Origin of the sequence: Dechloromonas sp. ARDL1 (genome assembly GCF_051122455.1) — a bacterium.
Taxonomy (GTDB): Bacteria; Pseudomonadota; Gammaproteobacteria; order Burkholderiales; family Rhodocyclaceae; genus Azonexus.
The window spans coordinates 2704868-2818467 of sequence record NZ_CP168939.1 but is presented as its reverse complement, the minus strand read 5'-3'; the positions used below and the strand labels follow the sequence as shown (position 1 = coordinate 2818467).

At 63.7% G+C, this 113600-nt stretch carries 105 protein-coding genes (2 of these 105 running past the window's edge); 67 read left to right on the top strand and 38 right to left on the bottom strand.

What is annotated here, in order from left to right; all coding sequences use genetic code 11:
• Both rpe and AB6Q56_RS13875 read left to right on the top strand, forming a co-directional pair.
• Positions 1-63, top strand: partial view of a ribulose-phosphate 3-epimerase gene (gene rpe, locus AB6Q56_RS13880; protein ID WP_434513711.1) — the 3' portion only. 639 nt of this gene lie to the left of the window's left edge; 63 of the gene's 702 nt are visible here — the last part of the coding sequence; its start codon lies off the left edge, out of view; it ends in the stop codon at positions 61-63.
• A 1-nt stretch (position 64) separates the two neighbouring features.
• The gene (locus AB6Q56_RS13875; RefSeq protein WP_434513710.1) at positions 65-736 is read left to right on the top strand and encodes a phosphoglycolate phosphatase; all 672 of its coding nucleotides are present in this window, start codon (positions 65-67) and stop codon (positions 734-736) included.
• 73 nt (positions 737-809) lie between these two features.
• On the opposite strand, the gene ureG is transcribed toward AB6Q56_RS13875, so the two are convergent.
• From ureG to AB6Q56_RS13830, 9 genes are read right to left on the bottom strand one after another with little or no spacing between them, the layout of a single operon-like run.
• Positions 810-1424 carry an urease accessory protein UreG gene (gene ureG, locus AB6Q56_RS13870; RefSeq protein ID WP_434513709.1) on the bottom strand — a complete coding sequence of 205 codons (615 nt, stop codon included), beginning with the start codon at positions 1422-1424 and terminating at the stop codon, positions 810-812.
• A 4-nt stretch (positions 1425-1428) separates the two neighbouring features.
• Positions 1429-2115, bottom strand: coding sequence for an urease accessory protein UreF (locus AB6Q56_RS13865; RefSeq protein WP_434513708.1), 687 nt, complete (start codon positions 2113-2115; stop codon positions 1429-1431).
• Positions 2115-2681 carry an urease accessory protein UreE gene (ureE, locus tag AB6Q56_RS13860; protein ID WP_434513707.1) on the bottom strand — a complete coding sequence of 189 codons (567 nt, stop codon included), beginning with the start codon at positions 2679-2681 and terminating at the stop codon, positions 2115-2117. The genes AB6Q56_RS13865 and ureE overlap by 1 nt, the downstream gene beginning before the upstream one ends.
• Positions 2653-2985, bottom strand: coding sequence for a DMT family transporter (locus tag AB6Q56_RS13855; protein ID WP_434513706.1), 333 nt, complete (start codon positions 2983-2985; stop codon positions 2653-2655). Before AB6Q56_RS13855 ends, ureE begins: the two co-directional genes overlap by 29 nt.
• A 7-nt stretch (positions 2986-2992) precedes the next feature.
• Positions 2993-4699 (bottom strand): urease subunit alpha, encoded by a 1707-nt coding sequence (gene ureC / locus AB6Q56_RS13850; protein WP_434513705.1) that lies wholly within the window; start codon positions 4697-4699, stop codon positions 2993-2995.
• Complete coding sequence (locus AB6Q56_RS13845) at positions 4696-5001, bottom strand: urease subunit beta (RefSeq protein WP_434513704.1); 306 nt, start codon at positions 4999-5001, stop codon at positions 4696-4698. Before AB6Q56_RS13845 ends, ureC begins: the two co-directional genes overlap by 4 nt.
• 6 nt (positions 5002-5007) lie before the next feature.
• Complete coding sequence (locus AB6Q56_RS13840) at positions 5008-5625, bottom strand: hypothetical protein (protein WP_434513703.1); 618 nt, start codon at positions 5623-5625, stop codon at positions 5008-5010.
• 1 nt (position 5626) lies between these two features.
• A complete protein-coding gene (gene ureA, locus AB6Q56_RS13835) occupies positions 5627-5929 on the bottom strand; it encodes an urease subunit gamma (RefSeq protein WP_119490793.1) in 303 nt (100 codons plus the stop codon).
• Between the two features lie 9 nt (positions 5930-5938).
• Complete coding sequence (locus tag AB6Q56_RS13830) at positions 5939-6805, bottom strand: urease accessory protein UreD (RefSeq protein ID WP_434513702.1); 867 nt, start codon at positions 6803-6805, stop codon at positions 5939-5941.
• Positions 6806-7087: 282 nt separating this feature from the next.
• On the opposite strand from AB6Q56_RS13830, the gene AB6Q56_RS13825 reads away from it, so the two are divergent.
• On the top strand, positions 7088-7450 hold the full coding sequence (locus AB6Q56_RS13825; RefSeq protein WP_434513701.1) for a hypothetical protein: 363 nt from the start codon (positions 7088-7090) through the stop codon (positions 7448-7450).
• A gap of 246 nt (positions 7451-7696) precedes the next feature.
• Here the strand turns inward: AB6Q56_RS13825 and urtE are convergent, their stop codons facing one another.
• The 8 genes from urtE to AB6Q56_RS13785 form a co-directional block, all read right to left on the bottom strand.
• Positions 7697-8389, bottom strand: a complete 693-nt coding sequence (gene urtE, locus AB6Q56_RS13820) for an urea ABC transporter ATP-binding subunit UrtE (RefSeq protein ID WP_434513700.1) — start codon at positions 8387-8389, stop codon at positions 7697-7699.
• Positions 8390-8391: 2 nt separating this feature from the next.
• Positions 8392-9165: an urea ABC transporter ATP-binding protein UrtD gene (gene urtD, locus AB6Q56_RS13815; protein ID WP_434517162.1), complete on the bottom strand. Its 774-nt coding sequence runs from the start codon at positions 9163-9165 to the stop codon at positions 8392-8394.
• 53 nt (positions 9166-9218) lie between these two features.
• The gene (urtC, locus tag AB6Q56_RS13810; RefSeq protein ID WP_434513699.1) at positions 9219-10331 is read right to left on the bottom strand and encodes an urea ABC transporter permease subunit UrtC; all 1113 of its coding nucleotides are present in this window, start codon (positions 10329-10331) and stop codon (positions 9219-9221) included.
• A 9-nt stretch (positions 10332-10340) separates the two neighbouring features.
• Positions 10341-11918, bottom strand: coding sequence for an urea ABC transporter permease subunit UrtB (gene urtB / locus AB6Q56_RS13805; RefSeq protein WP_434513698.1), 1578 nt, complete (start codon positions 11916-11918; stop codon positions 10341-10343).
• A gap of 358 nt (positions 11919-12276) precedes the next feature.
• Positions 12277-13662 carry a 3-oxoacid CoA-transferase gene (locus tag AB6Q56_RS13800; RefSeq protein WP_434513697.1) on the bottom strand — a complete coding sequence of 462 codons (1386 nt, stop codon included), beginning with the start codon at positions 13660-13662 and terminating at the stop codon, positions 12277-12279.
• 72 nt (positions 13663-13734) lie between these two features.
• Positions 13735-14241, bottom strand: coding sequence for an acetone carboxylase subunit gamma (locus tag AB6Q56_RS13795; RefSeq protein ID WP_434513696.1), 507 nt, complete (start codon positions 14239-14241; stop codon positions 13735-13737).
• A 22-nt stretch (positions 14242-14263) separates the two neighbouring features.
• The gene (locus AB6Q56_RS13790) at positions 14264-16585 is read right to left on the bottom strand and encodes a hydantoinase B/oxoprolinase family protein (RefSeq protein ID WP_434513695.1); all 2322 of its coding nucleotides are present in this window, start codon (positions 16583-16585) and stop codon (positions 14264-14266) included.
• A gap of 11 nt (positions 16586-16596) precedes the next feature.
• Entirely contained in the window at positions 16597-18741 is a 2145-nt protein-coding gene (locus AB6Q56_RS13785; protein ID WP_434513694.1) for a hydantoinase/oxoprolinase family protein, read from the bottom strand.
• Between the two features lie 358 nt (positions 18742-19099).
• On the opposite strand from AB6Q56_RS13785, the gene AB6Q56_RS13780 reads away from it, so the two are divergent.
• Positions 19100-21082: a sigma-54-dependent Fis family transcriptional regulator gene (locus AB6Q56_RS13780; protein ID WP_434513693.1), complete on the top strand. Its 1983-nt coding sequence runs from the start codon at positions 19100-19102 to the stop codon at positions 21080-21082.
• Between the two features lie 116 nt (positions 21083-21198).
• Here the strand turns inward: AB6Q56_RS13780 and cynS are convergent, their stop codons facing one another.
• The 4 genes from cynS to AB6Q56_RS13760 form a co-directional block, all read right to left on the bottom strand.
• The gene (cynS, locus tag AB6Q56_RS13775) at positions 21199-21642 is read right to left on the bottom strand and encodes a cyanase (protein WP_434513692.1); all 444 of its coding nucleotides are present in this window, start codon (positions 21640-21642) and stop codon (positions 21199-21201) included.
• A 64-nt stretch (positions 21643-21706) separates the two neighbouring features.
• Positions 21707-22969 carry an urea ABC transporter substrate-binding protein gene (gene urtA / locus AB6Q56_RS13770; protein WP_434513691.1) on the bottom strand — a complete coding sequence of 421 codons (1263 nt, stop codon included), beginning with the start codon at positions 22967-22969 and terminating at the stop codon, positions 21707-21709.
• Positions 22970-23143: 174 nt separating this feature from the next.
• Entirely contained in the window at positions 23144-24082 is a 939-nt protein-coding gene (locus AB6Q56_RS13765) for a response regulator (RefSeq protein WP_434513690.1), read from the bottom strand.
• Entirely contained in the window at positions 24069-27470 is a 3402-nt protein-coding gene (locus AB6Q56_RS13760) for a hybrid sensor histidine kinase/response regulator (RefSeq protein WP_434513689.1), read from the bottom strand. The genes AB6Q56_RS13765 and AB6Q56_RS13760 overlap by 14 nt, the downstream gene beginning before the upstream one ends.
• A 361-nt stretch (positions 27471-27831) precedes the next feature.
• Between AB6Q56_RS13760 and AB6Q56_RS13755 the strand changes: the two genes are divergently transcribed.
• A complete protein-coding gene (locus tag AB6Q56_RS13755; RefSeq protein ID WP_434513688.1) occupies positions 27832-28518 on the top strand; it encodes a 2-phosphosulfolactate phosphatase in 687 nt (228 codons plus the stop codon).
• 193 nt (positions 28519-28711) lie between these two features.
• Positions 28712-29575 carry a THxN family PEP-CTERM protein gene (locus AB6Q56_RS13750; RefSeq protein ID WP_434513687.1) on the top strand — a complete coding sequence of 288 codons (864 nt, stop codon included), beginning with the start codon at positions 28712-28714 and terminating at the stop codon, positions 29573-29575.
• 56 nt (positions 29576-29631) lie between these two features.
• Here the strand turns inward: AB6Q56_RS13750 and AB6Q56_RS13745 are convergent, their stop codons facing one another.
• A complete protein-coding gene (locus tag AB6Q56_RS13745; protein WP_434513686.1) occupies positions 29632-30420 on the bottom strand; it encodes an enoyl-CoA hydratase in 789 nt (262 codons plus the stop codon).
• 549 nt (positions 30421-30969) lie between these two features.
• Between AB6Q56_RS13745 and AB6Q56_RS13740 the strand changes: the two genes are divergently transcribed.
• The 4 genes from AB6Q56_RS13740 to AB6Q56_RS13725 all read left to right on the top strand — a co-directional run bounded on the left by AB6Q56_RS13740 (position 30970) and on the right by AB6Q56_RS13725 (position 36283).
• The gene (locus AB6Q56_RS13740) at positions 30970-31686 is read left to right on the top strand and encodes a helix-turn-helix transcriptional regulator (RefSeq protein ID WP_434513685.1); all 717 of its coding nucleotides are present in this window, start codon (positions 30970-30972) and stop codon (positions 31684-31686) included.
• A gap of 81 nt (positions 31687-31767) precedes the next feature.
• On the top strand, positions 31768-32091 hold the full coding sequence (locus AB6Q56_RS13735; protein ID WP_434513684.1) for a hypothetical protein: 324 nt from the start codon (positions 31768-31770) through the stop codon (positions 32089-32091).
• 224 nt (positions 32092-32315) lie between these two features.
• Positions 32316-35789 carry a DNA polymerase III subunit alpha gene (dnaE, locus tag AB6Q56_RS13730; RefSeq protein ID WP_434513683.1) on the top strand — a complete coding sequence of 1158 codons (3474 nt, stop codon included), beginning with the start codon at positions 32316-32318 and terminating at the stop codon, positions 35787-35789.
• Complete coding sequence (locus tag AB6Q56_RS13725; RefSeq protein ID WP_434513682.1) at positions 35786-36283, top strand: WbuC family cupin fold metalloprotein; 498 nt, start codon at positions 35786-35788, stop codon at positions 36281-36283. The genes dnaE and AB6Q56_RS13725 overlap by 4 nt, the downstream gene beginning before the upstream one ends.
• Before the next feature lie 22 nt (positions 36284-36305).
• Here AB6Q56_RS13725 and AB6Q56_RS13720 read toward each other — a convergent pair whose 3' ends face one another.
• From AB6Q56_RS13720 to AB6Q56_RS13710, 3 genes are all read right to left on the bottom strand, one after another.
• Positions 36306-37823, bottom strand: a complete 1518-nt coding sequence (locus AB6Q56_RS13720) for a methyl-accepting chemotaxis protein (protein ID WP_434513681.1) — start codon at positions 37821-37823, stop codon at positions 36306-36308.
• Between the two features lie 180 nt (positions 37824-38003).
• Positions 38004-38591: a response regulator gene (locus tag AB6Q56_RS13715; RefSeq protein WP_434513680.1), complete on the bottom strand. Its 588-nt coding sequence runs from the start codon at positions 38589-38591 to the stop codon at positions 38004-38006.
• Between the two features lie 139 nt (positions 38592-38730).
• Complete coding sequence (locus AB6Q56_RS13710; RefSeq protein ID WP_434513679.1) at positions 38731-39330, bottom strand: peroxiredoxin; 600 nt, start codon at positions 39328-39330, stop codon at positions 38731-38733.
• Between the two features lie 187 nt (positions 39331-39517).
• On the opposite strand from AB6Q56_RS13710, the gene AB6Q56_RS13705 reads away from it, so the two are divergent.
• Genes AB6Q56_RS13705 through AB6Q56_RS13680 form a run of 6 tightly spaced genes read left to right on the top strand, consistent with a single transcriptional unit; the run spans position 39518 to position 49675 of the window.
• Complete coding sequence (locus tag AB6Q56_RS13705; protein ID WP_434513678.1) at positions 39518-40963, top strand: complex I subunit 4 family protein; 1446 nt, start codon at positions 39518-39520, stop codon at positions 40961-40963.
• A gap of 1 nt (position 40964) precedes the next feature.
• On the top strand, positions 40965-43985 hold the full coding sequence (locus AB6Q56_RS13700) for a DUF2309 domain-containing protein (RefSeq protein WP_434513677.1): 3021 nt from the start codon (positions 40965-40967) through the stop codon (positions 43983-43985).
• The gene (locus tag AB6Q56_RS13695; RefSeq protein ID WP_434513676.1) at positions 43982-45508 is read left to right on the top strand and encodes a proton-conducting transporter transmembrane domain-containing protein; all 1527 of its coding nucleotides are present in this window, start codon (positions 43982-43984) and stop codon (positions 45506-45508) included. The genes AB6Q56_RS13700 and AB6Q56_RS13695 overlap by 4 nt, the downstream gene beginning before the upstream one ends.
• Positions 45505-47019, top strand: coding sequence for a complex I subunit 4 family protein (locus AB6Q56_RS13690; RefSeq protein ID WP_434513675.1), 1515 nt, complete (start codon positions 45505-45507; stop codon positions 47017-47019). Before AB6Q56_RS13695 ends, AB6Q56_RS13690 begins: the two co-directional genes overlap by 4 nt.
• Positions 47016-48473 (top strand): complex I subunit 4 family protein, encoded by a 1458-nt coding sequence (locus tag AB6Q56_RS13685; protein WP_434513674.1) that lies wholly within the window; start codon positions 47016-47018, stop codon positions 48471-48473. The genes AB6Q56_RS13690 and AB6Q56_RS13685 overlap by 4 nt, the downstream gene beginning before the upstream one ends.
• Positions 48474-48517: 44 nt before the next feature.
• The gene (locus AB6Q56_RS13680; RefSeq protein WP_434513673.1) at positions 48518-49675 is read left to right on the top strand and encodes an FIST signal transduction protein; all 1158 of its coding nucleotides are present in this window, start codon (positions 48518-48520) and stop codon (positions 49673-49675) included.
• On the opposite strand, the gene AB6Q56_RS13675 is transcribed toward AB6Q56_RS13680, so the two are convergent.
• Together AB6Q56_RS13675 and AB6Q56_RS13670 are read right to left on the bottom strand one after the other, a co-directional pair.
• Positions 49672-50010, bottom strand: coding sequence for a zinc ribbon domain-containing protein YjdM (locus AB6Q56_RS13675; protein ID WP_434513672.1), 339 nt, complete (start codon positions 50008-50010; stop codon positions 49672-49674). The genes AB6Q56_RS13680 and AB6Q56_RS13675 overlap by 4 nt on opposite strands.
• A gap of 12 nt (positions 50011-50022) precedes the next feature.
• Complete coding sequence (locus tag AB6Q56_RS13670; protein WP_434513671.1) at positions 50023-51714, bottom strand: SulP family inorganic anion transporter; 1692 nt, start codon at positions 51712-51714, stop codon at positions 50023-50025.
• Positions 51715-51822: 108 nt separating this feature from the next.
• On the opposite strand from AB6Q56_RS13670, the gene AB6Q56_RS13665 reads away from it, so the two are divergent.
• Positions 51823-52017, top strand: a complete 195-nt coding sequence (locus tag AB6Q56_RS13665) for a CopG family transcriptional regulator (RefSeq protein WP_434513670.1) — start codon at positions 51823-51825, stop codon at positions 52015-52017.
• 18 nt (positions 52018-52035) lie between these two features.
• On the opposite strand, the gene AB6Q56_RS13660 is transcribed toward AB6Q56_RS13665, so the two are convergent.
• Both AB6Q56_RS13660 and metG read right to left on the bottom strand, forming a co-directional pair.
• On the bottom strand, positions 52036-52362 hold the full coding sequence (locus AB6Q56_RS13660) for a hypothetical protein (protein ID WP_434513669.1): 327 nt from the start codon (positions 52360-52362) through the stop codon (positions 52036-52038).
• 413 nt (positions 52363-52775) lie between these two features.
• A complete protein-coding gene (gene metG / locus AB6Q56_RS13655; RefSeq protein ID WP_434513668.1) occupies positions 52776-54878 on the bottom strand; it encodes a methionine--tRNA ligase in 2103 nt (700 codons plus the stop codon).
• Positions 54879-55074: 196 nt separating this feature from the next.
• On the opposite strand from metG, the gene AB6Q56_RS13650 reads away from it, so the two are divergent.
• The 4 genes from AB6Q56_RS13650 (at position 55075) to AB6Q56_RS13635 (ending at position 59872) form a co-directional block, all read left to right on the top strand.
• On the top strand, positions 55075-55758 hold the full coding sequence (locus AB6Q56_RS13650) for a response regulator transcription factor (RefSeq protein WP_434513667.1): 684 nt from the start codon (positions 55075-55077) through the stop codon (positions 55756-55758).
• 81 nt (positions 55759-55839) lie between these two features.
• Entirely contained in the window at positions 55840-56931 is a 1092-nt protein-coding gene (apbC, locus tag AB6Q56_RS13645; protein WP_434513666.1) for an iron-sulfur cluster carrier protein ApbC, read from the top strand.
• Between the two features lie 71 nt (positions 56932-57002).
• Positions 57003-57569: a dCTP deaminase gene (dcd, locus tag AB6Q56_RS13640; protein WP_434513665.1), complete on the top strand. Its 567-nt coding sequence runs from the start codon at positions 57003-57005 to the stop codon at positions 57567-57569.
• Between the two features lie 74 nt (positions 57570-57643).
• Complete coding sequence (locus AB6Q56_RS13635; protein WP_434513664.1) at positions 57644-59872, top strand: Orn/Lys/Arg decarboxylase N-terminal domain-containing protein; 2229 nt, start codon at positions 57644-57646, stop codon at positions 59870-59872.
• Positions 59873-59958: 86 nt separating this feature from the next.
• Here the strand turns inward: AB6Q56_RS13635 and AB6Q56_RS13630 are convergent, their stop codons facing one another.
• From AB6Q56_RS13630 to AB6Q56_RS13615, 4 genes are all read right to left on the bottom strand, one after another.
• A complete protein-coding gene (locus AB6Q56_RS13630) occupies positions 59959-61137 on the bottom strand; it encodes a branched-chain amino acid ABC transporter substrate-binding protein (protein ID WP_434513663.1) in 1179 nt (392 codons plus the stop codon).
• A gap of 78 nt (positions 61138-61215) precedes the next feature.
• Entirely contained in the window at positions 61216-61710 is a 495-nt protein-coding gene (locus AB6Q56_RS13625; protein ID WP_434513662.1) for a dihydrofolate reductase, read from the bottom strand.
• Positions 61707-63302 carry a glucose-6-phosphate isomerase gene (gene pgi / locus AB6Q56_RS13620; protein ID WP_434513661.1) on the bottom strand — a complete coding sequence of 532 codons (1596 nt, stop codon included), beginning with the start codon at positions 63300-63302 and terminating at the stop codon, positions 61707-61709. The genes AB6Q56_RS13625 and pgi overlap by 4 nt, the downstream gene beginning before the upstream one ends.
• A 3-nt stretch (positions 63303-63305) precedes the next feature.
• Positions 63306-64100, bottom strand: a complete 795-nt coding sequence (locus tag AB6Q56_RS13615) for a thymidylate synthase (RefSeq protein WP_434513660.1) — start codon at positions 64098-64100, stop codon at positions 63306-63308.
• A gap of 128 nt (positions 64101-64228) precedes the next feature.
• Here AB6Q56_RS13615 and AB6Q56_RS13610 point away from each other — a divergent pair, with 128 nt between their 5' ends.
• Positions 64229-65779, top strand: coding sequence for a hypothetical protein (locus AB6Q56_RS13610; RefSeq protein ID WP_434513659.1), 1551 nt, complete (start codon positions 64229-64231; stop codon positions 65777-65779).
• 9 nt (positions 65780-65788) lie between these two features.
• Here AB6Q56_RS13610 and mog read toward each other — a convergent pair whose 3' ends face one another.
• A complete protein-coding gene (gene mog, locus AB6Q56_RS13605) occupies positions 65789-66379 on the bottom strand; it encodes a molybdopterin adenylyltransferase (protein ID WP_434513658.1) in 591 nt (196 codons plus the stop codon).
• A complete protein-coding gene (gene yjgA, locus AB6Q56_RS13600; RefSeq protein WP_434513657.1) occupies positions 66372-66908 on the bottom strand; it encodes a ribosome biogenesis factor YjgA in 537 nt (178 codons plus the stop codon). The genes mog and yjgA overlap by 8 nt, the downstream gene beginning before the upstream one ends.
• Positions 66909-66977: 69 nt before the next feature.
• Between yjgA and pmbA the strand changes: the two genes are divergently transcribed.
• The 13 genes from pmbA to AB6Q56_RS13535 all read left to right on the top strand — a co-directional run bounded on the left by pmbA (position 66978) and on the right by AB6Q56_RS13535 (position 80716).
• Entirely contained in the window at positions 66978-68321 is a 1344-nt protein-coding gene (gene pmbA, locus AB6Q56_RS13595) for a metalloprotease PmbA (protein WP_434513656.1), read from the top strand.
• A 99-nt stretch (positions 68322-68420) separates the two neighbouring features.
• The gene (locus tag AB6Q56_RS13590) at positions 68421-69509 is read left to right on the top strand and encodes a TRAP transporter substrate-binding protein (RefSeq protein ID WP_434513655.1); all 1089 of its coding nucleotides are present in this window, start codon (positions 68421-68423) and stop codon (positions 69507-69509) included.
• Between the two features lie 222 nt (positions 69510-69731).
• On the top strand, positions 69732-70931 hold the full coding sequence (locus AB6Q56_RS13585) for a tyrosine-type recombinase/integrase (RefSeq protein WP_023114164.1): 1200 nt from the start codon (positions 69732-69734) through the stop codon (positions 70929-70931).
• On the top strand, positions 70928-71992 hold the full coding sequence (locus tag AB6Q56_RS13580; protein WP_023125152.1) for a PDDEXK nuclease domain-containing protein: 1065 nt from the start codon (positions 70928-70930) through the stop codon (positions 71990-71992). Before AB6Q56_RS13585 ends, AB6Q56_RS13580 begins: the two co-directional genes overlap by 4 nt.
• Before the next feature lie 352 nt (positions 71993-72344).
• Positions 72345-72737 carry a hypothetical protein gene (locus AB6Q56_RS13575; protein WP_023114166.1) on the top strand — a complete coding sequence of 131 codons (393 nt, stop codon included), beginning with the start codon at positions 72345-72347 and terminating at the stop codon, positions 72735-72737.
• 83 nt (positions 72738-72820) lie between these two features.
• On the top strand, positions 72821-73078 hold the full coding sequence (locus AB6Q56_RS13570) for a metal-sensing transcriptional repressor (protein ID WP_003111693.1): 258 nt from the start codon (positions 72821-72823) through the stop codon (positions 73076-73078).
• Positions 73079-73087: 9 nt separating this feature from the next.
• On the top strand, positions 73088-74398 hold the full coding sequence (locus AB6Q56_RS13565; RefSeq protein ID WP_023103967.1) for an MFS transporter: 1311 nt from the start codon (positions 73088-73090) through the stop codon (positions 74396-74398).
• A 268-nt stretch (positions 74399-74666) separates the two neighbouring features.
• Positions 74667-75017 carry a DUF2958 domain-containing protein gene (locus tag AB6Q56_RS13560; protein ID WP_023114168.1) on the top strand — a complete coding sequence of 117 codons (351 nt, stop codon included), beginning with the start codon at positions 74667-74669 and terminating at the stop codon, positions 75015-75017.
• 65 nt (positions 75018-75082) lie between these two features.
• Positions 75083-75361, top strand: coding sequence for a hypothetical protein (locus tag AB6Q56_RS13555; RefSeq protein ID WP_023114169.1), 279 nt, complete (start codon positions 75083-75085; stop codon positions 75359-75361).
• A gap of 711 nt (positions 75362-76072) precedes the next feature.
• The gene (locus AB6Q56_RS13550) at positions 76073-76897 is read left to right on the top strand and encodes a DUF932 domain-containing protein (RefSeq protein ID WP_023125153.1); all 825 of its coding nucleotides are present in this window, start codon (positions 76073-76075) and stop codon (positions 76895-76897) included.
• A gap of 78 nt (positions 76898-76975) precedes the next feature.
• Positions 76976-79027 carry a ParB/RepB/Spo0J family partition protein gene (locus AB6Q56_RS13545; RefSeq protein ID WP_023103966.1) on the top strand — a complete coding sequence of 684 codons (2052 nt, stop codon included), beginning with the start codon at positions 76976-76978 and terminating at the stop codon, positions 79025-79027.
• Between the two features lie 61 nt (positions 79028-79088).
• The gene (locus tag AB6Q56_RS13540) at positions 79089-79298 is read left to right on the top strand and encodes a hypothetical protein (RefSeq protein ID WP_023103965.1); all 210 of its coding nucleotides are present in this window, start codon (positions 79089-79091) and stop codon (positions 79296-79298) included.
• Between the two features lie 1103 nt (positions 79299-80401).
• Positions 80402-80716: a DUF736 domain-containing protein gene (locus AB6Q56_RS13535; RefSeq protein WP_023103964.1), complete on the top strand. Its 315-nt coding sequence runs from the start codon at positions 80402-80404 to the stop codon at positions 80714-80716.
• 63 nt (positions 80717-80779) lie between these two features.
• On the opposite strand, the gene AB6Q56_RS13530 is transcribed toward AB6Q56_RS13535, so the two are convergent.
• Positions 80780-81028 carry an XRE family transcriptional regulator gene (locus AB6Q56_RS13530; protein ID WP_050594924.1) on the bottom strand — a complete coding sequence of 83 codons (249 nt, stop codon included), beginning with the start codon at positions 81026-81028 and terminating at the stop codon, positions 80780-80782.
• Between the two features lie 297 nt (positions 81029-81325).
• On the opposite strand from AB6Q56_RS13530, the gene AB6Q56_RS13525 reads away from it, so the two are divergent.
• The 32 genes from AB6Q56_RS13525 to AB6Q56_RS13370 all read left to right on the top strand — a co-directional run bounded on the left by AB6Q56_RS13525 (position 81326) and on the right by AB6Q56_RS13370 (position 111719).
• Positions 81326-81676, top strand: coding sequence for a DUF2958 domain-containing protein (locus tag AB6Q56_RS13525; protein WP_023103962.1), 351 nt, complete (start codon positions 81326-81328; stop codon positions 81674-81676).
• Positions 81677-81985: 309 nt separating this feature from the next.
• Positions 81986-82756 carry a DUF2285 domain-containing protein gene (locus AB6Q56_RS13520; RefSeq protein ID WP_023114173.1) on the top strand — a complete coding sequence of 257 codons (771 nt, stop codon included), beginning with the start codon at positions 81986-81988 and terminating at the stop codon, positions 82754-82756.
• An 83-nt stretch (positions 82757-82839) separates the two neighbouring features.
• On the top strand, positions 82840-83121 hold the full coding sequence (locus tag AB6Q56_RS13515) for a helix-turn-helix transcriptional regulator (protein ID WP_003107109.1): 282 nt from the start codon (positions 82840-82842) through the stop codon (positions 83119-83121).
• Positions 83122-83147: 26 nt separating this feature from the next.
• The gene (locus AB6Q56_RS13510; RefSeq protein WP_023103960.1) at positions 83148-84005 is read left to right on the top strand and encodes a replication initiator protein A; all 858 of its coding nucleotides are present in this window, start codon (positions 83148-83150) and stop codon (positions 84003-84005) included.
• A 253-nt stretch (positions 84006-84258) separates the two neighbouring features.
• Complete coding sequence (gene parA, locus AB6Q56_RS13505) at positions 84259-84897, top strand: ParA family partition ATPase (protein WP_023103959.1); 639 nt, start codon at positions 84259-84261, stop codon at positions 84895-84897.
• On the top strand, positions 84894-85178 hold the full coding sequence (locus AB6Q56_RS13500) for a hypothetical protein (protein WP_023103958.1): 285 nt from the start codon (positions 84894-84896) through the stop codon (positions 85176-85178). The genes parA and AB6Q56_RS13500 overlap by 4 nt, the downstream gene beginning before the upstream one ends.
• Positions 85175-85699, top strand: coding sequence for a DUF2840 domain-containing protein (locus AB6Q56_RS13495; protein WP_023103957.1), 525 nt, complete (start codon positions 85175-85177; stop codon positions 85697-85699). The genes AB6Q56_RS13500 and AB6Q56_RS13495 overlap by 4 nt, the downstream gene beginning before the upstream one ends.
• Positions 85696-86295 (top strand): S26 family signal peptidase, encoded by a 600-nt coding sequence (locus AB6Q56_RS13490; RefSeq protein WP_023103956.1) that lies wholly within the window; start codon positions 85696-85698, stop codon positions 86293-86295. Before AB6Q56_RS13495 ends, AB6Q56_RS13490 begins: the two co-directional genes overlap by 4 nt.
• A gap of 448 nt (positions 86296-86743) precedes the next feature.
• Positions 86744-88729 carry a relaxase/mobilization nuclease domain-containing protein gene (locus AB6Q56_RS13485; RefSeq protein ID WP_034011144.1) on the top strand — a complete coding sequence of 662 codons (1986 nt, stop codon included), beginning with the start codon at positions 86744-86746 and terminating at the stop codon, positions 88727-88729.
• A gap of 109 nt (positions 88730-88838) precedes the next feature.
• Entirely contained in the window at positions 88839-89237 is a 399-nt protein-coding gene (locus AB6Q56_RS13480) for a BlaI/MecI/CopY family transcriptional regulator (RefSeq protein ID WP_023114178.1), read from the top strand.
• Positions 89237-90232: a M56 family metallopeptidase gene (locus AB6Q56_RS13475; protein WP_034011145.1), complete on the top strand. Its 996-nt coding sequence runs from the start codon at positions 89237-89239 to the stop codon at positions 90230-90232. Before AB6Q56_RS13480 ends, AB6Q56_RS13475 begins: the two co-directional genes overlap by 1 nt.
• Before the next feature lie 140 nt (positions 90233-90372).
• A complete protein-coding gene (locus AB6Q56_RS13470) occupies positions 90373-91620 on the top strand; it encodes a TolC family protein (protein ID WP_003111094.1) in 1248 nt (415 codons plus the stop codon).
• On the top strand, positions 91617-92846 hold the full coding sequence (locus AB6Q56_RS13465) for an efflux RND transporter periplasmic adaptor subunit (RefSeq protein WP_003111093.1): 1230 nt from the start codon (positions 91617-91619) through the stop codon (positions 92844-92846). The genes AB6Q56_RS13470 and AB6Q56_RS13465 overlap by 4 nt, the downstream gene beginning before the upstream one ends.
• Before the next feature lie 10 nt (positions 92847-92856).
• A complete protein-coding gene (locus tag AB6Q56_RS13460) occupies positions 92857-95997 on the top strand; it encodes an efflux RND transporter permease subunit (protein ID WP_003111092.1) in 3141 nt (1046 codons plus the stop codon).
• Positions 95998-96107: 110 nt separating this feature from the next.
• On the top strand, positions 96108-96845 hold the full coding sequence (locus AB6Q56_RS13455; protein WP_087851406.1) for a HupE/UreJ family protein: 738 nt from the start codon (positions 96108-96110) through the stop codon (positions 96843-96845).
• 21 nt (positions 96846-96866) lie between these two features.
• Positions 96867-97499: a hypothetical protein gene (locus tag AB6Q56_RS13450; RefSeq protein ID WP_034011148.1), complete on the top strand. Its 633-nt coding sequence runs from the start codon at positions 96867-96869 to the stop codon at positions 97497-97499.
• A gap of 126 nt (positions 97500-97625) precedes the next feature.
• The gene (locus tag AB6Q56_RS13445) at positions 97626-97889 is read left to right on the top strand and encodes a hypothetical protein (protein WP_023114185.1); all 264 of its coding nucleotides are present in this window, start codon (positions 97626-97628) and stop codon (positions 97887-97889) included.
• A 74-nt stretch (positions 97890-97963) separates the two neighbouring features.
• Complete coding sequence (locus tag AB6Q56_RS13440; protein WP_071557914.1) at positions 97964-98908, top strand: LysR family transcriptional regulator; 945 nt, start codon at positions 97964-97966, stop codon at positions 98906-98908.
• Positions 98905-99183, top strand: coding sequence for an EexN family lipoprotein (locus AB6Q56_RS13435; RefSeq protein WP_034011149.1), 279 nt, complete (start codon positions 98905-98907; stop codon positions 99181-99183). Before AB6Q56_RS13440 ends, AB6Q56_RS13435 begins: the two co-directional genes overlap by 4 nt.
• A 236-nt stretch (positions 99184-99419) precedes the next feature.
• On the top strand, positions 99420-101429 hold the full coding sequence (locus AB6Q56_RS13430; protein WP_034011150.1) for a conjugal transfer protein TraG: 2010 nt from the start codon (positions 99420-99422) through the stop codon (positions 101427-101429).
• Positions 101426-101890: a ribbon-helix-helix protein, CopG family gene (locus tag AB6Q56_RS13425; RefSeq protein ID WP_031656909.1), complete on the top strand. Its 465-nt coding sequence runs from the start codon at positions 101426-101428 to the stop codon at positions 101888-101890. Before AB6Q56_RS13430 ends, AB6Q56_RS13425 begins: the two co-directional genes overlap by 4 nt.
• Entirely contained in the window at positions 101887-102939 is a 1053-nt protein-coding gene (gene trbB / locus AB6Q56_RS13420; RefSeq protein ID WP_023114193.1) for a P-type conjugative transfer ATPase TrbB, read from the top strand. Before AB6Q56_RS13425 ends, trbB begins: the two co-directional genes overlap by 4 nt.
• Positions 102940-102944: 5 nt before the next feature.
• Positions 102945-103319 (top strand): TrbC/VirB2 family protein, encoded by a 375-nt coding sequence (locus AB6Q56_RS13415; protein WP_432756673.1) that lies wholly within the window; start codon positions 102945-102947, stop codon positions 103317-103319.
• Positions 103316-103588 carry a VirB3 family type IV secretion system protein gene (locus AB6Q56_RS13410; protein ID WP_023114195.1) on the top strand — a complete coding sequence of 91 codons (273 nt, stop codon included), beginning with the start codon at positions 103316-103318 and terminating at the stop codon, positions 103586-103588. The genes AB6Q56_RS13415 and AB6Q56_RS13410 overlap by 4 nt, the downstream gene beginning before the upstream one ends.
• Before the next feature lie 15 nt (positions 103589-103603).
• A complete protein-coding gene (gene trbE, locus AB6Q56_RS13405; protein WP_034011151.1) occupies positions 103604-106057 on the top strand; it encodes a conjugal transfer protein TrbE in 2454 nt (817 codons plus the stop codon).
• Positions 106054-106779 (top strand): P-type conjugative transfer protein TrbJ, encoded by a 726-nt coding sequence (trbJ, locus tag AB6Q56_RS13400; protein ID WP_017677040.1) that lies wholly within the window; start codon positions 106054-106056, stop codon positions 106777-106779. Before trbE ends, trbJ begins: the two co-directional genes overlap by 4 nt.
• A 12-nt stretch (positions 106780-106791) precedes the next feature.
• On the top strand, positions 106792-107112 hold the full coding sequence (locus tag AB6Q56_RS13395) for a hypothetical protein (RefSeq protein WP_034011152.1): 321 nt from the start codon (positions 106792-106794) through the stop codon (positions 107110-107112).
• Entirely contained in the window at positions 107109-108494 is a 1386-nt protein-coding gene (gene trbL / locus AB6Q56_RS13390) for a P-type conjugative transfer protein TrbL (protein WP_034011154.1), read from the top strand. The genes AB6Q56_RS13395 and trbL overlap by 4 nt, the downstream gene beginning before the upstream one ends.
• A 12-nt stretch (positions 108495-108506) precedes the next feature.
• The gene (gene trbF / locus AB6Q56_RS13385; RefSeq protein ID WP_033990737.1) at positions 108507-109211 is read left to right on the top strand and encodes a conjugal transfer protein TrbF; all 705 of its coding nucleotides are present in this window, start codon (positions 108507-108509) and stop codon (positions 109209-109211) included.
• On the top strand, positions 109208-110200 hold the full coding sequence (gene trbG, locus AB6Q56_RS13380) for a P-type conjugative transfer protein TrbG (protein ID WP_074547707.1): 993 nt from the start codon (positions 109208-109210) through the stop codon (positions 110198-110200). The genes trbF and trbG overlap by 4 nt, the downstream gene beginning before the upstream one ends.
• A gap of 2 nt (positions 110201-110202) precedes the next feature.
• Entirely contained in the window at positions 110203-111477 is a 1275-nt protein-coding gene (locus AB6Q56_RS13375) for a TrbI/VirB10 family protein (RefSeq protein ID WP_033990734.1), read from the top strand.
• The gene (locus tag AB6Q56_RS13370) at positions 111474-111719 is read left to right on the top strand and encodes a DUF2274 domain-containing protein (RefSeq protein WP_033990732.1); all 246 of its coding nucleotides are present in this window, start codon (positions 111474-111476) and stop codon (positions 111717-111719) included. The genes AB6Q56_RS13375 and AB6Q56_RS13370 overlap by 4 nt, the downstream gene beginning before the upstream one ends.
• A 309-nt stretch (positions 111720-112028) precedes the next feature.
• Here the strand turns inward: AB6Q56_RS13370 and AB6Q56_RS13365 are convergent, their stop codons facing one another.
• Entirely contained in the window at positions 112029-112529 is a 501-nt protein-coding gene (locus AB6Q56_RS13365) for a Dps family protein (protein WP_434513654.1), read from the bottom strand.
• 120 nt (positions 112530-112649) lie between these two features.
• Positions 112650-113600: the 3' portion of a TRAP transporter large permease gene (locus tag AB6Q56_RS13360; RefSeq protein WP_434513653.1), read on the bottom strand. It continues 513 nt past the right edge of the window; 951 of the gene's 1464 nt are visible here — the last part of the coding sequence; its start codon lies beyond the right edge, outside the window — the gene reads right to left on this strand; it ends in the stop codon at positions 112650-112652.

Sequence of the window (113600 nt, the reverse complement as noted above, 5' to 3'; positions counted from 1 at the left end):
AGCGACCCGCACCGCTACGACTCGATCATCGGCGCCCTGCGCCAGCAACTCAAGGAGGCCTGACATGCGCTTCACCTCGGTGACCTTCGATCTCGACGGAACCCTGCTCGACACCGTCCCCGACCTCCACGCCGCCAGCAACGCCATGCTTGCCGAACTCGGCCTGGCGCTGCGCAGCGAAAACGAAATCCGCGATTTCGTCGGGCAGGGCGTTGTTGTCCTCGTGCTGCGCTGCCTGCGCGACCGTGTCGTACCGGAGGGGGCGGTTCTGGACCGTGCCGTCGCCATCTTCCAGCGCCACTACGCCGCCATCAACGGCACCCGCAGCCGCCTTTTCCCCGGTGTGATCGAAGGCCTCAACGCCTGGTATGCCACCGGCCTGCCGCTCGGTGTGGTCACCAACAAACCAGCCGTCTTCACCGAGTCGCTGCTCGGGTCCATGGGGCTGTGCGGCTACTTCACAACCGTCGTTTCGGGCGATACGACGCCGTACCGCAAACCACACCCCGCACCTTTGCAACATGCTTGCGCACAAATGGGCTGCTCGCCCGAAAACAATCTCCACATCGGCGACTCACGGCACGACATCGAAACCGCCCGTAACGCAGGCAGTACAGTCTTTTGCGTGCCCTACGGCTACAACGAGGGCGAGCCGGTCAGGGCGGCGGATTGCGATGCGCTGGTGGCGACCTTGGGGGAGGCGGTGAGGGTGGCGTGGGATGTCTGTCCGGCTTGAGCGGCTATCAGGAGCTGACAGGGCAGGGTATTCGGTAAGGGGCTTACGATCCAATACGGAGCCCCGTGCTGGATCACGACCTGCGCAGTATTCCCTGCTCCAGGATGAAGTCGATCACACATTCCAGCCCTTCGCCGGTTTTCAAATTGGTGAAGATGAAGGGCCGTGTTCCGCGCTGGGTTTTGGCGTCAGCAGCCATGACCTCCAACGAGGCGCCGACCATCGGTGCAAGGTCGATCTTGTTGATCACCAGCAGATCGGACTTGGTGATGCCCGGTCCCCCCTTGCGCGGAATCTTCTCGCCGGCCGCCACGTCGATCACGTAAAGCGTCAGGTCGGACAGTTCTGGTGAAAAAGTCGCTGCCAGGTTATCGCCTCCCGATTCCACCAGAATCAGTTCGACACCGGGAAACGCTCGCTGCAGGCGATCCACTGCCTCCAGGTTGATCGATGCATCCTCGCGAATCGCCGTATGTGGGCAGCCGCCCGTTTCGACGCCGATGATGCGTTCCGGAGCCAGCGCCGAATGATTGACGAGGAACTTGGCATCCTCGGCGGTGTAGATGTCGTTGGTTACCACCGCCATGTCGATCTTGTCGCGCAGAGCTTGGCACAGGGCCAGCGTCAGGGCTGTTTTTCCGGAACCGACGGGACCGCCGATGCCAACTCTCAGGGCTTGTTTGTTCATGGTTTTACGATCTGAAGAGACGTGAATATTGGGTTTCGTGCCGTGCGCAGGCGATGGCGAAGGCTGGCGTGAAATTGGACCATTGTCCTTCCGGCAAGGCTTCAGCCGCTGCTACGGCAATTGGAATCTGGTTCCCGAGTTTGGCCAGCAGCCGCTGGCCAGCAGCCTGCCCGAGCGGCACGGCTTTCAGCGCGGCCATGACCTGATTTTCGGCCCAGGCCCAGAGGTAGGCGGAGAGGGCGGGTTCCGGATCGATTTTCCACGCTGCCGCGATGCCAGCCCATACGCTCGGAAAGGCCGCTTCCGGCCACTCGACGATGGTGGCGGCGACATCGGCCAGGCTATCGTCGCGCAGATCGGCGAGCAGACGGCGCAGCGAGAAGCCCATTTGCACGGTTTCCGCGCGCAGTTCGGCAGATTCCCGGCTGGCGAGGAATTCACCATTAAGGCGTGCCAGCTCGGCCGTGTCGCCCGCTCGCCAAGCCGCGATCAGCGCCGCAACCAGGGGGGCCTCGAAGCGCCCGACGCCGTGCGCGAGCAGATCACAGATCCAACTGCCGGCACTTGCTTCGTCGCGGATGACGCCTGTTTCCACCGCCCACTCCAGTCCCTGCGAATAGGTGTAGGCCCCGACCGGTAGCGCCGGGCTGGCCAGTTGCAGCAAGCGGACGAGTTGCAGCGAGGGCGGCATCAACGCGGCTTGAACTCGTGAATTTTGGGCACCGACCGGTGTGTGCCGTGGCCAGGGTGATGCAGATCTGGTTCCTGGTTGTGGTGATGCGCGTGGTTACCATGCGCGCCGTAGGCGCCGGATTCGGGCTGGAATGGCGCTTCGGTTTCGGCGACCGCACAGCCCAGGCCGCGCACCATGTCGGCGAGTACATGATCGGTTTCGAAGCGTAGCCGGCCACCATCCGCTTCGGGCAGGATGTGAACCGGTACATGGCGGTTGCCGAGGTGATAGGCAGCGCGGGCGAAGAGCAGCGGGCTGTCGGCTACGGCCTCCATCAACCGTTCGGGGGCGGCGAGAATTTCGACGACGGCGCTGCCATCTTCAGCGGCGAGCCGGTCGCCGCCGCGCAGATGATCGCCGCGCTCGAGGAAGATGCCCGCTTCGGCGCCGGAGGCGAGGGTGACCTTCAGGCGGCTGCGCTTGCGTTCGTCGTAGGCCAAGGCCACAGAATCGGTGGCGGGGGCGGTGGTGCGTTGGTTGAGGATCAGCATGGAATCAATGAGCGACAGTTTTCGAGAAGACATTGAGGACAGCGACGCCGGCAACGATCAGGCCGATGCCGACGATGGCTGGCAAGTCGAGTGTTTGGCCATAGAGCAGCCAGCCGACCAGGGCGATCAGCGCGACACCGACGCCGGACCAGATGGCATAGACGATGCCGACCGGCAGCGTGCGCAGCACCAGTGCCAGGCAGTAGAAGGCGATGCCGTAGCCTACGACGACAATCACCGACGGCAGCAGACGGGTGAATCCGTCAGACGCCTTCAGTGCCGAGGTGGCGATCACTTCGCTGATGATGGCGATGCCGAGAATGAGCCAGTGCTGCATCGCGCGGTCAGAACAGGAAGTAACGCTGGGCCAGCGGCAGCTCGGTCGCCGGTTCGCAGACCAGATGCACGCCGTCGGCCTTGACCACGTAGGTTTCGGGATCGACGGTGATTTCTGGCGTGGCACCGTTGTGCACCATGTCGGACTTCTGTATGCCACGGCAGCCGGAGGCGGCAACTAGCGGTTTCGACAGGCCTAGCGCGGCAACGGCGGGATTCTTCAGTGCCGCCTGCGAGACGAAGGTGACCGAGGTTTTCAGCGCCTTGCCGAAGCTGCCGAACATCGGCCGGTAATGCACCGGCTGCGGTGTTGGGATGGAGGCGTTGGGGTCGCCCATCGCGGCGGCGGCGATCATGCCGCCTTTCAGGATCAGCGATGGCTTGACGCCGAAAAAGGCCGGCTTCCACAGCACCAGGTCGGCCAGCTTGCCGACTTCGATGGAGCCGACGGTGTGCGCAATGCCGTGCGTCAGCGCCGGGTTGATGGTGTATTTGGCGATATAGCGTTTCACCCGGAAATTGTCGTTGCGAGCGCTGTCTTCCGGTAGCGTGCCGCGTTGCAGCTTCATCTTGTGCGCCGCCTGCCAGGTGCGGATGATCACCTCACCGACACGGCCCATGGCCTGCGAGTCGGAACTCATCATCGAGAAAACGCCGAGGTCGTGCAGGATGTCTTCGGCGGCGATGGTTTCGCGACGGATGCGGCTTTCGGCAAAGGCGATGTCTTCGGCGATGCTCGGATCGAGGTGGTGGCACACCATCAGCATGTCGAGATGCTCGTCGATGGTGTTCACCGTGTAGGGCATGGTCGGGTTGGTCGAGCTGGGCAGCACGTTGGGCAGCCCGGCCGCCTTGATGATGTCCGGCGCATGGCCGCCGCCGGCGCCTTCGGTGTGGAAGGTGTGGATGGTGCGGCCCTTGAAAGCGTCGATGGTGGCTTCGACGAAGCCGGATTCGTTGAGCGTGTCGGTATGGATGGCGACCTGGATGTCCATCTCGTCGGCAACGCTCAGGCAGCAATCGATGGCGGCCGGCGTCGTGCCCCAGTCCTCGTGCAGCTTGAGGCCGATGACGCCGGCCTCGACCTGCTCGCGCAGCGCTTCCGGCAGGCTGGCATTGCCCTTGCCGAGGAAGCCGAGGTTCATCGGGAAGGCCTCGGCCGCTTCGAGCATGCGGTGGATGTGCCACGGGCCGGGCGTACAGGTCGTGGCGTAGGTGCCGGTGGCCGGGCCGGTGCCGCCGCCGATCATGGTGGTGACGCCGGAGTTCAGCGCTTCCTCGATCTGCTGTGGGCAGATGAAATGGATGTGGCTGTCGATGCCGCCCGCCGTGACGATCATGCCTTCGCCGGCGATGACCTCGGTGCCGGGGCCGACGACTATCGTCACGCCGGGCTGGATGTCCGGATTTCCGGCCTTGCCGATGGCGGCGATGCGGCCGTCCTTCAAGCCGATGTCGGCCTTGACGATGCCGGTGACGGCGTCGACGATCAGGGCGTTGGTGATCACGGTATCGACGGTTTCCGCCGACACGCGCTGGCTCTGACCCATGCCATCGCGGATGACCTTGCCGCCGCCGAACTTCACTTCCTCGCCGTAGATCGTGTAGTCCTGCTCGACCTCGATGATCAGCTCGGTATCGGCCAGACGCAGGCGGTCGCCGGTGGTAGGGCCGAACATTTCGGCATAGGCCTGGCGGGTAATCTTCGTGCTCATAGTGCCCCCTGGATCAAGCCGCGGAAACCGTAAACCTTCCTGTCACCCGCCAGCGCCACCAGCTGCACGGTGCGCGTCTGGCCCGGCTCGAAGCGCACGGCGGTGCCGGCGGCGATGTCGAGCCGGTAGCCACGGGCGGCGTCGCGGTCGAAGCTCAGGCCGGCATTGGTTTCGTAAAAGTGGTAGTGCGAGCCGACCTGGATCGGTCGGTCGCCGGTATTGGCGACGACCAGCGTGATGGTCGGCCGGCCGGCGTTGAGTTCGAGTTCGCCGGGTTCGGCGAGGAGTTCTCCGGGGATCATGTCGTGTTACCTCAGTAGAAGTTTTGCCGTCATTACAATTGGGTCGTTGTGGTAGCCAATATTTTTTAGGCGACTTAAGCCTCGAACAATGGTTTTTGGACCGGCAAAGCGCCAGCCTTGGTGCCGGAACTGATCGCGAATAGGGGCTGATGAGGTGTCTGCCAAGCGGCCACAGGCCAGCATGAGTCGTGTCGAAGGATGGTTGTCTTGGGTTAGCATTCCTAGCGTTTTAAGATTTTTAATAAGTTGATCAGATACCACCTTGAGATACTCGGGGTGCTGGAATAACTTGTATTGCTTAAAGCGCGCAACATCCTCCCTTGATACTGGTCGGTCTAAGGAAACTCTCCGGGAGAAAGGGAACGATCTTGCTGAAATACCGGGTGAGTCTAAAAAGCTCTTGCACTCAATAATCAGCAATTCATTTTTGGCTGGTTTGTAAGCAACTAGATCAAGTTGAGTGCGAGGAAAAGACTTAAAGACCCTTTTCCCAAGCGTAGGAAGTGCGACCGTTTCGTCTAAAAAGTCTTTGTCGCGTTGATTCAGGGCAACATAAATGCCTGGAATCACCCAGTAGCCGGCTTGCCGGAGCAGAATTTCGCACAGTGATTCGAATGCTTCCATATTAAACGATGGGGTTATGGACCGTGACCAGCTTGGTGCCATCCGGGAAGGTGGCTTCGACCTGTATTTCCGGGATCAGCTCGGCGATGCCGTCCATCACGTCGGCGCGGCTCAGCACCTGCGTGCCTTCGTGCATCAGCTCGGCCACAGTCTTGCCCTCGCGGGCGCCTTCCATGATCGCGCAGGTGATCAGCGCCACGGCTTCCGGGTAGTTCAGCTTCAGGCCCTTGGCCTTGCGCCGTTCGGCAAGCAGACCGGCGGTGAAGATCAGCAGTTTGTCTTTCTCGCGGGGTGTCAGTTCCATACAGACTCCTCAGGTATTCCAGATTCGGGGGGTGATGGCCGGTCGACCACAGCAGGCCGGGCGCAGGATGGCCCACAGGTCTGCGAACCACAATCGGGCAGCCTCGCTGCTGTCGCCAAGATAGCGGGCGATCAGCACACCGGGCAGCGCGCTCAGGCCATGCTGGGCGCCATCGGCGGGACAGGTCTGGCGGCAGGCTTCGAGCAGCGTGCTCGCTTGTGTCGGCAATTCGGGAAAGGTGCACAGCAAGGTGCCGCACACCGTGGCACCGGCCCAGCCGGCGGGGCTGGTCAACATCGGGTCGCTGCCGTCGAAACCGCCGCGCTCGATCCAGATCGGCCGCTGGTCTCGATCAACCCGGAGAAACAGGTCGAACCGCCCCTTATCAAAGCGCTCGCCAGCCGCCGCGCGACCGAGGCACAGGATGTCCCAGCCGATATAACGGCTGTCGGCGGCGAGATCGACCTGGGTTTCCATGCGCGCCCGCGCGCCATCGAACACGATAGTTTCCTGCGGCAGCCATTCCAGCGTCGCTCCTTCGCCCACCGTGAAGGCAATGCGCTGCGAGGCTTCCGCGCCGCCGCTGCGATACCACTTGCCGGCGCCGGGTGTGGTCAACTGGGCATGCGCCCCGGCACTGACATCCGCCGAAATCGCCAGATGGTCACCGCCAGCGATGCCGGAAGGCGGATGCAGCACGATGGCCTGGCAGACGGCATCACCCTCGGGATAGAGCGCCTTCTGCACCCGCAACGGCCCGCGATGCCGGTTTTCGCGCAGCACCGTGCGATCGCCGGAACGGGCAAAGCCAAGATGCAACTCGGCATGCCAGTTCAGCAAAGGCTCCAGCAGCGACAATGGTAGGCGCGAGGTCATTGCTGGATTATCAGGGAAAGTATACGGCGCGCGAAATACGCAGGAATGCGCAGTCTTCGCGAAGCGCATCGAGCAAGAAGTGGCGGTTTATCGGGGCCAAGCCGATGGCGAATGCTATGGCAAAAATGTTGTATTTGATACAATTGTCGCAATTGCCAATCGATGGATTTCCATATGCGGCCTCTTCCCGTACATCACAAACGCACTCACCTGAAACACCCAAGGTCGAGCGCAGCGAATGGAAGTTCGACACAGCACTGGCTTCGTCACTTCTGGATTGCCTTGGCGCTCATTTTGACACTGGGCATTGCGCTGGTTGCCTATGGCAAATATTCCGTCGATAACGATGAAGACGAAGACGCCTACTTTACGGTTCAAACGGCGACGATTGCCGGGGACGCCGTGAATGTTCGGTGCAAGCTGAGTTTGCTGATTGATCAGGAGCAAGAGTCGCGGCTAAAGAAGCGCCAACAGGAACTGGATGCGGTCGTGCGCTCTGTCCTGGCAGAGGTATATCAGGGCAGCGCGCGTCCATCAATCTCTGAGGTAAGAGCGCAGATGCTCCTGACGCTCAACAAGAAACTCCCCCGCAAGCTCCAGATTCGCGACGTTTATGTCCAAGAGCTACTCGTCGGCAACAGTTAGCTAGCTTCGATGGCGAGGATATCGTCGCGCTGGCACATTCCATGCTGAACTCCCTCTGTGGCAATGGGGAGAATCGCCATGGAAGGCAGCTTAACCGAACTATTTCTCGGCATTACAGCCGTTTCCTTGCTTCCGCACGTCATCATCGGGGCTGTGCAAAAAATTTGGTGCACCAGAATGGCAAATCGGAACTCATTTGCGCACTCCTGGCGTGCACACTTAAACGGCGGTCGAAGCATAAGCTAGTCAAACCGCCAGCGCCTCCCTGACCCCATCCTGCGGCATCGTTTCTCCCCGGCCGCGCATGATGAACTCCCCGCGCTCCATCAGCAGGTACTGGTCGGCCAGCGATTCGGCGAAGTCGTAGTACTGCTCGACGAGCAGGATCGCCATTTCGCCGGTTTGCGCCAGCAGACGGATGGCGCGTTCGATGTCCTTGATGATCGACGGCTGGATGCCTTCGGTCGGCTCGTCGAGGATCAGGAGTTTCGGACCCATGGCCAGGGCGCGGCCGATGGCGAGCTGTTGCTGCTGGCCGCCGGACAGGTCGCCGCCGCGGCGGTGCATCATCTGCTTGAGCACCGGGAACATCTCGAAGATGCGCTCGGGGATCTTGGTGCTGCCCGGCTTGGTGGCGAGGCCCATGAGCAGGTTTTCCTCGACCGTCAGACGCGGGAAGATCTCGCGGCCCTGCGGCACGTAGCCGATGCCGGCCTTGACGCGCTCATGCGGCGGCAGATGGGTGATGTCCTTGCCGTCGAAGGTGATGCTGCCGGACTTGCTCTTGACCAGCCCCATCAAGGACTTGAGCAGCGTGGTCTTGCCGACGCCGTTGCGGCCGAGCAGAGTGGTGACCTCGCCGGTGGTGACCTCGAAACTGAGGCCGCGCAGGATGTGGCTGCCGCCGTAGGCTTGGTGGAGGGATTCGACTTTCAGCATGCTTAGCGCCCCAGATACACTTCAATAACGCGTTGATCGTTCTGCACGGTGGCGAGGTCGCCCTCGGCCAGCACAGAACCTTCGTGCAGCACGGTGACCTTGCCGCCGAGCTTTTCGACGAAGGCCATGTCGTGCTCGACGACGACCAGCGAATGCTTGCCAGCCAGCGAGACAAAGAGTTCGGCCGTACGCATGGTTTCGTCGTCGGTCATGCCGGCGACCGGCTCGTCGAGCAGCAGCAGCTTGGGTTCCTGCATCAACAGCATGCCGATTTCCAGCCACTGTTTCTGGCCGTGCGAGAGCAGCCCGGCCTGGCGGTCAGCTTCACCGTCGAGGCGGATCAGGCGCAGGGTTTCAGCGATCTTGTCGCGTTCGTCACCGGCCAGCCAGGCCATCAGGCTTTTCCATACGCGCTTGTCGGTCTTCATGGCCAGTTCGAGGTTTTCGAAGACGGTGTGCTGCTCGAAGATGGTCGGCTTCTGGAACTTGCGGCCGATGCCGACGTGGGCGATTTCCGGCTCGGTCAGGCGGGTCAGGTCGATGGTCTGGCCGAAGAAGGCCTTGCCGGAATCCGGGCGCGTCTTGCCGGTGATGACGTCCATCATCGTCGTCTTGCCGGCGCCGTTGGGGCCGATGATGCAGCGCAGTTCGCCGGCATCAATTTCGAGGTTGAGGTTGTTCAGGGCCTTGAAGCCGTCGAAGCTGACGGTGATGTCTTCGAGGTAGAGCGCGACGCCGTGCGAGAGGTCGAGTTCGCCGGTGACGACGTGGCCCATCTGGTCGGCGCCGTCGCTGCCTTCCGGCCGGTCGTCGAGGGTATTTTCGAGAATCATGCTGCGGCTCCCTTCTTGTCCATGACTTTCTTCCACAGGCCGACCAGCCCTTGCGGCAGCATCAGGGTGACGACGATGAACAGCAGGCCGAGGAAGAACAGCCAGTATTCGGGGAAGCTGACGGTGAACCAGCTCTTGGCGAGATTGACCACGAAGGCGCCGATGATCGGCCCGATCAGCGTGCCGCGCCCGCCAACAGCGACCCAGATGGCGATCTCGATCGAATTGCCGGGCGACATTTCGGAGGGGTTGATGATGCCCACCTGCGGCACGTAGAGCGCGCCGGCGATGCCGCACAGTACGGCCGAGATGGTCCAGATCGTCAGCTTGTACCAGAGCGGGTTGTAGCCGATGAACATGACGCGGCTTTCGGCATCGCGAATCGCTGTCAGCACCCGGCCGAACTTGGATTTCACCAGCCAGGCGGCGAAGATCAGCGTGGCGGCCAGCGCCAGCGCGGTCAGGCCGAACAGCACGAGGCGCATTTCGGATGTGGTGATGCCGTAGCCGAGGATGCGCTTGAAGTCGGTGAAGCCGTTGTTGCCGCCGAAGCCTGTTTCGTTGCGGAAGAAGAGCAGCATGGCGGCGTAGGTCAGCGCCTGGGTGATGATCGAGAAATAGACGCCCTTGATGCGCGAGCGGAAGGCGAAGTAGCCGAAGACGAAGGCGACCAGCGCCGGCACGGCCATGACCAGGAAGGCGACCCAACCGAAGCTGTCGCTGCCGACCCAGAACCAGGGCAGCTCCTTCCAGTCGAGGAAGACCATGAAGTCGGGCAGGTCGCTCTGGTAGCTGCCGTCACGGCCGATCTGGCGCATCAGGTACATGCCGAAGGCGTAGCCGCCGAGCGCGAAGAACAGCCCGTGGCCGAGCGACAGGATGCCGCCGTAGCCCCAGATCAGGTCCATCGCCACGGCCACCAGCGCGTAGCACATGATCTTGCCGATCAGCGTGATGGCGTAGGTGGAAACGTGGAAGGCGCTGTCTTCCGGTACGGCGAGATGGAGGAGGGGGACGGCAACCAGCGTCAGGGCGAGGAATACGCCGAGCGCCAGCCACTGCTTGCTGTCCAGGCTGGACAGGAGGCGGAGGATGAAAGGCTTACGCATGGGAGTTCCTTACTCGACGAAGCGGCCCTTGAGGGCAAAGATGCCCTGCGGACGCTTCTGGATGAAGATGATGATGCAGACGAGGATGCTGATCTTGGCGATGACCGCCCCGGCCCAGCCTTCGAGCAGCTTGCTGAAGATGCCCAGCCCGAGCGCCGCCCAGACCGCGCCGGCGAGCTGGCCGACGCCGCCGACGACGACCACCATGAAGGAATCGACGATGTAGCCCTGGCCCATGTCCGGCCCGACGTTGGAAATCTGCGACAGCGCGACGCCGCCCAGCCCGGCGATGCCGGCGCCCAGCGCGAAGGCCAGGGTGTCGATGCGGGCGGTCGGGACGCCGACGCAGCCGGCCATTGGGCGGTTCTGCGTCACGGCGCGGACGAACATGCCCAGCCGTGTCCTGTTCATCAGCAGCCAGACCAGCAGCAGGACGAAGAGGGCGAAGCCGATGATGATGAGGCGGTTCCAGGGCAGCATCAGGTTGGGCATCAGCGCGATGCCGCCGGACATCCAGCTCGGATTGGCGACTTCGACGTTCTGCGCGCCGAACAGCACGCGGGCCCCCTGGATCAGCACCAACGAGATGCCCCAGGTGGCGAGCAGGGTTTCCAGCGTGCGGCCGTAGAGCCAGCGGATGACTGTGCGTTCCATGACCACGCCGACCAGAGCGGCGGCGAAGAAGGCGACGGGAATCGCCGCCGGCAGATACCAGTCGAGGTAATCCGGCAGGAAGGCGCGGAACAGGCTCTGCATGCCGTAGGTGGCGTAGGCGCCGACCATCAGCAGCTCGCCGTGCGCCATGTTGATGACGCCCATGACGCCGTAGGTGATGGCCAGGCCGAGCGCGGCGAGCAGCAGGATGGAGCCGAGCGAGACGCCGGTGAAGATGCCGCCCAGCGTTTCGCCGACGGCCAGCCGGCGGTCGATGGACTTGACCGCCTCGATGGCAGCGTAGCGCACCTTGTCTTCCGGCTCGTTGGCCTTGTCGGTCAGCGGCTGTAGCATGGCCTTGATGGTCGGCGAGTTGGCATCGGCCAGCACCTGCACGGCGGCCAGGCGAACGGCCGGGTCGGGGTTGGCCAGGCTGGCCTGGGCGTGGGCGGTGGTCAGCAGGGCCTTGATCTCGGCATCGCTTTCCTTCTCCAGCGCCTTGGCCAGCAGCGGGGCCATGTCGGCGCTGACGTTGCTTTGCAGCTTTTGCGCCGAGCCCAGGCGGACGGCCGGGTCGGCATCGAACAGCTTGAGCGCGGCCAGCGCATTGGCCAGCTCGCCGCGGATGCGGTTATTGACGGTGACTGATTCCGGCTCGGCCGGCATCTTGGTTTTTGCCCCGGTCGCCGCGTCCATCGCAGCATCGCCGTCGATGATCAGCGCCTTGTCGTTGGCGAGATAAAGATTGCCGTCGGCCATCGCCGTCAGCACGCGCTCGGCGTCGGGGTCGGCCGCCTGGACGATCTGGCGGATGGCGGCCACCTTGTCGGTCGAGTCTTCGACCGCCAGCTGGCGAACCTGCGCCGGGTCGAGCGCCGCATGGGCGTTCAGGCCGATGGCGCAGAGCAATACAACGAGTGTTTTTCTGATCATGAATATCCGTCCGCAATTTGTGCAGTGCAGCGACAGGTTACGGGCGGGGCGCTGGCTCAGGAATACGATGAATTGCGTAGGAACTGCGCAGAAGATCCGGCGGCAACGGCTGCTGCGATGCACCGCTCGATTTGGGCGGTTTTGGGACTCAAGGGCGGAATGGTCGCCAAAGCGCCATCTCCTGAAATGAAAACGGGGGCCGAGGCCCCCGTTTGCTTGCGGCGCACGATCCGGATCACTTGCCTTCCGGCTCGTTCTGCTTTTTGTGGCTGCCTGCGGATACGGGCGTGCGCGACTGATAGGCGCGGGCCGCATGGATCGGCATATGGGCGAGATTGTGGTGCATGGGGCTTCCCGGTCAGTCCGTCGCCAGATCCGGTGCGCGGGCGGTCGCGGGGCCGGGGCCGAGGGCGAAGTCGCAGCCGGTCTTCGCCCGCACCATGTCCACCGTGGCGCCTGGCTGCAGTTCGATCAGCGTGAGGCCATGCGGGCCCACCTCGAAGACGGCCAATTCGGTGATGATCAGGTTTACCACGCCGCGGCCGGTGAGGGGCAGGTTGCAGCGGGGCAGGATTTTGGGCGAACCGTCCTTGGCGCAGTGCTCCATGAGGACGATGACGCGGCCGACGCCAGCCACGAGGTCCATGGCGCCTCCGGGACCCTTGACCATCTTTCCCGGCACCATCCAGTTGGCAAGGTCGCCGCCCTCGGACACCTCCAGGCCGCCGAGGATGGAAAGGTCCACGTGGCCGCCGCGGATCATGGCGAAGGAGTCGGCGCTGGAGAAGAAGCTGCTGCCCGGGAGGCTGGTGATGGTCTGCTTGCCGGCGTTGATGAGGTCGGCGTCTACCGCCTCGGCGGCAGGGAAGGGGCCGAGGCCCAGCAGCCCGTTCTCCGACTGGAGGGTGACACGGATGCCCGGCGGGATGTGGTTGGCCACCAGGGTGGGGATGCCGATACCGAGATTGACGTAGTAGCCGTCCCGTAGTTCCCGGGCCGCCCGGCGGGCGAGGCTGTCGCGCAGCGGGTCGTGTTTGGCGGCGGCAGAGGTGCCGGCGACGGTGCGGAACTCGATCCGTTTTTCATAGCGCCCGCCTTGCAGGATACGGTCGACGTAGATGCCCGGGGTGTGGATGTGATCAGGGTCCAGCTGCCCCGGTTCCACCAGTTCCTCCACCTCGGCGACGGTGACGCGGCCGCAGGTGGCGATCATGGGATTGAAGTTGCGCGCCGTTTTGCGGAAGACCAGGTTGCCGTCGCGGTCGCCCTTCCATGCCTTGACGATGGCCACGTCGGCGCGGATGGCTGGCTCCAGCACGTAGTCGCGGCCGTCGAACCGGCGCGTCTCCTTGCCGTCGGCCAGCAGGGTGCCGGCGGCTGTGCGGGTGTAGAAGCCGGGGATGCCGGCGCCGCCGGCCCGCAGGCGCTCGGCCAGGGTGCCCTGGGGCACCAGTTCCAGGTCCAGCTCGCCGGCCAGGACCTGGCGCTCGAATTCCTTGTTTTCGCCCACATACGAGGCGATCACCTTTTTCACTTGCCGTGTCTTGAGCAGCGGCCCCATGCCGAAATCGTCGACGCCGGCATTGTTGCCGATGATGGTCAGGTTGCGGGTGCCCGATTCGCGTAGGGCGCCAATCAGGTTTTCCGGGATGCCGCACAAGCCGAAACCGCCAGCGGCCAGGGTCATGCCGTCAAACAGCACACCATCGAGGGCGGCGGCGGGATTTTCATAGACTTTGCTCATTACCTTGCTGCTCCGAAATCATCGAAAAAGCCCCGGGGGGCGGCCATGACCCGCCGCCCGGGGCAGGGCCGCTTAATCGGCGCGTTCCGGCACCGGCAGGTTTACCCACTCCTTGTAGAAGGCTTCGATATCGGGCTCGAAGTCATGGATCACCGGGTACCACGGGGTCGGCGCCTCGACGTCGTGCATGGCGCCGCATTGCGGGCAGTAGTACTCGCGGTACACCTGCCATTCGGTATCGGGGGCCATCAGCTTGGGATAGATCTCGGTCATTGCCTCTTCGGTGCGCCGCACGTAAACCGAGGCGTTGAGCTTCCAGTTTTCGCGGTAGTCGCCGAAGACATGGCCGCAGTCGCACAGGGTTACCCACTTTTTTGTCTTGACCTGCTGCACGATGTAGAGGTGCGGTCCGAGCGGCAGGACGATGCGGTCGGGAAAGTTGACCTTGCGCTGCAGGGCCGCCAGGTATTGCTCGAAACGGCTGTGGTCCTTGGGCATGGACAGCATGCGGAAGGTGGTTTCCCAGTCCAGTGTCCCCTCGACAAGGTGGGCGACCTGCTCGTTGGTGTATTTAGACATTTCTGACTCCTTGATTCGGTGATTACTCTTCGACCTGGATGACGGTGGTGACGTCCGGCAGCAGCGACAGGTCCATGCGGTGCTTGGAGCCGTAGGTCGGCACGTCCAGTTCTTCCTCGAGCAGTTGCCAGTCGGCCGGCAGATTCCAGAAGTCCTTGAACTCCTGGGTGAACTTCTCGGACAGGGCGAAGCTGGTGGCGAACATGTGCTTGACCTGGGTTGAGGCGTGCTTGTTGAGGATGCGTTCGCGTTCCGCCTTCATCCATTCGCGGGTCGGCAGGGCGCGGGCCAGGCGTTCCTTGCGGATCTCGGCGCGGCGCTCGGCGGTCTTGGCGGCATCGACGACGAACACGCCGTTATCTTCGGTGAACACCGCGCCATAGACTTTCTGGGCGTATTCCGGGAGCAGGAACTTCTGGTTGAGGTCGTCCTCGATCGCCTTGGGCTCGCGGTCGATGGGGTCGCCAAAGCCGGGGCCGCCACGCAGGTAGTTGAGGTAGAGATCGTGGTTGGCGTAGCAGTCCTCCGTGGTGATGCACTGCTTGTCGCGCTTGACCGTGGCGGTAGCGTCAAGATGGCGCTCATAGTCCGGATCGGAGGGGTCGAGGTCGGCGCCAAGGGGCAGCGAATCACCGATCGCGATACGGTTTTCCAGGCCGGTATTGTGGGCCTCGAAGCGGTAGCCGGTAGCCGATGGGTAGCCACCCATCATCCCCCAGTCGCTGTTCATGAAGCCGTTACCCATGAAGAACATGGTCCAGTCCTGGGCGTTCCACACCATGCGCAGGGTCTCGAAGCCGCAGCCGCCGCGATACTTGCCGTAGCCACCGGAGTTGGCCTTGACGTTGCGCCCGAGGTAGAGGAGCGGCTCGGCCATTTCCCAGATCTCGATGTCGCCCATGTCGCCTTCCGGGTTCCAGATGGCGGCAGCGTGGTTGAGGCCGTCTTTGACGGCACAGGCGCCGGTACCGCAGGACGAGGCTTCGAAGCTGTTGACCGCGTGGATCTCGCCGTCCTGGTTGATGCCCCCCCCTTGCAGCCAGTTGGAGGTGTTGGCATTGCCGGCGTTGACCTCCTCCAGGTAGCCGCGGCTGAAGTAGGACTGGCCGAGGCCGCGCCACAGCGCCGCCCAGCCGGAGACGAGGAAGTGCCAGGCGTAGGCGTGGCCGGTGCGGCGATCGTCCGGGTTGCACCAGGTGCCTTTGGGCAAGCGGAACTCGGTGGCGAAGTAGGCGCCATCGTTGATGCGCTGGGTCGGCACCAGGGTCTGGCACATCATGACCCAGATACCGGAGGTGAAGGCTACCTGGTGGGCGTTGAAGGTGTGCCAGCCCCAGCGGCTCGCCCCTTCGAAGTCGAGGCGCCACTTGCCGTCCGGCTTGATGGTCATCTCGCACGGTGAGTGCATGATGGAATCGAGCTTGGCGAAGGCGTTGGAGACTTGCACATCCTCGTGCTTGTAGGGCACGTCGACGAAGGAGACCTTGCGGTACTTGCCGGGCAGGGTCATGGCCTTGATGCGGCTCATGAGGCCGCGGCGGCCTTCCTCGATTACCTCGTGGGCGAACTTCTCGTAGGCTTCCAGGCCGTCGGCGCGGATGACGTCCTCCACCAGGTCGCGGATCATGTGGCAGCCGGCGATGCGGGTTTTCTCGTCGAGAATCCAGTATTTCGGCGTGCGCACCGAACGCTGGCTTTCATGCAGCCAGTCGCGCAGCGGCTCGTCGTTCACGCCGGTCTTGCGGCAGGTGATCATGTAGCCGTCGCCAAAGCGCTGGGTTTGGCCGGTGGACATGGAGCCCGGGGTCACCGAGCCGGTGTCGATGACGTGCGTGACGCCGCCTACCCAGCCGATCAGCTTGCCGTCCCAGAAGATCGGCACGATCGTGGCGATGTCGCAGGGGTGGACGTTGCCGATTGAGCAGTCGTTATTGGTGAACATGTCGCCGGGATTGATGCCGGGGTTGGCTTCCCAGTTGTTTTCGATCATGTACTTGATGGCAGCCCCCATGGTGCCGACGTGGATGATGATGCCGGTGGAGGTGAGGACGCAGTCACCGACGGCGTTGTAGAGGGTGAAGCAAAGTTCGCCTTCCTGCTCGACGATGGGGCTGGCGGCGATCTTCTTGGCGGTTTCGCGGGCGTGCACCAGGCCGCCGCGCAGCTTGGAGAACAGTTTCTCGTAGCCGATGGGGTCGGAGTCGCGAAATTCCAGGTTTTCCAGGCCGTTGTAGTGGCCGCTGGTCTTCGTGCGCTCGATGATGCCGTCGCGGAATTGCTTCAGGGTCTGGCCGTTCTTCAGCAGGTCGGCAAAGCCGACTTGGTTCTTGCTTATCATGTTCATGGCAGGTCTCCTTATTTCACTTCCTTGAGATGGAACAGGCGGTGCTTGTCGACCGTGGTCGCGAAGCCGTCGGGCACGACGAAGGTGGTGGCGTCGGACTCGATGATGGCGGGGCCGACGATGTGGTTGCCGGCCTTCAGGCTCTCCATCTTCCATAGCGCGGCATCGACCCACTTCTTGTGGCGGTAGAAGGGGCGTGTGCCGAGGTAGGCATTCTTCGGCGGTGTCGGGCCGGCGTCCGGGTCTTCCGGCAGCACCGGCTTCTGGGTCACCACCATGCCGCGCAGGATGGCGCCGGTGATGGAGAAACCCAGTTCCGGCGAGCGGGCGGAGTTCGCATAGACACGGCCGTAGGTGGTTTCGAAGGCGTCGACGATCTGGTCCCAGTCGGCTGCGCTGTCGGCGCTGGTGATCGGCGATACGATCTCAAGATCGTTCAGCTGGCCCATGTACTGCATCTTGTAGCCGGGGATCAGCAGCACGTCCTCGGCCTTGTAGCCGTTGAGGACGAATTCGTCGATGACCTTGACCGCCAGTTCCGACCAGGCTTCCTGCAGGCTCCGGCAGGCAGCTGCCTTGGCGGCATCGGGGGCGTACTGGGCGACGCCGAGGTCCACCGACTTGTCGTAGCGGTACTCGAAGTCGGCGCAGGCGCAGCCGAAGGCGGAGAAGCCGGCAGCCCAGGCGGGCACCACCACATCCTTGAAGCCGACGCCCTCGGTGTAGCCGTAGGTATGCACCGGGCCGGCGCCGCCGTAGGAGAAGCAGGTGAAGTCTGCGGGGTTGTAGCCCTTGGCGCTGATGTTGGCGCGCAGGTACTCGGATAGCGTGAGGTCGAGCAGTTCGATGACGCCGGCGGCGGCATCCTCCACCGACAAGCCGAGGGGATCGGCGATCTGGGCCTTGATGTGCTCGCGGGCGCGCTGCACATCGAGCTTGATGGCGCCGCCCAGGAAATTGTCCGGGTTCAGGTAGCCGAGGACGACGTGGCAGTCGGAAACCGACACCGTATCCAGCCCGCTTTCCGGCCAGCAGGTGCCGACCCGGTAACCGGCGGAGTCGGGGCCGAGCTTGATGGCCTTGCTGTAGGGGTCGAGTCGCACGAAGCTGCCGGCGCCAGCGCCGACGGAATCCATCGCGACCAGCGGCAGCGACAGGACCAGGCGGGCCATGTCCGGGTCGGACTTGATGGCGAAGTTGCCCTTGGTGATCAGCGCCACGTCGAAGCTGGTGCCCCCGATGTCGGAGCAGGCGATGTTCTCGTCGCCCAGGGCCTCGCCCAGCAGCTTGGAGCCGATGACGCCGCCGATGGGGCCGGAGACGATGGTACGGGCCAGTTCCTTGGCCTTCCAGCTGATGGTGCCGCCGTGGGTGGCCATGACGCGCAGGTCGAACTTGGCACCGTGCTTCTTGAAGCGATCACTCACCTTCTTCAGCGTCTGGCGCGAAGGTTCGGCACCGTAGGCTTCCAGGATGGTGGTGTTCATGCGGTGGCTTTCCTTGCGCGACGGGTAGTAGTCGACGGAGGCGAAGACTGGGATGTCCACCTGCAACTTTTTCAGCTCGGCCTTGACGAGGTCGCGGGCGCGCTGTTCGCTGACTTCGTTCTTGTGGGACTGCAACAGGCAGATCACGATGGCCTGGGAGCCGGCAGCCACCAGCTCGCGTGTGGCCTGGCGGACTTCGTCTTCGCGCAGGGGGATGACGACCTTGCCCTGCACGTCGGTGCGCTCGGTGACGCCCCGGGTGCGGGAGACGGGCACCAGGGGCTCGTCGTAGCGGTGGGTGTTGAGGTGGATGCGGTCTTCCAGGGCGTAGCCCAGGTAGCTCTGCAGGGCGCGGCCCATGGAGTGGATCTGTTCGAAGCCCTTGTTGCAGATGAGGCCGACGTTGAGGCCTTTGCGCATGAGGATGCGGTTGAGCATGGCGGTACCGGAATAGACGCAGGTCGCCAGTTCCGGATAGACGTCGTCCACAGTCCGCTCCCAGTGGGCGAGGGCGTCCACGGAGGAGTTGTAGATGGCCAGGGATTCGTCCCCCGGGTTGCTCTGTGCCTTGCCGACCACGAAGCGGCCGTCGTCGCGCACGAAAAAGGTATCGGTCATCGTGCCGCCGGCATCGATTCCCATCACCTGTACGGTGGATTGCTGTTGCATGTTGCCTCCTGTCCTTGGTGTGTTCATGGTGGGATTTCCCACGCTTACTTCATGGCAAGGGGTGGGCCAGGGCCGTTGCGGGTGGAGGCGGGCTTCGGAAATTGTTTGTTAATCAGCGGCTTGTGTGCTGGTTTCTGATTGCCGGATAGCCTGCCCGAGACCGTGGGAAATTGTCCGGAAAAGCGACGCGATGCCGGGGGTGTCCTGAAATCGGACACTTTCCGCGCTCCTTATTGCAGTGCACAACCCATTGATACATAAGGGAATTTATTGACTTTGGGCCGATATGGGAATACGGTTACGGACTGGTGCAGTAGTTTTACTAAAGACAACTAAAGATGATTCCCCGGCGGTCCCCATGCCTTTTTCCCAGTGCGGTTCCCTGATTCCCAGGGTCGGCGACGAGCAGGTCGTGGCCTCCGCTTGGGAGCGCTTCCTGCAAGACAGGCCGCTACCCGGTACGGGAGTGCGCCCCGTCGTCCTCGATTCCTGGCAGCGCTGCCGTTCCGAATCTGTCGACCCGGCTAGCCGCTGCGCTCCAGGTGCCGCAGACGAGCGGGTCCGCCAGCTGCAGGGGCAGAACCGCGACCTCTGCGATGCCGCACGGCCGGTGCTGGAAGGCCTGTGCGACATCCTGCGGGAATGCGGTACGCTGATCATGCTCAGCGACCATAGCGGTACCATCCTCCAGCTCAACGGCGAGACTCGGGCGCGCAGTGCCGGCGAGGCCATCAACCTGGCCACCGGCGGTTGCTGGAACGAGGAGGTCATCGGCACCAACGCCATCGGTACTGCCATCGCCACCAGCGCCCCGGTGCAGATTTACGCCAGCGAGCACTTCTGCATGGACGTCAAGCGCTGGACCTGCGCTGCCGCCCCCATCCTCGATCCTCTCGGTCGCACGCTGCTCGGCGTGGTGGATGTTTCCGGCGTCAAGGAGACCTTCCACGGCCACACCCTGGGCCTGGTGATGGCCGCTGCCAAGCAGATCCAGGGCGAGCTGGCGCGGCGCGACGGTGTCCTGCACAGTCGCCTGCTGGCCCGGGCCATGGACGACTTCCGGCGCTACGGCAGCGACTGCCTGGTGCTTTTCGACCACCGTGGCCGTATCGTGCGTACCGCCGGTAGCGTGCAGGCCGCCCGCGAGCAGTACGGCGTGCGCCTGCCCTTCGAGGTAGGCGGCCATGTGCCGGGCCTTAACCTGGCGCGGCCGGAGATCGACCGCCGCCACCAGCGCCCCGACTGGTTGCGCCCGGAATGGCTCCACCCGGTAAAGGATGTCGAAGGCGAACTGGGTACCCTGTTGGTGATTCCCCTCGGCGCCCGCCAGGCAGCGACCATGCCCACCCTGCCCAAGGCGCCTCCGGCGGAAAGCGACCCTTTCGCCGATATCATCGGTAGCAGCGAGAGTCTGGAGTCGGCCAAGGCCCGTGCCCGGCGTATCGCCCCCCTCGACCTGCCGGTGCTGCTCCTGGGCGAGACGGGGGCTGGCAAGGAACTCTTCGCCCGCGCCGTGCACCAGGCCGGCACCAGCCCTGACGGGCCTTTCGTGGCGGTCAATTGCGGTGCCCTGACGCGCGAGCTGCTGGCCAGCGAACTCTTCGGCTACGCCGAGGGAGCTTTCACCGGAGCCCGTCGCGGCGGCCTGCCTGGCAAGTTCGAGCAGGCGGACGGCGGCACTCTGTTCCTCGATGAGATCGGCGAAATGCCCCTCGATATGCAGCCTCACCTGCTGCGCGTCCTTCAGGATGGAATCGTCGTGCGCTTGGGCGACACTCGCCAGCGTAAGGTGGCGGTACGCCTTATCGCTGCCACCAACCGGGACTTGCTGGCCGATGTGGCCGCTGGCCGCTTCCGGGAGGATCTTTTCCATCGCCTGTGCGTGGTCTGCCTCAAACTACCCGCCCTGCGCGAACGGCCCGGCGACATCGAGGCGGTCATTGCCCACCTCAACGAACGACTGGCCCGCAAATACGGCTGCCCGCCCAAGACGGTCGCTGCCGAAGTGCTGCAGCCCTTGTTGTGCTATCACTGGCCGGGCAATATCCGCGAACTGCAGAATGTCTTCGAAGCCATGTTCGCGCTCAGCGACGGCGACGCGATTGACCCGACCCTATTACCAGCCCACATTGTCGCCGGTGCGATCCCCGTGTTTGCACCAGCTGCAACGGCTGGCCGCCTGGATGAAATGGAACGCGAAGCCGTGCGTGCCGCCGTCGAAGACGCCAACGGCAACCTTTCCCGGGCGGCTCGCACCTTGGGCATCGCCCGCAGCACCTTGTACGTCAAACTGGCATCGATGAAAATCGTGGAACCGGCTGCGGCGACTCCTAGCCGCTAAGGGGGCGGGGCAACGGGGTTTCTCGGCTTGGGGTGGCGGCAGCGAATCCAGACGGGCATCCGCTGATTTGCCGATCGATTGGCGTTATTTCCCAACCGGCTGATCAGTCGTAGTGCTCAATAGGTCTTGTACGGCAGAAATTTGCCGCTCATGACGATCCTGACGCGGTCGCCCTTCGGGTCGGGCTCACGTGTCAAATCCATGTTGAAGTCGATGGCGCTCATGATGCCATCGCCGAATTCTTCGTGGATCAGCGCCTTGAAGGTGGTGCCGTACACATTGACCAGTTCGTAGAAGCGGTAGATCAACGGGTCGGTCGGCACCGAGGTCGGCAGCGAGCCCTTGTAGGGCACGACCTGCAACTGCGCGACGGCTTCTTCCGGCAGGTCGAGCGCGGCGCCAATGGCCTTGGCCTGCGCTTCGCTCAGCGTCATCTGGCCGAGCAGGGCGGCGGTGCTCCATTCCTTGCTGTGGCCGACCAGTTCGGCCAGTTTGGCCCAAGTCAGTTTCTTCTTCACTTTCCGGGTGACGATCAGGTCGGTGACTTCTTCGCGGTTCATGGCAGTTCCTTGTTTGACGTAAAAACGGGGGCCTGAGCCCCCGTTGCGACACTGTCGGGCAGGCTTACTTGCCTTCCGGCTCGTCTTTCTTCTTGTCGTTGCCCGGGATGTACGGGCTCCACGGCGCGGCCTTGACCGGGCCCGGCGTCTTCCAGACGACGTTGAACTGGCCGTCGGCCTTCACTTCGCCGATGAATACCGGCTTGTGCAGGTGGTGGTTCTTTTCGTCCATCTTCACTTCGAAGCCGGACGGGGCCTTGAAGGTCTGGCCGGCCATGGCGGCGATGACCTTATCCACGTCGGTGCTCTTGGCCTTCTCGACCGCCTGCTTCCACATGTGGATGCCGATGTAGGTGGCTTCCATCGGGTCGTTGGTGACAACGGTCTTGGCGTTCGGCAGCTTCTGCTTGACGGCCCAGTCCTTGTACATCTTGATGAACTTGGTGTTCTCGGCGTTCTTCAGCGACTGGAAGTAGTTCCAGGCAGCCAGGTGGCCGACCAGCGGCTTGGTGTCGACGCCGCGCAGTTCTTCTTCGCCCACGGAGAAGGCGACGACCGGCACATCAGTGGCCTTCAGGCCGGCGTTGCCCAGTTCCTTGTAGAACGGCACGTTGGAGTCGCCGTTGATGGTGGAGACGACGGCGGTCTTCTTGCCTTCGGACGCGAATTTCTTGATCTTGGCGATGATGGTCTGGTAATCGCTATGACCGAACGGGGTGTACTCTTCCATGATGTCGGCTTCGGCGACGCCCTTGGACTTCAGGAAGGCGCGCAGGATCTTGTTGGTCGTGCGCGGATAGACGTAGTCGGTGCCGAGCAGGACGAAGCGCTTGGCTTCACCGCCGTCCTTGGACATCAGGTATTCGACGGCCGGGATGGCTTGCTGGTTGGGGGCTGCACCGGTGTAGAAAACGTTCTTTTCGAGTTCTTCACCTTCATACTGGACCGGGTAGAAGAGCAGGCCGTTCAGTTCCTTGTAAACCGGCAGCACGGACTTGCGCGAGACCGAGGTCCAGCAGCCGAAGGTGACGGCAACCTTGTCCTTGGTCAGCAGCTGGCGGGCCTTTTCGGCGAACAGCGGCCAGTTGGAGGCCGGATCGACGACGACCGGCTCGAGCTTCTTGCCCATCACGCCACCGGCTTTGTTGATTTCCTCGATGGCCATCAGCGCCGTTTCCTTGAGCGCGGTTTCGGAAATCGCCATGGTGCCGGACAGCGAGTGCAGGATGCCGACCTTGATGGTTTCGGCGGCATGGGCGGACATGCCGATTGAAGACAGGGCGGCGGCCAGGACGGTGGCCTTGATGAAATTGCGGCGGTTGCTCATGGAAGCTCCTCGGACGTTGGGTAATCGGGTAGGTAGCGTGTTTGCTGCAGTGCAACCAGATTACGGCCGGGGTTTTACGCGCGAAATACGTTAGATTGCGTAGGCATGCGCAGGGTGCATTTGCCGGCTTGCGGGTCCACAGTCAAGCGGAAAAAATGCCCCCAATCGGATTCTCTAGCCGCCGCGCATTTTGCCAATCGCCAGATTGGCCGCTGCCGTACGCGTTTCCACACCGAGTTTCTCGAAGACATGCTCGAGGTGCTTGTTCACGGTGCGTGGGCTGCTGCCGAGGATGTCGCCGATATCCTTGCTGGTCTTGCCCTGGACGACCCAATACAAAACCTCGGCCTCGCGCTGGGTAAGACGGAAGGCGGCGATCAGCGATTCGACGGCGGAGGCGTCATTCTCCTCGCGCAGCACGACCAGCCATTCGTCGTCGCCGGTTTGGTCGTGAAAAGAAGCGAGCAGGCGCTTGTTGCCCTCGGCGATGAGTAGTTGCGCCGGTTCGCGGCGCTCGGTACGGGCGTGGTGGGCGGCGGCGATCCAGGCCAGCAGTTCGTCAGGTGCGACGGTTTCTGGGTTGGCGAAGTAGGCGTTGAGCAGGTTGCGGGCGAGTGGTGTCTGCCACACGATGCGGCTGTCGGCGGCACGCACGGCGACGGTGGCCTGGCCGAAGGCATCGAGCGCGCTGCGCGCCTGGCGCATCTGTCGGGCATTGGCCATGTGCGTGGCGATGCGGGCGATGACCTCGGCCGGACGGATCGGCTTGGTGACGTAGTCGGCCCCGCCGGCGGCAAAGGCGGCAATGACGTGTTCAGTCTCGGTCAGGCCGGTCATGAAGACGATGGGAATCTGCTGGGTGGCAAAGTCGGTCTTTAGCCGACGCGCCACCTCGAAGCCATCCATGCCCGGCATTACGGCATCGAGCAGGATGACGTCGGGCAGGCTCTGGCGGGCGCGTTGCAGCGCGGCTTCGCCGTGGGTGGCGACGAGCACGGTGTAGCCGGCCTCGTCGAGTGCGTCGTGCAGCAGGGCGAGGTTTTCCGGGACGTCGTCAACGATCAGGACGATGTCGGAGAGCCGACGGTCGGCGGGGCGTTCAGCGTTGGGCATCGCGCGTCTTTCGAATGATTTCCTTCATGGCGTCGAACTGGAATTGTCGTGCAAGATCGCGCAGTACGCGGACGAATTCGGCGTGTGCGGGATTCTGCCGTTCGATGTCGGCAAGTCGGTCCAGAATGCCGCGCGGATAGCCAAGCTCGATCAGTTCGTCGAGCGCCGCCAGTTCGGTTACGGCCGGTGGCACCAACGGCGGCGGTTCGGCGGGCGGCGGCGCACTCGGCGGGCGATCGGCGGTCAGCCACTCGAGTTCAAGCACACGCCCCAGCCAGTCGAGCAGTTCGGCCAGTTGGAAAGGTTTGACGATGAAGTTGTCGGGCGTGATGCCGACATCGTTGTCGAGGTTCTTGTCGAAGGCGTTGGCCGAGAGCACGGCGATGTGCGTCTTGATCGTGCGCCCACCCAGCCCCTGCTGGCGCAGCCGGCGGATGGTTTCCCAGCCGTCGATGCCGGGCATGCCAAGGTCCATGAAAATGAGGTGCGGCAGGAAGCGCGGCACGGCAGCCAGGCATTCGTAGCCGCTGGCCGCCTGCTCGACGATGAAGCCGAGCGGTTCAAGCACGTTCTGCAGGAGATCGCGGTCGTCCTTTTCGTTATCGACCACCAGGATGCGCCGGCGCGGGCCGACGTAGCCGATGCGGTTGAGCTTGGGCAATTCCTTCGCCGCCTGGGCCGAATGCACCTGCGGCAGGAAAAGGCGGATGCGGAACAGCGTGCCTTCGCCCGGCGTGCTGGACACCTGCATCTCGCCGCCCATCAGGTCGGTGAGCATGCGGGCGATGGTCAGGCCGACGCCGCTGCCGCCGGCCTGCACCGTGCTGCCGCGGCCGAAGGGCTCGAAGATGCGCTCCATGTCCTCGGGCGGAATGCCCGGGCCGGTGTCGCGGATTTCGAAAATGGCCATGTCGCGCCGGCACTCGACCTTGAAGCTGACGCCGCCGCGCACGGTGAATTTGACGGCGTTACCGATGACGTTGATCAGGATCTGGCGCAGCCGCTTTTCGTCGGCGCGCACGACGGCGGGAATCTCGCCGGCCGGTTGGTAGTCGAAGGACAGCCCCTTGTTGCGCGCCTGCAGTTCGAACATGCCGACAATCTGCTGCATCAGTTCGGGGAAATCCATGGCCTTGACGTTCAAGGTCAGCTTGCCGCTCTCGATACGGGCGATGTCCAGTGTGCCTTCGATGACCGACAGCAGGTGGTCGCCGGACTTGCGGATGACGCCAACGGCCTGCCGGCGGTTGGGGGGGATTTCCTCGTCGGCGGCGAGAATCTGGGCATAGCCGAGGATGCTGTTCAGCGGCGTGCGCAGCTCGTGGCTGATCGCGGTGATGTAGCGGCTCTTGGCCTGGTTGGCTTGTTCGGCGACGGCCTTGGCCTGCTGAAGCGCCGCATCGGTGCGCTGGTGCGACTCGATTTCCTGCATCAGCAATTGCGTCTGACGGTTCGACTCCTCCTGCGCGACGCGCCGGCTTTCCTGCGTCAGCACCATCCACCAGGCGATCACGCCGGACAGCATCAGCAGCGCCGCGAAGGTCTTGATGAAACTGTCCTGCAGGCGGGCGACGACGGCCGGTTCGGCGCTGCTCAGCGCCAGCAGCTCGTGCGTGTAGAGCACGCCGAGGATCAGCGCCAGCACCGGCACGATGCCGGCCATCAGCAGCAGGTAGTGGCCCAGCCCGGTGTCGAGGTAGGGCTGCACGGCCTTGGGCAGCAGGCGGCGCAGCACCGCGTTCCACTGCGCCGTGAGGTGCGCCTGCGGCTTGCACAGATCGTGGCAGCGGGCGTCGAGCGAACAGCACAGCGAACAGATCGGTGCCTCGTAGGCCGGGCAGTGAGCCATGTCCTCGCCTTCGTAGTCGCGTTCGCAGACCGTGCATTTTTGCGTTTTTTTCCGGTCGACAGTCGGGCTGGCTGGGCGGGCGAGGTAATAGCGCCCGCTGGTCAGTCGGGCGATCAGCGGCGAGGCGACGAAAGCAACGCCGAGCGCGACAAAGGAGGCATAAGGCTGCAGGGCGGCGCCGAACAGCCCGACGAAGCAGCAGATCGACAGCAGCGAAGCGATGGCCATGGCGCCAACGCCGACCGGATTGATGTCGTAAAGGTGGCTGCGCTTGAACTCCAGCCCCTTGGGCGACAGGCCAAGGGGCTTGTTGATGACAAGGTCGGCAACGACCGCCGCCATCCACGAAATGGCGATGTTGGAATAGAGCCCGAGCACCTGGCCGAGCGCCTGGAAGACATCGAGTTCCATCAGCAGCAGCGCGATCAGGGTGTTGAAGACGACCCAGACGACGCGCCCGGGGTGGCTGTGCGTCAACCGGGCGAAGAAGTTGGACCAGGCCAGCGAGCCGGCGTAGGCGTTGGTGACATTGATCTTGAGTTGCGAGACGATGACGAAGATAGCGGTGGCTGCCACGGCCAACGTCGTGTTGTCGAAGACGTGCGAGAAGCCGATCAGGTACATCTGGTTCGGATCGACGGCCTTGTCGGCCGGGATGCCATTGCGCAGCACCAGCCAGGCGAGTAGCGCGCCGCCTAGCATCTTGAGCACGCCGGGCAAGACCCAGCCGGGGCCGCCGACGATGACCGCCAGCCACCAGCGGCGGGTGTGGGCCGGCGTCTTTTCCGGCATGAAGCGTAGGTAGTCTGCCTGTTCGGCCATCTGCGTGACCAGCGCGATGCCCACGGTCAGCGCGGCGCCGAACAGATGCGGGTTGAAATCGTTGCCGCCGCCCTGTGTGCCGCCATACTGCCAGAGCCCAGCCAGTGCCTGAGGTTCTTCGAGAAAGAGAAAGGCGTAGGGGAGTACCAGCAGGAAGATCCACAGTGGTTGCGTCCACGCCTGCAGCCGGCTGATTGCCGTGACGCCGTGAGCGACCAGCGGAATGACGACCAGTGCGCAGATCAGGTAGCCCCAGGCTGGCGGTATCTTGAAGGCGAGCTCGAGCGCGTAGGCCATGATCGCCGCTTCGAGCGCGAAGAAGATGAAGGTGAAACTGGCGTAGATCAGCGAGGTGATCGTCGATCCGATGTAGCCGAACCCAGCGCCGCGCGTCAGCAGGTCCATGTCCAGCCCGTGCCGGGCGGCGGCGATGCTGACCGGCAGGCCGAGCAGGAAAATGATCAGCCCGGTGGCGAGGATGGCCCAGAAGGCACTGAGGAAGCCGGCCTGTATGAGCATGGTCGCGCCAACCGCTTCCAGCACCAGGAAAGAGGCTGCGCCGAAGGCCGTATTGGCGACGCGCATCTCCGACCATTTGCGAAAGCTGCGCGGCGTGAAGCGCAGCGCGTAATCTTCGAGCGTTTCGTTGGCGACCCACGTGTTGTAGTCGCGCCTGAGCTTGATGACACGCTGAGGGATGGGTGAATTCCGTTCCATCCCGAAATTAAATCACGGCGCGCGGTGGGTAAATGCAGCTTTACTTTGTTTGTCAGCCCCATTGTTGAATATTTTGAATGGGGTAGGGGAAACGGCTGGCGTATTGGTGGTCTCCCTGCGCGGATCACCGCAATGTGTGCCTTGGCCCTCGTTTCCTATCATTGGCACATAGATTGATCCGGCCGAGAGTGGTCTGGCGGCCTGTTCCCCTTGTCGCCGCGAAATGATCAAGTGCCCTTGGAAATTCCATCGCGTTCCAGTTTGCGTACATTTTGCAATCGAAATAGGTGTCGAACAGATTTGGCAGGGGGATGGCAAGCCGTTATTCTGAGCGGGTTCGCGCTTGTGTTGCCGGAATGCTATGAATATTTCCCGCGTTTTCCTGAACCGATTGCACAGCCAGGCGAGTCGTGGCGACACGGTTGTCGTGATCGACGTGTTGCGATCGTTTACGACTGCGGCCGTGGCGCTCGCCAATGGGGCGGCGGGTGTCTACCCCGCCGAGGGCGTATCGGCGGCGGCAAACCTGGCGGCAGCGATTTCCGATGCGGTCTTGGTCGGCGCTGTTGGCGGCGGCGACCCGGTTCCCGGCTTCGATTTCGGCAATTCGCCCTGGCAACTGATGCAGACTGATCTCGCAGGGAAAAACGTGGTGATGACCACGGCGGCGGGTGTGCGCGGTCTCCAGCGTTTTGGCCGGGCTCATCGGCTGTATGCGGCCAGCTTGGTGTGTGCCCGGGCGACCGCGGCAGCCATCCTGGCCTCGGGTGCCGAAGAGGTGTGTTTTGTGATTACCGGGGAGTGGGTCGATCGCGACGGTGATGAGGATATCGCCTGCGCGGACTATATCGAGGCCCTGTTGCGCGGCGAGCGCCCCGATCCCGAATCCTTTGCCCTGCGGGTGCGAAACTCCGATTTCGGGCGTCGCTTTTCGAGCGGGGCCTGGCCCCATTTGCCGTGTGGCGACCTTGAACTGGCCGCGCACGCCGATCTGTTCGATTTTGCCATGCCGGTCGGATGCGAGGCTGGCCGATTGATCATCCGCTAACGACGATTCGTTTCTCGGTTGGGGCACCTTGCTCGGGTTTGAAACGTGATTTTTCCGCGGGTGTCGGAAAACATTACATCCAAGGGGGTTCGAACTTTTCGTGGTTGGAAAAACTCATTGTAATCATATGGTTGCTGTTGTGGGCATGCGTTATGCTGATGATTGGGTGCTTCCCCGTTCTTTGGAGACAAACATGAACTCGAACACCACTTTTGCCAGTCAAACTTTTAGTGCGCTGCTTGGAACGATCGCTCTTGCCGTATCCGGTCATGCCGCCGCCGTTCCGGTTACAAACTGGGACTTCGAGGTGAACAGCGGCTTTACCGCCTATCAGGGTAATGGCGGAGGTGCAAACGGGGGGGTCACGGGCTCCAACACGAATGCGCTGTTGAACGCCCCTTCACTACTCAGTTGGGGCGTTTCAACCGGTTTTGGGCAATCCTCCCTGGGGGTTGGCGCAGCGACCAACGGCAAATTCACCGGTTCGCTGGTGACGAATGACCCGGCGGTCAATACCGTCCAACTGATCCATCAGAACAACCCCATCTTTGCCCCCAGTCTGCGCTCGGCAACTTTAATGGACGTGATTTCGCTGAGAAGCACTGCCCCGGTTTCCGGCTCGTTCATGACGCCTGCTGCCTTGCTGTTCTCCATCAATTTCCTGGAGACCGACAATGACGGGACTTGCGAGGCCGGAGGGAGTGGTGGTAACTGCAACGATATTTTCGTCATCAACGTTGCGGGGGCCGGCTTCAATCCTGCCGATAATTCTCTGAATCAGACCTTCTGGTACGATGGCGAGGACTACAACGCCATCCTGCATATCGCCGGTCTGGGCGTCCTGAGCAATTCGGCGTGCGATGCGGTCTTCAACGACACGGCGCATCGTGGATGCATCGGGTTCACGACGATTGAGCAGCAGAGGAATTCATTCCAGGTTTCGCTGCAGATCACCGACACGCCGTATGTTGTGCCGGAGCCGGGTAGTCTTGCATTGATGGGCCTCGGCCTGCTGGGCCTTGGCGCATTCCGTCGTCGCTGGTCGTTCGGAGTGTAATTCGGGGTTTGGTTTGTCAGGCGGGGGGCTGATCGCTCGGCTCCCCGCTTTGTCCGTTAACGGCCCTTGTATTCCGGTTTGCGCTTTTGCATGAAGGCGTCGATGCCTTCGCCTGCGTCCTCGCTCATCATGTTGCACGCCATTACTTCTGCAGCGTAGTCATAGGCCTCGCGCAGTCCCATCTCCAGCTGCTTGTAGAACATGCCTTTCCCGGTGCGGATGGCAACGGCGCTCTTGGCCAGGATGCTGCCCGCCAGGCGCTCGATTTCGGCATCCAGGGCATCGGCCGGCACGACACGGTTAACAAGGCCCCTGCTTTTCGCCTCCATGGCATCGATGAAATCACCGGTCAGTAGCATTTCCAAAGCGGCCTTGCGTCCGAGGTTGCGGGCCAGGCCAACGGCTGGCGTGGAACAGAACAGGCCGACATTGATGCCGGACACCGCGAATTTGGCGACATCGGCGGCGACCGCCAGGTCGCACATGGAGACTAACTGGCAGCCTGCGGCGGTGGCGATGCCATGGACACGGGCAATCACCGGCTGCGGCATGCGGGTGATGCTGAGCATCAGCTCGCCGCATTGGCGGAATAGCGCCTGCATGTATTCCTTGCTGTGATTGGCACGCATTTCCTTCAGGTCGTGGCCTGAGCAGAAAGCCTTGCCGGCGCCGGCGATGACTACGACGCGCACCGATTCGCTGGCGGCGATGGCATCGAGTTCGGCCTGCAGCGCGCTGAGTAAGTCCTTGGATAGCGAGTTGAAGGCGTTGGGACGGTTGAGGGTCAGCGTGGTCAGGCCGTCGGTGCGGTCGTTGCGCAGGATGAGAGTGTCGCTTTCGTTCATGGTGCGTCTCCTGTTTGTCGTATTGTAAAACGCTAATCTAGCAGAACCTTATTCCGTGAGGATGGACGGTATCGTCTGGATGGGGTGGGTTGGCGTTTGAAAGTTTCAATGTGGGTATAACGACGAAGGTGGGCAGATGTATGAGCAGATCAGGAAAGGTGTGACGAGACACCACGCTGCCTGACGATATGCTGGGCACGTATCGTCCTGGCGTGGGGTGGGATGATGCGCTCTATACTCCGATATCCGTAGCTTCCTTCGGGGCAAGGTGGTAAGGCCGTCGGCGCGGTTGGTGTATAAGACCAGGGATCGAGTCCATGCTGCTCTCATCGCCGACGGCGGATGCTCTGCTTCTCTTGATCGGCCTCGGCCTGGTTCTCGCATGCAAGCCATACCCGAAGGTTGTCGAGGGATATTCACAGATAGCCTTCGTGGCAGCGAACGATTTTCTGTGCTGAACCGCTGCTATGCTATCGGCGTTCAGTTCGCTGTTGCCTCCCGCGACACCCACTACCGATTCGATACATGCCTCCAGAGCACTACCATAGCTTGTTCCTTGAAATGTCGGCGGCGGCCAATCTTGATGAAATTGGCGCGTTCTGTCGCCTGCTGGGAACGAAAATGGGGTTTGAATATTTCATTTATGCGTTGAGGGTTCCACGGCAGTTCACCGAATCGCGCGTCGTTCTGCTCAAGGGTTATCCGGATGCCTGGCTCTCCCACTACTGGCAAAATGATTATGCGGGGCTCGATCCTGTTATCCGTCATTGCAGCAGGCACGTCGTTCCGGTGCTCTGGCATGATCTGCCGGACTCGCCGGCGAAACCGGCCGGCAGAGTGATGGACGAAGCCCGCGAGTTCGGTATGAAAACCGGTATCAGCATGCCCGTTCATAGTCCGCGGGGCAGTCTTGGCATACTTAGTTTTGCGACCGGCATCGACGATGCCGAAGCGCGTGCCGCAACCCGTCAGTTGAGTCCTTACGTCCAATTGCTGGCCGCCCATCTGCACGAAGCCATTCTACGCGTTAGCGGTTGCCGGGAGGAGCAACAGCTTACCCAGCAACTCACTCGGCGCGAAACCGAGTGCCTGCGCTGGGCGGCCGATGGCAAAACTTCGTGGGAAATCGGGCAATTGCTCAACATGTCGGAGCGTACGGTCAATTTTCACTTCAACAACGCCGCGAAAAAATTGTCTGTCGTCACACGCCAGCACGCTGTGGCCAAGGCCATCCTGTACGGATTCATCAACCCGCTGCCGTTTTGAATACCTGTCAACGCTGACAGCTGGCGGTTACAAGCCATTCTTACCAATAATGGGCCCTCTTCCCTTTTTAGGAACAATGACATGGTCCATTTCCAAAAGCTGGCAGTGATCGCGCTAATCCTGATGGCTGGTGCCTGCGCCAACATCGCCGAAAAGACGAATACCCTGAGCGATGAAAAAATCAAATCGCAAACCGGCGGCACGCTTGGCTATGCGCCGGATGCCTTGACCATCGTCAGTCGGCGGACCGAGGGCACCAATACTTATGTCGAATTGCGGGCCAACGACAAAAAAGTATTTAATTGTGTGATAAACGGCGGCAACGCACTGAGCTTTGGCATGACCAATCCGCCGTCTTGTGCCAAAAAGGGAGAGCCGTTGAGAGTCGGACCCTTCGGCCAGTAATTTGTCGACTGCGGGCTGATATTAAGCGTGATATGCCCAGTCCGCGGAGTCGGGCTCTACTCACGCGCTGGGTTTGATCGGAAAAGCATGGACTCCTTGTTGCGGTCAACGCTCTTCGGCATCTAAATCGCGATAGCTTTGATCCTCGGGACGGAAGGCTCCGTCGTTAATCCCCCTGACGAACGGGTCGTCTGCGCAGGCCGGGGCGCAGTAAAATTGCGCTTATGAATCCCCCGCGCTGCGTCCACCTCCGCCTCCATTCCGAATACTCCGTGACCGACGGCATCGTCCGCATCGGCGATGCCGTCAAGCGCGCCGCCGGCGACGGTATGCCGGCCATGGCGCTGACCGACCTCGGCAACCTGTTCGGGCTGGTCAAGTTCTACACCGGGGCGCGCGGCAAGGGGGTCAAGCCGGTGGCCGGGGCGGATGTCTGGATCGCCAATCCGGATGCGCCGGAAGATGCCCATCGGCTGCTGCTGCTGGTGCGCAATCGCGAGGGCTACCGGCAACTGTGCGAACTGTTGACCAAGGCCTACCTGGTCGAAGGCCGGCGTGACCGTGCCGAGATTCGCCGCGAATGGTTCGCCGAGATCGGTTGCGATGGCCTGATCGCGCTGTCCGGCGCGCATCTCGGCGATGTCGGCGAAGCCCTGCTGAACGGCAATTTCGACCTTGCCGGCGAGCGGGCGAAAGCCTGGGAAGCGATCTTCCCCGGCGCTTTTTATCTGGAAGTGCAGCGCTACGGCCAACCGCAGCAGGAAGCCGTTGTCCAGCAGACGGCCGACCTGGCTGGCGAAACCGGCTTGCCGCTGGTTGCCACGCACCCGATCCAATTCATGAAGCCCGATGACTTCCAGGCGCACGAAGCACGCGTCTGTATTGCCGAGGGCTACGTGTTGGGCGATACCCGCCGGCCGAAGATTTATACCGCCGAGCAGTATTTCAAGTCGCAGGACGAGATGGTCGAACTGTTCGCCGACTTGCCCGAGGCGCTGGAAAACACGCTGGAAATCGCCAAGCGCTGCAATATCGAGATGACGCTGGGCAAGAACTTCCTGCCGCTGTTCCCGACCCCGGAAGGGATGTCGCTCGACGATTTCCTGGTCCAGGAAGCCAAGGCTGGTTTGGAAAAACGCCTGGTCGAGCTGTACCCAGACCCTGAAGTGCGTGCCCAGCGGCGGCCGGAGTACGACGAGCGCCTCGACTTCGAGTGCAAGACCATCCTGCAGATGGGCTTCCCCGGCTACTTCCTGATCGTGGCCGACTTCATCAACTGGGGCAAGCAGAATGGCGTGCCGGTCGGTCCCGGCCGGGGTTCCGGTGCCGGCTCGCTGGTCGCCTATTCGCTGCGCATCACCGACCTCGATCCCCTGGCCTATGCCTTGCTGTTCGAGCGATTCCTGAACCCGGAGCGGGTATCGATGCCCGACTTCGATATCGACTTCTGCCAGGACAACCGCTGGCGCGTTATCGAATACGTCCGCGAACACTACGGTGCCGACGCGGTCAGCCAGATCGCCACCTTCGGCACCATGTCGTCGAAGGCGGTAATCCGCGACGTCGGCCGTGTGTTCGGCCTGCCGTACTCGATGTGCGACCGCATCTCCAAGCTCATTCCCATCGTCCAGAACAAGCCGGTATCGCTTGCCGAGGCGCTGGAGCAGGAGCCGCAGTTGCGCGACATGATGGAGGGCGACGGCGATGGTGAAACGATCCGCGAGCTGTTCGACCTAGCCGGACGCCTCGAGGACTTGACCCGCAACGTCGGCATGCACGCCGGTGGCGTGCTGATCGCGCCGGGCAAGATCACCGACTTCTGCCCGATCTATCAGGCCACCGGCGCCGATGCCTCGCCGGTGTCGCAATTCGACAAGGACGACGTCGAAAAGGCCGGTCTGGTGAAGTTTGACTTCCTCGGCCTGCGCAACCTGACCATTATCGAGCTGGCCGTCGAGTACATCCGTCGCATGACGGGCGAGAAGCTCGACCTGATGTCGCTCGGCTTCGAAGATCCCGGTGCCTACCAGATACTGAAGGACGCCAATACGACGGCGATCTTCCAGGTGGAATCGGAAGGCATGAAGAAGCTGCTGAAGAAGCTGGCGCCCGACCGTTTCGAAGACATCATCGCTGTGCTCGCGCTCTATCGCCCCGGTCCGCTCGGCTCCGGGATGGTGGACGACTTCATCCTGCGCAAAAAAGGCCAGCAGAAGATCGACTACTTCCACCCCGACCTGACCGCCTGCCTGTCGCCGACCTACGGCGTCATCGTGTACCAGGAACAGGTGATGCAGATCTCGCAGATCATCGGCGGCTACACGCTGGGCGGCGCCGACATGCTGCGCCGGGCGATGGGCAAGAAGAAGCCCGAGGAAATGGCCAAGCACCGCGAGACCATCGCCGCCGGCGCCAAGGAGCGCGGCTACGATCCGGCGCTGGCCGAGCAGTTGTTCGACCTGATGACCAAGTTCGCGGAATACGGCTTCAACAAGTCGCACACCGCCGCCTACGCCGTGGTCACCTATCACACGGCCTGGCTCAAGCGTTACCACTGCGCGGCCTTCATGGCGGCGACCCTGTCGTCCGATATGGACAACACCGATACGGTGAAGATCTTCTACGAAGACACCATCGCCAACAAGGTGAAGATGCTGGGGCCGGACGTGAACGCGTCGCCCTACCGCTTCGAACCAGTCGATCGCGAGACCATCCGCTATGGCCTGGGGGCAGTCAAAGGCACCGGTGAGCAGGCGGTCAACGTCATTCTCAAGGCGCGCGAGGAAGGCGGGCTGTTCAAGGACCTGTTCGATTTCTGCCAGCGTTGCGACAAGCGCATGGTCAACCGCCGCACCATCGAGGCGTTGATCCGCGCCGGGGCCTTCGACTCGATTGCCCCGCTGACCGCAGGCGATGCGCCGGGGCCAGATCGCGCCAAATTGCTGGCGACCGTGGGCGTGGCCATGGATTTCGCCGAGCAGGCTGAGCGCAACGCCATGCAGACCAGCCTGTTCGACATCGCCGATGTTGCCGACGAACATGCGCCGGAATACGTCAGCGTGCGTCCGTGGGATGAAAAGACCCGCTTGATGGAGGAAAAGACGGCGCTCGGCTTCTTCTTCTCCGGTCACCCGTACAACACCAGCAAGAAGGAATTGTCGCGCTTCATCCGCCGCCCGCTCAACCGTCTTGAGCCGTCCAAGGAATTCACCAACATCGCCGGCATCGTCGTCGGCATCCGTACCCAGATGACCCGGCGCGGCAAGATGCTGTTTGTCCAGCTTGACGACGGCACGGCGATGGTCGAGGTGTCCGTGTTCAACGAACTCTTCGAGGCCGAGCGCGACAAGATCGTCACCGATGAGATCCTGGTCATCGAGGGCAAGGTGCGCTATGACGAGTTCTCGGGCGGCAATGCCGTCGTCGCCGAGCGGCTGATGACCTTGGGCGAGGCACGGGCGCGCTTCGCCCGGCACCTCCTGCTCAGGATGAACGGAAATTCCGATGTCGGTAAACTGAAATCCTTGTTGTTACCCTTTGCCCCAGGCCCGGCGACGGTACGCATTCGTTACCGCAACGAGATCGCCGAGTGTGAAATGGTACTGGGCGAATCGGCACGCGTCCGTCTCGACGATGCACTGCTCGAAGCCCTGGGCGGTTGGCTGCAGCCGGAAAACGTGGAGATCGTCTATCAATGATCACGGTGATCGATCGTTCCCTGATGGCGAGCTTGGTGGACGCCGCCCGACAGTCGCCGCGCCGACGTTTTCATCGCAACTTCCACCCTGACAACGATTATCCGGCGCATCGCCTGTTGATCGCCATGGAGCCGGACTCCTATGTTCCGCCGCATCGCCATCTCAACCAGACCAAGGATGAAACCTTGCTGATCCTGCGCGGCAGTCTGGGCGTGTTGTTTTTCGACGCCTTGGGCCAGCCGGAGCATGGCTTTGTGCTGCAGGCGGGGGGCGAGAGGCTTGGGGTTGATATTCCAAACGGCATCTATCACACGGTTATTGCCCTGGAGCCGGGTACCGTCTTTTTCGAGGCCAAGGCCGGTCCCTATGTGCCGGTATCCGCCGAGGAACGGGCTGCATGGGCGCCGCAGGAGGGGGAGGTCGGTGTGCCTGCCTATCTGGCCGGATTGCGCGAACGTTGCGGCGGGGGCGGCAACACCAGCCTGTGCGACTGAGCGGCGCCTGCCCGCTGCCGAATTACTTGATCAGGTCGGTCTTGAAGCCGATGCGTACGCCACCCCAGTGACGACCGTTGACCATGATCGGCATTGACAGGTCGTTGAGGATTTCACCGGTGTCGCGGACATAGGTCTGGAACAGCGAACTCTTCTGGTTCTTGGCCAGCTTGATGCCGACTGGATCGTTGAAGATGCGCTTGTGGCGGCATTTGACCAGGTCGACTGCCGGGTCGCCCGACGGGGCATTGGAAAAAACGCCGTTGTGGGCCGGAGCATAGCCATTGCTGTCGACAGACAACGCATAGGTCAGGCCGGGCACATCGCGCAGCAGGTCGTCGTACAGTCGTGTGAGATCGCTGTCGCACTGGGCGTCATACGCAGTGGTATAGCGCTTGGGGTTCGAGCCGGCAATTTCCTTGTAGGACTGATCGAAGACATCGACACCCCGGGCGGCCAGTTTGTGCAGGATGCCGGCGACGTTGTCGCGGAAGTGTGCGCACTTGTCGTGCAGCGTATCGAACATGTTGTTGCCGGTGCGGAAGTCGGCGAGCGTGCACTGCAAATCCTCGGTTGATTCGCGCAGGGTCTTTGCCGATGCGATGCATTGTTTCATGCGGCCCGAAATGTCGCGGGAGTGGTCGCGGATTTCCTCTACTTCACTATGGATGGCCTGGTTGCTCTCGCGCAGGTTGTAGATTGCTCCCGAGATTGTTGTCAGCTGTTCGGTGGTCACCTTGAAATCACCGACCATGGTCGTCAGATCGTTTGCCGAGGTTTCGATGTAACCGTTGGCTTTGGTGACTTCTCCGACGATGGTCTGCGTCTTGTCCGATGTGTCGGCAACCAGGTTGATCATCGATTGCGTGTTCTGTCCAATGACCTGGGTGGCTGTCTTGACCTTCTCGGCGAGTTTGCGCACTTCGTCGGCGACCACGGCGAAGCCCCGCCCGGCCTCGCCGGCGCGGGCTGCTTCGATGGCTGCGTTGAGGGCCAGCAGGTTCGTCTGGTCCGAAATGTCGTTGATCAGCGAGACGATCTCGTTGATCTTCATCGAACTGGTGTGTAGTTCGGTTACTGTCGAGGAGAAGTGTTCGATATGTGCGTTGGTCGAGCGCATGGTCGAGGCAACGGTTTCCATCTGCTCCAGCGAGCGCTGGGCGAGGTCGAGATTGTTCCGGGTCGATGCCTGGATGGCATCGGAGTTCATGGCTACTTCGGCGACGGCCAGGTTGACGCGGTTGCTCGACTCGAAAACGTTGGCCGCCAGGGTTTCCTGGCGCCGCACGGCTTCATCGGTCTGCTGGACCAACTGGTTCATGCGTGCCGCATCGGCGGCAATGCTCACGCTGCGTTCGCGTGCATGCGAAATCAACGAACGGACACGAGCGAAGAATCGGTTGATGTTGGCGGATATTCGTCCCTCCGCATTGCTGCCGGAGGTGCCGACCGAATGCGACAGGTCGGCTTGACCTTCGGCAATCGCCGCGATATCCCGATCAATCTTGTCGAGTGACGCGTTGCGTCCAAAGAATCCCATTAATATCTCCTCCAGGTGTATTTTTTTGTTTGCCGGGACGAGGCAAATCCAGCGGGATCATACGCTTTCGCCATGGGGCTTGCCATACTGTTGCGAGAATTGAAAATTTGCAGGCACAACCCCAAAAGAAAAGGCCCGGGAGCAAGCCGGGCCTTGGGGAGTCGTGGTGCCTGAAGCGATTCAGGCGATGCGTTGACGGGCTGCGATGCGGCCGAGCAGGAAGCCTTTGATTTCGTGGAAGGGAATCGGCTTGCCAAAGATGGTGATGTCGGCCGGCAGGCCGCGTTTGATGACTTCCTCGCGGTCGATGGCGCTGACCACGATGATGTCCATGCGGGCGAGGTCGGGGTTGGCGCGCAGACGGCGGATCATTTCGAAGCCATCCATGCCCGGCATCATCAGGTCGGCGATCAGGATGTCCGGAACGCGCTGACCGACCTGCAGCAGGCCATCGAAACCATTGGCCACGATACGCAGCTTGATGGGCAGGCCCCAACTGTCGATGGTCATTTGGTAGAGCATCTGCAGAGTCTGATCATCCTCGGCGACCAGGATGTCGAGTTGGCCGCCGTTTTCCTGCGCGCTCGGCGTCAGGTTGCGCCGACGGGCGAGCAAGGCTTCAACCGAGGCGACCGGAATCCGGCGGTGGCCGCCGGCGGTCTTCCAGGCTTCGAGCGCACCGCTTTCCACCATGTTCTGAACGGTCCCAAGAGAAACGCCCAAACGCAGGGCTGCTTGCCGGGTACTGAGGTATTCGGATTCCGCCATGATCAGATCGTCTTCTATGAAATTGCAAATTCAGCAAATTCTATCCTGATATTGGGCGAAACTTCAATGAAAAAAAACCCCGGGTAAAAATCCGGGGTTTTCTACATCCACGTTTTGCTCCTGGCCCGGAGCAAGGGAATTACAGTTTCTTGGCGTTCTTGGCCAAGTAGGCGGCGACGCCTTCGGTCGAAGCGACCATGCCGGGCTTGCCCTTGTTCCAGCCAGCCGGGCAGACTTCGCCATGTTCTTCGAAGAATTGCAGCGCGTCGACCATGCGCAGCATTTCGTCGATATTGCGGCCGAGCGGCAGCATGTTGACGACCTGGTGCATGACAATGCCATTTTTGTCAATCAGGAAGGAGCCACGCAGAGCAACACCGGCGGCTTCGAGTTCGACATCGTAGGCGCGGCAGATTTCGTGCTTGACGTCGGCGACCAGCGGATAGCCGACCTGGCCGATGCCGCCTTCCTTGACGGCGGTGTTCTTCCACGCCAGGTGGGTGAACTGGGAATCGATGGAGACGCCGATCACCTCAACGCCGCGTTGCTTGAATTCTTCCAGGCGATGATCGAAGGCGATCAGTTCGGACGGGCAGACGAAGGTGAAGTCCAGCGGGTAGAAAAACAGGACGACCGGCTTGCCCTTGAATTGAGAGAGCTTCAGTTCCTTGATTTCGTTGTTGCCATAGACAGCGGTTGCGGTGAAATCGGGGGCTTGCTTACCAACGAGAACGGCCATTGGAAACTCCTTATCGTGATTGGTTTCGGGGTTGGGGTAAATAACCAATTTAGCGAAGCGGGGATGCCATGTCAAACCAATGAAACGGGAAAAGGCTGCTTTCTACTTGCCTGTGATGTCGTGCTCGCTGGCATAATCCATTCATGAGAATAATGAATGCCGAGCAGGCTGGCGGAGGGGCCAGAGCATGCTGAAGGCGCTGGTCTTTCTGCCGGTGGTGGGGGCTGTCCTGCTGGCTGTCATGCCGGCGCGGCGCGCCTTGCCCTTGTGGCAGGCGGCCATGGTATTCGCGCTGGCGGCGCTTGGTTACGCGCTGTGGCTGGCGAGCCGCTTCGACCCGGCCGGGGCGGCGGTCCAGATGTTCGAAAGCCGTGCCTGGAACGTTCGCCTCGGTTCGTATTTCGCACTGGGCGTCGACGGCATCTCGCTGGCCATGGTACTGCTCGCTGCCTTGCTTTCCCTGATTGCCGTGCTGGTATCGCGGCGCATGAACGAAGGCGCCAGGCTCTATTACGTGCTGGTCCTGCTGCTCGAATCGGCGATGTTCGGGGTGTTCACGGCGCGCGACTGGTCGCTGTTCTACGTTTTCTGGGAGGCGACGCTGATTCCGTTGTTCTTCCTGATCGACCGGCTGGGCGGGCCGAACCGGCAGCGCGCGGCGCTCAATTTCTTTCTCTATACGCTGGGGGGCTCAGTGTTCATGCTGGTCGCCCTGCTTTTTCTTTATGATGCGGCGCCCGGTCACAGCTTCGCGATGGCCGACATGGCCGCCGGCGGTCGCGAGTTGCCGGTGAATACCCAGTTGCTGATCTTTGCCGGCCTGTTCATCGGCTTCGGCGTCAAGATGCCGGTTTTCCCGTTGCATGGCTGGTTGCCGCTGGCCCACGTCGAGGCGCCCAGCCCGGTGTCCATCCTGCTTTCCGGCGTGCTGCTCAAGATGGGGGCCTACGGGCTGATCCGCGCCGCCGAAACGCTGCCTGCCGCGCTGTTGGCCACGCAGGACTGGCTGGCCATCCTCGCTTTCGTCAGCCTGCTCTACGGTGGCGTCCTGGCTTGGCGGCAACAGGACTTGAAGGCGATGGTCGCCTACTCGTCGATTTCGCACATGGGCGTGGTGCTGCTCGGCATCGCCACCCTCAATGTCACCGGCCTGACCGGCGCAGTGGTGCAGATGGTGGCGCACGGGCTGACCGCCGCCACCTTGTTCCTGGTTGTCGGCCTGCTCTACCAGCGGACGCATAGCCGCGATCTGGCCGACTACGGCTCGCTGCTCGGCAAGGCGCCGCGCTTTGCCTTCTTTGCGGCCTTTGGCTTGCTTGCCGCCATCGGCTTGCCGGGCAGTGCCGGTTTCATCGCCGAGCTGCATGCGCTGCTGGCTGGCTATGTGCGCTGGGGCGGCTGGGTGATCCTGCTCGGGCTGGCCATGCTGGTCGGCGCCGCCTACAGCCTGCGCGTCATCGGTCGTCTGTGCCTGAAGGGGGAGGGCATGGAACTGGCGGACATGACGCGCACGGAAACCTTGGCCGCCGGCTTGCTGGCGGTCTGCATCGTGACGCTCGGCTTGTGGCCGGCGCCCCTGCTCGAATTAGTGGCGGGCAGTGTCGGCCTGGTGGCCGGACGGTTCGGGGAATGAGATGAGCGACCGGCGCGATCTACCCATCCGCGAGCAGTTGGCCGCCTGGGTCGATCACCTGACGCATGTCTTGCCTGCGCAAGCCCCGATTCGCGATTTCGTCCATCACAATACCCTGCACGGCTTTCAGCACCTGCCGTTTGACCAGGCTCTGGCGGCCGCCCATCGGCAGAGCGGGGCGCTTACCTATTGGCCGGAAAGCCGTTTCCGCGAATGCTTCGCGCAAGGGCGGGTGACGCGGGCTGACTTGTCGGCGGCGCTCGACGATGCCGGCGTCACCGATCTCGAGTCGCTTGTCGTTCCCGGCTCGACCCGGGGGGATGTGCTGCTGGCCAGCCTGCTGGCTGGCGACGAGGTCGCCGGGGAAGAACGTATCGCTTGGTTGCGGCGAGAAGGGCTGTGCGATGAAGAGCGCATGTTTCAGGCCTGCGCGTCGCTGGTGGCGTCGTCGCCGGCCGCAGCGGACGAGCTTGGTGCGTGGGCGGCGGAGTGTGCCGGAGTCGGCGAGACGCGGACATGGCGCGATCTGCTCGCCGAACTGACCGGTGAGGATGTGCTGGAGCGGACGCGCAGCATCCTGCAACGCCATCTCGCGGCCCACCTCGATCTCGGCGTTGCCGCCTGGCGCAACCCGGCGCGGGACCGGGGCTTCTTCGCCGCCTGGCGAGCCAGCGCCGGTTTCGATCTGGCCTGGGAAATGGACGAGTTGCCGAATGTCCGCGACGAGATACTGCATTTGCCGGACGACCCGCTGGATGTCCTGCTCGATGCGTTGCCGCGCTTGCTGCCGGACGAAACCCGATGGTTTGGCTACCTGGAGCGCCTCAGCCTGGAATTGCCCGGCTGGTCGGGCATGTTCCTGTGGCGCGACCGCAACCCGAGTCGGGGCGACGGCACGCCGGTCGCCATGCTCGACTACCTGACCGTGCGCGTGCTCCTCGAACGCCTGCTGACCGACGACCTGGTACGCCGGCTGGTCGGCTGGCCGATGGGCGTGGCCGAGCTGGACGCCTATTTCCGGGAACGTACCGACGAGCTTCTCGTCCGCCGGGTGGCCCACCGGGCGCGCTTGCCGGAGGACCTGCAAGGCGAGGCGGCGAACCTGGTCGAGCAGGCCCGGGTCGGCCATGTCGACGAGCCGGCCTGGCAGGCGCTGGCCGAGCGGCTGAGGCCTGCGTTGGCGCAGCTGCGGGTGAACGGGGCGGCATGGCGGCTGACTGCACTGGTCCGACAACTGGGCATGACGCCCGATGCCGTCGCCCGCCTCGGCATGCAAGATGCCGACAAGCTGCTGGCCTGCACGGCGAGCCTGAACACCCTGCAGCGCGGCCACGTCTGGTTGCTCGCCTATGAGCGGCATTATCGTGAGCAGCTGTTCTCGGCGCTGGCGGCCAATCATCCGCGTCGTCTTTCGCCGGCGGTGCCGTCGGCCCAGGTGGTGATGTGCATGGATGATCGCGAAGAGGGGACGCGGCGCCACCTCGAGGAGATCGCCCCTGATATCGAGACATTGGGCGCAGCCGGTTTCTTTGGCGTGCCGATGTATTGGCAGGGGCTGGACGACCCGGACAAGACGGCGCTGTGCCCGGTCGTCGTACAGCCGCGCCACCTGATCCGCGAGCTGCCGGCACATGGTGCCGAGGCGTTGGCGGTGCGCCATGCCGCGCGTCGGGAGAGGCGCTTGCGCTGGCGCGAACGCTTTTATCAGGACACCCGGCGCCGGGCGTTGGCCGGCCCGCTGCTCGCCGCGCTGGGCAGTGTGCCGGCGCTGGCTGCGTTGACGGCGGCGACGTTGGCGCCGGGCTGGTTTGCCGAAACGCGGCGACGCTGGCGGGAACAATTCGACGGGCGGGTGCCCACTCGCCTGGCCTTGACCGCCGAACGGGACGACGAGGCGACGCCGGAACGGCCTCGCTCGGGGTGGAGCGAAGAGGAACAGGTCGAACGGGTGGCGGCCTTTCTGCGCATGATCGGCTTGACTCGCGACTTTGCGCCGCTGGTCGTGATCTTCGGGCATGGCTCGAACAGCCTGAACAATCCACACCTGTCGGCCTACGATTGCGGTGCCTGCTCCGGCCGCCACGGCGGGCCCAATGCGCGCGTCTTCGCGGCGCTGGCCAACCGGCCGGAGGTGCGTGCCGGCCTGGCTCGGTTGGGCTTGGCGATTGGCGACGACAGCTGGTTCGTCGCTGCCGAGCACAACACCTGCGACGACGGGGTCGAATGGTATGACCTGGAAGGGGTTCCCGAGCGTTTCCAACTGGCGCTGGATCGTCTGGTCGGGCAGATCGGCGAGGCGTGCCGGGCGCACGCCGCCGAACGCTGCCGTCGCCTGGCCTCGGCGCCGATGCGGCCGACGCCGTGGCAGGCACGCCGGCACATGCTCGGCCGCGCCAACGATCTTTCGCAGGCTCGTCCCGAACTGGGGCACGCGACGAACGCCGCGGCCTTCATCGGCCGTCGGCAGATGAGCCGTGGGCTCTTCCTCGATCGCCGGGTGTTCCTGATTTCCTACGACCCGACCGCCGACGACGCCGAGGGGCGCATCGTCGAGGGCATCCTGCTCGCCGCCGGTCCGGTGGGGGCCGGGATTGCGCTGGAATACTATTTTTCCTCGGTCGATAACGAGCGTTTCGGTTGCGGCTCGAAGGTGACGCACAACCTGACCGGGCTGTTCGGCGTCATGGAAGGTGCCGATTCCGACCTGCGCACCGGCCTGCCCTGGCAGATGGTCGAAATTCACGAGCCGATGCGCCTGCTGGTGGTGGTCGAGCAAACAACGGACGTACTGACGGCCATCGTGCAGCGCCAGCCGGCCTTGCAGGAACTGGTCGGCAACGCCTGGATCGTGGTCGCCGCCAAAGACCCGGCCAGCGGGGCCATTCAGCGCTATTGCCCGCGTCGCGGCTGGTTGCCGTGGTCCGGCCCGGCCGTGCTGCCGCAGGTGGCGCGCTCGGCCGACTGGTTCGCCGGTCAGTCCGCCGCGCTGGCGCCGGCCATCATCCTCGGCGGGGCGCGATGAAGATGCTGCTCGATCTGCTCGCCGACTGGGTCTGGCTGGTGCCGGTCCTGCCGCTGCTGGCCGTCGTCGTGACCGGCATCCGTGTCCTGCTCGGTCGGGCCAGTGGCGACGCAGCCGAGCCGCTAACCGCGCGCCTGGCATCGCTGGCCGCTTTCGGCGGACTGGCGCTGCTGCTCGCCATCGATGCGCTGGCGCTGGTGCATGGCGCGCCGGGACACCGCCGGCTGGCGCATTGGTTCGGCAACGGCAACTGGGAGGCAACCTTCTCGTTCATGCTCGATCCGCTGTCGCTGATCCTGGGCACGCTGACCGCGCTGATCGGCTGGCTGGTCGTCCGCTTCTCGGCCAATTACCTGCACCGCGAGGCCGGTTTCCATCGTTTCTTCATAGCGCTGGGCTTCTTTCTGGCCGGCATGCAGTTCGTGCTGCTTGCCGGCAACGGACTGCTCGCCTTCGTCGGCTGGGAAATGTGCGGCATTTCGTCCTTCCTGCTCATCGGCTACGCCTGGCACCGCCCCGTGGCGACCGGCAATGCGCTGTTCGCCTTCATCACCAACCGCGCTGGCGATGCCGGCTTCCTGCTCGCGCTCGGACTGGCGGCGGCCTGGCTGGGCGGCTTCGAATGGACGGCCCTGTCGCGGGCCAAGGAGATCAGCGTGGTGAATGATCGCCTGTTGGTCATCGGTTTCGTCATCGCGGCGCTCGCCAAGTCGGCGCAATTGCCGTTCACCGCCTGGATAACCCGGGCGCTGGAGGGGCCGACGCCGTCGTCCGCCATCTTCTACGGCGCGGTGATGGTGCATGCCGGCGTCTATCTGCTGCTGCGCCTGGAGCCGCTGCTCGTCCAGGTGCCGGATGTGATGATCGGCCTGGTCATCGTCGGCGTACTGACGGCGATCTACGCCTGGCTGTGCGGACTGGTGCAGACCGACGTCAAGTCGGCACTGATCTTCGGCGTTGTCTTCCAGGTGGCGCTGATGTTCGTCGCCATCGGCCTCGGCTGGACGACGCTGGCTCTTGTCCATCTCTGTCTGCATGCCGGCTGGCGCATCTGGCAATTCCTGCTCGCGCCGTCGTGGTTGGCCATTACCCGCGAAAGACCGCCCGCACCGCCGGCCTGGCTGCGCAACAACCAGTTGCTGTACACCATCGCCCTGCAGCGCTTCTGGCTGGACAAGCTGGCGCAGACGCTGCTCGTCGAGCCGACCCAGTCGTTCTCGCGCGATGTGCGCGGGCTGGAGACGCATTTCATCGACCGTGCCATCGGCCAGCCCGGGCAGGGCAGGGCGTTGCATCCGGAGCGGCCGCTGGTGCGGGTCGATGGCTTGCCCGGACGCCTGCTGGCGGCGCTTTCCGACAGTCTGCAGCGCATCGAGTATCGCCTGCTGCTGCGCGGCAGGGGCGGTGCCGCCGAAAAGCTCCTGCAGCGCACCGGCGCTTATCTGCGGACTATCGAGGGGCTGCTCGAACAGCCGCGCTACCTGATGATGGCGGTGATGGCGACTTTCGTGGTGATTCTGTGAGCGGCGCGGTTTTCGGCGGCTTTAGCGAAATTTTCTGGCAGCGCCAGGCCGCCCTGCCGCTGCTGCTCCTGCTGCAGCTGCTGCCGCTGCTGGGCGCAGCGGTTGTCTTCGCGTTCAAGGAGCGAACGACGGCCGTCGTGCTCGGCAAGGTGTTCGCGCTGGGCGAACTGCTGCTGGCGGTCGCCGCCGTTCTCCATCTCGACCCGACGTCGCCGGCGCTGCAGCTGGCCGAACGTTTCGCGCCGCTGGCCTACCATGTTGCCGTCGACGGTCTGAGCATGGTCTTCATTCTGTCGGCAGCCCTGCTGACCTTCCTGATGACGCTCTATGGCATGAGCCGCGGCATGATTTCGCCGGGCCGCCTGTTTGCCGTTCTGCTGATCGCCGAGGCCGGGCTGGTCGGCATGCTGGTCACCGTCAATGTCGCCTGGTTTGCCGCTTTCTCCGGGCTGGAACTGTGGGCGGTGGTGTACCTGCTGCGCCGCTGGGCTTCGTCGCGCGCCGAAATCCAGGCGCTGGCGCGCTTCGTCCAGTACCAGGGCTTCGGCTGGGCGCTGTTCGCAGCCGGCTGCGTGGTGCTCGGCTGGGGGCACGCCGAGGCGACCGGCGGACGGTGGAGCTTCGACCTGTTCGACCTGGTCGGTGCCATCCCGGTCGGCAAGTTCCAGACTGCCGCCTTCTACCTGCTGTTTTACGGACTGGCCGTGCGCACGCCGCTCTTTCCGCTGCATGGCTGGCTGCCCAACATGGCACAGCACGGCCTGATCGCCGTGGCGCCGGCGCTGATGGTTGGCGTCAAGGTCGGCATCTACGGCATGCTGCGCTTCGTTTTGCCGCTGACCCCGGCGGCGGTGCAGGCGTGGCAGCCGTATGTCGTCGGTTTCGCCATGGCCGGCGTCTTCTTCACGGCAGCGCTCGCCTTCCAGCAGACCAACCTGCGCCGCCTGCTCGCCTTCGCCGTGGTCAGCCATACCAGCCTGCTGGTCATCGGCCTGTTCAGCCTGCACGAGTCCGGTATCCAGGGCGCGGTGCTGCTCGCCGCCAACTTCGGGCTGGCGGTGACCGGCATGTGGTTCATCGTCGGCTTCGTCTTCCGGCGCACCGGAACGACCGAGCTGCACGAATTGTCCGGCCTGTTCGAACGCATTCCCTTTCTCGCCATCGCCTTCCTCAGCTTCGGCCTGGCCATCGTCGGCATGCCGGGGACGCCGGGTTTCGATGCCGCTCACTTGATTCTGGAGGCGGCCATCGACCAGTTCGGCGCCTTGTCTACGGTCGCCACGGCGCTCGGCAACGTGGCGGCAGCGGGCTTCCTGCTTTGGGCCTTCCAGCGTGCCTTCCTGTCGCAGGCCAAAGCCGGCAGCCATGATGTCGACCGTACCTTGCCTATGGAATACGTGGTCGGCGGAATTGCCCTGGCCGCCATGCTGGCCATCGGCTTTTTCACCGAACCCTGGCTGTTCCTGACCGAAGCGGCGAGCAAGGCGGCGGCCGCGAGGTTCGCGCCATGAGCCAGCCCTTGATTTCGCTGCTCGTTTGCCTGCCGCTGGCGGCCGCCGGTTTGCTGTGGCTGCTGCCGGCGCGCCTGGCACGTTGGCTGGCGGCCTGGAGCATGTTCGTCTCGCTGGTGCTGGGCGTAGCGGCGCTGGCCGCCTACGATCCGGCGGGAGCGCGCTTTCAGCTGCTGGAAAGCCATCCCTGGATCGCCAGCCTGAACGTGTACTACCGGGTCGGCGTCGACGGCCTGTCCATCCTTTTCCTGCCGGCGACGGCACTGCTTTTCCTCGGCTCTCTGGCTGCCTGCTGGAATGCCGTGTCGGAGGCGCCGCGTTTCCATTACAGCCTGTTGCTGCTTTTGCAGGCGGCGACCTTCGGCATCTTCTGCGCGCTCGATACGGTTCTTTTCTTCGTCTTCTGGGAGCTGACCCTGCTGCCGCTGTACTTCCTGCTCGGGCGCTGGGGGGTAACGCGCGGTGCCCCGGCGGCGGCCTCGCGCTATTTTCTGATTATGTTGGCGGGCGGCGTGCCGCTGCTGCTGGCGTTCGTGATCCTGGCCTGCAGCCAGGCCGTGCCCAGCTTCGATTTGACGGCGTTGCTGACGGTGCCCCTGCCCCGTGGGACGCAGACGGCCGTTTTTCTGCTGTGTCTGGTCGGCTTCGGGGTCAAGGTGCCGCTGGTGCCGCTGCATACCTGGCTGCCGCAGTTCGCGCTGGCCGCGCCCGGTTCGCTGACGGCGCTGCTGGTCGGCCTCAAGCTCGGCGCTTTCGGCCTGATCCGCTTTGCCGTGCCGCTGGCGCCCGACGCCGCGCTCGACCTGCATTGGCTGCTCGCCGGCCTCGGTACCGTGGCCATCCTGTATGGAGCGGTCGGCATGCTGGCACAGACCAATATGCGGGTCAGCCTGGCCTACGCCAGTATCTGCCACGTCGGGCTGGCGGTGCTCGGGCTGGCTTCCTACACGGCGCAAGGGGCGCAGGGGGCGGTATCGCTGCTGCTCAGCTTCTCGGTGGCGACCGGCGGCGCCTTTCTGTTGCTCGAATTCCTGCGCCAGCGCACCGGTTCGACGGATATCCACGCCCTGGGCGGCGCCGCCAAAACGATGCCGCTGCTCGCCACCGGCTTCCTGATCTGCGGTCTGGCCGGCGTCGGCATGCCGGGGACGAGCAGCTTCCCGGGCGAGTTCATGCTCATTATCGCCGCGCTGCAGAGCCACACCGGCGCCGGCATGGCCGCCCTGTTCGGGCTGGCCATCGCCGCCGGCGGCTTCCTGGCGCTTTACCGCAAAGCTTTCTTCGGGCCGGTGGACAAGGTGGGGGTGGGCCAGGCCAGCGACCTGCGGCCGCGCGAGTGGGCGGTGCTGGTCGCCCTGATCGTCATGATCGCCGGCATCGGCATCTATCCCGGGCCGTGGATAGAGATCGTCCGACCGGCGGCCGAGGCCTGGGCTTCGGGTATGACGCGCTGATCGTCGGGTGTAAGCTCGTGTGGGTTTCGCTTTGGAGTGCATGAATGATCGTTAGCCATCGTTTCGTCTCCGCCCTCGATACTGCTATCGACGGCGTGTTATCGGAATGGCAGGGACGGTGGCCGCAAATGGGCGTTCTCGCTCTGGTACCGGAAGCGGAGAAGGGAAGCGTTCCGATACTGCAGCGGTTGAGCCAAGCGCGCGCCATTCCCTTGGTGGGGGCCATTTTTCCCGCCTTGGTGACGAGCGACGGTTTTTCCGTCGACGGCATATGGCTGGTTTGTTTCGACCGCATGCCGATGCGTTGTTTGGTGCCGAATTTGGCTGAGGGCGCTGTGCAGGCCATTGCCGACCCGCTTCGGGAAGCGCTTTCCACGGGGGACCAAGGGGGGGAGCCGGTCGTCTTCATGGTGTTCGACGGCATGCTCCCGAACGTTTCCTCGTTGTTGCATGGACTGTACGAGGAATTGGGGGCGGCTATTCACTACGCGGGGGTGTGCGCCGGTAGCGAAAGCTTTCAGCCGATGCCATGCCTGTTCGACGGGAAAACGCTGATCGGCGGTGGTGTTTTGGTCATCATGCTCGGTCGGGAGATCGACCGGGTCGCACTACGGCACGATTACCCGGTATCGCAGACGTTGATGAAAGCAACGTCCGCGGAGGGTAACCGGATCGATCACATTGACGGTCGACCGGCCTTCACCGTGTACCAGGAAGTGATTCGGCACGAGTTCGGTATCGACCTGACGCACGACAATTTTTACGACTATGCGGTGCATTTTCCTTTCGGATTGATCACCGCCGTCGACGTTCTGGTCCGTATTCCCGTCGCCTTCGATGCGGACGGTTCTTTGTGGTGCGTGGGCGAAGTGCCTCCCAATGCGCTGCTTCGGCTGCTCAAGGCGCCGCCAGCCGAAAACAGCGCGTGCATTGCCCGCCTGGCCGTGGCGCTGGCCGGCAACAAAGAGGTTGTCCGTCGTCTCCCCCTGCTGGCATTTTATTGCGCTGGCCGACGGATGCATTTGGGGGCCGGGGCGGTCAGCGAGATTGCTCAACTGGCCGCCGCGACCGGGGCAAGTCCGCTGATTGGCGCCCTCTCTCTCGGCGAGATCGATCAGTTCAGCGATCTCCATGTTCCCCGCTTCCACAATGCCGCGCTCGTTTGCCTGCGCGTTGCGACGGAGGGCGCGGGGACGGCTTAGGCCTTCTTGACGAATTCCGACTTCAGCTGCATGGCGCCGATGCCGTCGATCTTGCAGTCGATGTCGTGGTCGCCTTCGATCAGGCGGATATTCTTGACCTTGGTGCCGACCTTGACGACCGACGAACTGCCCTTGATCTTCAAGTCCTTGATGACGGTGACCGAATCGCCATCCTGCAGCACGTTGCCGTTGGCGTCCTTCCACACGCGCTTTTCCTCGACCGCCTCGGCGGCCTGTTGCGGCCATTCATGGGCACATTCCGGGCAGACGTAATTGGGGCCGTCCTCATAGGTGTATTCGGAGTTGCATTGGGGGCATTTGGGCAGGGCACTCATGGGGTTTCCTTGTCAGTAATCTTCTTCGGAGTCGCCCATCAGGTTGGGCAGCAGAATGTAGGCGCGTTGCAGCGCGTGGCTGAGATCCGGGCAAACGTTGTCGTCGCCGAGATGGTCGATGAAGCCGGAGCGGTAGAGCAACGAGCCGGGTTGTGAGTTGAGGCCGCAGACGAGCAGGGTGCAGCCGCGTTTCTTCAGCTTGTCGAGCAGGTTTTCCAGGCCTTCCAGACCGGTGGTGTCGAGTTGGATCAGTTGGGCCATATCGAGGATGACTACCTCGGGATGGCCGGCCGCCGGGTCGAGCAGGGCCTCCAGTTTGTTGACGGCGCCGAAGAACAGCGAACCGAATAACTGCCAGGCAGTGACCCGCATGCTGCCGTCCGGGTACAGGAAACGCGGCTCTGAAGCCTCTTCGCGCAACGGGCGGCGCTCGACGCGGGTCAGCTCCGACATGCGGTAGATGAAGAACAGGCTGGCCAGCACCATGCCCAGTTCGACGGCAATGGTCAGGTCGAACAGCACGGTGACGAAGAAGGTGGCGAGCAGGATGATCCGGTAGTTGTACGTATAGCGTTTCAGTTCGACGAACTCGTGCCATTCGCCCATGTTGATGGCGACCACCATGACGATGGCCGATAGCGTGGCGAGCGGTACGTAGGCGGCGAGCGGCGCGGCGAGCAGGACAATGCCGAGCAACACGAGGGCGTGGATGATGCCGGCAATCGGTGTCCGGCCGCCGGTCTTGACGTTGGTCGTCGTCCGGGCGATGGCGCCGGTGGCGGCAAAGCCGCCGAACAGCGGCGCGGCAATGTTGGCCAGCCCCTGGGCGACCAGCTCCTGGTTGGGATCGTGGCGGTCGTCGATCTGGCTGTCGGCGACGCGGGCCGAGAGTAGCGACTCGATGGCGCCGAGCAGGGCGATGGTGATGGCCGGCGAGATCAGCTTGCCGAAATCGTGGATCGACAGGCTGGGCAACCCGAAACCGGGCAGTTCCTGCGGAATGCCGTGGAAGCGGCTGCCGATGGTTTCCACCGGCAGGTCGAAAAGGAAGGAAACGAGCGTGCCGACGACGAGCACGACGAGCGGTCCGGGTGCCCGGCGCAGGATGGCGATGCGTTCCGCCAGCCAATTGTAGGAAAGCAGGAAGGCGAAGCAGGCCGAGGCCAGGCCGAGGGTGGGCAGGTCGACGGTGTCTGCGTAGGCCGCCAGGGTTTTGATGCGCAGGAAGAATTCGGCTGGCAGGCTGTCGATTTTCAGGCCGAAGAAATCCTTGATCTGGGCGAGGAAGATGACCACGGCGATGCCGTTGGTGAAGCCGATGACGACGGTGACCGGGATAAAGCGGATGAGCTGCCCCATGCGCGCCAGCCCCATGGCCAGCAGGAAGACACCGGCCAGCATCGTGGCGCCAAGCAGGTTGGCGAAACCGTGAACTGCGACGATGCCGTACACGATGGGGATGAAGGCGCCGGTCGGGCCGCCGATCTGCACCCGGGAGCCACCCAGTGCGGAGGTCAGGAAGCCGGCGACGATGGCCGTCCAGATGCCGGCGGTCGGCGAGCAGCCGGAAGCGATGGCGAAGGCCATGGCCAACGGCAGGGCGAGAACGCCAACCGTGATACCCGCTGCGAGATCCTTGCCCAACTGCACCCGGCTGTAGCCAGGCAGGCAATCGAGGAGCTTGGGGCGAAAGGCGATTTTCATGGCACGCGCTCGGGGAACAAGCGGTGCATTATATGAGCGTTCTATTAATCGTCAATGTTAATCATATGTTAACATGATGCGATACAAGTCCAATAAGAGCGAAGCAATATGGAGAACCGTACCGCCCGTTTGACGTTGTTGATCGACCCGCGCAAGAAGCAGCTGTTCGAGGAAATTTGCGCCGAACACGACCTGACGCCGTCGCAGGTCGTGCGCCGGTTGATCAGGCAATACATCATCGATAATGCGGGCAATCGCGAATTGCCCGACTGGCTCAAGCCGGGGGGCAAGGCGGGCGAATAACCCGCGGCGCGCGAAGCGCTATTCGGCTTCGTCCTTGGGGCGAACCTTGTCCGGGTGCTGGGCGGCAACGTAGGCGTCGTAGCGCGCCTGCAACTCGGGGGCCTGCTTGGCGATTTCGCGCAGGATGCGGGCGACCGCCCAGATCATGACCACGACGCCGCCGGCGGTGCAGGCCACGGCCTCGGCCAGCGATGCCGGGAAATTGACCAGGATGGCGGCCTTGCCTTCGGCGAACCAACTGGCGCCGATGCCGACGCACGACAATCCGAAGACATCGATCAGGGCATAGGCCAGGATGGGGCCGGTCAGGCGGGGGCGCGGCGGGCGGGTCACGGAGTTGAGCATGGTGAGGTGCCTTTCGATGAGGCAAAAAAAAATCTTCCAGGGGGGCTTGACAAGCCTCAGGTCAAGCGTGAGTTATGCACAGAAGTGAAATTGCCTGTAGCGACTTGACAATTCAACAATGCTGATTTTGTTGGTTTGGTATTTTTGGTTGCTAATTTATTTAAAATCAACGGCTTGCAATATAGCCCAACTTTCGGGCAGGGTAAGGAAAGTCCTTGTGAAACGGTGACTTAGTGCATGCGGCCCGGTTTCATTCACAGAGTTATCCACAGTTTTTGTGGATAGTTTTAAAAGAACAAATCCTGAGGCTGGATTGGGCGTTTAACTTAAAGTAACACTTGAGGTTAAAGACTGGATTGTTGCGCTGCAGCAACGATGCGGCCTGTGTAACAAGCCGCATCCCGGTACGAGATTTATTTCACCCGCATGCCCGGCTGGGCCCCCGAGTCTGGCGAAAGCAGGAAAAGGCCGGGGGTTTTGCCGTCCGTATCGGAGGCCGCGAGCACCATGCCTTCCGATAGGCCGAATTTCATCTTGCGCGGTGCCAGGTTGGCGACCATCACCGTCAGTCGGCCGACCAACTGGGCCGGGTCGTATGCGGCCTTGATGCCGGCGAAAACGTTGCGCGTCTTTTCCTCGCCAACGTCGAGGGTCAGGCGGACCAGTTTGTCGGCCCCCTCGACGTGTTCGGCGTTGGCGATGCGGGCGATGCGCAGGTCGACCTTCATGAAGTCGTCGATGGTGCACAAGCCTTCAGCGGCCGGGGCAGGAGCGGCCTTGGTATCCTTCTTGGTTTCCTGCTGCTGGTGCTCGGCGTGGCGCTGTTGCGATTGCGCCTCCGGTGCCGGAGCCAGCGACTCCTTGTTGGCCTCGATCAGCTTGTCGATCTGCTTGGGATCGACGCGCGTCATCAGGTGCTCGTAGGCATTGATGGCGTGGCCAGCGGCGAGCAGGCTCTGGGCATCGCCCCAGGCCAGCGGCGCGATGTTCATGAACTGTTCGACCTTGCCGGCGACGATCGGCAGGATGGGCTTGAGCAATACCGTAAGCAGGCGGAACAGGTTCAGGGCATTGGTGCACGCGGCGTGCAGTTCGACTTCCTTGCCTTCCTGCTTGGCCAGTTCCCACGGCTTGACGCTATCGACGTACTGGTTGGCGGCATCGGTCAGTGCCATGATCTCCCGCATGGCCTTGCCGAATTCGCGGGCTTCATAGAGTTCGGCGATGCGCGGAGCGGCTTCCTGGATGGCCTTGATGGCCGGCAGGTCGGCGGCAGCCGGGGCGAGCTGGCCGTTGAAGCGCTTGGCGATGAAGCCGGCCGAACGGCTGGCGATATTGACGTACTTGCCGACCAGGTCGGAATTGACGCGGGCGCAGAAATCCTCGAGGTTGAGGTCGATGTCCTCCATCGTCGCCGACAGCTTGGCGGCGTAGTAGTAGCGCAGCCATTCCGGATTCAGGCCGGTTTTCAGGAAGCTCTCGGCGGTGATGAAGGTGCCGCGCGACTTGGACATCTTGGCGCCGTCCACGGTCAGGAAGCCGTGCGCGAAAATCTTCGTCGGCGTGCGGAAACCGGCATGTTGTAGTTCGGCCGGCCAGAACAGGGCATGGAAGTACAGGATGTCCTTGCCGATGAAGTGGTACAGCTCGGTGGTCGAATCCGGCTTGAAATATTCGTTGAAATCGAGGCCCTTCTTGGCGCACAGGTTCTTGAACGAGCCCATGTAACCAATGGGAGCGTCGAGCCAGACGTAGAAGTACTTGCCCGGGGCGTCGGGAATCTCGAAGCCGAAGTAAGGTGCATCGCGTGAGATGTCCCAGTCGGTCAGCTTGTTGTCGCCCGGCGCGCCGAGCCATTCCTGCATCTTGTTGGCGGCTTCGTTCTGCAGCACGCCGCTGGCCGTGTATTTACGCAGGAAAGCTTCGCAGCGCGGGTCGGATAGCTTGAAGAAATAATGTTCCGAGTTGCGCAGTTCCGGCTTCGCGCCGGAGATGGCGGAGAAGGGTTCGATCAGGTCGGTCGGCGCGTAGGCGGCACCGCACACTTCGCAGTTGTCGCCGTATTGTTCCTTGGCGTGGCATTTCGGGCACTCGCCTTTGATGAAGCGGTCGGGCAGGAAGAGCTGCTTGACCGGGTCGAAATACTGCTCGATGGTGCGCACCTCGATCAGGCCGGCGTCGCGCAGCTTTACGTAGATGTCGTTGGCGCACTCGCGGGTTTCCGGCGAGTGGGTGCTGTAGTAGTTGTCGAAGCCGACATGGAAGCCCGAAAAATCGCGGTAGTGCTCGCCATGAACACGTTCGATCAATTGCTCCGGCGTGATGCCCTCCTTCTCCGCGCGTAGCATGATCGGTGTGCCGTGCGTGTCGTCAGCGCAGACATACCAGCATTCGTTGCCGGCCATTTTCTGGTATCGCACCCAGATGTCGGTCTGGATGTACTCAACCAGGTGGCCGAGGTGGATGGCGCCGTTGGCATAGGGCAGGGCGGAAGTGACAAGGATCTTGCGCGGCATGGGTGGCGGGTCTTGAAAGATAAAGCGCGATTTTACCGCGATGATGGGGAGGCGTTGCGGCCAACGGTATCGCGAGCGGCCGGGCTTGCTTTGTTAAGAAAGGTAAACGAATGTGTACGATTGGTGAAATTGATGTTGCCATCATTGCTGAAAGCGGCTAGAGGGGGCAGAATCTGCCGCGAATTGGGGAGGGACTATGAATTTCGTAGTAGTTGAGGATAGCCGGAGTCAGGCAGAGGTATTGAAGGCTTTACTTAAGAGCGAGGGGCATCAGGTAGAGGTCTTTGCTGATGGTGGCTCGTGTATTGAGGCAATCAAGAGCCGCAGCTTCGATTTTTTCATCATCGACTGGAACCTGCCGGACATGGGCGGCGACGAGGTGCTCAAGCGCGTTCGGGAGCAATGCGGTTGGGATGTGCCGGTCGTCTTCTGCACCGGGCGTACCGACGAGGAGGCGGCCTCAGACATCCTGCGCCTCGGTGCCGATGACTACATCCCCAAGCCCATTCGTTACATGGAATTCATGGCGCGCATCCATGCACTCCTGCGCCGCCGCAAGCCGCGCGTCAGTACCTTGAATTTCGGGGGGATCGAAATCGATCTCGACGGGCGCCGCATTCGGCTGTCCGGCGCTGAGGTCGAATTGACGCAGCGCGAATTCGAACTGGCGGTGATCCTGCTCCAGAATATCGGTCGTGTGTTGTCGCGGGATGAACTGCTGAGTAGCGTCTGGTCGCGCGATGCCGGGGTCGATACACGCACCGTCGACACCCATGCCAGCCGCCTGCGCAAAAAGTTGGGCCTGGCCGGTGAAAGCGGCCTGATGCTGTCCTCGGTCTATGGGCAGGGCTATCGCCTCGATACGGTGCAGGGAAGCTGATTCGACCCCGGGTTTCGGTTATACTAGACAAAATTGCTCGGGTATTTCCCGGTCGTCGTCTCAACCCAACCCGGAGTTTTCATGAGTTTCACTGAACAGCAAATCAAGGCTGCGCTGGCTGCCGCCGTTGATCCCAATACGGGCAAGGATTTCGTCGCCGGCAAGGCGTTGAAGAACCTCAAGATCGATGGCAACGATGTTGCCTTCGATATCGAGCTCGGCTACCCGGCCAAGACCCAGATCGACGCCATCCGCAAGCAGGTCATTGCCGCCGTGCGCGCCGTGCCGGGCGTCGGCAACGTTTCCGCCAACGTATTCACCAAGATCGTCGCCCACTCGGTACAGATGGGCGTCAAGCTCATGCCGGGCGTCAAGAACATCATCGCCGTCGCTTCCGGAAAAGGCGGTGTCGGCAAGAGCACGACAGCGGTCAACCTGGCGCTGGCACTGGCCCAGGAAGGTGCCAGCGTCGGCATCCTCGATGCCGACATCTACGGCCCGTCGCAGCCGCAGATGCTCGGCCTGGCCGGTCAGCAGCCGGAGTCGAAGGACGGTCAGAGCATGGAGCCGCTGGAGGCCTACGGCGTGCAGGCGATGTCGATCGGTTTCATGGTCGATGTCGAGACGCCGATGGTCTGGCGCGGCCCGATGGTCGCCCAGGCGCTCGATCAGATGCTCGGCCAGACCAACTGGCGCGACATCGACTATTTGATCGTCGACATGCCGCCGGGCACCGGCGACATCCAGCTGTCGCTGGCGCAGAAGGTGCCGGTGACCGGCGCGGTGATCGTCACCACGCCGCAGGACATCGCGCTGATCGACGCGCGCAAGGGACTGAAGATGTTCGAGAAGGTGAATATCCCCATCCTCGGCATCGTCGAGAACATGAGCATCCACATCTGCTCGAAGTGCGGCCACGAAGAGCACATCTTCGGCACGGGTGGTGGCGAGCAGATGTGTAAGGATTACGATGTCGAATTCCTCGGTAGCCTGCCGCTGGAACTGGCTATCCGAGAAATGGCCGACGGCGGCAAGCCGACCGTGGTCGGCGCCCCGGATTCCCGCACGGCCGAGATCTACCGCGGCATCGCGCGCCGCGTCGCCGTCAAGATTGGCGAGAAGGCCAAGGACATGACCTCGAAATTCCCGAATATCGTCGTCCAGAACACGTAATTAGTCGACATTTCGAACAACAAAGGCGGGTAAAATCCCGCCTTTGTTTTTTGCCGCGCGGAAAAGAAGAAATGGCCATCAAATCAGACAAGTGGATACGCCGCATGGCGCAGGAACACGGCATGATCGAGCCGTTTTCGCCGGACCTCGTGCGCGAGGTCAATGGCCAGAAGATCGTCTCCTACGGTACGTCGAGCTATGGTTACGACATCCGCTGCGCCCGCGAATTCAAGGTATTCACCAACATCAACTCGACCGTGGTCGATCCGAAGAACTTCGATCCGAAGTCCTTTGTCGAAATCGAGTCCGACGTCTGCATCATCCCGCCGAACTCCTTTGCCTTGGCCCGCACCATGGAGTACTTCCGCATTCCGCGCTCGGTCCTGACCGTCTGCCTCGGCAAATCGACCTATGCCCGCTGCGGCATCATCGTGAACGTCACCCCTTTCGAGCCGGAATGGGAAGGCCATGTCACGCTGGAGTTCTCCAACACCACCCCGTTGCCGGCCAAGATCTACGCCGGAGAGGGTTGCGCCCAGGTGCTGTTCTTCGAGTCTGACGAAATCTGCGAAACGTCCTACAAGGATCGTGGCGGCAAGTACCAGGGGCAGGAAGGCGTCACCCTTCCGAAAATCTGACGCCGGCTCGTAACAAAAACGTCTTATTCTCCGACCCGCTGCGGCGGGTCGCCGCTTTTTGAGGATTGAATCCCATGCGCTTCCACTTCCCCGTCATCATCATCGACGAAGACTTCCGCTCCGAGAATGCCTCGGGTCTAGGCATCCGCGCGCTGGCCGAGGCGATTGAAAAGGAAGGCATGGAAGTGCTGGGCGTGACCAGCTACGGCGATCTGACTTCCTTCGCCCAGCAGCAGAGCCGCGCCTCGGCCTTCATCCTGTCCATCGACGATGAGGAACTGGCGCTCGAACCGGAAGAAACGCTGGCCGAACTGCGTGCCTTCGTGACCGAAATCCGCCACAAGAACGCCGAGATCCCGATCTTCCTGCACGGCGAAACGCGTACTTCGCGCCACATCCCGAACGACATCCTGCGCGAGTTGCACGGCTTCATCCACATGCACGAGGACACGCCGGAATTCATCGCACGCAACATCAAGCGCGAGGCCAATTCCTATCTCGACTCGCTGCCGCCGCCCTTCTTCCGTGCGCTGACGCACTACGCTGCGGACGGTTCCTATTCGTGGCACTGCCCCGGCCATTCGGGCGGCGTCGCCTTCCTGAAGTCGCCGGTCGGCCAGATGTTCCACCAGTTCTTTGGCGAGAACATGCTGCGTGCCGACGTGTGCAACGCGGTCGAAGAGCTCGGCCAACTGCTCGACCATACTGGCCCGGTGGCGGCTTCCGAGCGCAATGCGGCGCGCATCTTCAATTCGGACCACCTGTATTTCGTCACCAACGGCACCTCGACGTCGAACAAGATTGTCTGGCACTCGACCGTGGCGCCCGGTGACATCGTCGTCGTCGACCGCAACTGCCACAAGTCCATCCTGCACGCCATCATGATGACCGGAGCCATTCCCGTCTTCCTGATGCCGACGCGCAACAACTTCGGCATCATCGGGCCGATCCCGAAGAGCGAGTTCGCCTGGGAGAGCATCCAGCAGAAGATCGCCGCCAACCCGTTCATCGCCGACAAGGCTGCGAAGCCGCGCGTGCTGACGATCACCCAGTCGACCTACGACGGCATCCTCTACAACGTCGAGGACATCAAGGCCGAGCTCGACGGCAAGATCGACACCCTGCATTTCGACGAAGCCTGGCTGCCGCATGCCGCTTTCCACGACTTCTACGGCGACTACCACGCCATCGGCGCCGACCGCCCGCGCTGCAAGGAGTCGATGGTCTTCTCGACGCAATCGACGCACAAGCTGCTGGCCGGCCTCAGCCAGGCCTCGCAAATCCTGGTTCAGGATGCGGAGAACAACAAGCTCGACCGTGACATCTTCAACGAGGCCTACCTGATGCATACCTCGACCTCGCCGCAGTACTCGATCATCGCCTCGTGCGATGTGGCGGCGGCGATGATGGAAGAGCCGGGCGGCACCGCGCTGGTCGAGGAGTCGATCACCGAAGCCCTCGATTTCCGCCGCGCCATGCGCAAGGTCGACGAGGAATGGGGCGCCGACTGGTGGTTCAAAGTGTGGGGGCCGGACGACTTGTCCGAGGAGGGCATCGAGGAGCGCGACGCCTGGATGCTGAAGCCGGGCGAGCGCTGGCACGGCTTCAACAACCTGGCCGACGGCTTCAACATGCTAGATCCGATCAAGGCGACCATCATCACTCCGGGCCTTGATGTCGACGGCGATTTTGCCGACGAGTTCGGCATCCCGGCCGCCATCGTCACCAAGTACCTGGCCGAGCACGGCGTCATCGTCGAGAAGTGCGGCCTGTACAGCTTCTTCATCATGTTTACCATCGGTATCACCAAGGGCCGCTGGAATTCGCTGGTTACCGCGCTGCAGCAGTTCAAGGACGACTACGACAAGAACCAGCCGCTGTGGAAGGTGCTGCCCGAGTTCGTGCAGAAGAACCCGCGCTACGAGCGCGTCGGCCTGCGTGATCTGTGCACCCAGATTCACAACGTCTACAAGCAGAACGACGTCGCCCGCCTGACCACCGAGATGTACCTGTCGGACATGGTGCCCGCCATGCGGCCGGCCGACGCCTTCGCCAAGATGGCGCACCGCGAGATCGAGCGCGTGCCGGTCGACGAGCTGGAAGGCCGCGTCACCGCCGTGCTGCTCACGCCGTACCCGCCGGGCATTCCGCTGCTCATCCCGGGCGAGCGCTTCAACAAGACCATCTGCAGCTACCTGAAGTTCGCCCGCGAATTCAACGCCACTTTCCCGGGCTTCGAGACCGACGTGCATGGCCTGGTCAAGGGGGCGGACGGTCGCTACTACGTCGACTGCGTGCGCTGACCGGGACGGTTTGTCCAAACAAAATGCCCGCACGAAGCGGGCATTTTCATTTTTGAGGCGGCCAGTCGGTCAGCCTCAAAACGATGTCATTGGCCGACCGACTGCAATTCCTTCCATTCGCCACCTTCCACGCGGTAGATGGTGATGCCGCCATCTTTCAGGTCGCCCTTGTCGTCGTATTCGATATTCGACGATGTGACCCCGGCCTGCTTCGTCTTGGCCAGCTCCGCCAGGTACTTGGCCGGATCGGCGCTGTCGGCACGGCGCATGGCAGCGGTCAGGCTTTTTGCCGCATCGTAGGCATAGGGTGAGTAGACCTCGACTTCCATGTTGAAGCGGGCCTTGTACTTGGTTGCATAGGCGGAGCCACCGGGCATCCTGGCCAGTGGCAGGCCGGCCAGCGAAGCGATCGCGCCGTCGGCCGCCGGGCCGGCGAGCTTCAGGAAATTCGGCGATTTGATCATCTCGCCGCCGGCGAAGGTGGCCGCCAGGCCGAGCTCCTTCATCTGCTTCATCATCGGGCCGCCCTGGGCGTCGGCGCCGCCGAAATAGATGAGGTCGGGCTTGGCGGCCTTGATGCTGGTCAGGATGGCCTTGAAGTCGACGGCCTTGTCGTTGGTGAATTCGCGCTTGACGATCTCGCCGCCGGCAGCCTTGGCCGCCTTCTCGAACTCGTCGGCCAACCCCTGGCCGTAAGCGGAGCGGTCATCGACGATGGCGATACGCTTGAGCTTCAGCGTCTCGACCATGAAGCGGCCCGCGACCGCACCTTGCTGGGTGTCGGAGGTCATGGCGCGGAAAGTGGTCTTGAATCCCTGGGTGGTGTAGGCCGGTGACGTGGCCATCGCGATTTGCGGGATGCCGGCTTCCATGTAAATGCGCGAAGCCGGTATCGATGTGCCTGAATTGAAGTGCCCGAGCATGCCCTGAATCCTGGCGTCCACCAGCTTCTGGGCGACCGAGGCGCCCTGTTTCGGATCGGCCTGGTCATCCTCGGAAACAAGCTCGAAGCGGACCGGCTGGCCGCCCAGTTTCGGTTGTGCGGCGTTTACCTCTTCCAGTGCGAGCAAAATGCCGTTCTGCATTTCCTTGCCGTAGTGGGCCTGGGCGCCAGTCAGCGGGGCCGCGAAGCCAATTTTTACCACCTGGGCGGGGGCGGCAGCTGGCGCGGCGGCTTGCTTTGGGGCTTCCTGCTGGCCACAGGCGACGAGCAGGGTGCTGGCCACGGCGGCCACGGTCAGCTTGAGGGTGAGGCGACGGTCCATGGATATCTCCGGAGCGGGACAGGTGAGAGGGGGAGTCTAGCCGGCTTCCCGTAGGGCGAGAAGCCATGCCATCTCCGGTCAGCGGCGGATGTAGGTGACGAAGGTACAAGCTGGCCGGCTGGACGTGGCCGGCAAATCGTCCTTCCTCTGCTCGAGCCAGTCGGCAGCAGGAATTTCGGGGAACCACGCATCGCCTTCGGGCGCGAGGTCGACCCGGGTGATCTCGAGCCGCTGGGCGGCATCCATGGCCTGCCGGTAGATCTGTTCGCCGCCGATGATGAACGCCTGTTCGGCGTTGGATGCGATGGCCAGCGCCTGCTGCAGCGAAGAGGCGACTTCGGCACCCGGTGCGCTGTAATCGGCCTGACGGCTGATCACGATGTTGCGACGGCCGGGAAGAGGCCGGAAACGCGGTGGCAGCGACTCCCAGGTCTTGCGCCCCATGATGACGACGTGGCCGGCGGTCAGGGTTTTGAAATGCGCCATGTCTTCTGGGATGTTCCAGATCAGCGTGTTGTCCTTGCCGATCACGCGGTTTCTGGCGACGGCGGCGATGACGACGACTTCGGTCATGATGGATTCCGGAAATGGCGCAGATGGTCGATGAGGCCGCGCGTCGAGGCATCCAGTGTGTCGGTGGAGGCATCGCCGCATATGCAGGGGGCGAGGCGGCCGGTCAGTTGCTTGCCCAGTTCGACGCCCCACTGATCGAAGGAGTTGAGATTCCAGAGGATGCCGAGACAGAAAACCTTGTGCTCGTAGAGCACCAGCAATTGACCGAGGGTAAACGGTGTCAGCGCCGACAGCACGATGGTGGTCGACGGCTGGTTGCCCGGAAAGCGCCGGAAAGGCAGCAGATGCTCGGGAATGCCTGCGTGGCGAGCTTCTTCGACGGTCTGGCCGAAGGCCAGTGCCGAGGATTGGGCCAGGCAGCTGGCCAGCAGGTCGCTGTGATGCCCGGGGAGTGGGTAGTCTGAACGGCCGAGGGCGATGAAGTCGCTGGCGACCAGTGCGCTACCCTGGTGCAACAGCTGGAAGAAAGAGTGCTGTCCGTTGGTGCCGGCCTCGCCCCAGAGAATGGGGTTGGTCGCGTAGTCGACCGCGAGGCCGTCGCGATTGGCTCGCTTGCCGTTGCTTTCCATCTCGAGCTGCTGCAGGTGCTTGGGCAGCAGGGCCAGGGAGTGGCTGTACGGGAACACGCCGTGGCTGTGGGCTTCGAGGAAGTTGGTGTTCCACAGGGCGATCAGGGCGAGTGTCAGCGGCAGGTTTTCGCGGGTAGGCGCGTTAAAGAAGTGCTCGTCCATGTCGTGGGCGCCGGCCAGCAACTGCTCGAAGTTGCGGAAGCCGACAGCCAGGGCGATGGGCAGGCCGATGGCCGACCACAGCGAGAAGCGCCCGCCGACCCAGTCCCAGAATTCGAAGACGTTTTGCGGCGCGATGCCGAATGCCTGTGTCGCCTCCAGATTGCTTGAGGCGGCGACGAAGTGCCGGGCGACGGCATCGGCATGGCCGGCGGTGGCGAGCAGCCAGTCACGTGCCGTACGCGCGTTGGCCATGGTCTCCAGCGTGGTGAAGGTCTTGCTGGCAACGACGAACAGCGTGCTGCGCGGGTTCAGACCCGTGAGCCTGCTGGCCAGGTCGGCGCCATCCAGGTTGGAGACGAAATGGACGCGCAAGTCGGGCTGCTGGCAGGCCGACAGGGCGCGGACGACCATGCGCGGCCCGAGATCCGATCCGCCGATACCCAGGTTGACCACGTCGGTGATGCGTTCCCCCGAGAAACCCCGCCACGATCCGTTATGAACGCGTTCGCAGAAATCGGCCATGCGCCCGAGGACCTGCTTGACCTCCGGGGGGGCGTCGTCGCCTGCGCGCAACTCGACGTGGCGTACGGCACGGCCTTCCGTGTGATTGATCGCCTCGCCAGCGCGCATGCGCTTCATCCAGCCAGTCCAGTCGGCTTGCTCGGCCAGTTGGCGAAGCAGGGTCATCGTTTCCTGATTGACGCGCTGCTTTGAGTAATCGACGAGCAGGGAGTCGTGATGCAGCGAGAAACGCGTGAAACGCTCCGGGTCGTTGGCGAACAGCTCGCGCAGGTGGCGCGGCTTCAGGCTGCGAGCGTGGTCGGCGAGCGCCAGCCAGGCGGGGCGGAGCGGGACTTGCATGGGTCAGACGGCAACGGGGGCCGGAATGTGGGGGTGCGGGTCGTAGCCATCGAGGCGGAAATCCTCGAAGCGGAAGGCAAAGATATCCTTTACCTCCGGGTTGATCCACATGCTCGGTAGCGGGCGCGGCTCTCGGCTGAGTTGCAGGCGGGCCTGTTCGAAATGGTTTGAATAGAGGTGGGCGTCGCCGAAGGTGTGCACGAACTCGCCCGGCTGGTAGCCGCAAACCTGGGCCAACATCATGGTGAACAGGGCGTAAGAGGCGATGTTGAAGGGCACGCCGAGGAAGATGTCGGCCGAGCGTTGGTAGAGCTGGCAGCTCAGCTTGCCGTTGGCGACATAGAACTGGAACAGGCAGTGGCAGGGCGGCAGGGCCATGTTGTCGACGTCGCTGGGGTTCCAGGCCGACACGATGTGGCGTCGGGAGTCCGGGTTGTTCTTCAGGCTGTGCACGAGCTGCGTGATCTGGTCGATCAGGCGGCCGTCCGGCGTTTCCCAGCGGCGCCATTGCTTGCCGTAAACCGGGCCGAGATCGCCATTTGCATCGGCCCATTCGTCCCAGATGCGGACGCCGTTGTCCTGCAGGTACTTGATATTGGTGTCGCCCTGGATGAACCACAGCAGTTCGTGGATGATCGACTTGAGGTGCAGCTTCTTGGTCGTGACGACCGGAAAACCCTTGCTCAGGTCGAAGCGCATCTGCCAGCCGAATACGGAGCGGGTGCCGGTGCCGGTGCGGTCCGACTTGTCGTTACCGTTTTCCAGCACATGGCGCATCAGGTCTAGGTAGGGCTGCATCGATTCGACTATCCGGGGAAAATTCAGATCGGCTATTCTACCTCGGGGAGCGCGTTCGGAAATTTCTCTCGTTTGCGCGCCGAAACGACAACTACAATCAAGAAAAACAGTTTTTCCGGGGAGAAGCCGTGTTCGACAAGGTTGCAACGCTGGGCGGAATGTGGGGCGGGAAGAGCGACCACCCCTTGGCCAATCCGCGCGAGATGCGCAGGATTCTCAGTGAATTGCCGAAGGACAACGCTTTCAAGGCGCAGGACGAGATTACCGGCTGGTTGGAGTCATTGGCCGGGATCGACGATTTTCCGGTAGAACGTCTCTACGAGGTGGCGCAGGCACTGGAGGAAGCGGCCTATCCCCATCTCAAGCGCCTGGCTCGCGAGTATTTCCAGGCCGCCCGTCTTTCCCGCTCGGAGGAAAAGCGCCTGTGGTCGATAAATTACGGCTTTTGGCGTCTGCTGTCGGCTACCTACGAGCGTTGCCTCGGTCAGGTTGCGGACAAGCCCCGGGCCGGCGAATTGCCGTCGAGCGTTCTGCCGACGCTCACCGTCCGTCTGATTGCGGCGCTGGGGGCCGTGCTGAAGTGGGAGCAGTTCCACTATGGCCCGATGCGTGCCGAGTTGTGGCGCCCGCTCGGTCAGGCGCTGCTGGCTGCCGAGGTGGCCGAAGTGGCCGACAAGGCGGTCCCGTTGGTCGGCAAGACGGGCATGACCTCGCCGGTCGCCGAATACCAGAAAGTCATGATCTTCCAGGCCGCTTCGCTGGGCAGTCTGCTGCCGCTGGAGATTGAAATCGCCGAGCGCCTGATCGCCCATTTTCTGAGCGGTTTCGTATTTACGCGCAACGCCTTGATCGATAGCGTCTATTGGTCCGATCTGGAACTGGCCCAGCCGCCGCTTCGCCTGGCCAGGATGCCGGCTTGCGCGACGCCGACCCAACGCTTCATCAAGCCGGCCGGTGCCCATCAGGCGATGCTGGCCTTGCTCGATACCTTGGCCCGGGGGGGCGATGTACCAGCAGCGATGGACCTCGGCGGACAATACCAGCCCAAGCTGGTGGCGCGTGTGCTCAAACATCTAGCCAGCTATCTGGCGCCGATCCCGCCGCAGCGCAAGCACGACAGGCACCGGGTAAAGCACCGGATGTCGGTGTTGCACGGCTTGGTTAACGCTTTCATCGTTTTTTCCGGGGAATTTGGCGGGCGTCCCGCCGGGCTGCCGGTCGAAAGCTGGGTAGTCGAGAATGTCAGCCGGGGTGGATTCGGTGCTGTATTCGGGGATGTTCCGGGGGAATGGTTGCGCGTCGGCGCCCTGATCGCCATGCAGCCGGAAGGAGGCGATAACTGGCTGATCGGGGTCGTTCGTCGTTATCACCGCGAGTCGGAAAACGAGGCACGGGTCGGGATCGAGGTTCTGTCCCGCCAGGCCAATGCCCAGGAGGTCCGCGTCCGTTCCGCTTCGAGTTATGGGGCGGCGGCCACGACGCCGGCGCTCCTGCTACTGGACGGCAACGAGGCCGGCGAGTTGCGCGTGATTCTGCCTTACGGCGCCTTTTCCCCGCGGGAGTCGTTGGAGTATGCGGCCGATGGCCAGCGTGTCGTGCTCGATCCCGTTTCGCTGCTCGAGCAGACGGCCGACTACGAACTGGCTCGCTATCGCCGGCGTGTCGTCGGCGTCGCCTGAAACGCTACCTTAGCCTTGGGGCGGACGGATGGCCGATTTGGGGCGGAAGGCCTTGATCACCGCTGGGTTCGTTTCGGCGTAGGGGCCGCCGATCAGGTCGATGCAGTAGGGCACGGCGGCGAATATGCCGACGTGGCTCACCGTGCCGTCGGCGGTACGGACGCCTTCCAGTGTTTCCTTGATCGACTTCGGCTGGCCGGGCAGGTTGATGATCAGCGCCTGCCTGCGGATGACGGCAACTTGCCGCGACAGGATCGCCGTCGGCACGAAATTCAGGCTGATCCGCCGCATTTCTTCGCCGAAGCCCGGCATCTCCTTGTCGGCTACCGCCAGCGTGGCTTCCGGCGTCACGTCGCGCAAGGCCGGGCCGGTGCCGCCAGTAGTCAGCACCAGATGGCAGCCGGCGTTGTCGACCAGATCGATCAGGGTCTGTTCGATGGACGGCCGGTCATCGGCAATCAGCCGGGTTTCGGCGCGCCATGGTGTGGTTAGCGCGGACGCCAGCCACTCCTGCAGGGCGGGTATCCCCTTGTCTTCGTAAACGCCGGTCGAGGCGCGGTCGCTGATCGAGACCAGGCCGACGACGAGTTCCTTATTCATCGGCGTCCTCCTCGGCAGCGGGGGCGCCGGCCTTGTCCAGATCCTGCAGGACCTGGAAGATGGCGCGGAAATTCTTCGGCGGCTTGTTGTTTTCCTTTTCCTTCAGCGCATTGCGACGCAGGGTGCGCAGATGCTGGAGGTCGACAGTCGGCCACTGCGCGGCGATCTCGGCGAGGACCGACTCGTCCTCCAGCAGGCGGACGCGGAATCGCTCCAGGCGGTGCAGGCGGGCCGTTTCGGCCGACGACTCGCCGCGCAGCATGGCCAGCCCCGCACGGATCGGTTCGTCGTCGACGCCGCGCATCAGCTTGCCCAGATACTGGATTTGCCGGCGCCGGGCGCCATGGGCGGTGATCTTCTGGCAGTCGCGCACTGCGTCGAAAAGATTTTCCGGCAGGTTGATGCGTTTCAATTGGCCGACCGAGAGTTCGACCAGTTCGGCGCCGAGGTCGCGCAATTCGTGCATCGCCTCCTTCTGCTTGGTTTTCGAGGGGCGGCCGGTGTCTTCGGTGAAATCTTCGTCTTGCATGTGAACCAATCGGAGGCGGTCTGTGGCGGGCTGTTATGATAGCGATTTTACCGCTTCGACGCCCCTTCCATGTCCGAAACCGCCGCATTTTCCTACGCCTTCGCCACCCTGCAGCAGCTTGCCGTGGATGTGCTCAAACACGCCAGCACCAAGGGGGCGACGGCCTGCGAAGTCGATGTATCGGAGGGGTTCGGACAGTCGGTCACAGTCCGTTGCGATGAAGTCGAGACCATCGAGTTCAATCGTGACAAGGGTATCGGCATTACCGTTTATTCCGGGCAGCGCAAGGGCTACGCCAGCACCTCGGACTTTTCGGCCCAGGCTTTGCGGGAAACCGTCGAGGCCGCGCTGAACATCGCCCGCTTCACCGCCGAGGACGATTGTGCCGGGCTGGCCGATGCCGCGTTGATGGCCCGCGATTGCCCCGACCTCGATCTGTATCATCCGTGGGCCTTGAGCGTCGAGGAGTCGATCGAAACGGCCCGTCGCTGCGAGCAGGCTGCCTTCGATGCCAGTCCGCTGGTCAGCAACTCGGAGGGCGCTTCGATCTCGACACAGCAGGCGCATTTCGTGTCCGCTAACAGCCTGGGCTTCATGGGAGGCTATCCGACCTCGCGCCATTACATTTCCTGCTCGGTTATCGCCGGAGAGCAGGATGCCATGCAGCGCGACGACTGGTATACGACGCATCGCGACGCCAGCCATCTCGACAACCCGCAGCAGGTTGGGCGTATTGCCGCCGAGCGCGCGGTGGCCCGCCTGGGGGGGCGCAAGGTCAAGACCGGGGAGTTTCCGGTCATTTTCGAAGCCCAACTGGCAGGAGGCCTGCTCGGTAGTCTGGTGCATGCTGCGAGCGGCGGGGCGCTCTACCGCAAGTCCTCCTTCCTGATCGATCATCTGGGCAAGCGGATCATGCCGGACTTCGTGCAGATCGCCGAGCGCCCGCACATTCCCTGTGGCCTGGGCAGCGCCGCCTTCGATAGTGACGGCGTGGCGACGCGCGACCGCGATATCGTGACCGATGGCATCCTGCAGGGCTATTTTCTCAGCGCCTATACAGCGCGCAAACTGGGCATGCAGACCACGGCCAACGCCGGCGGCAGCCACAACCTGATCATCCAGCCCGGGCAGCATGATCTGGATGGATTGCTCGCCCAGATGGGGCGCGGCTTGCTGGTGACCGAGCTGCTCGGCCATGGCATCAATTATGTGACCGGCGATTACTCCCGTGGTGCCGCCGGTTACTGGGTCGAGAACGGCAAGATCGTTCATCCGGTCGAGGAGATCACCATCGCTGGCAACCTCAAGCACATGCTGGCCGGGATTGTCGCTGTCGGCAACGATGTGCAGATTCGTGGGACCAAGCAGACAGGATCGATCCTGATCGATCGCATGACGATCGCCGGCGAGTGAGCGATTAGGGTTTTCCACCACTCGCAAAACCGGTGGGATTGGTGAAAAATAGGACCAGCCAACAGGCTTGACGTGACTTACCCTTCTGGAGGAGACAATATGCAACGTCGCGATTTTCTGAAAAAAGCTTCCGTCGGTGCCGCAGCAGGTGCCGCAACCACCCTGGCCGCACCGGCCATCGCCCAGTCGGCGCCGACCATCAAATGGCGCCTGACCTCTTCCTTCCCGAAGAGCCTGGATACCATCTACGGCGGTGCTGATGTGCTGGCCAACCGTCTGCGCGAAATGACCGGCGGCAAGTTCGATATCCGCGTCTTCCCGGGCGGCGAAATCGTTCCCGGCCTGCAGGCGCTGGATGCCGTGCAGCAAGGCACCGTCGAGTGCTGCCACACCTGCTCGTACTACTATGTCGGCAAGGACAAGACCTTCGGTTTCGGCACCGCCGTGCCGTTCGGCATGAACGCCCGCCAGATGAACGCCTGGATCTACTACGGCGGCGGCCAGAAAGTGCTCGACGATTTCTACGCCAACTACAACGTGGTCTCCTTTGCCGGCGGCAATACCGGTACCCAGATGGGCGGCTGGTGGCGCAAGGAAGTGAAGACCCTGGCCGACCTCAAGGGTGTCAAGATGCGTATCGCCGGCCTCGGCGGTACCGTCTTCAACGAACTGGGCGTCGTGCCGCAGCAGATCGCCGGTGGCGACATCTACCCGGCTCTGGAAAAGGGCACCATCGACGCCGCCGAATGGGTTGGCCCGTACGATGACGAAAAGCTCGGCTTCTACAAGGTCGCCAAGAACTACTACTACCCGGGTTTCTGGGAATCCGGCCCGGTCATCCATTTCTTCGTGAACAAAAAGGAATGGGACAAGCTGCCGAAGGAATACCAGGCCGCCTTCCAGGCTGCTGCGTACGAAGCCAACGTCACGATGATGGCCGAATACGACCACAAGAACCCGATTGCGCTGTCCAAGCTGCTACAGAGCGGCGTCAAGCTGCATTCCTTCTCCGACGAAATTCTCGAAGCCGCCTACAAGGCCTCTCAGCAGATCTATGCAGACGAAGCTGGCAAGAATCCGGCCTTCAAGAAGGTCTACACCGAGTGGGAGAAGTATCGGAAGACGCAGAACGCCTGGTTCAGCGTTGCCGAAATGCGCATGGACCGCTTCCTGCAATCGCACAAGTAAGCGTTTCTTGCTCAACAAAAAACCCGCGGATTCCGCGGGTTTTTTGTTTCACGATGACTCCAGCCCGGTAGTTCGCTGGACTGCGCCGTAGCTAGATACAGCAGGTTTATCAATAACTTACGCGCGTCCATCATATGCCGGTGCTTTCTGAAACTTGACCCGGTTTTCCCTCGCGCCGCTCCTATCTGGCTCCTGGAATCCGGGTTGTTCCGAGGAGTCATCATGGCAAAGATCAAGCTCACCAAGACCGCCGTGGAGTCGGCCCAACCCCAGGCCAAGGATGTTGAACTGCGGGATACCGTGGTGCCCGGCTTCCTGTGCAAGATTACCCCGACCGGCCGCCGGGTGTTCATGCTCCAGTACCGCACGAACTCCGGCCAGCCCCGCAAGCCCTCGCTGGGGCTGTACGGGGAGCTGACCGTCGAACAGGCACGAGTCAAGGCACAGGACTGGCTGGCCGAGGTTCGCCGGGGCGGCGACCCCGGCGGCGCCAAGGCCGAGGCGCGCAAGGCGCCCACGATGGCCGAGTTGTGCAAGAAGTTCATGGAGGACTACTCCAAGAAGCGCAACAAGCCCAGCACGCAGGACGGCTATCAGGGCGTCATAGACCGCAACATCATCCCGCTGCTGGGCCGCAAGAAGGTGCATGACGTGAAGCGGCCCGACATTGCCGGGCTGATGGAGAAACTGGCCTACAAGCCGACCGAGGCGAACAAGACCTTCGGCGTGCTGCGCAAGATGTTCAACCTGGCCGAAGTGTGGGGCTACCGCCCGGACGGCACGAACCCGTGCCGCCACGTCCCCATGTACCCGCCGGGCAAGGAAACCCGGCTCATCGTGGACGAGGAAATGGTGCGGATCTTCCGCCAGTTGGAGAAGCTGGAGGCGGAGGGGCTGGAGAACTACGTCATCCCGCTGGCGATCCGGCTGCAATTCGAGTTCGCCGCCCGGCGCTCCGAAATCTGCCCGCTCGAATGGAGCTGGCTGGACTTCGAGAACCGGCGCGTGGTGTGGCCCGACAGCAAGGTCGGCGGCATTTCCAAGCCCATGAGCGAGGAAGCCTATCGGCTGCTTTCGACGGCGCCGCGCCGGGAGGGCTGCCCCTACGTCCTGCCATCGCCGAACGACCCGGCCAAGCACCTGACCTTTGGCGAGCACTATGGCGGCTGGTGCCGGGTGCTCAAGGCCGCCGGCGTCCCGCACGTCGGCACGCACGGCATCCGCCATCGCTCGACGACCGACATTGCCAATTCGGGCGTGCCGACCAAAGTGGGCATGAAGCTGACGGGCCACAAGACCGTAGCGATGTTCATGCACTACGTCCACACCGAGGACAAGCCGGTGCGCGATGCGGCCGAACTGGTGGCCAGCCGGCGCCAGGCCATCACGGGCGCACGCCAGCTTGCGGAGGCGGCGGCATGAACACGCGCCGGTCATCCGCAGCATCGTCCACAGCGCCTTCGGCGCTGCTGGGCGACATTCGGGCACTGATCGAGGCGGCGCGCAAGCGCGCCGCCTCGACGGTGAATAGCGAGCTGACGATGCTCTATTGGCGCATCGGCCAGCGCATCCGCACGCAGGTCTTGGACGGGCGCCGGGGCGCTTATGGCAAGGAAGTCCTGCCCACCCTGGCGGCGCAGTTGGTGAAGGAGTACGGCGGCAGCTTTGCCGAGCAGAACCTGCGCCGCATGGTGCAGTTCGCGGCCACCTTCCCCGACGAGCAGATTCTCGTATCACTGATACGAGAATTGAGCTGGACGCACTTCATCGCCCTGATCCCGCTGAAAGACCCGCTCCAGCGGGACTACTACGCACAGATGGCGAGCACCGAACGCTGGAGCGTGCGGACGCTGCGCGAGCGCATCGACTCGATGTTGTACGAGCGCACGGCGCTGTCTCAAAAGCCGGGCGAGACGATCGCACAGGAGTTGGCGAAGATGCGCGATGCGCAGCGAATGTCGCCCGCCCTGGTCATGCGCGACCCCTACATCCTCGACTTCCTGGGGCTGCGGGACACTTGGCAAGAAGGCGACTTGGAGGCGGCGATCATCCGCGAAATGGAGTCGTTCTTGTTGGAGCTGGGCGCGGGTTTCAGCTTCGTGGCCCGGCAGAAGCGCATCCAGATCGACGGCGAGGATTTCCACCTCGACCTGCTGTTTTACAACCGCAAGCTGCGGCGGCTGGTGGCAGTGGAGTTGAAGGTCGGCGAGTTCAAGGCAGCTTTCAAGGGACAGATGGAGCTTTATCTTCGCTGGCTGGACAAGCACGAACGGGAGCCGGAGGAAGCCTCGCCGCTGGGGATCATCCTTTGCACCGGCAAGAAGCGCGAGCAGATCGAATTGCTGGAGTTGGACAAGTCGGGCATCCACGTCGCCGAGTACCTGACCGCCTTGCCGCCGAGGGGCGTGCTGGTGGAGCGGCTGCAACAAGCAACGCAACGGGCGCGGTTGCAGATCGAGCAGCGCAAGACCGACAACGAGTAGTCCTGTCTCAAGCAGTCGGGCGTCCCGGCGTGCCGCCGTCGCGCTGTCGTGCTGCGCATCGAGCCTCGCTGCGCGAGTCTCGCCCCTGTCGGGCTTCCATCACTGACGCCTCCGGCCCGGCTCGCTGATCCGCGCCTGCGCGCTTCGCTTGCCAAAAACCCGCGTGCGTGGGGTGGTGTGAGGGGGCGGTCTTGCTGTGTCCCTTCACCGTATCACGGCGTTCTCGCCGTGCAAGGGCTGCGCGCGCCTTGCGCGCTTGCGTCCTGGCGGCCGTCTGCGACCCCTGACTGCTGCGCTGCGCCGTGAGGGCGACGGTTCCGGGCAATTCCGCCCTTGCAACCGGAGAACCGTCATGAACGACAAATCACACGTTTCCCTCGAACAGCACGTTTGCCTGGTCTGCGGCACGGCGTTCGACACCGGCGCGATCCTGCTGGACAAGCGCCTGCGCGCGAGCATGGAGCGCCACACGGCGACCGGCTGGGGCCTGTGCCCCGAGCATCAGAAGCTGGCCGACGATGGCTTTGTCGCGCTGGTCGAATGCGATCCGCAGCGCAGCGGGTCGCAGGCTGGCGGGCGCATGAAGCCCGAGCAGGCATACCGGACCGGCCGGCTGGCCCATCTGCGGCGCACGGTGTTCGCGCAGGTGTTCAACGTGCCGATCGCGGACGAGCAGGCTTGCGTGTTCGTTGAGCCTGGCGTGATCGAGCAGTTGCAGTCGATGACAGCGCCGGCGGCGGGCTGATTGCGTCGTGCGGCCTTCGGTGCGTCGCTCCTTCGCGGGCGGCGCACATTTTCATATCCCCCCAGGGGGGATACAATTGCCACATGAACGCGACACACAAGCACTCAACCCATCCCGATCTCGTGAAGCGGCTGAAACGCGCCGATGGTCATCTTCGGCACGTCATAGGGATGATCGAAAGTGGCGAATCCTGTCTCGACATCGCCCGCCAGCTCGCGGCGGTGGAAAGCGCGGTGACGGCCGCAAAGCGCGTCCTGATCCACGACCACATCGACCATTGCCTGGCCCATGACGAAGACTCCGTTTTGACCGAAATGAAGGCACTGACCAAACTGCTCTGAGGCCCGCCGATGCTCTCCGTCCTGAAGAACCGTACCTATCGTCACCTGTTCGCCGCTCAGGTGATTGCGCTTGTCGGCACCGGCCTGATGACGGTGGCCCTTGGCCTGCTTGCCTACGATCTGGCCGGGGCGAATGCCGGCGCGGTACTCGGGACGGCACTCGCAATCAAGATGCTGGCCTATGTCGGAGTCGCCCCGGTCGCGCAGGCGTTCGCCGACCGGCTGCCGCGACGGTCGTTGCTCGTTGCCCTTGACCTAGTACGAGCATCCGTTGCGCTCTGCCTGCCCTTTGTCAGCGAAATCTGGCAAATCTATCTGCTGATCTTCGTCTTGCAGGCGGCGTCCGCAGGCTTCACGCCGACCTTTCAAGCCACTATCCCGGACATCCTTCCCGACGAAGACGAGTACACGAAAGCACTGTCGCTTTCCCGGCTGGCCTACGATTTGGAAAGCCTGATTTCCCCGATGCTGGCCGCCGCGCTACTGACGGTCATCAGCTTCCACAACCTGTTTGCCGGAACGGTTCTCGGCTTCCTCGTGTCAGCCGCGCTTGTGGTCAGCGTGAGGCTTCCCACAACCGTTCCCGGCCCGCGTCGTGGCATATGGGATCGCACTACGCGGGGCACGCGCATTTACCTCGCCACGCCGCGCCTTCGGGGTCTGCTGGCGATCAGCCTCGCGGTGGCAGCAGCGGGGTCAATGGTGATCGTGAACACGGTGGTCATCGTGAAGGCACGCTTCGGCCTGGGCGAATCCGAGGTAGCGTGGGCGCTGGCGGCCTTCGGAGGCGGGTCGATGGTTGCGGCCTTCGCGCTGCCTCGCCTGCTCGACAAGATTGCTGATCGGCCTGTCATGATTGCGGGAGCGACGATGCTGGTTGTGGGAACGGCAGCCGGGGCAATGATTCCGACATATGCCGTTCTGGTGGTGATCTGGTTGGTGGTCGGCTTCGGCTACAGCGTGGCGCAAACACCTTCCGGCCGGCTGCTGCGCCGCTCCGCTCACCCCGAGGATCGCCCCGCGGTCTTTGCCGCGCAATTCGCCCTCTCCCATGCGTGTTGGCTCATTTGCTATCCCTTGGCCGGTCGCTTCGGCGCTGCCTTTGGGCTGCAATCGACCTTCATCATCATGTCGCTGATTGGTCTTGTCGGAGTGGGACTGGCGCTGTGGCTCTGGCCCGCTAGTGATTCTTCCGACATCGCCCACGATCACCCTGATCTACCGCCAGATCATCCTCACTTGCGCGAACATGCAGACCGAGGCGGGCACCGTCATCCCATGATCGTTGACGATCTGCACCGGGACTGGGCGCGCATTTAAGAACTGCCCGCCTTTCACATCGCTGATGCCTCCGGCCCGGATTGCTATTCGGGCCTGCGCGCTTCGCTTGCCAAAAACCGCGTGCGTGGAGGTGCGAGGGAGGCGGTCTTGCTGTCCCCTTCATCGTGCCACGGCGTTCTCGCCGTCAAGGGCTGCGCGCCGATGGCGCTTGCGTTCTGGCGGCCGTCGTTGACCCCTGACTGCTTGCGCTGCGCCGTGCCCCGGAAGGGTCGGGCAATTCCGCCCGGCAACCTTTCAGGAGTTCACCATGAACAACGCACTCATCACTGACGAGCAGCGCATCGTGCTGCTGGCCAACGGCCGCGAATCCTTGGAGAACCCGGACTTCGATCCGGCACCCGTCGTCAAGCTGTTCACGCCGGATGCCGGCGCGACCTGGCTGCTGACCGAGATTGATCCCGATGACCACGACCACGCCTTTGGTCTTTGCGACCTGGGCCTGGGGATGCCGGAAATCGGCTGGGTCAGCCTGGGCGAGCTGGCGACCGTGCGCGGCAGGCTGGGCCTGCCGATCGAGCGCGACCTGTCTTTCCGCGCCGAGAAGCGGTTGAGCGCCTACGCGCGCGATGCCCGGTTGGTCGGGCGTGTCGTCGTCTGAACCAGCCCTTGGAGCGCCGCAAGGCGCTCCTTGCGCTTTCCCAACCTTCGCAGGAGATCAATGCCATGAGCAGCCATCACGACTACATCATCGAAATCACGGCGCAACACGATGCGCTCAAGCCGTTCGCGCCGGAGAACGGTCAGCCCTTGCGCTTCAAGATCGGCGACGCGGTGATCTACACCAACGAGTTTGGCGCGCAGTTCCGGCGCCGCGTCACCGGGTTCTACCAGCCTACCGAGCCTTCGGGGCTGTATGCGCGTGGCAGGCGCTACTACCTGAACTCGACTTCGCCTTGGATGCCGGTTGCGGAATCCAGCCTGCGTCCTGACGACTCGGCGTGATGCCTAAGTGCCCCTGACGGGGCGTTGCGCGCTGCGCTTGCCTCCAGGGGAAAGCCCTGCGGGCTATCCCCGCCGCGCGATGCTTGGCGCCCCTCAAAGACCGCCGAACCGGCTGCGCCGGATCGGCCAGACCACGGCAGTCGCTGTCGAACCTGTTTCCCGATGACTGGCGCATGAGCTTGTGCATCGAGCCTTGAAGGCTGTGCGTCCCCGGCCAAGAAACGTGGCCGGTCGCGCTGTCGTGCGCGTTGCGCATCGAGCCGCCTGCGGCGTCTCGCCCCTGATGGGCTTCCATCGTTCCCTCGCTCCGCTCGGCTGACGCCTCCGGCCCGGATTCCTAGATCCGGGCCTGCGCGCTTCGCTTGCCGTGCGGTCGGCGTGTTGAGGGGCCGTTGCCATGTCCAGCCGTCTCCCCTGACTTCATCACCTTCACCGCGACTGTAGCCCGCGCCCGTGTGCCGTCAAGGCGCGCAGGGCCGTGTCCTCGGCTGCGCCTGCGGGCCGCACCAACCCTGCGCTTGCCTCCTTGACGGCACCCGTTCGCGCGCTCCTGACCGTCGCGGGCGATGAACTCAGGAAAGACGGTGGCAACAGGGCCAACCGGGTTCCTCGTGCCGACCGCACCGAACAGCCGAAAGGCTGGGCTTCCGAATCTAGGAATCCGGTGTGCGGTGAACAGCAAACCCTTTTTTCTTTGTCAGGAGAAATGCCATGCAACTCGCATCCCGCTTCGCTTCCCGTTCCCCGGTGCTGCGTTCGGAACGTCCCTTGTCCGATGACCAAATCCGGGCCGTGGCCCCGTCCATCTTCGCGGACGCCCCGCACGAAAGCCGCTCGCAGCGGTACAGCTACATCCCCACCGCGACCGTGCTGCAAGAACTGCGCGGGGAAGGCTTCGAGCCTTTCATGGTGACGCAAACCCGCGTGCGCCACGACGACCGCCGCGACTACACGAAGCACATGATCCGGCTGCGCCACGCCAGCCAGATCAACGGCCGCGAGGCCAACGAAATCATCCTGCTGAACTCCCATGACGGCACTAGCAGCTATCAGATGCTGGCCGGGATGTTCCGCTTCGTTTGCAGCAATGGCCTTGTCTGCGGCGACACCGTGGCCAACGTGCGCGTTCCCCACAAGGGCGACGTAGCGGGGCACGTCATCGAAGGCGCTTACGAAGTCCTGCACGGCTTCGACCGGGCGCAGGAATCCCGCGATGCCATGCGCGCCATCACGCTCGACGCCGGGGAATCGGAAGTGTTCGCCCGCGCTGCGCTGGCATTGAAGTACGACGAGGACAAGCCCGCGCCCATCACGGAATCGCAAATCCTGATGCCGCGCCGCCACGACGACGACCGCCGCGACCTGTGGAGCGTGTTCAACCGCACGCAGGAGAACTTGACCAAAGGCGGCCTGTCCGCCCGCGCCGCGAATGGCCGCCGCCAGACCACCCGGCCCGTGCAGGGCATCGACCAAAGCGTGCGCCTCAATCGCGCCCTGTGGCTGCTGGCCGATGGCCTGCGCCAGTTGAAAGCCTGAATCCCCACGCGGCAGGGGCAGGCAGCAGCCCTTGCCGCTTCTCTCGCTGCTGCATCCCAACCGCAAGGAGTCATCACCATGAACGCCGTACTCAAAACCGAAGCCGTCGCCATCGAAGCCGCCGCCCCGCTGGAAATGGCCGACCCGTCCAAGAACCTGATTCTGGTTCCGCTCTCGCAGTTGCTGCCGCGCCGCTCCAAGCGCAACGCCCGCAAGATGCCGCGCCTGTCCATCCCCGAACTGGCCGCGAGCATTGCCCGCATCGGCTTGCTGCAAAACCTCATCGTCATCCTTTCCGCCGATGGCGAGACTTACGAGGTGGTGGCCGGCGATCGCCGCCTGACCGCCTTGAAGCTGCTGGCGAAGAAGAAGCGCATTCCCGCCGACTACGAAGTGCCGTGCCTGCTGGTGGCCGACGCTTCCGCCCGCACCGTCAGCCTTGCGGAGAACGTGCAGCGCGAGAACATGCACCCCGCCGACCAGTTCGCGGCCTTCGCCGCGCTGGTCAAGGAAGGACGCCCCATCGAGGACATTGCTGCCGACTTCGGCGTGTCCCCGCTGGTGGTGCAGCGCCGCTTGAAGCTGGCGAATGTCTCGCCGCGCCTCATGGCCGACTATCGCGCCAGTGGCGTGACGCTGGAACAGTTGATGGCCCTGACCATCACCGACGACCACGCCGCGCAGGAAGCCGCGTTCTATGGTGCGCCGGAATGGCAGCGCAGCCCGTCCAAGCTGCGCGAGCGCCTGACCGAGCGCGAAATCGACGCCGCGCACGCGCTGGTGCGCTTCGTCGGACTGAACACCTACCGGCAGGCAGGCGGCGGCATCCGCCGCGACCTGTTCGCGGAAGGCGATGCCGGAACCTACCTGACCGATACCGCAGTGCTGGAAACGCTGGTGCGCGACAAGCTGGCAACGCTGGCCGAGGACGTGCGCGCCGAGGGTTGGGCATGGGTGGAGGCCGTGCCGCATCTGGCCTACGAGGAACGGCAGGCGTTCCAGAACGCCCCGCGCCACCGCCGTGAGCCGACCAGCCGCGAGGCCCGCCGCATCGCCTCGCTGGAAAGCCGCCTCGAAAAGATCGACGCCGAGCTGGAAGAAGCCTGCGACGCCGAGGACGAGGCCAAGGCCGAGAAACTGGAACAGCGGCGCGATCAGGTGGTCGGCGAACTACAAGACGCGGAGGACGCCTTGCAAGGTTACGCTCCCGAGGTGCGCGAGGTGGCCGGTGCCATCGTCACCATCGACCGCAACGGCGAGGCCGTTATTCATCGCGGCCTGCTGCGCGAAGCCGAGGCCAAGGCGCTGCGCACGCTGGAAAAGCTGCGGCGCGGTTTCGGCAACACCGAAGGCGAAGCCGCCAACGACGAGCACGAGGACGCCGACGACGCACCCAAGGCCGCGAGCCTGTCCGATCGGCTGGCGCAGCGGTTGAGTGCCCACCGCACGGCGGCGCTGCAAATCGAAGTCGCGCGGCATCCGCACGTCGCGCTGGCCGCGCTGGTGCATGGCATGGTGCAGACTGTCTTGCAGCCCGACGCCTACGGCGATGGCCTGCCGCTCGGCGTGCGCCTCACGGTGCAAGACCGGCTGGAAGGCATGGCCCCGGACTGGCCGGAATCGCCCGCTGCCGTGGCGCTGCGCGAACTGCAACAGGTGGCAGGTGAAGCCTTGCCGGAGGACAGCGCCGAACTGTTCGCCGCGCTGCTGGCGAAGTCGCAAGATGAACTGGTGCGGCTGCTGGCCGTGTGCGTGGCTTCCACGGTGGACGTGGTGACGCCCCGCGCCACGGTGCAGCAACCCGGCGAGGAACTGGCGCAGGCCGTGGGCCTCGACATGGCCGCATGGTGGAAGCCGACCGCAGAAGGCTACTTCAAGCACGTTTCCAAGGCCGTGATTCTGGATGCCGTGGGCGAGTACGCACCCGAGCAGGCCAACCGGCTGGCGAAGTTGAAGAAGGCCGACATTGCCAGCGAAGCCGAGCGGCTGGCCGATGGCACGGGCTGGATGCCCGCCATCTTCGAGGCCGCAGGCCCGCAGGACGCCGCGCAAGAGGCAGGCCCGGAGCAGAACGCCCCGGAGGATGCCGAGGCAATAGCGGATGAACCCGCCGAGGCGCTGGCCGCTTGACCCGCGCCGAAGGCAAGCGCCCCGGCCTCGACCGGGGCGCTTCGCTGGAAGGAGAAGCCCCATGACCCGCACCACCATTAGCCGCCCGCGCATGGCGGCGATCTACGCCGCTGGCACGGTACGCGCCCGCCGTTGGAACGGCGATGGCGACGTGCGCGGCTACCGCCCGCCCTCGGGCTGGACGGCCTGCGCCGACCTCACCGACATTCACCCCATCACGGGCCGCGCCTTGCCGCGTGCCGTGTGGTGGCTCATCGAGACGAAGGAATAACCGCGATCAGCACCGCGCCCAGGCCGTTCCGTCCTGGGCGCGGTGGACGCAAAAATCCGGGCGCGGCAGTGGCCGCGCCCGGTGTTCAAGGCCACCAGCCGAATCGGCACGCCGCCGCCCTCGCGGCAGCTCAGACGGCGGCGTTGACGTGACCGGGCTTCCCGCCCGGTAATGGCAGGCCCGTATGGGCCTGCAAGCCGTAGCGCCCGCCGTGCGCGGGAATCACCAGCGGTTTTCGGCTTGCCGCGTGCATACCTCGCAGCGTAGGGCCGCGCCCATTTCATCAGAGGCATGTCCGCGTTTCCTGCTTAGAAATCTGGAACGGCCTGGGCGTGTCGGCGCATAGCGCCGCCGGGCTTTCGGGCTACGCCCCGTGCCGTCTTTGCCGTCACGGCCATTCGGCTTCAATCCCTCACGCCTTCGCGCCTGCGGCGCTGCGCGCTTCGCTTGCCTCCAGGGGAAAGCCCTGCGAGCTATCCCCGCCGCGCGATGCTTGGCGCCCCTCGATGCTGCCGAACCGGCTGCGCCGGATCGGCCCGCCCAACGTCCCGCCGCGATGGACGGGACGCTGGCGAACACGCTGGCGCTTGCTGCGGCAGGTTGTGCAGGTGCGTGCCGTCCTCAACGCTGGCGGTTCCTGCCCATCACGTCACGAAGGACGGTTCACGGACAACCCGCCCGGTATCGCTATGGAGCTTCCACGCCACGCCTCAAGACCGGCGCCGCAAGGTATGGCGGGGGCGTTCTCGCCTGTCGTTGCGGGGTTGACCTGGCCCGCGTCAGCGGGCGAGCCGGAGAAGCCTTCGGGCGGGGATGCCGAGTCGGCCCCATCTCCTTTCGGAGCGGTTCGGCCCAAGGCGTCCTTGTCTCGTTGTGAATCCTGGCGGGGGCGCGGCTGCGCCTCGGGCTTCATGGCTGCAACCGTCCGGCGAAAACAATTTCCCCGCCGCTGCGCGGCTTCCTCGCGCAGCAAATTCTTTTCGCCTCCCGGCTCTCCACTGCGTTTCGACCGCAAGCGGTGCAGCCAGCCCGTCCCCCGCCGGCCGGATCACAACAAGGACGCGATGGGCGCGAACCTTGTTCAACCGAAAGGAGAAATCATCATGGCCAACATCGGCACCTTCACCGCAGACAAAGACGGCTTCACCGGCACGCTGCGCACCCTGACGCTCAACGTCAAGGTCAAGCTGGTTCCCAACGACAAGGGCAGCAGCGAGAACGCCCCCGACTTCCGCCTCCAGGCCGCCGGCCACGACATCGGCGCGGCGTGGAACAAGACCAGCGAGGCCGGGCGGGAATACAAGTCCGTGACCCTCGACGATCCTTCGTTCCCGGCTCCGGTCTATGCCCGCCTGATCGAAGGCGAGGACGGTACGCACGACCTGATCTGGTCGCGCAGCAAGCCCCAGGCGGCGTGACCGCCGCAGCGCCCCGCCCATCGCGGCGGGGCGCTGTGCTGCTGTTCGCAGCACATCACCACGTCACGCGCGCGGCTTCGCCGCGCCGCGCTCCTTCAGCACCGCCTCCAGCTCCCGGCGCACCTGCGCCAGCAGCTCGTCGGCCTTGTGCGGGCTGTCGCCCGCGTAGGCCAGCGTCAGCAGCGTGAGCGGGTGGATCTCCATCACCTCGCACAGCTCGGCCAGCTTATGCAGGGTCGGGCTTTTCAGGTCGCGTTCGAGGGTGCTCATATAGGTGCGGCTGGACACGTCAGAGAAGGCTTCCTGGCTCAAGCCACGCGCCTTCCTGACTGTCTTCAACGCCTTCGCCAATGAGTTCCCAGCCGCCACCTATGGTTTCCCTCGAAAAACCAAGATGACAGCCCATTGCGCCCTATAGGGCTACAATCTATAGTGTTCATTTGGTGTTCTACGTTTTCGTGCCTTTACGGAAATCCGCATTTGCTGGTTCCAGCAAAGCCACGCAAGCGCATCCGTGCTTGCACACGAAGGCGTAAATCCGGTTTGGCGGTTCTGCGCTTGGGCGTGAAACCGCATCCGTGCATCATTGGATTTGTGGGATTGCCAACCATGCCCCAGCCACTCGCCACCGTCCCGGAGCGCGCGCAACTGCTCGCCAACGGCGAGGCTCGTGCCGCTGGCCAGGCCATCGACCCGGTGCCCGTGGTGCGGCTGTTCACGCCGGACGCGCATGTGACCTGGCTGCTGGCCGCACTCGATCCCGCCGATGGCGACACCGCCTGGGGCCTCATCGACCTGGGAATCGGAATGCCGGCGCAAGGAACCGTCAAGCTGTCCGAGCTGGCTGGCATCGTCGGGCCGCATCAGCAGCCCGTGATGCGCGACCGCTACTTCCGGCCCACGCGCACGCTGTCGGAATACACCCGGCTGGCCGAGCGCGACGGGGCTATCCCGGACTGAACACAGCCTACTGTGACTTTTTCAGTCTGGTGTCATACCGGGCAGGTCTCAATCGAGATTCTTGCGGCGTAGCCGCGCCAGTCTGATCCAAACGGACATGATGCCTGACGCGGACTGCGGCAGGCTGGCCTGTACGGCGTCCCACGGGAGGGACGCTGCCGCCGCAGCATTGAGACGAATACCGCAACGCATCGGAGCCAGTCGGACTTGACAGCCCAACTATTCCCTTAACCCATTTCGTTCTGATGACACCGATGTAGCACGTAGTTCTTCCGTCGCGGCCAGTCCTGTTCGCAGGGAGGTTGCGTCATGGTCGATCGCAGCGCCGAGCACTGGTATCCGACTGCCGCGTATCTGTACGTGCTGCACTTGGACGACCTTGGGACGGCCTGGGAATATCTGCGCAGAAACCCCGATTACCGGCTCGACTGGCTGCGCCATCATCGCCGGCCGAAAGCCGCGCAGCAGGCGGCGCATCGCTGGGGCTTGCGCCTGCTGGAAGATCCGGCGTTGGATGCGCGCGACGCGCATCCAGCCTGGTTGCCCGGCCATGTGGCCGTGGTGCAGCTCTATCCCGACGCCGATCCGCCGCAGTATGCTCCCGCGTTCACGTTTTGGCGCATTGCCGGGCACAAGCAACTGCTCCATGACGGCAAAGGGCTGGCGCTGATGGCGCACAGCCCAGGTCATTGCCTGCGCTTCGCGCTGGCGCCCGGCCTGGAAGACGGGATGGCTGTCGCCTATGCCCGCCGCGGCGGCGCCGCCGCACCTGCGCGCAACCATGCGCTCGGCGCGGCCCTGGCTTCTGCGAAGCCCAGGCCGGCACCCGCCGCGCTGCTTGAGCTACACACCTTGCAGGCGCTCGACGCAACCCTAGCGGGTGCGTCCTTGCGCGAGGTGGCCGAAGGCTTGTTCGGCGGCGATGCCGCAGCCGATTGGTACAGCGACGGCGGCCTGCGCTCCAAGGTACGCCGCTTGGTACGGCGCGGCGATGCGCTGATGCGCGGCGGCTATCGCCGCCTAGCACAGCTTCCGCCGCTTGAGAAGGGTCGTTTTGAGGACGACGCAAAACGGCCCTGAGCAGGACAGCTTGGTTTTCTGAGACTGCCTCCATCCGGTTGCGCTGTGTGGCCGGAGCTTTGAAAGCTATGGAGGTTCACACCATGCGTCCCGCTCCTTTGCGGCCTGCCGCCACTGTCTCGACCGCTGCCGCGCAGCCCCAACGCTATCTCACCAACGACGAAGCCGCCGAATACCTGCGCCTGTCGCCGCGCACGCTGGAAAAGCAGCGCGTGATCGGTGGTGGTCCGCGCTTTCGCAAGTTCGGCCGGCGCGTCATGTACGCCGTGGCCGACCTCGATGCCTGGGCCGCCGACCGCAGCTTCGAGACGACTTCCGATCCCGAGTACGCCGAGCACCACTCGGCCGACAGCCGTGCGCGCTGATCGGCGGCGCGCGGCAGGCCATCACCATGTCCAGCTCCGCGCTGCCGTTCCGGCAGCGGTCGTTGCAGGAGCGCGAACAGCTCGACCTGTTCCGCGCCTTGCCCGGCGACATGGCGCCGCGCGACAGCCAGGACTTGATGGCCTATCCGTTCTTCTCGCTCGGCAAGTCCAAGCGGGTCAAACCCATCGACTTCCGCGCGGGCAACGTGACGATCCGCGTAGAGGGCACGCAGGAGCACGGCATCGCCACGATTTGGGATGCGGACGTGCTGATATGGGCGGCCTCGCAGATCGTGGAAGCGAAGGACGCGGGCCTGCGCCCGTCGCGGCTGATGCGCGCGACGCCCTACGAGATCCTGCGCTTCATCGGGCGCGGCAAGTCGCTGCGCGACTACCAGCGCCTCAAGGCCGCGCTGGATCGCCTGCAATCGACCACGGTGGCCACGTCCATCCGCGAGACAACAGGCCGGCGCCTGCACCGCTTTTCGTGGATCAACGAATGGAAGGAACTGGCCGATGCCAGCGGCACGCCGCTGGGCATCGAGCTGATCCTGCCGGACTGGTTCTTTGCCGGCGTGCTCGACGCCGCGCTGGTGCTGACCATCGACCCGGCGTATTTCCGGCTCACCGGCGGCATCGAGCGGTGGCTGTACCGCCTGGTGCGCAAGCACGGCGGCAAGCAGGCATACGGCTGGCAGTTCGACTTTCGCTATCTGCACCAGAAGTCCGGCAGCACCGCGAAGCCCTACGACTTCGCCTGCGATCTGCGCGCGCTCGTCGCGCGGCAGTCGCTGCCCGGTTACGTCCTGGGCATCGAGCGGATGCCCGACAACGGCATGGAACTGCTGACGTTCCGGCCCGTGCCGCAGACGGCACGGGGATAACTCCGGGAAAGCCTGTGAATGGTGTCGTGCTATCAGGCGTGCGGGGTATCGTGCTATCAGGCGTGGGACTATCGTGCTATCAGGCGTGCCGATCGGCCGCAAACCCGCGCCAGCACTGGGTTTGCGCGTCCTCTAACTTCCCTAACTTAGTTTCTCTAACTTTTAGTAGGGAAACGCCGCTGCGGTGGACAACCACCCCGCGGCCACAAACGCAGCAGCAAAAGCCCGGCTTTCCAACACGGAGGGCCGCGCCATGATCGTCGCTCTGCTCAACCAGAAAGGCGGCGTGGGCAAGACCACGCTCGCCACGCACATCGCCGGCGAGCTGGCGATGCGCGGTCAGCACGTCGTCCTGCTGGACGCCGACCCGCAGGGTTCATCGCTGGACTGGACACAGCGCAGAAGCCAGCAAGGCTTGCCACGGCTGTTCAGCGCCGTGGGCCTTGCACGCGAAACGCTGCACCAAGAAGCGCCAGAACTCGCCAGGCGGGCCGATCACGTCGTCATCGACGGCCCGCCCAGGATCGCCGCCTTGGCGCGCTCCGCGCTGCTGGCGGCCGAGCGCGTGCTGATCCCCGTGCAGCCCAGCCCCTACGATCTGTGGGCCAGCGCCGAGATGGTGGCGCTGATCCGCGAGGCGCAAGTCTTTCGGCCCGCGCTGCGCGCGGCCTTCGTCATCAATCGGCGCGTCAGCACCACCATCATCGGGCGCGAAGCGCGCCAGGCGCTCGCCGACCAGCCACTTCCTGCGCTGCGCGCGGAAGTGCATCAGCGCATCGTGTTCGCCGACAGCGTAGCCGCTGGCCGGCTTGCACGCGAAACGGCGCCCGACAGCACCGCCGCCCGCGAAATCACCGCGCTGGTGGATGAACTGTTGCGGTGGCCGACATGACAGCGAAGCCGCCACCGAACAGCAAACGCACGGTCAAGCGCGTCGGCATCGGCGCACGTCCGCCCGCGAATCCACACGCCGAGGCGTGGATTCGCCAGGGCGATGCCGATGCGCTGGGCAAGGGCGACCTCTACACCGCCCGCCTGACCCTCGACATCACACCCGCGATGCGGGCACGCATCAAGGTGTCGGCCTTCACGCAAGGCGTGACCGTGGCCGACCTGCTGCGTGGCCTGTTGGAGCGGGAGTTTCCAGAGCACCGCAGGGAGAACGCACCATGACTGCATCCGCTTCGCCTGCCGCTGGCGCGGCTACGGCTGCACTTGCCGGCCAGCCTGCCAGCGCGCCGCTGACGCGCGTGGCGCTTGCCTACATCGAACCACGCTTCAAGCTCTACCTGCGCTTCGGCGAACCTGCGCGCACGCACCAGCTCGACCGCTGGCGCCGTTGCGCGGTGTTCCTGCCGGGCGCCATGTTGTGCCGTATCCGCTGGCAGGCCAACGACTACGGCACTGTGCGTTGGCAGCTCATGGTGATGCAGGCTTGCACGCCGCTGGATGCAGCGCAGCGCATCCCCGGCGTGCAGCCGGGGGCGCGCTTGCTGCTCCACGCCGAAGGGGAGAACCAGGTGCGCGCGGTGCTGGAGTGCATCGACGCCATCGAGGCGCTGGGCATCGCGCCCGCCGCTGTCTCGCCCGCGTACTGGCGCACGCTCGCCAACCGGCTCGCTGCACGCCTGCCGCTGCCCGAATACACCGCCGAGCGGCACGCTGCCTGGCTAACCGGGAGGACGCTGCCATGACGCTTCCATCCGCCGTTGCCAGCGCAACCGGCATCCCGCCGCATCCTCGCTCGCGCCTGCGCGCTCGCCTCGTGTTGGCGGGCCTGTCCGCCTGCGGCCTCGCTGCGCTCGCCTGGGCGTCCTTCGTGCATCCGCTGCCGCGCCTGATCTACAACCCGTCCGACAGCGTGGCGGTCGGCTGGTATCGCGTCGATCCGCAAGGCCACGGCACCGGCTCGCTGCCACGTCCCTTGTCCGTGGGCAGCATCGTCCTGACCACGCTGCCGCCAGACGCCGCCGCGCTGGCCGCGCAGCGCGGCTACCTGCCGGCGCGCGTGCCGCTGCTCAAGCGCGTGGGCGCCGTCGCGCCGCAGGAGTTGTGCAGCACTGGCCGCGTCGTCCGCATCGACGGCGTGCCTTCGGCCGCCGTGCTGCCTGCCGACCGCTGGGGCCGGCCGCTGCCATCCTGGCAGCAATGCCGCCGCCTCGAATCCGGCGAACTGTTCCTCTTGAGTGTGACCAACCCGGCGTCGTTCGACAGCCGGTATTTCGGGCCGGTCAGCGCATCCGCCGTGATCGGGGTCGCGCATCCAGTCTGGCTGGAATCCCGCCCATGATGGCCGCCGACTCGCTGCACGTTGCCGTGCATCTTGTCGTGCCATCGGGCGTGTCGCTCTGCTGGCCGTCGCCGTGTCGTCGCGCGTGCAGTGCGGGTGCATTCGCACCGCACTTCGCGCTGCCTTCGGCGCAGCCGTCCAACGTGCAGGCGTCTTGCCTCGAACGCGCCCGGCCTATGGCCGTCGCCGCGTTCGCCGGCGCGCTGGCTGCTCGCGCAGCAGCACCGCCGGGCCGCCGCTGCCCGGAGCGCCAGCGAGGGGCAAAGGCGGAAGGCAAGACAAAAGGACGCGGCACCGGGCCGCGTCGAAAGCCAGTCTGCACATGGGGGTGGCGCGGCACGCAGCGGCTTCGCCGCCGTGCCGCGTGGGGCGCGAGGCCCGCGCCAATGCAGGGCTGTCCGCGTGCTTCACACGACCGGACACGCCAGAGCTTGCAGGGAGCGCAGCCATGACCGACCGCCGCGACGATGATTTCCGCATCCGCCCCAGCGCACCGAAGAACCGGGGCCAGAGCTTCGTTTCCAAGGTGCTCAAGCAGGCAGGCAAGGCCAGTAGCGGCAAGTCGTCGGTGCGCCGTCCCGGCACTGCCAGCGGCTCCGGGAGGGGCAACGGCCAGCGGCCCGGCTCGCGCCTGGGGCGCGGCCACACGGCGGCGCGCTTCGCCGGAGCGAAGCTGACGCCCATGTCGCGGCGCGTGACCATCAAGACGCTACTGGTCAACCAGCGCCAAGCCAGCCCGCAGTCGCTCGCCAAGCACCTGCGCTACATCGAGCGCGATGGCGTAGGCCGCGATGGCGAGCCGGGCCAAGCCTACGGGCAGCAGACCGATGCCGCCGACCTCGACGCCTTCAAGGAACGCTGCACCGACGACCGGCACCATTTCCGCTTCATCCTCTCGCCCGAGGATGGGGCCGAGCTGGAAGACCTACGCACCTACACGCGGCACCTGATGGGCCGCATGGAGGCCGACCTGGGCACGGGCCTTGATTGGGTGGCCGTCAACCACTGGAACACCGACAACCCGCACACGCACATCGTCGTGCGCGGGCGCGACGATACGGGCAGAGACCTCATCATCGCGGGCGACTACATCGCCGATGGCTTCCGCCATCGTGCGGCCGAACTGGCGACCGAATGGCTGGGGCCACGCACCGAGCTGGAGATCCAGCAGACCTTGCAGCGCGAGGTGGAACAGGAGCGGTGGACGAGCCTGGATCGCACGCTCAAGCGCGAGCTGGGCGACGATGGCCTGGTGCATGTCGAACGGCTCAACGAGCCGAGGTTGCAACGCCAGCGCCTGCTGCTGATCGGCCGGCTGCAACGCTTGCAGCGTCTGGGCCTGGCCGACGAAACGCAGCCGGGCACCTGGGCGGTCCATACCGACGCCGAAAAGACCCTGCGCGCCCTGGGCGAGCGTGGCGACATCATCCGCACCATGCAGCGGGCCATGAGCGGCCAGCCGCGCGAGCTGGCGGTGTTCGAGCCGGGCGAGGATGGCCGAACCATCCTCGGCCGCGTGGCCGCGAAGGGGCTGGCCGACGAACTGCGCGACCGGGGCTATCTGGTCATCGACGGGGTGGATGGCAAGGCCCACTACGTCGCGCTCAACGCCCGCGACGAGCTGGCGAACTACCCAGCCGGTGCCGTGGTGGAGGTGAAGGGATCGGCCGACGTGCGCGCCGCCGACAAGAACATCGCCGCACTGGCGAGCGGTGGCCTGTACCGCACCGATCATCACCTCGCCATCGCGCAGGGTCAGGCCGTACCGGGCCGCGATCCGCAGGAAGTCGTCGCGGCCCACGTCCGCCGGCTGGAAGCCCTGCGCCGCGCTGGCATCGTGGAGCGCGTGGCCGAGGGACTATGGAAGGTGCCGGACGACCTGGCCGAACAGGGCCGCCGCTACGACGCGCAGCGCCTGGGCGGCGTGGCCGTGGAACTGAAATCGCACCTGCCCATCGAGCGGCAGGCCCGCGTTATCGGGGCCACCTGGCTTGACCAGCAGTTGATCGGCGGCGGCTCGGGCCTGGGCGACCTAGGCTTTGGCGGCGAGGCCAAGCAGGCAATGCAGCAGCGCGCCGACTTCCTGGCCGAACAGGGGCTGGCCGAGCGGCGTGGGCAGCGCGTGATCCTCGCGCGCAACCTGCTGGGCACGTTGCGCAATCGGGAGCTGGTGCAGGCCGCCAAGGACATTGCGGCCGAAACCGGCTTGGAACATCGGCCTGCGGGTGACGGTCAGCGCGTGGCCGGTATCTACCGGCGCAGCGTCATGCTCGCCAGTGGGCGCTACGCCATGCTCGATGACGGCAAGGGGTTCAGTCTGGTGCCGTGGCGGCCGGTGGTCGAGCAGCGGCTGGGCCAGCAGCTTGCCGCTACGGTGCGCGGCGGCGGCGTGTCCTGGGAGATAGGACGGCAGCGTGGGCCTGCCGTTGGTTAACTTCCTACGATAGCAGTGTCCGGCACGGGGTCGCACAATAAACCGATTGACGGTCGGTTTTTTGTGGTGGATACTCTTGAGTTCGAGTCAAAGCTCGGAGCCGACAACATTGACCAACCACAGCGTACCAACACTTGGCGATCTGGAAATCGCCGTGCTCGAAGACATCTGGCGCTTCGGCCCGTCCGACACCAAGGCGGTGTACGCGCGCATTGGGCAGTCTCGCTCGATTTCCTTGAACACCGTGCAATCCACGCTAGAACGTCTGTTTCGCAAGGCCATGCTCCAGCGCGAAAAGATCAGCCATGCCTACGAATACTCGGCACGAGTATCTCGCCGGGAACTGATCCAGAAGCTGGTCGAGTCCACGGTGCGTCGTGTCGCAGGCCCGCAGCCGGATGCGTTGTTGAGCGCCTTTGTCGATCTTGCTGCAAGGGCGGATGATGACCAGCTCAAGAGGCTGGAGGAGTTGATTGCCCGTCGTCGCGCTGAATTGGATCAGCCGTGATGACGAGTTATGGCCCACTACTTCAGTTCGCATTGCTATCCGGCTTCGTGCTGGCAGTAACGCTTACCCTGCTGATTGGAGCCTGCGAGCGCCCATTACGCCGTGCGCTGTCGGGAAAGACCCCCTATCAGCGAGCAAGAGTGTCTTGGTGGATGCTGGTAACACCCGCATTGGCGGGTATTGCCTATACGGCCATGACCATAGCCATGCCGTCGATGTTTGATGATTCGGCCAGATTTGCCGCTGCCTGCTCTGCGCACGCTGACACGCTGCTGCACCTGTGCGTTTGGCACCCGAGCGGCAATGGGCAAAGTGCCTGGCTATGGGGAGCATTGGCATTGTTGGCGGGATACGCGGTTTGGCTGGCTTTACGGGCCGCAGTTGGCCTTTGGCGTGCTCGTCGAACCCTTGCCTCGATGGTGCGCCTGAGCTGGCGTCCGGGGCATCCAGACAAACTTCGCGTGCTTGATGTCGATCAGCCTATGGCGCTGGCTTGTGGCGTCGGGAATGGCCACATCCTGCTTTCAACCTCGTTGATGCGGCGACTCGACCCAACGCAATTGCGCGTGGTGCTGGCGCACGAACAGGCTCATATCGCCAATCGAGATGTGCTGCATCGCCTGATCGCTGTCGTCTTGTCGAGCATCCAGTTGCCGGGCACTCGTCGCCGGCTGTTGCGCGATCTGGAACTCGCCTTGGAACAGCGTTGTGATTTCGCTGCTGCAAACGAAGTGGGATGCCCTGTCGCCGTGGCCGAGACCATCGTTGCAGTGGAGAAGATATTTCGGCAACACGCCAAGGAACAGGTGCCATTGGCGATGGCGTTCTTTTCCGATTTTATCCCTGAGCGTGTCGAGGCGTTGCTGTCGCCCAAGCACTCGTCTGTCTCATACTTGGGGCCGATGCTAGGCATTCTTGTTCTGGCGTTTTGCAGCCTATCTACAGGATGGCTGCATTCTGTGACCGAATCTCTCATCACTGTGATGACGAGGTAAGTCCATATGCGCGCGTGCTGTGTTTTTTTGCTCAAAAAACCGATTGACGATCGGTCTTATGGCGATTCCGCTCCGGCGTGCGCGGGAAGTCGTCACGCGGAATCGTTTGCTCGCCATCTGTTGTCGTCGTGAGGGTTTTCATGAATTTGATCCGCTTAGTAGTCTTGGTGTTCGTCGGAGCCTGCGGTACGTCCGCAGCCCTAGCCGCCGAACCCCTGCGGTTGGAGGAAGCAGTCTCCCGCGCGCTGGCCGCCCATCCATCCATTACCGCCGAAACGGCGCAACTCCAGGCCGTTCGAGCCCGCACGCAGCGCGAAGCCCTGCCACCGCCTTACACCATTGGCGGCGAGGTAGAGAACGTCGCCGGGAACGGCAACCTGCGAGGTATTCGCTCGGCCGAAACGACATTGCGCATCGGTCGGGTCATAGAACTCGGTGGCAAGCGCGAGGCTCGCCAAACGCTGGGACAAGCCGAACTGAGAGAACAAGAGCATCAGGCCACCAAAACGCGGATCGACCTGGCCAGTTCAACTACGGCCCGCTTCATTGAAGTGCTCGCTAGGCAACAGCGATTGACGTATGCCGAGGAGCGTATCAAGCAAGCGGAGCGCACCCGTCGAGAGGTTGCAGCGTGGGTAAAAGCCGCTCGCAATCCTGAGTCGGATTTGCAGGCCGCCGATATTGCGGTCGCTGAGGCGCAGCTCAATCGCGAGAGTGCTGAACTCGAATTGGCGAGCGCCAAGATGACTTTGGCCGCGAGCTGGGGGGCAATGACCCCCGACTTCGGCGAAGTCGTCGGCGACCTCCAAACCTTGCCGACCGTGGCGCCATTCGAGACGTTGGCTACCCGTTTGCCTATGACGCCGGAACTGTGGGCTTCGCGCTTGCGGGCCGACACCATCGGCGCCCGGCGCCGGCTCGCGGAGGCCGAAGCCAAACCCAACATTGACGTCAGCTTGGGCGTGCGACGTTTGGAAGCCTTCAAGGATCACGGCGTGGTGATGTCGATCTCGGTGCCGTTGGGTAGCCCGACGCGCTCTGGATACGCGGTGTCCCAGGCAAATGCGGAGCTTGCTGCGCTGGAAGCGCGGCGTGACGCCGAACGCTTCGAGCGCCACCAGACCCTGTTCGACAAGTATCAAGAACTCACGCACGCGCGAACAGAGGCTGAATCGTTACGCGCACGAATGCTGCCTATGGCTGAAAGCGCCCTGACAACAACTCGTCGCGGCTTTGAGCAAGGCCGATTCTCTTATTTGTCGCTGGCCCAAGCGCAGCGGACGCTGTTCGATCTGCGTGCGCGTGCTGTCGAAGCCGCCACCCGCTATCACCTTCTGCTGGTCGAGGTGGAACGCCTCACCGCCACCGTTGAGGACACCGCACCATGATTCGCATTCTCTCCCTGTTACTCCTTTGCGTATTTGCCGCTGCATGCAGCCCTGGCGGCGACAAACCCAAAGAGGAGGCCAGTGCCCAAGCCAGCGGAAGCTATGAGCGCGGGCCAAACAATGGCCGACTACTCCGTGATGGAGACTTCGCCCTGGAAGTCACCATCTACGAAACCAATGTGCCCCCGCATTACAGGCTCTACGCCTATCGCGACGGCAAGCCAGTCGCTCCCGCCGATGTCGTTGCGACTATCAAACTCTCCCGTTTGGATGGCGAGGTCAACCAGTTCACGTTCACGCCAGAGGGCAACTATCTGGTCGGCAGCGGTGAAGTGATCGAGCCGCATTCGTTCGATGTCGCCGTGTCCGCCGAACATGCCGGAAAGAAGTCCACTTGGTCTTACCAGTCCTATGAGGGCCGCGTAAGCATTCCGGCCGGCATCGCCAAGGATGCCGGTATCAAAACCGAATCAGCAGGGCCGGCAGTCATCCGAGACGTTGTGCGGTTGATGGGAACCGTTGTCCTAGATGCCGACAGACACGCGGCGGTTGGCGCACGCTTCCCTGGCATCGTGCGATCGGTGAACGTGCAGCAGGGCGAGCGAGTCCGCCGCGGCCAGACGCTGGCCGTCGTAGAGGGCAACGACAGTATGCGTACCTACCCGATTACCGCACCGTTCGATGGCGTGGTGCTCGCACGCAATACGAACGTCGGTGACGTGGCCGAGGCAGGTGCGCTGTTCGAGCTGGCCGACCCGTCCAACGTATGGATCGACCTGCGCGCCATTGGCACCGATGCCGAAGCCCTAAAGCCAGGACAGCCAGTACGAATCCGGTCAGCGACTGGGAAGACCGAAGCCAGCGGAAAGATTCAGCGACTGTTGCCGGTGGCCGGCAGCGGCCAGAGCGTCATTGCCCGCGTCAGCATCCCGAACTTGGAGGGACGTTGGCGCCCAGGTATGACCGTGGCAGCCGAGGTCACAGTAGGCACGCGCAACGTACCGCTGGCGGTAAAAGAGTCGGGGTTGCAGCGATTCCGCGACTTCACCGTGGTGTTCACGCAAGTCGGCGAGACATACGAAGTCCGAATGCTCGAACTTGGCGATCGTGATGGTGAATACGTTGAGGTGACTGGAGGACTCAAGCCCGGCACGAACTACGTGGCCGAGCAAAGTTTCCTGATACGCCAAGACATCGAAAAGTCTGGCGCAAGCCACGATCACTGAGGACGCGGATATGCTCGAACGTATCATTCGCGCGTCCATCGCGCATCGCTGGCTCGTGCTTCTATTGGTGCTCGCCCTGTCCGGGCTGGGGATCTGGAACTACAGCCGCTTACCGATCGACGCGATACCGGACATTACCAATGTCCAGGTACAGATCAATACCGAGGCGCCAGGCTACTCGCCAATGGAGGCTGAGCAGCGCGTCACTTTCCCGGTTGAGACGGCGCTGGCTGGCCTCGCTCGGCTCGACTACACCCGCTCGGTTTCCCGCTACGGTCTGTCGCAGGTCACTGCGGTCTTTGAGGACGGCACTGACATTTACTTTGCCCGTCAGCAGGTCGCCGAACGCTTGCAGCAGGCATCTTCGCAACTTCCGGCGGGCCTGAATCCCTCTCTCGGGCCAGTGGCAACCGGCCTGGGCGAGATATTCATGTACACCTTGGAACCCGAAAAGGGCTACGAGGAAATATGGACGCCGACCGCGCTGCGCACGTTGCAGGACTGGTCGGTGCGTCCGCAGCTCCGCAATCTGAAAGGCGTCACCGAGGTCAACACCATCGGCGGCTACGTGCGTCAATTCCACATCACGCCCGATCCGGTCAAGCTGCTGGCCTACGAGTTGACGATGAACGACGTGCTGAACGCCGTCGCGCGGAACAACGCCAACGTCGGCGCCGGCTACATCGAACGTCATGGCGAGCAGTACCTGATCCGCATCCCCGGACAAGTGCGCGACATCGAGCGACTGCGGAAAATTGTCGTGGCAACGCGCGATGGACTGCCACTCCGAATTGGCGACGTGGCGGAAGTTCTAGAGGGTAGCGAACTGCGAACCGGCGCGGCCACGAAAGACGGCAAAGAGGTCGTGCTGGGTACGGCATTCATGCTGATTGGCGAGAACAGCCGAGCAGTTGCACAGCGCACAGTAGAAAAGCTCGCTGAGATCGACGCGACACTTCCCGAGGGAGTCCGCGCGCACGCGGTTTACGACCGCACTCAACTCGTTGATCGCACCATCGCAACCGTGCAGAAGAATCTTCTGGAAGGCGCGTTGCTGGTGATCGCCGTGCTGTTCCTGTTGCTGGGCAACTTGCGTGCAGCCCTGATAACCGCTGCGGTGATTCCGCTCGCCATGTTGCTGACGATCACTGGCATGGTGCAGAACCGCATCTCGGCCAACCTAATGAGCCTGGGCGCGCTGGATTTCGGCCTGATTGTCGATGGTGCGGTCATCATCGTGGAAAACTGCTTGCGCAGGTTCAGTGAACGACAGCACCAGCTCGGTCGCCTGCTGACCCGTGATGAGCGTTTCTCGCTGGTTTCGAGCGCCAGCGCAGAGGTCATCAAGCCTGCCCTGTTCGGGTTGTTCATCATCACGGCTGTTTACCTTCCGATCTTCGCGTTGTCTGGTGTGGAAGGAAAGATGTTCCATCCGATGGCCCTCACCGTCGTGATCGCATTGACTGGTGCGATGGTGTTATCGTTGACCTTCGTGCCTGCTGCGGTCGCACTGTTTGTCACCGGCAAGGTTTCCGAGAAGGAAACCAAGGTGATGCGCGGCATCAGCCGCTTCTATGCGCCACTTCTCCAGAAGGCAATCAAGCTGAGAGTCGCCGTCGTCGCGGCGGCGGCAGTGCTGGTGGTGCTATCTGGTTTGCTTGCGACGCGCTTGGGCACCGAGTTCATCCCCAATCTGGATGAAGGTGACATCGCCTTGCACGCGATGCGCATTCCCGGAACGAGTCTGACCCAGGCGATTGGTATGCAGCGCCAGTTGGAGGCGCGGATCAAGGAGTTTCCAGAGGTGGAGGAAGTCGTCGCCAAGATCGGTACTGCTGAGGTTGCGACTGACCCCATGCCGCCTTCGGTGGCTGACACTTTCATCATGCTCAAGGATCGTAGCGAATGGCCCGATCCGCGCAAACCGAGAGCCGTACTGCTTGCCGAACTGGAGAAGGCGGTGAACGCCATTCCCGGCAACAACTACGAGTTCACTCAACCCGTGCAGATGCGCATGAATGAGTTGATCGCAGGTGTCCGTGCCGAGGTGGCGATCAAGGTGTATGGCGATGACATGGAGCAACTGGCCCAAATAGGCTCGAAGATTGAAGCCGTGGCCGAGAGTATCGAGGGGTCTGCCGACGTGGCGCTCGAACAGATTACGGGCCTGCCGCTGATGACGATCACGCCGAACGTGGATGCGCTGTCCCGATACGGCTTGGCGATCGACGACGTACAGCAAACGGTGGCAATCGCCCTTGGCGGTGCCGTCGCCGGCCAGGTGTTTGAGGGCGATCGCCGATTCGATATCGTAGTTCGGCTGCCCGAAGCGCAACGCCAAGACCCGAAGGCACTGGCGACACTGCCCATTCCGGTTCCGGCCGGCGCTGCTGCCGGGCTGGGCCAAGCCGCCTACGTGCCGCTCGGGCAGCTTGCGTCGATCGAAGTGGCGCCCGGCCCCAATCAGATCAGCCGCGAGAACGGTAAACGCCGGATCGTTATCACCAGCAATGTGCGCGGACGCGATCTAGGGTCGTTCGTGGAAGAACTGCGTGAACGCGTAAGCCGTGAAATCACGCTGCCAGAGGGCTATTGGGTCAACTACGGAGGCACGTTCGAGCAACTCATCTCGGCTAGCCAACGCCTGTCCGTCGTCGTACCGGCTGTACTGGTTCTGATCTTCGGCCTGCTGTTCATGGCCTTCGGTTCGGGCCGGGATGCCACTGTCGTCTTTAGCGGTGTGCCGTTAGCGCTGACGGGTGGCGTTGCCGCATTGTGGCTGCGCGATATTCCGCTTTCGATTTCGGCAGGGGTCGGCTTCATTGCCCTATCCGGTGTGGCAGTGCTCAACGGCCTGGTGATGGTGAGCTTCATTCGCAAGCTGCACCACGATGGCGCGCCGATTCAGGATGCCATTGTGAATGGCGCGATGACGCGGCTACGCCCGGTGCTGATGACTGCGCTGGTTGCAAGCCTCGGTTTCGTACCGATGGCCATCAACGTTGGAACGGGCGCGGAAGTGCAACGACCCCTCGCAACTGTCGTCATCGGCGGCATTGTCTCTTCGACGCTGCTGACGTTGCTGGTACTGCCGGCCCTGTATCGCCTCATTCATCGGCGTACCGACCGCCAGAACACCGCGCCAGCGTAAGCACGATGCCAATTTATCAACAGGTTCACATGGTGCGGCGAACGCAAGAAAGATGCTTGCCGCACTCGAACAACAAGGATTTTTAGGAGATTAATTGAGGTATGACATTCATGCGTGAAAGATCACTTGACGTAATACTGGATCGCTATCGACCGATCTGGCAACGGATTTCCCTGTTTCTCATGGCGACGGTTCTCCTGTTGTTCGCGTGTGCGAATCAGGCGCTCGCCCATGCCGTTGCCGAGGGTGATAAGGGCTACATCCAGGAAATATCCGGCGTCAACCTCATCCCTTTTATGTATCTAGGGGCGAAGCACATGGCGACAGGGTACGACCATATCCTGTTCCTGCTCGGTGTGATCTTCTTCCTGTACCGGATGAAGCATATCGCCCTGTATGTGACGCTATTTGCCATCGGCCACTCGACGACGATGCTGCTTGGCGTGTATTTCAACGTCGGGATAAACAGCTACATCATCGACGCGATCATCGGTCTTTCGGTGGTTTACAAGGCGCTCGACAACATCGGCGCATTTCAGCGTTGGCTCGGCTTCCAGCCCAACACGAAAGTCGCAACAGTCGTATTCGGACTCTTTCACGGATTCGGCCTGTCAACCAAGATCATCGAATACAACATCTCGCCCGATGGCCTGATTCCAAATCTTTTGGCATTCAATGTCGGCGTTGAAATCGGGCAGTTGATCGCGCTCGGCACTATTCTGATCGCAATGAGCTACTGGCGCCGAACAGCTAGTTTCTGGCGCCATGCGTACACCGCCAACGTAGCGATGATGTGTGCCGGTTTCATCCTGATCGGCTATCAGCTCACCGGCTATTTCGTTTCCTGAATCAAACACGGAGAAAATTCCATGTACAACGTATCCAAGCCAACCCTCGACGACCTTCCATCGTCGAAACAACTGCTGCGCTCGACGCTCATTGCACTCGTCGCCGCCATCGCAATTTTGGTCGGCATCGTCCTTCCCTCCGAGTACGCGATCGACCCAACAGGGATTGGTCGCGTCCTCGGCCTGACGGAAATGGGGGAGATCAAGGCGCAATTGGCCGAAGAAGCCGCTGCGGATGCCGCGAAGGATGCAGCCATGCCCGCTGCCGCGACGACAGGGAATGCAGGCACCGCCGCGCCTGCACAAGCACAGAACGCCGCGCAGGCGGAGAACGGCGCCGCCTGGCGCGATGAAATGCGCGTCGCACTCAAGCCCGGCCAAGGGGCGGAGGTGAAGTTGAGTATGAAGGCCGGCGAGCAGGTCGAGTTCAGTTGGGTTGCCGAAGGGGGCGTTGTGAACTTCGATACCCACGGCGATGGTGGCGGCCAGTCCATCAGTTATGAAAAGGGTCGCGCGGTGCCCGCTAGCAATGGCGTGATCGAGGCTGCCTTTAGTGGAAATCACGGTTGGTTCTGGCGGAACCGTGGCGACGCTGACGTGACGGTGATTGTTCGCACTCGCGGTCAATACATGGAAATGAAGCGCGTCTTGTGATTGGCAAATTGGTTACGGGCACATGCCCATGCACTCCGGCTTCCCCCCCCATGCCAATTGCATGGCAGGAAGCCGAAGTTTCCCGCCCTGCCACATAGGCCGGGCCTCATCCCAGGAGATATTGAAATGAACATTCGTCCGGTTTTGATTGCAGCTCTAGCCAGCGCCTCGCTCGCTTCGCCATTCGTGATGGCCCATACCGGCGGGCATGACGACGATGCGAAGGCGATACCGAAGACATGCGAGCAATTGGCAGATACGAAGCGGTATATCAGTGACGTGGCTTATCCCGAAGTAAAGAAGCTGAAGGAGCAATGCGACGCCGCGAAGAAGAAGCCAAACGCGGCGCAATCTTCTGCGGAACGCCGCCCGTCCAACGGCGGCAACTGATTGTTTAGGGCGTAGCCGCGACTCACAGGTCGCGGCTACCGCCTGCGATGCGCACTCGTGGGAGCTATTCGTCTATGGAGTTGAGACATCTAAAATACTTTCTCGCCGTGGCGGAGGAGCTTCACTTCGCTAGAGCTTCGGAGAAGCTGCACATTGAACAATCTCCACTTTCTCGCGCCATTAAGGAGCTAGAGGAGGAACTAGGTGTTGTACTGTTTGCCCGTACCACACGCAGCACTCGCCTAACACGTGCAGGTAAGTTGTTTCTGGAGCATGTCCGCCGGGTATTTGCTGTTCTGCAACAAGCGCGCGACAGCGTAAAAGCAGCGGCCAATGGATTTCACGGTCAGTTGCGGGTGGCCTTATCGGACGGCATTACACCGTCGCGCCTTCCGGCGGTGCTCGCTTTGTGCCGACAGGAAGAACCTGAAGTCGAGATTCGCTTCTCCGAAGTGCCGTTGTCGCAACAAATCAAGGGGCTACACGACGATCTTTATGACGTAGGATTCGCGCAATCAGACGAAGTGGGCGAGGGCATCGTCGCTATACCCGTCTGGAGCGATGCGCTCATGGTGGCTGTACCTGCTCGACATCCTCTGCTGGCGCATAAGCGCATTCCGTTGGAGGAACTGCTCCGCTACCCTCTGGTTCTGTGCGATCCACAGGTTTGCGAAAGCCACGCGAAACACGTTGATCGGGTACTGCGCCGTGCGGACATGGAACCCTTGATCGCGGAGCGCGTGGCCTCCTGCGATTTGATGATGGCGCTTGTATCGGCCGGCTTCGCGCTTGGGCTTACGGGTGCAGCACACATTACAGCTAGCAGAGAACCGGGCGTGGTGGCCCGCCCCTTGGCATCACGTGTCCCACCCCTGACAACCTATCTGCTGCACCCTATAGGCGAACCATCGGAGGTTCTGGCTCGATTCATTGAGCGCGTACAGGCCATCGAATCTCTGGAATCTCCCAGGCCCATGCTGGGCCGCAATCTTGATCCCCCGGAGGAACCTGCGCCATGACGAAGATCATCCTTTTCTTGCTGGTGCCGGTGTTGACCGCCTGCGGCCAGTCCGAAACGTCTCAGAAGGCCAACACATCGGAAGCGAATATCCCAACGGTGGAGGAACTGGCAGCCAATCCCGAACGGTTGAAGGAACTACGCCAGCAGTGCAAGACGGATCGGCCCAAGCTGGGTGACGTGCTCTGCAATCGGGTGGCCGAGGCCACGCGCAAACGGTTCTATGGCGACGGCGAAACGCCCTACACGCCGCCGAAGGAATCGCCCAAGTTCTGATCGTTGGCAGTTCGCCGCATCGGCTTCAATTTTCTGTTCGACACGCCGCAATGCGCTATCGCTTGCGGCGTTTTTCTTTGGTTCGACGCCGCGCGAATTCTGTCTTTTTGCTCGACCTTTCTGCTCGAAACGGTCTTTGACCGGCACTGACCCGGCACCGATCCTGACGCTAGCGGCACGTCCTTGTGCCGCGCTTTCCATGAGGAAGAAGCGCAGGAGAAATCGGAGGCCAGGTAATGCAAGGGACGAACGTGCTGTTCGGTCAGATCGCCGTGGTATTCGGCATCGTGATCGCCGGCGTGTGGGGCGCCACACAATGGACAGCAGCCGCCCTTGGTTATCAGCTACGCCTTGGCTCGCCCTGGTTCGATCTTCTTGGCACACCGATCTACCACCCGTGGAAGCTGTTTGAGTGGTGGTTCTTCTTCGATGCCTACGCGCCGCGCGTGTTCGATACCGGCGGCGCCATCGCGGGTGGCAGCGGCCTGCTGGCGGTGGTGGTCGCCATCGGCATGTCGATCTGGCGCTCACGGCAATCGCGCCTGGTCACGACCTACGGCTCGGCGCGCTGGGCGAACGCGGATGACATTCGCAAGGCGGGTCTGACGCAGCCGGCCGGCGTATTCCTCGGCCAGCACGACCGCCAGTACCTGCGGCATGAAGGCCCGGAACACGTCCTGACCTTCGCTCCCACACGCTCAGGCAAAGGTGTCGGCCTGGTGGTGCCGACGCTGCTTTCCTGGTCTGCGTCCGCCGTCATCCACGACATCAAAGGCGAGAACTGGCAGATCACTGCCGGCTGGCGTAGCCGTTTCAGCCACTGCCTGCTGTTCAACCCCACCGATGCAAAGTCGGCGGCCTACAACCCACTGCTGGAGGTGCGGCGCGGCGCGCATGAGGTGCGCGACGTGCAGAACATCGCGGACATTCTGGTCGATCCCGAAGGTGCGCTGGAGAAGCGCAACCATTGGGAAAAGACCAGCCATGCGCTGTTGGTCGGCGCCATCCTGCATGTGCTCTACGCGGGCGAAGACAAGACGCTGCGCGGCGTCGCCAACTTCCTGTCCGACCCGGCCAGCCCCTTCGAGCTGACCTTGCACCGGATGATGACCACGCCGCACCTCGGCGATGGGCCGCATCCTGTCGTCGCTTCGGCGGCGCGCGAAGTGCTCAACAAGTCGGACAACGAGCGTTCCGGCGTGTTGAGCACCGCCATGTCGTTCCTCGGCCTGTACCGCGACCCCACGGTGGCCGAAGTCACATCGCGCTGCGACTGGCGCATTGCCGACCTGATCGCGGCAGAGCATCCGGTGTCGCTGTATTTGGTGGTGCCGCCCTCGGACATATCGCGGACGAAGCCGCTCATCCGCCTGATCCTCAACCAGATCGGCCGGCGCCTCACCGAATCGCTCGATGGCTCCGATGGCATCGAGCGCCGCCACAAGCTGCTACTGATGCTCGATGAGTTCCCTGCGCTGGGACGACTCGACTTCTTTGAGACGGCCTTGGCCTTCATGGCGGGCTACGGCATCCGCAGCTTCCTCATCGCGCAGTCGCTCAACCAGATCGACAAAGCCTACGGCCAGAACCATTCGATTCTCGACAACTGCCATGTGCGCGTGACGTTCGCCACGAACGACGAGCGCACGGCCAAGCGCATTTCCGAGACGCTGGGCACGGCCACCGAACTGCGCGCCCAGCGCAACTACGCGGGCCACCGGCTCGCGCCGTGGCTGGGCCACCTGATGGTGTCGCGCCAGGAAACCGCGCGCCCGCTGCTGACGCCGGGCGAAGTCATGCAGCTTCCGCCCGACGAGGCCGTGGTGATGGTGTCCAGCGTGGCGCCGATCAAGGCCAAGAAGCTGCGCTACTACGCGGACGCCAATTTCAAGCGTCGCGTGCTGCCGCCGCCCGCGCTGGCGGACGGGCAGTACGCCGACGCGCCGCCGTCGCGGCCCGACGACTGGAGCGGGCTGGCGATTCCTGCCGTGCCCGCTGCACTGGCCGCCGCATCCGCCGATGGCCTGGAGAACTTGGGTTCGACCGACGACGGCGGCCCGCGCCGTCAGCCCGAACTCGCCGAAACCGTCGCCTATGACCCCGAGCTGGCCGCTCCCGCGGCCGACCTTGGGCTGCTCGATGACGACGACGACCCGCCGCTTCGCCTTCCTCGCCAGCTTGATCCAGCCATGCAGCGCACGGCCCGGCTGGCTTCCCTCGACCCCAACGACGGAATCGAGCTATGAGCCACTACCGCCTCAACCTGTTCATCCAGCCGGAGCACGCCAAGCGGCTCGATGAGCTGGCCGCCAAGAAAGGCGTGTCCAAGTCGTCGATCGTCGCGGCGGCGCTCGCATCGTGGCTTTCGCCCGATGCTGCCGACCAGCGCGAGGCGGCCATTGCCAAGCGGCTTGATCGCCTGTCGCGCCAAGCCGAGCGCATGGAGCGCGACCAGAACATCGCCATCGAAACGCTGGCGCTGTTCATCCGCTACTACCTCACGGTCAGCACGCCAGTTCCCGAGGCGCACCAAGACGCGGCACGCGCGCAGGGCAAAGCGCGCTTCGAGCAGTTCACCGAGCAGCTTGGCCGCCACCTGCTGCGGGGCCGCAGCCTGGTGCGCGACGTGGTGGAGGAACTGCACCCCGACCCGATGCGGATGGAGGACGCGGCAGCAGTCGCGCAAGCGCAGGAGCGTGCGTCATGAGCGCCGTTCCGCAGTCCATGAGCGCCACGTCGCTCGACCGCCGCATCCAGATGCTGCGCACGGCGATGGGGCCACTGATCGCCGCTGCGCTCGAAGACCCGGACGTGGTGGAGGTGATGCTGAATCCCGATCGCACCCTTTGGGTGGATCGGCTTTCCAGTGGGCGTGCGCCGATGGGCGTGGAACTGCCCGAGGCGGACGGCGAGCGAATCATCCGCCTGGTCGCCGCCCACGTCGGCGCGGAAGTCCATCGCGGCCAGCCGCTGCTGTCCGCCGAGTTGCCCGAAACCGGCGAACGCTTCGAGGGCATCTTGCCTCCGGCAGCGCCGGGGCCGGCCTTCGCGCTGCGCAAACGCGCCATCGGCGTGATTCCGCTGGAGCGGTACGTCATCGACGGGATGATGACCAGCGCGCAGGCGGGCTTTCTCGTTCGCGCCGTGCGCGAGCGGCAGAACGTCCTGATCGCCGGCGCCACCAGCAGCGGTAAGACCACGCTCGCCAATGCGCTGCTGGCCGAGATTGCCGCCACAGGCGACCGCGTGCTGGTGCTCGAAGACACGGTGGAGCTGCAATGCGCGGCCCGCGACCACGTTCCCCTGCGCACGCGCGCAGGCGTGGTGTCGATGACCGAACTGGTGCGCTCGTCCATGCGCCTGCGCCCTGATCGCGTCGTCGTCGGCGAGGTGCGCGGTGCCGAGGCGCTGGATCTCATCAAGGTGTGGGGCACGGGCCACCCCGGCGGCATCGCCACGATCCATGCCGGCTCCGCGCTCGGCGCGCTGCTGCGCCTGGAGCAACTGATTCTCGAAGTGGCGGTGAATCCGCCCCGTGCGCTGATCGCCGAGGCGGTCAACGTGGTGATCCACATCGCCGGGCGCGGGCGCAAACGCCGCATCGAGAACATCGCCCGCGTCGTCGGCTTCGACGGCGTGGGCTACCAACTGGCGGATGCACTGGAAACGCCGTTTCCCGAGCTGCCGCCACTTCCCGATGCCGCACCCGCTGCGGCGACTTCCCCATCCCCTGACTCACTTGGAGAACTGCCATGACGCAGATGACCATTCCTGCTTTCCGTATTTCTGCAAATCCGGCTTTGCGTCTTGCGCGGCTGCGCTGCCTGGCCCGCCCTGCGGGGCAAGGGCTGCTGCTGGCCGCGCTGCTGCTGTTCCTGGCCGGAACCGCGCAGGCCGCCGGTTCCTCGATGCCGTGGGAAGGCCCGCTGCAATCCATCCTCGAATCCATCCAGGGGCCGGTGGCGCGCATCGTCGCGGTCATCATCATCATCGCTACGGGCCTCGCGCTCGCCTTCGGCGACACGTCCGGCGGCTTCCGCAAGCTGATCCAGATCGTCTTCGGTCTGTCCATCGCCTTCGCGGCTTCGAGCTTCTTCCTGTCGTTCTTCAGCTTCTCCGGCGGGGCCGTCGTATGAGTGCCCCGGACACCTTCGCGGACGGCTTCGAGGTGCCGCTGCATCGCTCGCTGACCGAGCCGATTCTGCTTGGCGGTGCGCCGCGCACGGTGGCGATCGCCAACGGCACGCTGGCCGCCGCTGTCGGCCTGGGCCTGCAACTGTGGATTCCGGGCGTGGTGCTCTGGGTTGTCGGCCATTCGCTGGCGGTATGGGGCGCGCGCGTCGATCCGCAGTTCATGCAGGTCTTCGCCCGGCACATCAAGCACCGCCCGCTACTGGACGTGTGAGGGGAGGACGCCGCGATGCTGAACCTCGCCGAATACCGCCAGCGCCCGGCCTTGCTTGCCGACTGGCTGCCCTGGGCCGGGCTGGTCGCACCGGGCGTCGTCTTGAACAAGGACGGCAGTTTCCAGCGCACGGCCCGGTTTCGCGGGCCTGACCTCGACAGCGCGACGCAAGGCGAGCTAATCGCCACGTCGGCGCGGTTGAACAACGCGCTGCGTCGCATGGGATCGGGCTGGGCGCTGTTCATCGAGGCCGAGCGCCGCGCCGCCGCCGACTATCCGCGCTCGGAGTTTCCCGAGCCGCTTTCGTGGCTGGTGGAGGAAGAACGCCGGGCCGCCTTCGAGGAATCGGGCAATCACTTCGAGAGCGGCTATCACCTGACGCTGCTTTACCTGCCGCCGGAAGAATCCCGCGCCCGTGCAGCCAAGATGCTCTACGAGAACACGCCGACGACCGGCGTGGACTGGCGCGAGCGGCTGCAAGCCTTCGTCGCGGAAACGGATCGCGTCTTTGACCTGCTCGACGGCGTGATGCCGGAGATCGCCTGGCTCGATGACAGCCAGACGCTGACCTACCTGCACGCGACCATCTCGACGCGGCGCTATCGCGTGGGCGTGCCCGAAGTGCCGTTCCACATCGACGCGCTGCTGACCGACTCGCCGCTGGTCGGTGGCCTGGCGCCCATGCTGGGCAACCAGCACCTGCGCGTGGTGTCGGTGCGAGGTTTCCCGACCTCGACCTGGCCGGGGATTCTGGATGACCTCAACCGCCTTGGCTTTGCGTACCGCTGGAGCACGCGCTTTCTCTGCCTCGACAAAGCCGAGGCGGAGAAAGAACTTTCCCGCCTGCGCCGCCAGTGGTTCGCCAAGCGCAAGAACGTCATCGCGCTGCTGCGCGAAACGATCTTCCAGCAGGAAAGCCCGCTGGTCGATACCGACGCCAACAACAAGGCCGCCGATGCGGACGCTGCCTTGCAGGAGTTGGGCAGCGATCAAGTCGCCTTCGGCTACCTGACGGCGACCGTCACCGTCATGGACGAGGACGCCGCCGTGGCGGACGAGAAGCTGCGCATGGTGGAGCGCGTCATCCAGGGCCGGGGCTTCGTGACCATTCCCGAAGCGCTCAACGCCGTGGATGCGTGGCTGTCGTCCATTCCGGGCAACGCCTACGCCAACGTGCGCCAGCCCATCGTCTCGACGCTGAATCTTGCGCACCTGATGCCGGTGTCGGCGGTGTGGGCAGGGCCGGAGAAGAACTACCACCTCGACGGCCCGCCGCTGATCGTCACGCGCACCGAGGGCGCGACGCCGTTCCGGCTGGTGACGCACATCGGCGATGTGGGGCATACGCTGGTGGCTGGCCCGACCGGCATGGGCAAGTCGGTTCTGCTCGCCACGCTGGCGATGCAGTTCCGCCGCTATCGCGGTTCGCGCATCTTCGCCTTCGACATGGGCCGCTCGATGCGGGCCACGATCCTGGGCCTGGGCGGCGAGCACTACGACCTGGGCACGGATGGCGAAATCGCCTTCCAGCCACTGGCACGCATCGACCGCGAGGGCTACCGCACCTGGGCCGCCGAATGGATCGAAGGCCGCTTGCTGCACGAAGGCGTGGCGGTCGGCCCCGACGAGAAGGCGGCTATCTGGTCGGCGCTGGGAAGTCTCGCCGGGGCGCCGGTGGAGCAGCGCACGATGACGGGGCTTTCCGTGCTGTTGCAATCGAACACGCTGCGGCAGGCGCTGTCGCCTTATGTGCTCGGCGGTGCCCACGGCAAGCTGCTGGACGCCGACCACGACCGGCTGGGCACGGCCGACGTGCAGTGCTTCGAGATGGAGGAGCTGATGCACAGCAAGGCCGCCGTCATGGCCGTGCTGCATTACCTCTTTGCGCGTTTTGATGAACGCTTCGACGGGGCGCCCACGCTGCTGATCCTCGACGAAGCATGGCTGTTCCTCGATGACCCGGTGTTTGCCGCGCGTATCCGCCAGTGGCTCAAGACACTGCGCAAGAAGAACGTCAGCGTCATATTCGCCACGCAGAGCCTTGCCGACATCAAGGATTCGAGCATCGCACCCGCGATCATCGAAAGCTGCGCGAGTCGGATTTTCTTGCCCAACCCGCAGGCGACCGAGCCGCAGATTCGCACGATCTACGAGGGCTTCGGCCTCAACAGGCGGCAGATCGAAATCGTCGCCACCGCGCAGCCCAAGCGCGACTACTACTACCAATCCCGCCTCGGCAACCGCCTGTTCGACCTCGACCTGGGGCCGGCGGCGCTGGCCTTCGCGGGCGCTTCCACGCCGCAAGACCAGCGCGACATAGACCGCGTGCTGCTGGACGCCGGCGTGCCCGGTTTCGCGGGTGCCTGGCTTCGCCACCGCGGCCTCGATTGGGCGGCCGACCTGCTGCCCTCGTTCCCCGGCCTCGCGCCGGGTTCCCTCGCTGACCAACCCCTGGAGAACCTGCCATGAAAAAGCGTCTTATTGCCGCCGCCATCGCGGCCATGCTTTGCACCGCCACCGCCCATGCGCAATGGGTCGTGGTCGATCCCACGAACCTCGTGCAGAACACGCTGACCGCGATCCGCACGCTGGAGCAGATCAACAACCAAATCCAGCAGCTTCAGAACGAAGCGCAGATGCTGATGAACCAGGCGCGCAACCTCGCCAGCCTGCCGTCCAGCGTGGTGAACCAGTTGCGCGCCAATCTGGCGACCACCGAGCGGCTGATCGCCCAGGCCAGGGGCTTGGCCTACGACGTGACGAATCTGGATCGGGAGTTCGCGCGCCTGTATCCCGAGCAGTACGCCGCCACCGTCAGCGGCGACCAGATGTACCGCGACGCGCAGGAGCGTTGGCGGAACACGCTCAACGGCTTGCAGACCACCATGCAGATGCAGGCGCAGGTGTCGCAGAACCTGGGCGAAGACGAAAGCGTGCTGGCCGATCTTGTGGGCAAGAGCCAGTCGGCCGAAGGTGCGTTGCAGGCGATGCAGGCCATGAATCAATTGCTGGCCTTGCAGGCCAAGCAGTCGATCCAGTCGCAGCGACTCCAGATCACGCAAGACCGGGCGGCATCGCTGGAGCTGGCGCGGCAGGCGGCAGCCACGGAGCGCGCCCGCGAGGTGCGGCGGCGCTTCCTCGGCGACGGCACGCCGTACACGCCGCAGTCCGTGAACTTCTACGGCAACTGACGGGAGGCCGCCATGCGATGCGTCCTCGCCCTTGGTGTCGTGCTGCTGGCCGCTTGCGGCGAGCAGCCGGCCGACGACCTTGCCGATGCCTTGGCCGCCGATCCCGTGCGGCTGAAGGCATTGCGCGCGCAATGCGCGGCCGACCGGCAGGCCACGGGCGAGGACGCTTGCCGCGCCGCCGCCGAAGCCTTCCGGCGGCGTTTCTTCTCCGGCCAGGCCGGGCCGGATGAATACCAGACGCTGGCCGACCTGCCGCCGATCCCGCCGAGCTTCGAGGAGCCGGCCGATGGCATGGCGCCGGCCGATCCCGCCGAACCGGAGGACACGCCATGAATGACGTGACCATCATCGACCAGTTCCTCAACACCTTTGCCGCTTATATCGACTCGGGTTTCGGGCTGCTGCGGGGCGAAGTGGCGTTCCTCACGGCCACGCTGATCGTCATCGACATGACGATCGCCGGCCTGTATTGGGCCATGAGCCACGCCACCGGCCAGGGCGAGGACGTGATCGCCAAGCTGCTGCGCAAGGTGCTCTACGTCGGTGCCTTCGCCTACATCATCAATAACTTCAACTGGCTGGCCAGCATCGTGTTCCGCTCGTTTGCGGGATTGGGCATCACCGCCACCGGCTCGGCCATCACGATGGAGAACTTCTTGCAGCCGGGCCGGCTGGCGAAAACCGGCATCGACGCCGGGGCGCCGATTCTGGAGCAGATCGGCGAGATGGCGGGCTTTCCCGAAGTGTTCGTGAACCTCGACCCCATCGTGGTGATGTTCCTCGCGTGGCTGGTCGTGGTCTTGTGCTTCTTCGTGCTGGCGATCCAACTGTTCATCACGCTGATCGAGTTCAAGCTGACCACGCTCGCCGGATTCGTGCTGGTGCCATTCGCGCTCTGGAACAAGACCGCGTTCCTCGCCGAAAAGGTCTTGGGCAACGTGGTGGCCTCCGGCGTCAAGGTTCTGGTGCTGGCCGTGATCGTCGGTATCGGCTCGGGCTTGTTCGCTCAGTTCCAAGTCCATCCCGCCGAGCCGTCTATTGACCACGCGCTGGTCATCATGCTGGCCTCGCTCACCTTGCTGGCGCTCGGGATTTTCGGCCCTGGCATCGCCACGGGCCTCGTCTCCGGTGCGCCGCAGCTCGGCGCTGGCGCAATGGCCGGTGCTGCTGTCGGCGCTGCCGGCACGGCCGTCGCCATCGGCGCCGCCGCGACGGGCGTGGGTGGCGCCGTGGCTGCTGGTGCGCGCATGGCCCCGGCTGCCGCCAAGCTGGCCGGTAGCGGTGCGCGCGCCGCCACGTCGGCGGCCAGCAGTGCGAAGTCGGCGTTCCAGGCCGGTTCCGCCGCCGCTGGCGGCGGCGCAAAGGGCGCGATGGCGGGCCTGGGCAACGTCGCCAAGACCGGCGCGCAGGCAGCCGGGCGAGGTGCTGCATCCCGCGCTTCCGCTGCCGGGCAACGCATGGCCGCTCCCTTCCGCGCTGGCTGGAATGGCGCTGCTGCCGATGGCGGCGCGGGTGCGGCATCCGGTCAGGGTGCCGCAGGCGAGGCCGCATCCGGCGCCGCTACGGCGCAGACACAGGAACAGCCCGCTTGGGCCAAGCGCCTGCATCGCCGCCAGCAACTCACCCACGCCGCGACCACCACCGCCCACGCGCTGCGCGGTGGCGATGGCGGCGGCTCCGGCCAGGGGCCGAGCCTGCGCGATTCCGATTCATAAGGAGAACTGACCATGCGATTCAAGAAACCGCAGGTGCGCTACGCCGACACGCCGCAGCCTGCCACGCCGTACCAAGCTGCCGGCCAGGTGTGGGACAAGCGCATCGGCTCGCCGCGCGTCCAGGCGAAGAACTGGCGCCTGATGGCCTTCGGCTGCCTGACGCTTGCACTGCTGATGGCCGGCGGCTTGGTGTGGCGCTCGGCGCAATCCATCGTGACGCCCTACGTCGTGGAGGTGGACAACACGGGCCAGGTACGCGCCGTGGGCGAAGCCGCCACGCCATACCGGCCCAACGATGCGCAGACCGCGCACCACATCGCGCGCTTCGTGACGCTGGTGCGCTCGCTGTCCATCGACCCCATCGTCGTCCGCCAGAACTGGCTGGACGCCTACGACTACACGACCGACAAGGGCGCGGCCGTGCTCAACGACTACGCACGGGTCAACGACCCGTTCGCGCGCATCGGCAAGGAGTCGGTGACGGTGCAGATCACCAGCGTCGTGCGCGCCAGCGACACGTCTTTCAACGTGCGCTGGACGGAACGCCGCTACGTCAACGGCGCCGCGGCGGGCTTGGAGCGGTGGACGGCCGTGGTGTCCATCGTGCTCCAGCCGCCGCGCACCGAAGAACGCCTGCGCAAGAACCCCCTGGGCATCTACGTCAACGGCCTGTCGTGGAGCCGCGAACTGGATTCTTCCGAAGGAGCCAAGCCATGAATGATCTTTTCCGTAAATCCGCCTTGCCGGTGATCTTGCTTGCCCTGGCGGGCTGCGCCACGCAGGGCAAGCCACCGCCGAGCATCTCGCTCGATGAGCCGGTGCAGGCCCAGCCGCTGCCCGAACCGCCCGCGCCGGTGGAGGTGGTGGCCGTGCCCGAGGTGCTGCCGATGCCGGCGCAGTTGAAGCCATTGCCCGAAGCCGAGGACGCCAAGCCCACGCCGGAGCCGGCCGACGAGACGGTGCGCGTCTCGCGCGCCAATGCCGAGGCCCGCGTCGCGCCCACGCGCGAGGGCTACGTCAACGCGATTCAGGTGTGGCCCTTCACCGATGGCGCGCTGTATCAGGTCTATGCGGCCGTGGGCCGCGTGACCGTCGTTTCGCTCCAGCCGGGCGAGGAACTGGTGACGGTGGCCGCCGGCGATACCGTGCGCTGGATCGTGGGCGACACGTCCAGCGGCAGCGGTGCCGATCTGCGCGTGAACGTGCTGGTCAAGCCGATTCGCTCGGGCCTCAAGACCAATCTCGTCATCACCACCAGCCGCAGGACGTACCTGCTGGAGCTGGCTTCGACGGAAAAGACGTGGATGGCATCGGTGTCCTGGGAGTACCCGCGCGACCGGATGCTGGCCTTGCAGCGCCAGGCACAGGCCGCTAGCGCCGCTGCGCCGGTGGACTCCGGCTTGTCGCTGGAGAACCTGCGCTTCCGCTACGCGATCAGCGGCAGCAATCCGCCGTGGAAGCCGTTGCGCGCCTTCGACGACGGGCAGAAGGTCTATATCCAGTTCCCCGCCGGCATCGCGCAAGGCGAGCTGCCGCCGCTTTTTGTCATCGGTGCGCAGGGCGATGGGCAACTGGTGAACTACCGCTTCCGCTCGCCGTACTACATCGTGGATCGGCTGTTCGGCGCGGCCGAACTGCGCTTGGGCGGTGACAAGGGCGACGTGGTGCGAATCGAGCGCACGGACGGCGTGGCGCGGAGGGACTGACCATGAGCCAGGACGACACCCCCGACCTCGACACGCCACAGGCGGGCAAGGTCGCGCCCGAGTCGGTGACGCTGCGCGCCCAGCCGCGTCCGGTCACGCGCCTGAACCGGCGCACGCTGGCCGTCCTTGTCGGCGGCCTGTCGGTCGCCGTGCTCGGGGCCACGATCTGGTCGCTGCAACCGCAGCGGCGCAGCGCAGGCGAACAGACCGAGCTATACAACGTCGATCGCGTCTCGAAGTCCGAAGGGCTGGACGGTCTGCCGGCCGACTACTCGAAGCTGCCGCCGAAGGTGCCCGAGCTGGGGCCGCCGCTGCCGGGCGACCTCGGCCCTGCCATCGTGAACTCGCAGCAGCCGGCCGTGGCCGCTTACGCGGCCCCCGGCCACGACCCCAACGATGCCTTGCGCAAAGAGGCGGAAGCCGCTGCGGCTTCGTCGGTGTTCTTCCGCTCGGGCGGCCAAGGCCAAGCCGCCGCGACCGTGGCGCAGGCGACACCGGGTGCGCCTGGTGGTGCAAGCGCGCTCGCGGCCTTCGACCCACTCGCGGCCGGGCCGGCATCGGTGGCGACGCAGCCTGCCGACCCGACCGCCGTACAGAACCGGCAAGACCAGAAAGAGGCGTTCCTGAAAGCCGGCTCTACGGAAACCCGCAATTCCGGCAATCTGGCGCTGCCGGCGTCGCCCTATCAGGTGATGGCCGGAACCGTGATCGCGGGCGCGCTGGTGACTGGCATGAAGTCGGACTTGCCGGGCGACGTGATCGCCACTGTCACGGAGCCGGTCTATGACACGGCCACGGGCAAGTTCCTGCTGATCCCGCAGGGCTCGCGCATCCTGGGCAAGTACAACAGCCAGGTCAGCTATGGGCAGAGCCGCGTGCAGATAGTGTGGAACCGGGTCATCCTGCCGGATACCTCATCGCTGACGCTCGACAACCTTGTGGGCACCGATTCAGCGGGCTACGCCGGCCTGGAGGACGACGTGGACTGGCATTGGAAGCGCATCGTCTCGGGCGCGGTGCTGACGACGCTGCTGGGCGTAGGCGCCGAGCTGGCCGCGCCGGAGAATCGCCAGGATGGCAACCGCATCGTGATCGCCGGGCGCGATAGCGCGCAAGACAGCATCAACCAGGTCGGCCAGGAGATCACCCGCCGCAACATGAACATCCAGCCGACACTGACGGCGCGGCCAGGGTTGCCGGTGCGGATCATCGTCAACCGGGATCTGGTGCTGCGGCCGTACCAGCCCCTGTTCTTTAACCGGGGAGCTTCGCAATGACCACGACCAAGAAGCTGCGGCTCGGGCCTCTGCCCAAGACCGAGAGTGTCAAGCTGACCTTCGCCTGCCCGGCAAGCCTGAAAGCCGACCTCGACCGCTACGCCTCGCTGCACGCGCAGGCGTATGGCGAGGCGGTCGATGCAGAGAAATTGATCCCGCACATGCTGGAGGCGTTCATGGCGGGGGATCGGGGATTCAGGAAGGGCACGGCGACCCGGAGCGCGCCATCGAAGCCGACATGATGGCGTCACATACCAACGGCATCCATCGAACGCGCAGCCACCGGCTGCGCGTTCTTCATTCTGGATGCCGCCAAGCCTCTTGGGCTATGATGACGCGACAGGCCCGCCGTTCCTCGGCAATCCAGCACGACACGGTGCGATGCGGCTTTCTCTCCCGACGCTCTTATGTGGCTCCTAGCCGACGAAGCCGCGGTTCTGCAAAGCGGCCCCGAAAAGAGCTAACCTACTGTCCCATATACGGTTTCAAGCCCTGCGTGATTTGCGCGAAAGACTTGACACCGGCACTTTTTTGTTGCCGGCCGTTTTTGCTCAGTTTTCCAGCAGGCTGCGCAGCATCCACGCATTCTTTTCATGGATCTGCATGCGCTGGGTCAGCAGGTCGGCGGTCGGCTCGTCGCCGGCCTTGTCGACCAGCGGGAACAGGCTGCGCGCCGTCTTGGTCACGGCCTCCTGTCCAGCGACCAGCTGTTTGATCATCTCTTCGGCACTGACCTTGCCTTCGCTCTCCTTGATCACCGTCAGCTTCGAGAACTCGCGGTAGGTGCCCGGGGCGGCGACACCCAGGGCGCGGATGCGCTCGGCGATCAGGTCGAGTGCATTCCACAGTTCGGTGTATTGGTCCATGAACATCACGTGCAAGGTGTTGAACATCGGGCCCGTCACGTTCCAGTGAAAGTTGTGTGTCTTCAGGTACAGCGTGAACGAGTCGGCGAGCAGGCGCGACAGTCCCTCGGCAATTTTCTCGCGATCCTTTTTGGTGATTCCGATATCCATGGCGACCTCCTGATGTTGTGAGTTGATGTTGCTCATTGTCCGCTAGCAAGTCTCCGGGCGCCAATGAGCAATGCCGATGGCAATCATAGACCGTTTCAATGGCAAAAAAAAAGCGGGGCCGCAGCCCCGCCAAGGTTGGTTCCAGATCGTTCAGGCTTACTTGTTCTCGCTCTGCAGGTTCTTGAGCAGGTCGGCTGCCGAGTCTTCGGTGGGGGCTTTGACGCCTTCGCCCTCCTGCATCAGCGAACCGAGGTCTACGTCTCCCTGGTGTTCCATGCGGGCCTTTTCTGCCGGATCGCCGTAGCTGACGATATCCGGGAAGATGATGATGATGGCGACCATCAGGATCTGGATACAGACGAACGGAATGGCACCCCAGTAGATGTCGGTGGTTTTGACTGAGCTCGGGGCGACCGAGCGCAGGTAGAACAGCGCGAAGCCGAACGGCGGGTGCATGAACGAGGTCTGCATGTTGACCGCGAGCAGTACGCCGAACCAGACCAGGTCGATGCCCAGCTTGTCCGCCACCGGCGCCAGCAGCGGCACGATGATGAAGGACAGTTCGAAGAAGTCGAGGAAGAAGGCGAGCACGAAGACCAGGATGTTGACCACGATCAGGAAGCCGACCTGGCCGCCTGGCAATCCGAGCAGCAGGTGTTCAACCCACAGGTCGCCGTTGACGCCGCGGAAGACCAGGCCGAATACCGTCGAGCCGACGAGGATGAAGACCACGAACGACGACAGCTTGCCGGTGGTTTCCATCGCCTGCTTGAGCAGCTTGAAGCTGATGCGGCCGCGGGCCAGTGCCAGGATCAATGCGCCAGCCGCACCCATGGCGCCGCCTTCGGTCGGCGTCGCGATGCCGAGGAAGATGGTGCCGAGTACCAGGAAGATCAGCACCAGCGGCGGTACCAGCGTGGTGATGACGCGCAGGAACAGCTTGGCACCGCGCAGGGTGCGGGCTTCCGGCGGCAGGGCGGGGGCGGCTGAGGGTTTGAAGATGGCGATCAGGGCAACGTAACCGACGTACAGTCCGGTCAGCACCAGGCCCGGGACCATGGCCCCTTCGTACATGTCGCCGACCGAGCGGCCGAGCTGGTCGGCCAT

Bases quoted from the DNA above. Each gene is read 5' to 3' on its own strand.
- AB6Q56_RS13875 (WP_434513710.1), top strand. From the start codon at position 65: ATGCGCTTCACCTCGGTGACCTTCGATCTCGACGGAACCCTGCTCGAC.
- ureG (WP_434513709.1), bottom strand. From the start codon at position 1,424: ATGAACAAACAAGCCCTGAGAGTTGGCATCGGCGGTCCCGTCGGTTCC.
- AB6Q56_RS13865 (WP_434513708.1), bottom strand. From the start codon at position 2,115: ATGCCGCCCTCGCTGCAACTCGTCCGCTTGCTGCAACTGGCCAGCCCG.
- ureE (WP_434513707.1), bottom strand. From the start codon at position 2,681: ATGTCTTCTCGAAAACTGTCGCTCATTGATTCCATGCTGATCCTCAAC.
- AB6Q56_RS13855 (WP_434513706.1), bottom strand. From the start codon at position 2,985: ATGCAGCACTGGCTCATTCTCGGCATCGCCATCATCAGCGAAGTGATC.
- ureC (WP_434513705.1), bottom strand. From the start codon at position 4,699: ATGAGCACGAAGATTACCCGCCAGGCCTATGCCGAAATGTTCGGCCCT.
- AB6Q56_RS13845 (WP_434513704.1), bottom strand. From the start codon at position 5,001: ATGATCCCCGGAGAACTCCTCGCCGAACCCGGCGAACTCGAACTCAAC.
- AB6Q56_RS13840 (WP_434513703.1), bottom strand. From the start codon at position 5,625: ATGGAAGCATTCGAATCACTGTGCGAAATTCTGCTCCGGCAAGCCGGC.
- ureA (WP_119490793.1), bottom strand. From the start codon at position 5,929: ATGGAACTGACACCCCGCGAGAAAGACAAACTGCTGATCTTCACCGCC.
- AB6Q56_RS13830 (WP_434513702.1), bottom strand. From the start codon at position 6,805: ATGACCTCGCGCCTACCATTGTCGCTGCTGGAGCCTTTGCTGAACTGG.
- urtE (WP_434513700.1), bottom strand. From the start codon at position 8,389: ATGCTGAAAGTCGAATCCCTCCACCAAGCCTACGGCGGCAGCCACATC.
- urtD (WP_434517162.1), bottom strand. From the start codon at position 9,165: ATGGGCCACGTCGTCACCGGCGAACTCGACCTCTCGCACGGCGTCGCG.
- urtC (WP_434513699.1), bottom strand. From the start codon at position 10,331: ATGCGTAAGCCTTTCATCCTCCGCCTCCTGTCCAGCCTGGACAGCAAG.
- urtB (WP_434513698.1), bottom strand. From the start codon at position 11,918: ATGATCAGAAAAACACTCGTTGTATTGCTCTGCGCCATCGGCCTGAAC.
- AB6Q56_RS13800 (WP_434513697.1), bottom strand. From the start codon at position 13,662: ATGAGCAAAGTCTATGAAAATCCCGCCGCCGCCCTCGATGGTGTGCTG.
- AB6Q56_RS13795 (WP_434513696.1), bottom strand. From the start codon at position 14,241: ATGTCTAAATACACCAACGAGCAGGTCGCCCACCTTGTCGAGGGGACA.
- AB6Q56_RS13790 (WP_434513695.1), bottom strand. From the start codon at position 16,585: ATGAACATGATAAGCAAGAACCAAGTCGGCTTTGCCGACCTGCTGAAG.
- AB6Q56_RS13785 (WP_434513694.1), bottom strand. From the start codon at position 18,741: ATGCAACAGCAATCCACCGTACAGGTGATGGGAATCGATGCCGGCGGC.
- AB6Q56_RS13780 (WP_434513693.1), top strand. From the start codon at position 19,100: ATGCCTTTTTCCCAGTGCGGTTCCCTGATTCCCAGGGTCGGCGACGAG.
- cynS (WP_434513692.1), bottom strand. From the start codon at position 21,642: ATGAACCGCGAAGAAGTCACCGACCTGATCGTCACCCGGAAAGTGAAG.
- urtA (WP_434513691.1), bottom strand. From the start codon at position 22,969: ATGAGCAACCGCCGCAATTTCATCAAGGCCACCGTCCTGGCCGCCGCC.
- AB6Q56_RS13765 (WP_434513690.1), bottom strand. From the start codon at position 24,082: ATGCCCAACGCTGAACGCCCCGCCGACCGTCGGCTCTCCGACATCGTC.
- AB6Q56_RS13760 (WP_434513689.1), bottom strand. From the start codon at position 27,470: ATGGAACGGAATTCACCCATCCCTCAGCGTGTCATCAAGCTCAGGCGC.
- AB6Q56_RS13755 (WP_434513688.1), top strand. From the start codon at position 27,832: ATGAATATTTCCCGCGTTTTCCTGAACCGATTGCACAGCCAGGCGAGT.
- AB6Q56_RS13750 (WP_434513687.1), top strand. From the start codon at position 28,712: ATGAACTCGAACACCACTTTTGCCAGTCAAACTTTTAGTGCGCTGCTT.
- AB6Q56_RS13745 (WP_434513686.1), bottom strand. From the start codon at position 30,420: ATGAACGAAAGCGACACTCTCATCCTGCGCAACGACCGCACCGACGGC.
- AB6Q56_RS13735 (WP_434513684.1), top strand. From the start codon at position 31,768: ATGGTCCATTTCCAAAAGCTGGCAGTGATCGCGCTAATCCTGATGGCT.
- dnaE (WP_434513683.1), top strand. From the start codon at position 32,316: ATGAATCCCCCGCGCTGCGTCCACCTCCGCCTCCATTCCGAATACTCC.
- AB6Q56_RS13725 (WP_434513682.1), top strand. From the start codon at position 35,786: ATGATCACGGTGATCGATCGTTCCCTGATGGCGAGCTTGGTGGACGCC.
- AB6Q56_RS13720 (WP_434513681.1), bottom strand. From the start codon at position 37,823: ATGGGATTCTTTGGACGCAACGCGTCACTCGACAAGATTGATCGGGAT.
- AB6Q56_RS13715 (WP_434513680.1), bottom strand. From the start codon at position 38,591: ATGGCGGAATCCGAATACCTCAGTACCCGGCAAGCAGCCCTGCGTTTG.
- AB6Q56_RS13710 (WP_434513679.1), bottom strand. From the start codon at position 39,330: ATGGCCGTTCTCGTTGGTAAGCAAGCCCCCGATTTCACCGCAACCGCT.
- AB6Q56_RS13705 (WP_434513678.1), top strand. From the start codon at position 39,518: ATGCTGAAGGCGCTGGTCTTTCTGCCGGTGGTGGGGGCTGTCCTGCTG.
- AB6Q56_RS13700 (WP_434513677.1), top strand. From the start codon at position 40,965: ATGAGCGACCGGCGCGATCTACCCATCCGCGAGCAGTTGGCCGCCTGG.
- AB6Q56_RS13695 (WP_434513676.1), top strand. From the start codon at position 43,982: ATGAAGATGCTGCTCGATCTGCTCGCCGACTGGGTCTGGCTGGTGCCG.
- AB6Q56_RS13685 (WP_434513674.1), top strand. From the start codon at position 47,016: ATGAGCCAGCCCTTGATTTCGCTGCTCGTTTGCCTGCCGCTGGCGGCC.
- AB6Q56_RS13680 (WP_434513673.1), top strand. From the start codon at position 48,518: ATGATCGTTAGCCATCGTTTCGTCTCCGCCCTCGATACTGCTATCGAC.
- AB6Q56_RS13675 (WP_434513672.1), bottom strand. From the start codon at position 50,010: ATGAGTGCCCTGCCCAAATGCCCCCAATGCAACTCCGAATACACCTAT.
- AB6Q56_RS13670 (WP_434513671.1), bottom strand. From the start codon at position 51,714: ATGAAAATCGCCTTTCGCCCCAAGCTCCTCGATTGCCTGCCTGGCTAC.
- AB6Q56_RS13665 (WP_434513670.1), top strand. From the start codon at position 51,823: ATGGAGAACCGTACCGCCCGTTTGACGTTGTTGATCGACCCGCGCAAG.
- AB6Q56_RS13660 (WP_434513669.1), bottom strand. From the start codon at position 52,362: ATGCTCAACTCCGTGACCCGCCCGCCGCGCCCCCGCCTGACCGGCCCC.
- metG (WP_434513668.1), bottom strand. From the start codon at position 54,878: ATGCCGCGCAAGATCCTTGTCACTTCCGCCCTGCCCTATGCCAACGGC.
- AB6Q56_RS13650 (WP_434513667.1), top strand. From the start codon at position 55,075: ATGAATTTCGTAGTAGTTGAGGATAGCCGGAGTCAGGCAGAGGTATTG.
- apbC (WP_434513666.1), top strand. From the start codon at position 55,840: ATGAGTTTCACTGAACAGCAAATCAAGGCTGCGCTGGCTGCCGCCGTT.
- dcd (WP_434513665.1), top strand. From the start codon at position 57,003: ATGGCCATCAAATCAGACAAGTGGATACGCCGCATGGCGCAGGAACAC.
- AB6Q56_RS13635 (WP_434513664.1), top strand. From the start codon at position 57,644: ATGCGCTTCCACTTCCCCGTCATCATCATCGACGAAGACTTCCGCTCC.
- AB6Q56_RS13630 (WP_434513663.1), bottom strand. From the start codon at position 61,137: ATGGACCGTCGCCTCACCCTCAAGCTGACCGTGGCCGCCGTGGCCAGC.
- AB6Q56_RS13625 (WP_434513662.1), bottom strand. From the start codon at position 61,710: ATGACCGAAGTCGTCGTCATCGCCGCCGTCGCCAGAAACCGCGTGATC.
- pgi (WP_434513661.1), bottom strand. From the start codon at position 63,302: ATGCAAGTCCCGCTCCGCCCCGCCTGGCTGGCGCTCGCCGACCACGCT.
- AB6Q56_RS13615 (WP_434513660.1), bottom strand. From the start codon at position 64,100: ATGCAGCCCTACCTAGACCTGATGCGCCATGTGCTGGAAAACGGTAAC.
- mog (WP_434513658.1), bottom strand. From the start codon at position 66,379: ATGAATAAGGAACTCGTCGTCGGCCTGGTCTCGATCAGCGACCGCGCC.
- yjgA (WP_434513657.1), bottom strand. From the start codon at position 66,908: ATGCAAGACGAAGATTTCACCGAAGACACCGGCCGCCCCTCGAAAACC.
- pmbA (WP_434513656.1), top strand. From the start codon at position 66,978: ATGTCCGAAACCGCCGCATTTTCCTACGCCTTCGCCACCCTGCAGCAG.
- AB6Q56_RS13590 (WP_434513655.1), top strand. From the start codon at position 68,421: ATGCAACGTCGCGATTTTCTGAAAAAAGCTTCCGTCGGTGCCGCAGCA.
- AB6Q56_RS13585 (WP_023114164.1), top strand. From the start codon at position 69,732: ATGGCAAAGATCAAGCTCACCAAGACCGCCGTGGAGTCGGCCCAACCC.
- AB6Q56_RS13580 (WP_023125152.1), top strand. From the start codon at position 70,928: ATGAACACGCGCCGGTCATCCGCAGCATCGTCCACAGCGCCTTCGGCG.
- AB6Q56_RS13575 (WP_023114166.1), top strand. From the start codon at position 72,345: ATGAACGACAAATCACACGTTTCCCTCGAACAGCACGTTTGCCTGGTC.
- AB6Q56_RS13570 (WP_003111693.1), top strand. From the start codon at position 72,821: ATGAACGCGACACACAAGCACTCAACCCATCCCGATCTCGTGAAGCGG.
- AB6Q56_RS13565 (WP_023103967.1), top strand. From the start codon at position 73,088: ATGCTCTCCGTCCTGAAGAACCGTACCTATCGTCACCTGTTCGCCGCT.
- AB6Q56_RS13560 (WP_023114168.1), top strand. From the start codon at position 74,667: ATGAACAACGCACTCATCACTGACGAGCAGCGCATCGTGCTGCTGGCC.
- AB6Q56_RS13555 (WP_023114169.1), top strand. From the start codon at position 75,083: ATGAGCAGCCATCACGACTACATCATCGAAATCACGGCGCAACACGAT.
- AB6Q56_RS13550 (WP_023125153.1), top strand. From the start codon at position 76,073: ATGCAACTCGCATCCCGCTTCGCTTCCCGTTCCCCGGTGCTGCGTTCG.
- AB6Q56_RS13545 (WP_023103966.1), top strand. From the start codon at position 76,976: ATGAACGCCGTACTCAAAACCGAAGCCGTCGCCATCGAAGCCGCCGCC.
- AB6Q56_RS13540 (WP_023103965.1), top strand. From the start codon at position 79,089: ATGACCCGCACCACCATTAGCCGCCCGCGCATGGCGGCGATCTACGCC.
- AB6Q56_RS13535 (WP_023103964.1), top strand. From the start codon at position 80,402: ATGGCCAACATCGGCACCTTCACCGCAGACAAAGACGGCTTCACCGGC.
- AB6Q56_RS13525 (WP_023103962.1), top strand. From the start codon at position 81,326: ATGCCCCAGCCACTCGCCACCGTCCCGGAGCGCGCGCAACTGCTCGCC.
- AB6Q56_RS13520 (WP_023114173.1), top strand. From the start codon at position 81,986: ATGGTCGATCGCAGCGCCGAGCACTGGTATCCGACTGCCGCGTATCTG.
- AB6Q56_RS13515 (WP_003107109.1), top strand. From the start codon at position 82,840: ATGCGTCCCGCTCCTTTGCGGCCTGCCGCCACTGTCTCGACCGCTGCC.
- AB6Q56_RS13510 (WP_023103960.1), top strand. From the start codon at position 83,148: ATGTCCAGCTCCGCGCTGCCGTTCCGGCAGCGGTCGTTGCAGGAGCGC.
- parA (WP_023103959.1), top strand. From the start codon at position 84,259: ATGATCGTCGCTCTGCTCAACCAGAAAGGCGGCGTGGGCAAGACCACG.
- AB6Q56_RS13500 (WP_023103958.1), top strand. From the start codon at position 84,894: ATGACAGCGAAGCCGCCACCGAACAGCAAACGCACGGTCAAGCGCGTC.
- AB6Q56_RS13495 (WP_023103957.1), top strand. From the start codon at position 85,175: ATGACTGCATCCGCTTCGCCTGCCGCTGGCGCGGCTACGGCTGCACTT.
- AB6Q56_RS13490 (WP_023103956.1), top strand. From the start codon at position 85,696: ATGACGCTTCCATCCGCCGTTGCCAGCGCAACCGGCATCCCGCCGCAT.
- AB6Q56_RS13485 (WP_034011144.1), top strand. From the start codon at position 86,744: ATGACCGACCGCCGCGACGATGATTTCCGCATCCGCCCCAGCGCACCG.
- AB6Q56_RS13475 (WP_034011145.1), top strand. From the start codon at position 89,237: ATGACGAGTTATGGCCCACTACTTCAGTTCGCATTGCTATCCGGCTTC.
- AB6Q56_RS13470 (WP_003111094.1), top strand. From the start codon at position 90,373: ATGAATTTGATCCGCTTAGTAGTCTTGGTGTTCGTCGGAGCCTGCGGT.
- AB6Q56_RS13465 (WP_003111093.1), top strand. From the start codon at position 91,617: ATGATTCGCATTCTCTCCCTGTTACTCCTTTGCGTATTTGCCGCTGCA.
- AB6Q56_RS13460 (WP_003111092.1), top strand. From the start codon at position 92,857: ATGCTCGAACGTATCATTCGCGCGTCCATCGCGCATCGCTGGCTCGTG.
- AB6Q56_RS13455 (WP_087851406.1), top strand. From the start codon at position 96,108: ATGCGTGAAAGATCACTTGACGTAATACTGGATCGCTATCGACCGATC.
- AB6Q56_RS13450 (WP_034011148.1), top strand. From the start codon at position 96,867: ATGTACAACGTATCCAAGCCAACCCTCGACGACCTTCCATCGTCGAAA.
- AB6Q56_RS13445 (WP_023114185.1), top strand. From the start codon at position 97,626: ATGAACATTCGTCCGGTTTTGATTGCAGCTCTAGCCAGCGCCTCGCTC.
- AB6Q56_RS13440 (WP_071557914.1), top strand. From the start codon at position 97,964: ATGGAGTTGAGACATCTAAAATACTTTCTCGCCGTGGCGGAGGAGCTT.
- AB6Q56_RS13435 (WP_034011149.1), top strand. From the start codon at position 98,905: ATGACGAAGATCATCCTTTTCTTGCTGGTGCCGGTGTTGACCGCCTGC.
- AB6Q56_RS13430 (WP_034011150.1), top strand. From the start codon at position 99,420: ATGCAAGGGACGAACGTGCTGTTCGGTCAGATCGCCGTGGTATTCGGC.
- AB6Q56_RS13425 (WP_031656909.1), top strand. From the start codon at position 101,426: ATGAGCCACTACCGCCTCAACCTGTTCATCCAGCCGGAGCACGCCAAG.
- trbB (WP_023114193.1), top strand. From the start codon at position 101,887: ATGAGCGCCGTTCCGCAGTCCATGAGCGCCACGTCGCTCGACCGCCGC.
- AB6Q56_RS13415 (WP_432756673.1), top strand. From the start codon at position 102,945: ATGACCATTCCTGCTTTCCGTATTTCTGCAAATCCGGCTTTGCGTCTT.
- AB6Q56_RS13410 (WP_023114195.1), top strand. From the start codon at position 103,316: ATGAGTGCCCCGGACACCTTCGCGGACGGCTTCGAGGTGCCGCTGCAT.
- trbE (WP_034011151.1), top strand. From the start codon at position 103,604: ATGCTGAACCTCGCCGAATACCGCCAGCGCCCGGCCTTGCTTGCCGAC.
- trbJ (WP_017677040.1), top strand. From the start codon at position 106,054: ATGAAAAAGCGTCTTATTGCCGCCGCCATCGCGGCCATGCTTTGCACC.
- AB6Q56_RS13395 (WP_034011152.1), top strand. From the start codon at position 106,792: ATGCGATGCGTCCTCGCCCTTGGTGTCGTGCTGCTGGCCGCTTGCGGC.
- trbL (WP_034011154.1), top strand. From the start codon at position 107,109: ATGAATGACGTGACCATCATCGACCAGTTCCTCAACACCTTTGCCGCT.
- trbF (WP_033990737.1), top strand. From the start codon at position 108,507: ATGCGATTCAAGAAACCGCAGGTGCGCTACGCCGACACGCCGCAGCCT.
- trbG (WP_074547707.1), top strand. From the start codon at position 109,208: ATGAATGATCTTTTCCGTAAATCCGCCTTGCCGGTGATCTTGCTTGCC.
- AB6Q56_RS13375 (WP_033990734.1), top strand. From the start codon at position 110,203: ATGAGCCAGGACGACACCCCCGACCTCGACACGCCACAGGCGGGCAAG.
- AB6Q56_RS13370 (WP_033990732.1), top strand. From the start codon at position 111,474: ATGACCACGACCAAGAAGCTGCGGCTCGGGCCTCTGCCCAAGACCGAG.
- AB6Q56_RS13365 (WP_434513654.1), bottom strand. From the start codon at position 112,529: ATGAGCAACATCAACTCACAACATCAGGAGGTCGCCATGGATATCGGA.